109 protein-coding genes, 1 tRNA gene and 1 riboswitch (1 of these 111 only partly in view) are annotated in these 111,456 nt (G+C 71.8%); of the genes, 58 read left to right on the top strand and 52 right to left on the bottom strand.

Annotation, left to right across the window (positions count from 1 at the left end; genetic code table 11):
• The 6 genes from AB0C78_RS17420 to AB0C78_RS17395 all read left to right on the top strand — a co-directional run.
• Positions 1-464 carry the final stretch of a toprim domain-containing protein gene (locus tag AB0C78_RS17420; RefSeq protein ID WP_360748472.1) on the top strand. 1,513 nt of this gene lie to the left of the window's left edge, so only the last 464 of its 1,977 coding nucleotides appear in the window; the start codon falls outside the window, past its left edge; it ends in the stop codon at positions 462-464.
• Complete coding sequence (locus AB0C78_RS17415) at positions 461-1,348, top strand: hypothetical protein (protein WP_360748469.1); 888 nt, start codon at positions 461-463, stop codon at positions 1,346-1,348. Before AB0C78_RS17420 ends, AB0C78_RS17415 begins: the two co-directional genes overlap by 4 nt.
• 14 nt (positions 1,349-1,362) lie before the next feature.
• A complete protein-coding gene (locus AB0C78_RS17410; RefSeq protein ID WP_360748466.1) occupies positions 1,363-1,653 on the top strand; it encodes a superinfection immunity protein in 291 nt (96 codons plus the stop codon).
• Between the two features lie 813 nt (positions 1,654-2,466).
• A complete protein-coding gene (locus tag AB0C78_RS17405; protein WP_360748463.1) occupies positions 2,467-3,429 on the top strand; it encodes a hypothetical protein in 963 nt (320 codons plus the stop codon).
• A gap of 232 nt (positions 3,430-3,661) precedes the next feature.
• Positions 3,662-4,288, top strand: a complete 627-nt coding sequence (locus AB0C78_RS17400; RefSeq protein WP_360748459.1) for a TetR family transcriptional regulator — start codon at positions 3,662-3,664, stop codon at positions 4,286-4,288.
• A 14-nt stretch (positions 4,289-4,302) separates the two neighbouring features.
• On the top strand, positions 4,303-5,142 hold the full coding sequence (locus AB0C78_RS17395) for an NAD(P)H-binding protein (protein ID WP_360748456.1): 840 nt from the start codon (positions 4,303-4,305) through the stop codon (positions 5,140-5,142).
• An 83-nt stretch (positions 5,143-5,225) separates the two neighbouring features.
• On the opposite strand, the gene AB0C78_RS17390 is transcribed toward AB0C78_RS17395, so the two are convergent.
• The 3 genes from AB0C78_RS17390 to AB0C78_RS17380 form a co-directional block, all read right to left on the bottom strand.
• Positions 5,226-10,481: a hypothetical protein gene (locus tag AB0C78_RS17390; RefSeq protein WP_360748453.1), complete on the bottom strand. Its 5,256-nt coding sequence runs from the start codon at positions 10,479-10,481 to the stop codon at positions 5,226-5,228.
• A 304-nt stretch (positions 10,482-10,785) separates the two neighbouring features.
• On the bottom strand, positions 10,786-10,992 hold the full coding sequence (locus AB0C78_RS17385) for a DUF397 domain-containing protein (protein WP_360748450.1): 207 nt from the start codon (positions 10,990-10,992) through the stop codon (positions 10,786-10,788).
• Positions 10,993-10,994: 2 nt separating this feature from the next.
• Positions 10,995-11,855, bottom strand: a complete 861-nt coding sequence (locus AB0C78_RS17380) for a helix-turn-helix transcriptional regulator (protein WP_360748447.1) — start codon at positions 11,853-11,855, stop codon at positions 10,995-10,997.
• Between the two features lie 800 nt (positions 11,856-12,655).
• Here AB0C78_RS17380 and AB0C78_RS17375 point away from each other — a divergent pair.
• The gene (locus AB0C78_RS17375; RefSeq protein ID WP_360748444.1) at positions 12,656-13,372 is read left to right on the top strand and encodes an ATP-binding protein; all 717 of its coding nucleotides are present in this window, start codon (positions 12,656-12,658) and stop codon (positions 13,370-13,372) included.
• Positions 13,373-13,480: 108 nt separating this feature from the next.
• On the top strand, positions 13,481-14,068 hold the full coding sequence (locus AB0C78_RS17370) for a hypothetical protein (protein ID WP_360748441.1): 588 nt from the start codon (positions 13,481-13,483) through the stop codon (positions 14,066-14,068).
• A 76-nt stretch (positions 14,069-14,144) separates the two neighbouring features.
• On the opposite strand, the gene AB0C78_RS17365 is transcribed toward AB0C78_RS17370, so the two are convergent.
• Positions 14,145-14,771 (bottom strand): 2'-5' RNA ligase family protein, encoded by a 627-nt coding sequence (locus AB0C78_RS17365; protein WP_360748438.1) that lies wholly within the window; start codon positions 14,769-14,771, stop codon positions 14,145-14,147.
• Positions 14,768-15,976, bottom strand: a complete 1,209-nt coding sequence (locus tag AB0C78_RS17360) for a helix-turn-helix transcriptional regulator (RefSeq protein ID WP_360748435.1) — start codon at positions 15,974-15,976, stop codon at positions 14,768-14,770. Before AB0C78_RS17360 ends, AB0C78_RS17365 begins: the two co-directional genes overlap by 4 nt.
• A gap of 191 nt (positions 15,977-16,167) precedes the next feature.
• Here AB0C78_RS17360 and AB0C78_RS17355 point away from each other — a divergent pair, with 191 nt between their 5' ends.
• The 6 genes from AB0C78_RS17355 to AB0C78_RS17330 all read left to right on the top strand — a co-directional run bounded on the left by AB0C78_RS17355 (position 16,168) and on the right by AB0C78_RS17330 (position 19,027).
• On the top strand, positions 16,168-16,431 hold the full coding sequence (locus AB0C78_RS17355; protein WP_360748432.1) for a hypothetical protein: 264 nt from the start codon (positions 16,168-16,170) through the stop codon (positions 16,429-16,431).
• Entirely contained in the window at positions 16,428-16,649 is a 222-nt protein-coding gene (locus AB0C78_RS17350) for a hypothetical protein (RefSeq protein WP_360748429.1), read from the top strand. Before AB0C78_RS17355 ends, AB0C78_RS17350 begins: the two co-directional genes overlap by 4 nt.
• Complete coding sequence (locus AB0C78_RS17345) at positions 16,646-16,861, top strand: hypothetical protein (protein ID WP_360748426.1); 216 nt, start codon at positions 16,646-16,648, stop codon at positions 16,859-16,861. The genes AB0C78_RS17350 and AB0C78_RS17345 overlap by 4 nt, the downstream gene beginning before the upstream one ends.
• A gap of 33 nt (positions 16,862-16,894) precedes the next feature.
• Positions 16,895-17,677, top strand: a complete 783-nt coding sequence (locus tag AB0C78_RS17340) for a hypothetical protein (RefSeq protein ID WP_360748423.1) — start codon at positions 16,895-16,897, stop codon at positions 17,675-17,677.
• A gap of 21 nt (positions 17,678-17,698) precedes the next feature.
• On the top strand, positions 17,699-18,502 hold the full coding sequence (locus tag AB0C78_RS17335) for a hypothetical protein (protein WP_360748421.1): 804 nt from the start codon (positions 17,699-17,701) through the stop codon (positions 18,500-18,502).
• A gap of 336 nt (positions 18,503-18,838) precedes the next feature.
• On the top strand, positions 18,839-19,027 hold the full coding sequence (locus tag AB0C78_RS17330) for a hypothetical protein (RefSeq protein ID WP_360748418.1): 189 nt from the start codon (positions 18,839-18,841) through the stop codon (positions 19,025-19,027).
• Positions 19,028-19,218: 191 nt separating this feature from the next.
• On the opposite strand, the gene AB0C78_RS17325 is transcribed toward AB0C78_RS17330, so the two are convergent.
• The 14 genes from AB0C78_RS17325 to AB0C78_RS17260 all read right to left on the bottom strand — a co-directional run bounded on the left by AB0C78_RS17325 (position 19,219) and on the right by AB0C78_RS17260 (position 32,453).
• Positions 19,219-20,700, bottom strand: a complete 1,482-nt coding sequence (locus AB0C78_RS17325; protein ID WP_360748415.1) for a hypothetical protein — start codon at positions 20,698-20,700, stop codon at positions 19,219-19,221.
• A gap of 24 nt (positions 20,701-20,724) precedes the next feature.
• Positions 20,725-21,108, bottom strand: coding sequence for a hypothetical protein (locus tag AB0C78_RS17320; RefSeq protein ID WP_360748412.1), 384 nt, complete (start codon positions 21,106-21,108; stop codon positions 20,725-20,727).
• A gap of 122 nt (positions 21,109-21,230) precedes the next feature.
• Entirely contained in the window at positions 21,231-22,013 is a 783-nt protein-coding gene (locus tag AB0C78_RS17315; RefSeq protein WP_360748409.1) for a hypothetical protein, read from the bottom strand.
• A 6-nt stretch (positions 22,014-22,019) separates the two neighbouring features.
• Complete coding sequence (locus AB0C78_RS17310; RefSeq protein WP_360748406.1) at positions 22,020-22,337, bottom strand: hypothetical protein; 318 nt, start codon at positions 22,335-22,337, stop codon at positions 22,020-22,022.
• A 137-nt stretch (positions 22,338-22,474) separates the two neighbouring features.
• Positions 22,475-23,329, bottom strand: coding sequence for a hypothetical protein (locus AB0C78_RS17305; RefSeq protein ID WP_360748403.1), 855 nt, complete (start codon positions 23,327-23,329; stop codon positions 22,475-22,477).
• A gap of 48 nt (positions 23,330-23,377) precedes the next feature.
• Positions 23,378-24,208, bottom strand: coding sequence for a hypothetical protein (locus AB0C78_RS17300; RefSeq protein WP_360748400.1), 831 nt, complete (start codon positions 24,206-24,208; stop codon positions 23,378-23,380).
• Positions 24,209-24,249: 41 nt separating this feature from the next.
• Positions 24,250-24,654 carry a DUF4913 domain-containing protein gene (locus tag AB0C78_RS17295; protein ID WP_360748397.1) on the bottom strand — a complete coding sequence of 135 codons (405 nt, stop codon included), beginning with the start codon at positions 24,652-24,654 and terminating at the stop codon, positions 24,250-24,252.
• Between the two features lie 81 nt (positions 24,655-24,735).
• Positions 24,736-26,550 (bottom strand): TraM recognition domain-containing protein, encoded by a 1,815-nt coding sequence (locus tag AB0C78_RS17290; RefSeq protein WP_360748394.1) that lies wholly within the window; start codon positions 26,548-26,550, stop codon positions 24,736-24,738.
• Positions 26,547-27,968 (bottom strand): hypothetical protein, encoded by a 1,422-nt coding sequence (locus tag AB0C78_RS17285; protein WP_360748391.1) that lies wholly within the window; start codon positions 27,966-27,968, stop codon positions 26,547-26,549. The genes AB0C78_RS17290 and AB0C78_RS17285 overlap by 4 nt, the downstream gene beginning before the upstream one ends.
• A 41-nt stretch (positions 27,969-28,009) precedes the next feature.
• Positions 28,010-29,485 (bottom strand): SCO6880 family protein, encoded by a 1,476-nt coding sequence (locus AB0C78_RS17280; RefSeq protein ID WP_360748388.1) that lies wholly within the window; start codon positions 29,483-29,485, stop codon positions 28,010-28,012.
• Entirely contained in the window at positions 29,475-30,890 is a 1,416-nt protein-coding gene (locus tag AB0C78_RS17275) for a hypothetical protein (protein WP_360748385.1), read from the bottom strand. Before AB0C78_RS17275 ends, AB0C78_RS17280 begins: the two co-directional genes overlap by 11 nt.
• Positions 30,887-31,453 carry a hypothetical protein gene (locus AB0C78_RS17270; protein ID WP_360748382.1) on the bottom strand — a complete coding sequence of 189 codons (567 nt, stop codon included), beginning with the start codon at positions 31,451-31,453 and terminating at the stop codon, positions 30,887-30,889. Before AB0C78_RS17270 ends, AB0C78_RS17275 begins: the two co-directional genes overlap by 4 nt.
• Positions 31,454-31,653: 200 nt before the next feature.
• Positions 31,654-31,998 carry a hypothetical protein gene (locus AB0C78_RS17265; protein ID WP_360748379.1) on the bottom strand — a complete coding sequence of 115 codons (345 nt, stop codon included), beginning with the start codon at positions 31,996-31,998 and terminating at the stop codon, positions 31,654-31,656.
• Positions 31,989-32,453, bottom strand: a complete 465-nt coding sequence (locus AB0C78_RS17260; RefSeq protein ID WP_360748376.1) for a hypothetical protein — start codon at positions 32,451-32,453, stop codon at positions 31,989-31,991. Before AB0C78_RS17260 ends, AB0C78_RS17265 begins: the two co-directional genes overlap by 10 nt.
• A gap of 285 nt (positions 32,454-32,738) precedes the next feature.
• Between AB0C78_RS17260 and AB0C78_RS17255 the strand changes: the two genes are divergently transcribed.
• From AB0C78_RS17255 to AB0C78_RS17230, 6 genes are all read left to right on the top strand, one after another.
• Positions 32,739-33,053, top strand: coding sequence for a helix-turn-helix domain-containing protein (locus AB0C78_RS17255; RefSeq protein ID WP_360748373.1), 315 nt, complete (start codon positions 32,739-32,741; stop codon positions 33,051-33,053).
• A 27-nt stretch (positions 33,054-33,080) separates the two neighbouring features.
• Positions 33,081-34,061, top strand: coding sequence for an NlpC/P60 family protein (locus AB0C78_RS17250; protein WP_360748370.1), 981 nt, complete (start codon positions 33,081-33,083; stop codon positions 34,059-34,061).
• Between the two features lie 10 nt (positions 34,062-34,071).
• The gene (locus AB0C78_RS17245) at positions 34,072-34,392 is read left to right on the top strand and encodes a hypothetical protein (protein WP_360748367.1); all 321 of its coding nucleotides are present in this window, start codon (positions 34,072-34,074) and stop codon (positions 34,390-34,392) included.
• Positions 34,389-34,724 (top strand): helix-turn-helix domain-containing protein, encoded by a 336-nt coding sequence (locus AB0C78_RS17240; protein WP_360748364.1) that lies wholly within the window; start codon positions 34,389-34,391, stop codon positions 34,722-34,724. The genes AB0C78_RS17245 and AB0C78_RS17240 overlap by 4 nt, the downstream gene beginning before the upstream one ends.
• Positions 34,725-34,874: 150 nt before the next feature.
• Positions 34,875-35,051, top strand: a complete 177-nt coding sequence (locus tag AB0C78_RS17235; RefSeq protein WP_360748361.1) for a ribbon-helix-helix protein, CopG family — start codon at positions 34,875-34,877, stop codon at positions 35,049-35,051.
• Complete coding sequence (locus tag AB0C78_RS17230) at positions 35,029-36,207, top strand: tyrosine-type recombinase/integrase (protein WP_360748358.1); 1,179 nt, start codon at positions 35,029-35,031, stop codon at positions 36,205-36,207. Before AB0C78_RS17235 ends, AB0C78_RS17230 begins: the two co-directional genes overlap by 23 nt.
• A gap of 102 nt (positions 36,208-36,309) precedes the next feature.
• Here AB0C78_RS17230 and AB0C78_RS17225 read toward each other — a convergent pair.
• Positions 36,310-36,383, bottom strand: a tRNA-Pro gene (locus AB0C78_RS17225).
• A 47-nt stretch (positions 36,384-36,430) separates the two neighbouring features.
• Between AB0C78_RS17225 and AB0C78_RS17220 the strand changes: the two genes are divergently transcribed.
• From AB0C78_RS17220 to AB0C78_RS17165, 12 genes are all read left to right on the top strand, one after another.
• Positions 36,431-37,183, top strand: coding sequence for a hypothetical protein (locus AB0C78_RS17220; RefSeq protein WP_360748355.1), 753 nt, complete (start codon positions 36,431-36,433; stop codon positions 37,181-37,183).
• 169 nt (positions 37,184-37,352) lie between these two features.
• A complete protein-coding gene (locus tag AB0C78_RS17215; RefSeq protein ID WP_360748352.1) occupies positions 37,353-39,209 on the top strand; it encodes a SpoIIE family protein phosphatase in 1,857 nt (618 codons plus the stop codon).
• A gap of 482 nt (positions 39,210-39,691) precedes the next feature.
• Positions 39,692-39,843: riboswitch (cyclic di-AMP (ydaO/yuaA leader) on the top strand.
• A gap of 10 nt (positions 39,844-39,853) precedes the next feature.
• A complete protein-coding gene (locus AB0C78_RS17210) occupies positions 39,854-40,666 on the top strand; it encodes a CHAP domain-containing protein (RefSeq protein ID WP_360748349.1) in 813 nt (270 codons plus the stop codon).
• Between the two features lie 203 nt (positions 40,667-40,869).
• Complete coding sequence (locus AB0C78_RS17205; protein WP_360748346.1) at positions 40,870-43,767, top strand: CDP-glycerol glycerophosphotransferase family protein; 2,898 nt, start codon at positions 40,870-40,872, stop codon at positions 43,765-43,767.
• Positions 43,745-45,049, top strand: a complete 1,305-nt coding sequence (locus tag AB0C78_RS17200) for a glycosyltransferase (RefSeq protein ID WP_360748343.1) — start codon at positions 43,745-43,747, stop codon at positions 45,047-45,049. The genes AB0C78_RS17205 and AB0C78_RS17200 overlap by 23 nt, the downstream gene beginning before the upstream one ends.
• 24 nt (positions 45,050-45,073) lie before the next feature.
• Entirely contained in the window at positions 45,074-46,255 is a 1,182-nt protein-coding gene (locus tag AB0C78_RS17195; RefSeq protein WP_360748340.1) for an acyl-CoA dehydrogenase family protein, read from the top strand.
• A complete protein-coding gene (locus AB0C78_RS17190) occupies positions 46,252-47,031 on the top strand; it encodes an SDR family oxidoreductase (protein WP_360748337.1) in 780 nt (259 codons plus the stop codon). Before AB0C78_RS17195 ends, AB0C78_RS17190 begins: the two co-directional genes overlap by 4 nt.
• Positions 47,032-47,040: 9 nt before the next feature.
• A complete protein-coding gene (locus tag AB0C78_RS17185; RefSeq protein WP_190858525.1) occupies positions 47,041-47,658 on the top strand; it encodes a TetR/AcrR family transcriptional regulator in 618 nt (205 codons plus the stop codon).
• A 21-nt stretch (positions 47,659-47,679) separates the two neighbouring features.
• Positions 47,680-48,834: an acetyl-CoA C-acetyltransferase gene (locus tag AB0C78_RS17180; protein ID WP_360748334.1), complete on the top strand. Its 1,155-nt coding sequence runs from the start codon at positions 47,680-47,682 to the stop codon at positions 48,832-48,834.
• 92 nt (positions 48,835-48,926) lie between these two features.
• Entirely contained in the window at positions 48,927-50,099 is a 1,173-nt protein-coding gene (locus tag AB0C78_RS17175) for an NADH:flavin oxidoreductase (RefSeq protein ID WP_360748331.1), read from the top strand.
• A gap of 34 nt (positions 50,100-50,133) precedes the next feature.
• Positions 50,134-51,120 carry an SDR family NAD(P)-dependent oxidoreductase gene (locus tag AB0C78_RS17170; protein WP_360748328.1) on the top strand — a complete coding sequence of 329 codons (987 nt, stop codon included), beginning with the start codon at positions 50,134-50,136 and terminating at the stop codon, positions 51,118-51,120.
• A gap of 102 nt (positions 51,121-51,222) precedes the next feature.
• Positions 51,223-52,035: a MaoC family dehydratase N-terminal domain-containing protein gene (locus AB0C78_RS17165; RefSeq protein ID WP_360748325.1), complete on the top strand. Its 813-nt coding sequence runs from the start codon at positions 51,223-51,225 to the stop codon at positions 52,033-52,035.
• Here AB0C78_RS17165 and AB0C78_RS17160 read toward each other — a convergent pair.
• The 3 genes from AB0C78_RS17160 to AB0C78_RS17150 form a co-directional block, all read right to left on the bottom strand.
• Positions 52,032-53,696, bottom strand: a complete 1,665-nt coding sequence (locus AB0C78_RS17160; RefSeq protein WP_151542942.1) for a glycerol-3-phosphate dehydrogenase/oxidase — start codon at positions 53,694-53,696, stop codon at positions 52,032-52,034. The two genes, AB0C78_RS17165 and AB0C78_RS17160, sit on opposite strands and share 4 nt — an antisense overlap.
• A 94-nt stretch (positions 53,697-53,790) precedes the next feature.
• Complete coding sequence (gene glpK, locus AB0C78_RS17155; RefSeq protein ID WP_360748322.1) at positions 53,791-55,308, bottom strand: glycerol kinase GlpK; 1,518 nt, start codon at positions 55,306-55,308, stop codon at positions 53,791-53,793.
• Positions 55,309-55,409: 101 nt separating this feature from the next.
• Positions 55,410-56,234 carry an MIP/aquaporin family protein gene (locus tag AB0C78_RS17150; RefSeq protein ID WP_360748319.1) on the bottom strand — a complete coding sequence of 275 codons (825 nt, stop codon included), beginning with the start codon at positions 56,232-56,234 and terminating at the stop codon, positions 55,410-55,412.
• Between the two features lie 250 nt (positions 56,235-56,484).
• Here AB0C78_RS17150 and AB0C78_RS17145 point away from each other — a divergent pair, with 250 nt between their 5' ends.
• On the top strand, positions 56,485-57,252 hold the full coding sequence (locus AB0C78_RS17145) for an IclR family transcriptional regulator (RefSeq protein WP_151542937.1): 768 nt from the start codon (positions 56,485-56,487) through the stop codon (positions 57,250-57,252).
• A gap of 99 nt (positions 57,253-57,351) precedes the next feature.
• Positions 57,352-58,878 carry a glycerol kinase GlpK gene (gene glpK, locus AB0C78_RS17140; RefSeq protein ID WP_360748316.1) on the top strand — a complete coding sequence of 509 codons (1,527 nt, stop codon included), beginning with the start codon at positions 57,352-57,354 and terminating at the stop codon, positions 58,876-58,878.
• A 12-nt stretch (positions 58,879-58,890) separates the two neighbouring features.
• Here glpK (AB0C78_RS17140) and AB0C78_RS17135 read toward each other — a convergent pair whose 3' ends face one another.
• Positions 58,891-60,042 (bottom strand): acyl-CoA dehydrogenase family protein, encoded by a 1,152-nt coding sequence (locus AB0C78_RS17135; protein ID WP_360748313.1) that lies wholly within the window; start codon positions 60,040-60,042, stop codon positions 58,891-58,893.
• Between the two features lie 167 nt (positions 60,043-60,209).
• Between AB0C78_RS17135 and AB0C78_RS17130 the strand changes: the two genes are divergently transcribed.
• The 4 genes from AB0C78_RS17130 (at position 60,210) to AB0C78_RS17115 (ending at position 64,283) form a co-directional block, all read left to right on the top strand.
• The gene (locus AB0C78_RS17130) at positions 60,210-60,905 is read left to right on the top strand and encodes a GntR family transcriptional regulator (protein WP_360748310.1); all 696 of its coding nucleotides are present in this window, start codon (positions 60,210-60,212) and stop codon (positions 60,903-60,905) included.
• Positions 60,906-61,032: 127 nt separating this feature from the next.
• Complete coding sequence (locus tag AB0C78_RS17125; protein ID WP_360748307.1) at positions 61,033-61,833, top strand: enoyl-CoA hydratase/isomerase family protein; 801 nt, start codon at positions 61,033-61,035, stop codon at positions 61,831-61,833.
• A 55-nt stretch (positions 61,834-61,888) separates the two neighbouring features.
• Entirely contained in the window at positions 61,889-63,064 is a 1,176-nt protein-coding gene (locus tag AB0C78_RS17120) for an acyl-CoA dehydrogenase family protein (RefSeq protein ID WP_360748304.1), read from the top strand.
• A gap of 7 nt (positions 63,065-63,071) precedes the next feature.
• On the top strand, positions 63,072-64,283 hold the full coding sequence (locus AB0C78_RS17115) for a CaiB/BaiF CoA-transferase family protein (RefSeq protein ID WP_360748301.1): 1,212 nt from the start codon (positions 63,072-63,074) through the stop codon (positions 64,281-64,283).
• A 35-nt stretch (positions 64,284-64,318) separates the two neighbouring features.
• Here the strand turns inward: AB0C78_RS17115 and AB0C78_RS17110 are convergent, their stop codons facing one another.
• From AB0C78_RS17110 to AB0C78_RS17095, 4 genes are all read right to left on the bottom strand, one after another.
• Entirely contained in the window at positions 64,319-65,092 is a 774-nt protein-coding gene (locus tag AB0C78_RS17110) for an ABC transporter ATP-binding protein (RefSeq protein WP_360748298.1), read from the bottom strand.
• Positions 65,092-66,168, bottom strand: coding sequence for an iron ABC transporter permease (locus tag AB0C78_RS17105; RefSeq protein ID WP_360748295.1), 1,077 nt, complete (start codon positions 66,166-66,168; stop codon positions 65,092-65,094). The genes AB0C78_RS17110 and AB0C78_RS17105 overlap by 1 nt, the downstream gene beginning before the upstream one ends.
• Positions 66,161-67,243, bottom strand: coding sequence for an ABC transporter substrate-binding protein (locus tag AB0C78_RS17100; protein WP_360748292.1), 1,083 nt, complete (start codon positions 67,241-67,243; stop codon positions 66,161-66,163). Before AB0C78_RS17100 ends, AB0C78_RS17105 begins: the two co-directional genes overlap by 8 nt.
• Positions 67,244-67,316: 73 nt before the next feature.
• A complete protein-coding gene (locus tag AB0C78_RS17095) occupies positions 67,317-67,904 on the bottom strand; it encodes a hypothetical protein (RefSeq protein WP_360748289.1) in 588 nt (195 codons plus the stop codon).
• Between the two features lie 94 nt (positions 67,905-67,998).
• On the opposite strand from AB0C78_RS17095, the gene AB0C78_RS17090 reads away from it, so the two are divergent.
• From AB0C78_RS17090 to AB0C78_RS17080, 3 genes are all read left to right on the top strand, one after another.
• On the top strand, positions 67,999-68,859 hold the full coding sequence (locus tag AB0C78_RS17090; protein ID WP_151542919.1) for a helix-turn-helix transcriptional regulator: 861 nt from the start codon (positions 67,999-68,001) through the stop codon (positions 68,857-68,859).
• 109 nt (positions 68,860-68,968) lie between these two features.
• A complete protein-coding gene (locus AB0C78_RS17085) occupies positions 68,969-70,003 on the top strand; it encodes an aldo/keto reductase (RefSeq protein WP_360748285.1) in 1,035 nt (344 codons plus the stop codon).
• Positions 70,003-70,983, top strand: coding sequence for a zinc-binding dehydrogenase (locus AB0C78_RS17080; protein ID WP_151542915.1), 981 nt, complete (start codon positions 70,003-70,005; stop codon positions 70,981-70,983). Before AB0C78_RS17085 ends, AB0C78_RS17080 begins: the two co-directional genes overlap by 1 nt.
• Before the next feature lie 3 nt (positions 70,984-70,986).
• Here the strand turns inward: AB0C78_RS17080 and AB0C78_RS17075 are convergent, their stop codons facing one another.
• Positions 70,987-71,763 carry a class I SAM-dependent methyltransferase gene (locus tag AB0C78_RS17075; protein ID WP_360748282.1) on the bottom strand — a complete coding sequence of 259 codons (777 nt, stop codon included), beginning with the start codon at positions 71,761-71,763 and terminating at the stop codon, positions 70,987-70,989.
• Complete coding sequence (locus AB0C78_RS17070) at positions 71,760-72,335, bottom strand: peroxiredoxin-like family protein (RefSeq protein WP_360748279.1); 576 nt, start codon at positions 72,333-72,335, stop codon at positions 71,760-71,762. The genes AB0C78_RS17075 and AB0C78_RS17070 overlap by 4 nt, the downstream gene beginning before the upstream one ends.
• Positions 72,336-72,403: 68 nt before the next feature.
• On the opposite strand from AB0C78_RS17070, the gene AB0C78_RS17065 reads away from it, so the two are divergent.
• Positions 72,404-73,018 carry a TetR/AcrR family transcriptional regulator gene (locus AB0C78_RS17065; RefSeq protein ID WP_360748276.1) on the top strand — a complete coding sequence of 205 codons (615 nt, stop codon included), beginning with the start codon at positions 72,404-72,406 and terminating at the stop codon, positions 73,016-73,018.
• Here AB0C78_RS17065 and AB0C78_RS17060 read toward each other — a convergent pair whose 3' ends face one another.
• Genes AB0C78_RS17060 through AB0C78_RS17045 form a run of 4 tightly spaced genes read right to left on the bottom strand, consistent with a single transcriptional unit; the run spans position 73,019 to position 76,411 of the window.
• Complete coding sequence (locus AB0C78_RS17060; RefSeq protein WP_360748273.1) at positions 73,019-74,080, bottom strand: nitronate monooxygenase; 1,062 nt, start codon at positions 74,078-74,080, stop codon at positions 73,019-73,021.
• Positions 74,080-74,811: a CoA-transferase gene (locus AB0C78_RS17055; RefSeq protein WP_360748270.1), complete on the bottom strand. Its 732-nt coding sequence runs from the start codon at positions 74,809-74,811 to the stop codon at positions 74,080-74,082. Before AB0C78_RS17055 ends, AB0C78_RS17060 begins: the two co-directional genes overlap by 1 nt.
• The gene (locus AB0C78_RS17050; protein WP_360748267.1) at positions 74,808-75,668 is read right to left on the bottom strand and encodes a CoA-transferase; all 861 of its coding nucleotides are present in this window, start codon (positions 75,666-75,668) and stop codon (positions 74,808-74,810) included. Before AB0C78_RS17050 ends, AB0C78_RS17055 begins: the two co-directional genes overlap by 4 nt.
• A complete protein-coding gene (locus AB0C78_RS17045; protein WP_360748264.1) occupies positions 75,665-76,411 on the bottom strand; it encodes an enoyl-CoA hydratase family protein in 747 nt (248 codons plus the stop codon). Before AB0C78_RS17045 ends, AB0C78_RS17050 begins: the two co-directional genes overlap by 4 nt.
• Before the next feature lie 64 nt (positions 76,412-76,475).
• Between AB0C78_RS17045 and AB0C78_RS17040 the strand changes: the two genes are divergently transcribed.
• The 7 genes from AB0C78_RS17040 to AB0C78_RS17010 all read left to right on the top strand — a co-directional run bounded on the left by AB0C78_RS17040 (position 76,476) and on the right by AB0C78_RS17010 (position 87,513).
• Entirely contained in the window at positions 76,476-77,243 is a 768-nt protein-coding gene (locus AB0C78_RS17040) for an SDR family oxidoreductase (protein ID WP_360748261.1), read from the top strand.
• Complete coding sequence (locus AB0C78_RS17035) at positions 77,240-78,148, top strand: SDR family oxidoreductase (RefSeq protein ID WP_360748258.1); 909 nt, start codon at positions 77,240-77,242, stop codon at positions 78,146-78,148. Before AB0C78_RS17040 ends, AB0C78_RS17035 begins: the two co-directional genes overlap by 4 nt.
• A 198-nt stretch (positions 78,149-78,346) precedes the next feature.
• On the top strand, positions 78,347-79,165 hold the full coding sequence (locus AB0C78_RS17030; RefSeq protein WP_360748255.1) for a hypothetical protein: 819 nt from the start codon (positions 78,347-78,349) through the stop codon (positions 79,163-79,165).
• Positions 79,162-80,646: an NADH-ubiquinone oxidoreductase-F iron-sulfur binding region domain-containing protein gene (locus AB0C78_RS17025; RefSeq protein WP_360748252.1), complete on the top strand. Its 1,485-nt coding sequence runs from the start codon at positions 79,162-79,164 to the stop codon at positions 80,644-80,646. Before AB0C78_RS17030 ends, AB0C78_RS17025 begins: the two co-directional genes overlap by 4 nt.
• Positions 80,647-80,798: 152 nt before the next feature.
• The gene (gene hrpA, locus AB0C78_RS17020) at positions 80,799-84,737 is read left to right on the top strand and encodes an ATP-dependent RNA helicase HrpA (protein WP_360748249.1); all 3,939 of its coding nucleotides are present in this window, start codon (positions 80,799-80,801) and stop codon (positions 84,735-84,737) included.
• Positions 84,738-84,813: 76 nt separating this feature from the next.
• The gene (pip, locus tag AB0C78_RS17015) at positions 84,814-85,767 is read left to right on the top strand and encodes a prolyl aminopeptidase (protein ID WP_360748543.1); all 954 of its coding nucleotides are present in this window, start codon (positions 84,814-84,816) and stop codon (positions 85,765-85,767) included.
• Between the two features lie 96 nt (positions 85,768-85,863).
• Positions 85,864-87,513: a chromosome segregation ATPase gene (locus AB0C78_RS17010; RefSeq protein ID WP_360748246.1), complete on the top strand. Its 1,650-nt coding sequence runs from the start codon at positions 85,864-85,866 to the stop codon at positions 87,511-87,513.
• Positions 87,514-87,531: 18 nt separating this feature from the next.
• On the opposite strand, the gene AB0C78_RS17005 is transcribed toward AB0C78_RS17010, so the two are convergent.
• The 3 genes from AB0C78_RS17005 to AB0C78_RS16995 form a co-directional block, all read right to left on the bottom strand.
• Positions 87,532-87,747: a hypothetical protein gene (locus tag AB0C78_RS17005; RefSeq protein WP_360748243.1), complete on the bottom strand. Its 216-nt coding sequence runs from the start codon at positions 87,745-87,747 to the stop codon at positions 87,532-87,534.
• Between the two features lie 146 nt (positions 87,748-87,893).
• The gene (locus AB0C78_RS17000) at positions 87,894-88,583 is read right to left on the bottom strand and encodes a hypothetical protein (RefSeq protein WP_360748240.1); all 690 of its coding nucleotides are present in this window, start codon (positions 88,581-88,583) and stop codon (positions 87,894-87,896) included.
• A gap of 85 nt (positions 88,584-88,668) precedes the next feature.
• Positions 88,669-89,184: a hypothetical protein gene (locus AB0C78_RS16995; RefSeq protein ID WP_151546887.1), complete on the bottom strand. Its 516-nt coding sequence runs from the start codon at positions 89,182-89,184 to the stop codon at positions 88,669-88,671.
• 213 nt (positions 89,185-89,397) lie between these two features.
• On the opposite strand from AB0C78_RS16995, the gene AB0C78_RS16990 reads away from it, so the two are divergent.
• On the top strand, positions 89,398-90,201 hold the full coding sequence (locus tag AB0C78_RS16990; protein WP_360748237.1) for an ATP-binding cassette domain-containing protein: 804 nt from the start codon (positions 89,398-89,400) through the stop codon (positions 90,199-90,201).
• Between the two features lie 10 nt (positions 90,202-90,211).
• Here the strand turns inward: AB0C78_RS16990 and AB0C78_RS16985 are convergent, their stop codons facing one another.
• The 9 genes from AB0C78_RS16985 to AB0C78_RS16945 form a co-directional block, all read right to left on the bottom strand.
• Complete coding sequence (locus AB0C78_RS16985; RefSeq protein ID WP_360748234.1) at positions 90,212-91,564, bottom strand: AAA family ATPase; 1,353 nt, start codon at positions 91,562-91,564, stop codon at positions 90,212-90,214.
• Positions 91,561-93,033: a hypothetical protein gene (locus AB0C78_RS16980; RefSeq protein WP_360748231.1), complete on the bottom strand. Its 1,473-nt coding sequence runs from the start codon at positions 93,031-93,033 to the stop codon at positions 91,561-91,563. Before AB0C78_RS16980 ends, AB0C78_RS16985 begins: the two co-directional genes overlap by 4 nt.
• Entirely contained in the window at positions 93,030-94,145 is a 1,116-nt protein-coding gene (locus AB0C78_RS16975) for a hypothetical protein (protein ID WP_360748228.1), read from the bottom strand. The genes AB0C78_RS16980 and AB0C78_RS16975 overlap by 4 nt, the downstream gene beginning before the upstream one ends.
• Positions 94,142-94,987 carry a hypothetical protein gene (locus AB0C78_RS16970; RefSeq protein WP_360748225.1) on the bottom strand — a complete coding sequence of 282 codons (846 nt, stop codon included), beginning with the start codon at positions 94,985-94,987 and terminating at the stop codon, positions 94,142-94,144. Before AB0C78_RS16970 ends, AB0C78_RS16975 begins: the two co-directional genes overlap by 4 nt.
• Before the next feature lie 67 nt (positions 94,988-95,054).
• Positions 95,055-95,669, bottom strand: a complete 615-nt coding sequence (locus AB0C78_RS16965; protein ID WP_360748222.1) for a class I SAM-dependent methyltransferase — start codon at positions 95,667-95,669, stop codon at positions 95,055-95,057.
• An 11-nt stretch (positions 95,670-95,680) separates the two neighbouring features.
• Entirely contained in the window at positions 95,681-96,070 is a 390-nt protein-coding gene (locus tag AB0C78_RS16960) for a VOC family protein (protein WP_360748219.1), read from the bottom strand.
• Between the two features lie 63 nt (positions 96,071-96,133).
• Entirely contained in the window at positions 96,134-97,000 is an 867-nt protein-coding gene (locus tag AB0C78_RS16955) for an NAD(P)-dependent oxidoreductase (RefSeq protein ID WP_360748216.1), read from the bottom strand.
• Between the two features lie 199 nt (positions 97,001-97,199).
• Positions 97,200-98,333, bottom strand: a complete 1,134-nt coding sequence (locus AB0C78_RS16950) for a phosphotransferase (RefSeq protein WP_360748213.1) — start codon at positions 98,331-98,333, stop codon at positions 97,200-97,202.
• Between the two features lie 136 nt (positions 98,334-98,469).
• Complete coding sequence (locus AB0C78_RS16945; RefSeq protein ID WP_360748210.1) at positions 98,470-98,871, bottom strand: nitroreductase family deazaflavin-dependent oxidoreductase; 402 nt, start codon at positions 98,869-98,871, stop codon at positions 98,470-98,472.
• Positions 98,872-98,989: 118 nt separating this feature from the next.
• Here AB0C78_RS16945 and paaI point away from each other — a divergent pair, with 118 nt between their 5' ends.
• Positions 98,990-99,511, top strand: coding sequence for a hydroxyphenylacetyl-CoA thioesterase PaaI (gene paaI / locus AB0C78_RS16940; RefSeq protein ID WP_360748208.1), 522 nt, complete (start codon positions 98,990-98,992; stop codon positions 99,509-99,511).
• A 7-nt stretch (positions 99,512-99,518) separates the two neighbouring features.
• Here the strand turns inward: paaI and AB0C78_RS16935 are convergent, their stop codons facing one another.
• Complete coding sequence (locus AB0C78_RS16935; protein ID WP_360748540.1) at positions 99,519-100,385, bottom strand: helix-turn-helix transcriptional regulator; 867 nt, start codon at positions 100,383-100,385, stop codon at positions 99,519-99,521.
• A gap of 600 nt (positions 100,386-100,985) precedes the next feature.
• Between AB0C78_RS16935 and AB0C78_RS16930 the strand changes: the two genes are divergently transcribed.
• Together AB0C78_RS16930 and AB0C78_RS16925 are read left to right on the top strand one after the other, a co-directional pair.
• A complete protein-coding gene (locus AB0C78_RS16930; protein ID WP_360748205.1) occupies positions 100,986-101,381 on the top strand; it encodes a PPOX class F420-dependent oxidoreductase in 396 nt (131 codons plus the stop codon).
• A 135-nt stretch (positions 101,382-101,516) separates the two neighbouring features.
• Entirely contained in the window at positions 101,517-101,822 is a 306-nt protein-coding gene (locus tag AB0C78_RS16925) for a hypothetical protein (RefSeq protein ID WP_360748202.1), read from the top strand.
• A gap of 81 nt (positions 101,823-101,903) precedes the next feature.
• Here AB0C78_RS16925 and AB0C78_RS16920 read toward each other — a convergent pair whose 3' ends face one another.
• Genes AB0C78_RS16920 through AB0C78_RS16910 form a run of 3 tightly spaced genes read right to left on the bottom strand, consistent with a single transcriptional unit; the run spans position 101,904 to position 104,433 of the window.
• On the bottom strand, positions 101,904-102,683 hold the full coding sequence (locus tag AB0C78_RS16920) for an ABC transporter permease (RefSeq protein ID WP_360748199.1): 780 nt from the start codon (positions 102,681-102,683) through the stop codon (positions 101,904-101,906).
• Positions 102,683-103,459 carry an ABC transporter permease gene (locus AB0C78_RS16915; protein ID WP_360748196.1) on the bottom strand — a complete coding sequence of 259 codons (777 nt, stop codon included), beginning with the start codon at positions 103,457-103,459 and terminating at the stop codon, positions 102,683-102,685. Before AB0C78_RS16915 ends, AB0C78_RS16920 begins: the two co-directional genes overlap by 1 nt.
• On the bottom strand, positions 103,456-104,433 hold the full coding sequence (locus AB0C78_RS16910; RefSeq protein WP_360748193.1) for an ATP-binding cassette domain-containing protein: 978 nt from the start codon (positions 104,431-104,433) through the stop codon (positions 103,456-103,458). The genes AB0C78_RS16915 and AB0C78_RS16910 overlap by 4 nt, the downstream gene beginning before the upstream one ends.
• Positions 104,434-104,591: 158 nt before the next feature.
• Here AB0C78_RS16910 and AB0C78_RS16905 point away from each other — a divergent pair, with 158 nt between their 5' ends.
• Positions 104,592-105,980 carry a histidine kinase gene (locus AB0C78_RS16905; protein ID WP_360748190.1) on the top strand — a complete coding sequence of 463 codons (1,389 nt, stop codon included), beginning with the start codon at positions 104,592-104,594 and terminating at the stop codon, positions 105,978-105,980.
• Between the two features lie 7 nt (positions 105,981-105,987).
• Positions 105,988-106,644 carry a response regulator transcription factor gene (locus tag AB0C78_RS16900; protein WP_360748187.1) on the top strand — a complete coding sequence of 219 codons (657 nt, stop codon included), beginning with the start codon at positions 105,988-105,990 and terminating at the stop codon, positions 106,642-106,644.
• A 13-nt stretch (positions 106,645-106,657) separates the two neighbouring features.
• Here AB0C78_RS16900 and AB0C78_RS16895 read toward each other — a convergent pair whose 3' ends face one another.
• Complete coding sequence (locus AB0C78_RS16895) at positions 106,658-107,566, bottom strand: TIGR03620 family F420-dependent LLM class oxidoreductase (protein WP_360748184.1); 909 nt, start codon at positions 107,564-107,566, stop codon at positions 106,658-106,660.
• 93 nt (positions 107,567-107,659) lie between these two features.
• Here AB0C78_RS16895 and AB0C78_RS16890 point away from each other — a divergent pair, with 93 nt between their 5' ends.
• Positions 107,660-108,607: a helix-turn-helix domain-containing protein gene (locus AB0C78_RS16890; protein WP_360748181.1), complete on the top strand. Its 948-nt coding sequence runs from the start codon at positions 107,660-107,662 to the stop codon at positions 108,605-108,607.
• A gap of 35 nt (positions 108,608-108,642) precedes the next feature.
• Positions 108,643-109,233 carry a DUF4291 domain-containing protein gene (locus AB0C78_RS16885; protein ID WP_360748179.1) on the top strand — a complete coding sequence of 197 codons (591 nt, stop codon included), beginning with the start codon at positions 108,643-108,645 and terminating at the stop codon, positions 109,231-109,233.
• Positions 109,234-109,256: 23 nt separating this feature from the next.
• Here AB0C78_RS16885 and AB0C78_RS16880 read toward each other — a convergent pair whose 3' ends face one another.
• Entirely contained in the window at positions 109,257-109,964 is a 708-nt protein-coding gene (locus AB0C78_RS16880) for an alpha/beta hydrolase (protein ID WP_360748176.1), read from the bottom strand.
• 105 nt (positions 109,965-110,069) lie between these two features.
• Between AB0C78_RS16880 and AB0C78_RS16875 the strand changes: the two genes are divergently transcribed.
• On the top strand, positions 110,070-110,717 hold the full coding sequence (locus tag AB0C78_RS16875) for a helix-turn-helix domain-containing protein (protein ID WP_360748173.1): 648 nt from the start codon (positions 110,070-110,072) through the stop codon (positions 110,715-110,717).
• Positions 110,718-111,456 lie beyond the last annotated feature (739 nt).

Raw genomic sequence — 111,456 nt, 5'->3', positions numbered from 1 at the left:
CGCTCCGAGCGTGGAAGGCCGTGCGTCGTATCACCGGACCGGTCGAGGTGGCCGTGCTTCCGCAGGGCCAGGACCCAGCCGAGATCCTCTCGCCGCCAGGACAATCAGCTGTCTCCGAAGCGTTACTCTCTGCGATACCGCTCTCTGACCTGCTGATAGATGAGAGAATACAGAGGTTCGGAGCCCTGGAGTTCGCCGAGACCCGACTGGCCGCAGCGCAAGCCGCTGCCGCCCTCATCGCCGAGCTCCCGCCCCGCCACATCGCACGACAGGTCACGCGAGTCGCAGACCGCACCGGCATGGAGCCGGCCGAAGTCACAGCTCTCGTCACCGCGGCGATCAGCCCGGACCCGAGCCGGGACGTCTCATTACCCCCGCTCGCCAGCCCGGAACAGCAAGATCCTCCCAGCCGACTCGCCTCACGCACGGCAGCCCACAAACGCACTCACCGGAGAACAGCATGAACCAGCAGCACCCTGACCCGATCGCAGAAGGACTCCAGCACGGCGGGCAACGACTCGTCCAGATCGTCTCCGTCGTGGTCGGGGCACAACAGGCCCTCGCACATCGAAGGCACCGGTTAGAGCTCGTCCGGCGGGTCCAGGACGAAGCCGTCCGTCGAGCCGAAGAGCACGCTGAGCGGACGGCATTGGCCGAGGCCCGAGCACGCTGGTCGCGCGCCCACGACCGCAAGTGGCTTCGCGAGGCGAAGCTACTGGATGTCGCGGAAGTATGGGGCGCCGCAGTGCTCTACGCCCCGACCAACGAGTCCGCGGCCCGTGCCCTCGGCAAGTGCGAGGAGCGCCTCCGCGACCTGCACCCGCACGCGATGAGCCACTACGACCGGCACCGCAGTCAAGGCAGGCAACCGCTCGAAGCCATGACGCTGGCCGCCCCCTTCTTCAGCCGCGACCCCAACGTCCGCACTGGGGACCCAGCGCCCCGCCGCGAAGAACTCTCGGAAGGCACCGGCGCAGAGTGGACGACGCGGCTCCACGGCCCTGACCGCAGTGAATGGGAACGGGCCCGCCAGGAGCAGCGTGCGACCCAACTCGCAGACCGGCTCAGAGCCAGGTTCCAGAGCGATGGGCGCACACCCAACCCTGAGGAGCTGCGTACGGTCCTGGAAATCACGACCAATCTGCCCGAAGACGTCATCGCCAAAGCCGTCCCGATGACCCGGCAAACCAACCCCGGCAGGGGAGCGGACGTGGAACGAGCGGCCGAAGACTTCCCGCTCTCGATCGACGAGGCACTGGAGATGAGCGCGAGCCGCCCCTTCGAGACAGCAGCCGCCCACCGGCCGACCACGCAGGCTCCCGACCGGAACCGCCGACGCAACCTCTGACCGAAGGACGAGACATGACCGCCATCGAGAACAGCCCGTTCTTCTGGCTCGCGCTGATCGGCATCCTCGTGTTCGTCTCAGCGCTGCCCACCCTGATCGCGATCGCCCGCGGCGCGGACGACATCAGCTACCTCATCCTGCTCAACGTGATCTGCTGCGCCACCGTCTTCGGTTGGCCGATCGCACTGATCACCGCGATCAGGTGGCCCCGCCGTTACCCGCGTCCTCCAGCGGCGACGCACCGGTACCCGCCTCCGGCTGCAGGCCGGCACAGGCACGCACAGCGACGAGCGCCATATGCGTGAAGACGTCAGCGATGACGGATGGCTCTTGCGCAGACGCAGCATCACCAGCGCGCCGGGGAGACTGCCAGGGCACGTCATCAGGGAACGCCGCCCTTTGTGGCTGCCAACCCCCACAAACGCCGCACTGTTCGCTGGCGCCGGTGCCCTCCCGGGCTCAGGCTGACCAGGGACACTGGGCCGGTCGCTACTCGGCACCGACGATCTGCGGGCCGATCGGCCGATCGGCAGTAGGTACGCGATGAAGACCAGCGCGGTCACCGGGCTCGGGCGCCGATGGCGTCCAGGGCGGCTTTGAGGTCGGCCAATTCCAGATTCGGTCAGGTCGGCGTTTCCGGCCAGCTCTGATGGGGTGTTGGGACCGCCCAGATGGAGCATGACACGGTGGTAACCGCCCTCCTTCCGACTCTTGGACAGCGCAGTGAGAAGTGCCGCGCGGTCTTGGAAGCTCGAACGGAGGGCGTCCTCCTCGGTGATCTCCTTGGGCGTGACAGCCATGACCGAGTCGATGATGACGATCCCCGCCCAGGTGCGCTGGGTGCTCCCCGCGCGGCTCCGGGGCTCGGCCCACCCCGGAACACCCAGTCGATCCGCCCGCCCGCGATCCTCTCAAGGATCTTCCGCCTGAACAGCACCGGTCCCTTCAACGCCCCCTTCCCCTTCTGCAATCTTCTTCGGATGTACACAGGAGAGGCCACAAGGACCGCCGCCGACCTCCATCTCGGCAGGAGACGCGATGTGTCCGGTTGAGGTCTGAACGTGGCCGTCTCCATGAGCGACACGCCACGATGGTCCCCCGGATCGCGAGGAGACAGCATGAGCCAGGACGACAGGAAACTCGTCTTGTTCGCGGCCGCCGTGCTGTTGGTGATGTGCGTCCTACCCGCAGGTCTGCTGCTTGGGCCGCTCCACCTGGGGGATGGGGAGGCGGCGCGGCTTGCAGCCGTGCTCACGTTTGTCGGCGTTCTGGTGACCGCGTCGGTGACGCTGATCGGGTTCATGGTGAACCGCCAGACCGAGCACCGGCTGCAGACGGAAAAGGCCGAACAGAGCCGTCAGCTCAGATTGGACTCTGCGATGCGCGCGGGGCAGCTGATCGCCCCCGCTGACGAGAGCTCATCCGACCCGGCCGCGCTGGCCTCCGGGCTCCTGGCGCTCACCAAGCTCGACAACGCCGATCTCGCCGTGACTCTGCTGGTCGACCTGTGGTCATCCGAGAATCCGCGTGTGTCCCATGAGACCGCCGTGCTCGTCATCGATGCGGCACTCCGCTCGCCATCGTCCAACGCGCAGCTCATCGCCGCCGAGTTGCTGTGCCGCCACTCGACTCGCCTCAATCCCTGTCAGTCCCTGCACTGGCCGAGTGCAGTAGAGGGCTGCTGGGTGCCCAAACTCAGCCCACGGGCCAAGCTGCTGCTGGTCGAGGCACTGGTGAACATGACACTCGCCGGACCGACCAACGAGAGCGCCCTGCGCGCGGTCGCCGTCCGCCTCTATGGCATCTGGCGCGACGATCCCGACGACCGTGTGCGGGGCTGCATCGGCAAGCTCATCGACTCACTGATCAGCAGGCTCAACGAGCTCGGCTACAAGGACTTCATGCAGGGCACCCAACAGGTCATGCTCAGCGAGTTGCAAGAGGCCGCCCGAAGCAGGAACGAAAACCCGGACGGCTACCTTGACCGGTTGTCGACCAGCTTCGCCGCCGACCTCCGCGACTGGGCCCAGCGATGCGAAGGACTGCCCACAGAACACGGATGCCTCGCCACAGCCGACTGACCGAAACCGCCGGGTATCACTAGCGAACGAGTCCGCTTGAGGGGCCAGCTGACGCTGCCTGCGGCAGATGCGGATACACGATCAAGCGGGGGAACAGAGCCGGAAGGGCCCCTGGATCGGCGAGCGCACCGCGAACGTTGGTCGTCCGATGGATGGGACCGGTCCGGTGCCTTGGCGTCAATCATCTGATTGACGTTTGTCATTCAACTGATTGACTGATTAGGTGACGGTCATGTCGGCACGAAGAGCGCCACGGCCGGAGGATCGCGGGCGGGCGACGGAGCAGACCCGGGAGCGGATCCTCGATGCCGCCATGGCCGAGTTCGGAGCAAAGGGCTACGCCGGCGCACGCACCGCCGGAATCGCCGCGCGCGCGGAGGTGAACGCGCAGCTCATCTCGTACCACTTCGGCGGCAAGCAGGGCCTGCTGGAGGAGCTCCGGCGCCGCCGGCAGGGGATCGATGCGTCCATCGCCGCCTCCAATGCCTCGTTCGACGCGTCAGTCTCCGCCTATCTCGACACGACGCTGGACCGCCCCGACTGGGCCCGGCTGGTGGTCTGGCAGGCGCTGGGCGACTGTCCCTTCGCCGACGCCGAGGAGGGTGAGCGCTACGCGCAGTCCCAGCGGGCCACGCTGGCCCAGGGGGTGCAGCGGATCCGTGAGCACCGGGACGCCGGCGAGGTCACCGACGGCATCGACCCGCAGTTCGCGCTCCTGGTCATCTACGCGGTGGTCTTCTCACCGATCACCCTGCCGCAGTTCGTACAGGAACTGCTGGGCGATGATCCGCTGTCTCCGGCGGTCCGGCGTCGCCTGCACGACCAACTGATCAAGCTGCTCGGCGCAGCCGAGCATTGAGAAAGGAGCCGAACATGGTCGCGGCCGTCTTCGGGGCCAGGGGAAACGTAGGCCGTCACGTCGTCAGTGGTCTGCTCGCGGCGGGCGACAAGGTCCGGGCCACCAGCCGGACACCCGAGACCGCGGGCCTCCTGCCGGGCGTGGAGGCCGTAGCGGCCGATCTTGAGCGTCCCGAAACTCTGCCCGCCGCGCTGGAGGGCGCCGACAAGGTGTTCCTCTACGCCAAACCCGACGGTGTCGAGGGTTTCGTCGACGCCGCCGCGTCCGCGGGCGTCCGGCACGTCGTACTGCTGTCGTCGGCGGCGGTCGTGCTCCCGGACGCGGAACACAATCCGATCGCCCGGCAGCACCGGACCGTCGAGTTGGCCATCGAGCGGTCCGGCATCGACTGGACGTTCATTCGCCCGGGGATGTTCGCCACCAACACGCTGTGGTGGTGGCAGCGGCCGATCCGGGACGAGGGCGTCGTGCGCAACCCGTATCCGGATGCGCAGACCGCACCGGTCCACGAGAAGGACATGGCCGCGCTGGCGGTGACCGCGCTGACCCGGCCAGGCCACCGGCGACAGGCATACACCGTCTACGGGCCGCAGTCGCTCACGCTGTGGCAGCAGGTCGAGCACATAGGCGAGGCCCTCGGCCGGACGATCCGCTTCGAGACGATCTCTGTGGACGAAGCGCGAGTGGAACTGAGCAAGACCATCCCGGCGATCGGCGTGGAGACCTTCTTGCGCCAATGGGCGGCCCGCAACGGCACCCCCGCCCAGGTTTCCACGACCGTCGAGGACGTCACTGACCGACCCGCGCGGACCTTCGCACAGTGGGCCGTGGACCACGCCGACGACTTCCGTTGACGAACCGCGCTGTGCACGCTATTCGGCAGAGCCGCGCGATCTGCGGCATGAGCGGACGAGTGCGGGGAGCATCCCTGAGATCACTACTCGTCCAGTTGCTGAAGCCTCACGGCGGCTCGATCGCCAGCGGCGGCCAGGCCGTCAACAATTCGGTGGTATCGACTTTTGATGTCCCCGACTATCGCACCGCGGTTGCGGAGTTCCGCCAGCCACTCCTCCAGAAACCAAAGATGGTTGGCAAAGAGATCGTAACGCCCGTCGACGATCAACTCAATCCAGATAAGCGCGGTTGTCGTCTGCCATTGCGGGGGTGCGCTCTTGGAGAACTGAATCACGGCATCAGCGGCTTTAGGTTGCCAGCGGGCGAGGCGTAGCCAGCGGTCCGCAAGCCGACCGAGTGTGTCGGGTTGGAGCCAGTCCTCACGGCATCGAGCAAAAGTGCTGTCGATGTCGGGGTCCGATATTCTCGCGTTCGGGGTGGGGAGCATGGCCGCGGTCATGTAGTCGAACCAGTGGTGGCGCTGCGAGCGCAGCTCGGTTCCGTCGCCGATGGCGTCAAGAGCGATCTCCAAGGCCCATGGCCAGAAGTCGGCCATGGATCGTCGAAGCTCCTCGTCATAGGTGAAGACAGTCCTGAATCCGTCGAAGAGCATGTGCAGGGCGTTTGAGTCTACGGCGAGATACTCGACGTGAGCCCTAACGGGCTCTCGATCTCCATCCAGTGTGACCTTGATCATTCGTTCGGCGATCGGCACGTGGTGGATGTGGGCGTGGTGGTCGTATCCTTCCTTCCACCAGTGGGCGATGCCTCTGCAATGGGCGTCCCAGAGCGGCGTCCATAGATCGCTAACCGCGTCTTGAAGACATGGAACTCTGCGGGCGTCGACCATGCATGCCAGCGGCATTCGGAGTCGGTTGACCAGGAGTTGGTCGGCGGCGACGGCCGGGAGCGAATCGCAGAATGGTGGCGGCAGCGGATCTGCTTCCCGCTGTTGCGTTTCTTGGTTCCATGGGCCGAGCTTGCAGTCGATCAGGCCGGCCGTTGCGGCGATCCACGCCGGCGTATGCCGAAGGCATTGATTCGCGCCGTCGTCGATGTCGCAGGGGGCGACCCAAACCGGCTCGCAGCCCTTGACGTATATTGCGCGTACCTCGTCGAAGAGATTCGTCGCGAGAGACCGCAGACAGTTTTCAATGCGCGTCCGGTCTAGACCTAGGTTGTCGAATGGTGTGAGGAGAAGCAGCGGTGCGGCCGCAGCCGCGGCGCGGTCAGCCCCCATCGAGAACCACGATCCACTGTAACTCAGCCCGTCGGTTCGTGGGTTCTCGGCGGCCCACATAACGGTGTCAGCCGCCCAGGTCACACTGGACGTATCTAACGTAGCGAGGCTCATGGCGTGGGCTCGCACAGTTGCTGCGGCGACGGCCACGAGGCCGTTTTCCGGCCAAAGCATTCCTTCTGGAACCTGGTCCTTTTCGTCGAGGCTGCGGGCTGTCGCAAGGTCCTCAGCGAGGTTTTCAACTGGCCAGTTTTCGGGGTCGTCGTTGTAGCGCGCGTAGCGGTTCTGGAGGCCATAAAGAGCGTTCGTCGTTTCGAGTTCTGCATTGCGGGGCTCGAGCACCCTCTCGATTCGCTCTGGGCGCTCGAATTGGATGGCAATCTGGTCCCCGCGCCGGCTGAGTCGATAGTTCTCGATGCGAAACTCTTCTGACCAGCTCTCGATCAATGCCAGGTAGTCGTCGTAGTCGCTCCCAGCACCCGCGAGTTCGGCCCGGGCAGTCTCGAGGAGTTCGGTTCCGATCGCCTGGAGTTGGGCGAGTCGATCATCGTCACCAGTGAGCCGAGCGTTAACCACCATCGCGCCCACGGTCTCATGGAAGGTGTGTCGACGCCGATCAATCCCGGACAACTTGTCAGCGTCCGCATCGCGTACCCAAAATCCGTAGTCGCTGGTAACACGCCCGGTCTCAAGGTGCCAGATGGCCGGGGAGGCCAGGAAGGGATCAAGAAGGATCCCTGTTGCGTCGGGGTGTCGAGTCAAGAAGCCCACCACTAGGCCAGGTACCGCGAGGTTGTGGCAGTCGCGTAGGAGAAGCTCGATGATCGTTTGGGCTGGTACTTTCACCTTCTCCAGAAGGTGGTCGATGAAGCGTTCCAGCGCAAGGAGCGCGCTCATGCACGCGTACGGTCCGACACTCGTTCCGCGATACCACGCCCAGACGTGGCTGTCGCCGACATACAACCGATGACCAATCCCAGGCAGATCGAGCTGCACACCTTTTAGATCTTCAGGCTCGCCAGATTGGCCGCTGAGAGTTGCGAGTTGATCAACTCGGAATTTGGCCGCGTGATCAAGCATCCGGTTGATGAAGCCAATTGTTTCGACCGGGATCGTGTTGAGCAAGCGGAAGAATGGGCCGTAGTGCCAAGCGGCCTGCGGCACGCCGAAACCAGAGGTAAGTCCATGCTTGAAATCCCGGATGCCGTCCTCGAAGGCGTGACCACTGCCCCAGCGGTCACGTGGATCTGGCAGCTCGATGTAATAGGCCTCAGCGAGATCCAACAGCAACTTCGGTCGAGTCTGCGACATGCTGAGAGCGACAATCGCCGACTCCACGGCGGGGTTGAGGCTTCCCGGCCTGTCTTGGGAGACTTCACGGAGCCACGCCTCCGCTCGGTCGTCAATGTCCGCTCCCAGAGAGGCGAGCGCCTCGATTGCGAAGTCATCGTAGAACGGCGGGTCACTATCAAGGATGATGTCACGGACGTCCTGACGGAGGGGATCCGGCTGTCGACGAGTAGTCGCCATTCCACGTAGCCAAGCTAGGACGATGTTCTGAGTTATTTCGTAGATGGCTCGATTGTCGACCTGCGGTCCGCGCTCGATCTTTGGCCGTTCGCGGAAGGCGACCTTCACGAGGGGCGCAAGCGAGTAAGCATCGCCGATGGTTCCGGTCACATATCGGGTCTCGGCGAGGCGGAGCAATGTCATGAGGGCAGCACAGTTGTTTTCCGTCAGAGTCCCCCACAATTCGCGAATGGCTGCCTCGGCGTCCCCGAGTGTGAGAAGGGCTTCGTACGGTACTTCCAACCACCTGTCGCCATGAGCATTAGCGATCTCACTGAAGGCCATCGACAGGCTCGCCCAGCCACTCGAGTCGTTCCGTTGGAGCAGTGCGGTCTGGCATCCGAGGCGAGCCGCTCGGATCGACCAGCGCGGGGCTCTGGCCGAAGCAAGGGGTTCCCATCCGTGCGTGATGAAGAGCCGACAGAGCGCGAAGTCACGGAACAGATCGCTTGCGAATTCATCGCCGGGCGAGAGGGCAGGGTTGTTGGGGACTCGGAGGACACCGTCCGAGCGCAGCTCAGCCGAGCCGGTTCCGTGCGGTGGGTTGGCGGCGACGCCGATGGTTCGTTTAGCCACACTCAGGGCGGCCTGCTCACGATCATCTGGGGAGGCAGCATCCGGGGCATGGATCTCGTCCCGACGGATGAGGCTCCGCCACACTGCAGCGAACACATCTGCTTCGCACAGCAGGTCGGCTGGGTCGAGAGCCGCGCCGGTCCGCAGCAGCACGTCAACAAGACCTGGTCGGCCAAGGAGCCAACCTGCACGCGGGTCACTGCCCAAACGGGCGAGCGCGGCGAAGGTCGCCGGAAGGGCTTGGCGCTCATGGTGAGTCAGCGGCCCCACGACGTGTTCAGCCGGAGCGCCGCCTGATCCAGCCAGCTCTCTGGCGCGTGCCAGCTCGTCACGAACCTGGCGCGAGCCGTCGCTTCGCGTGACGGCCACGACGCCGAAGCCGGCCCTCAGAGCAGCTGTAGCGAGTGCCCGGAAGGCCCGACCCTTGCCTTCGAGAACAGCCTCCGCCCCATCGACCAAAAGGAGGCGGATGGGTCGCACTTCCCCGGCTGCCATGACATCGTCGATAGCCGATCCGCCCAACTGGGACTCGAGCTCTGCCGGGGTATGGGGGAGATCACGCAAGCTGAGAGCGTAGACAGCCGCGCCCTCCTCTTCGAGTGCCTCGACCGCGCGCAGCGACAAGGCGGACTTCCCTACATCTGGATCGCCGGTGACCACGAGAGCACCAGTGGACGCGCCCACTGACCGCATGGCCTGAATGAGGCTCGATCTTTCCTCGGCACGCTCCAACTCCAGTGACTGTGAGGCCGACCGCAAGGCCGGATGAATCGACTCGCGCAGCCAGACGCCAAGTCGGCCGATTGCCTCCCACGCGCTTGCGAACCTGGCGGATCCCGAAAGCGGGTAGTCGCTTAGGCTCCGGCGGATCACGGACTGCGTCAGCACTGCCGCCTGCGGCGCCCATTTCCCCACGAGCTCCTCTATCCGCGAGAAGAGTGCGTCTGCCGTGGCCGGCGTGCCGTTGCGGATCACACGCTGCAATGCGGTTACTGCTACAGTTCGGTCTGCCCGGTCTGTCCTCTCCAAGTGCAGGCTTCGCGTGCTGAGACTTGAGAGGAGCCGCCAGGTCAGCTCCTCCGCGCCCAATCCGTTGGTTGAGGCGAGACCCACCGACGCTTGCCTAACCAGGTCCTTGATGTGGTCGTAGCGCTTACGAAGATCGACATTCGTTCGCCCTGACTGCGTCAAACGATTCGCCAGGGCACCCGCGTTTGGAAGGGACCAGGCAAGCTCCGCTAATTCAGCGAGCTGCATTATCGCGTTGGCGTTCGTGGAGACCGCGAGGACGATCTGCCACCGTCCTGAAGACGCCTCGGACCAGTGGTCCGTGACGATCGCCAAGAAGTCTCGGATCAGGGGAACGGACGCGCTGTCGCTCGATGTAAGGGCAGGGCTCCTGCGGACGGCAATCGATGAGCGATGAATTTCACCCTGAGCGTCGCGCCCCTCGATGAGGATGTCATCGACGTCGCTCACATCACTCGCTTGAAGTCGAATACTGTCGACCGATATGCCGTCGCCAAGCTCGGGCAGGGCGTCGCCCGCGAGGAATCCAGCAATCAGACACGCCGCATAAGAGTGCTCCAAGCGGACACCACCGCCGCCCGTCGAGTACGGGCTCGATCCCATCGAAGGCGCCGCGGCAGCAGGCATCATCTCCTCCAACCAGGCGCTGATCGAGGGGTTCGAGACCGCGAGCTGCCACAGGAAGGCTCTACCCGACTTCTTCGAAGTGGCGAACCCGGCTTCTGCCAATGTGGCCAGCGCGACGTTTGCTGTGGTGGGGGATACGCCCAGAGCGGTCGCGACCTTACGGCCAGAGAGTGGGGTGATGCTATCGGCAAGCACCTTAAGGGCGCCGTACTCACTCTCACTAAGAGTCGCCCGAAGCGTCTCTCCCGCAGTCGCCATCGCACCAACGTAGCAGGCAATGTCCAGTATTGCTGGACATGACCTGGACGCTGCGGCCCAGCAATCATCTTGGTGCGGGGGGTGACGCTCCGGGGCGGCCGATGGCCGTGCCGCCACTAACGAACGTCCGGTCATCGGCATGTCAGTGTGTTGGCGCAGCATGCGTGATCGATGCTGCGCAGTGTGCCGGGCCGGGGTGGCCATCGGCCCGCGCAACTATCGGGAAATTTATGAGAGGAACCGCGTCTCACTGACTTTGATCATCGCTTTATGCGCTGAGCGGTGCACCTGAATGCGCCGGGCCTCACGGCAGGTCGAGTTCGCCCCGGCTCACTCGGCCGGCCAGGTCGCGCCATGCTTCGCGGTCAATGAAGAACTTGGGCCCTTCGGGGTTCTTGGAATCGCGGATGCCGATCGCTCCGGCTACCTTGGCCAGTTCCACGCAGCCCTGGCTGCCCTGGCTGGCCGTCGATTTGCGCCAGTTCGGGGCGGAGCGGGTCGGGTCGGTCATTGCTACTCCTTCTCGAGGCCGCGCAGGAAGGACGTCGTCTCGCGGGGGTCGAGCGCGGAGGCCACCAGCAGGTTGAACTTAGTGGTCATACGGTTGACCTGGTGCGGTTGCTCCAGATACGCGTTGCCGGCCTGACTTTCGACGTAGACGACGTCCGGGTCCGTGGGCTCGGGGAAACCGAGTAGCGAGAACGGTCCGTCGAGCCCGACGTGTGCACCCTTACCGAAGGGTAGAACCTGCAAGGTGATGTTGGGAGCCTCGGCCGCCTCCAGTAGGCGGCGCACCTGCCCCCTCACCACCGGAGCCTCTCCGATCGGCCTCCGGAAGACGTTCTCGTCCATGATCACCCAGAGGGCGAAGGGCGGTTCCATTCGGTCGAGGATCTGCTGCCTGGCGAGCCGGAGCTCCAGCAGACGGTCGATCGTCTTCGGGGCCTCCCCGAAGAGGGTCGTCTGGAGGACCTCGCGGGCGTACTCGGGAGTCTGCAGCAGCCCGTGGACGAGCTGGTTGTCGAAGTGGCGCAGCTCGGCGGCCTCGCTCTCCAGGCCGATGTAGGAGCCGAACCGCGGCGGGAAGACGTCCTGGAACTCGTTGTACCACCCCGGCTGCGCCGCCTCCTTGGCCAGCTGGAGAAGGGTGTCCCTGGTCTGGACGTCCGCCGTGCCGAACAGCTCCAGCAGGTCTCGGATCTCCCTCTGCTTCGGTGGCTGCGCCTTGCCCGTCTCGATGCGGCTGATTCGTGAGGGCGAGCACTCGAGGTGCTCGGCGACCTGCTCGATGGTGTAGCCGGCATTCTCTCGCAGCTTGCGGAGTTCGGAGCCGAGACGGCGCATCCTGACCGTCGTCACGTGAGGCTGGGGCATGGATCCTCCTTTGCTTGCATGGCACAAGTTATCTGCTGCAAGTGCAGCCATGGGCGGGAACGGGGACTGGCAAGCACGTTGGAGATTTTCTTCGGAAGATATGCGGAGCAATGACCGCGAAGCGGATGCGCACACTTGTGCAGCACAGATTCGAGGTGCATGCTGGCGCTCGTGTCCGCCGCTGTGAAGAGTGGTGAGTTCGCACGAACCGATCGGCTTCGACGCGAGCCCACGGAGACGGACCGCGGACTAGGCGAAGCGACCCCGGACACGGTGCTGCAACACCGGCCGGGGTCTTGATCGGACGTGGAGGTCCGACCCATGCATGATCGTATGAATCCGCCACCCGTACTGGGGAGGCCGCCCGCTCCCGGACTCGTGTCCGTCCACGGCGGGAGCCGAGGGCGCGATCAAATGGACCCGGCCGTGACGTCGCCGGCGCCCTGGGCGTTGGTCGAGCCGGACCCGGCCCACGCCATCGATGAACTCAGGTTCCAGTTCCCCCGCGCAAGGTGCTGGTTCGGCGAGTACACCGGCAGTTACTGGGCTCTGACCTCCCAGAACGGCACCTGCCGCCTCCTTGAAGGAACGACGCCTGGCGCCCTGAGACGTCAACTTCAGTCCGTCGGCCGTTCCGCGCGGCGCCGGCCGCCTTCATCCGGTACGTCGTTCCAGCCGTCTGTGTCCGTGCCGCTCCCGCAGCCGGCCGCTCCGATCCCGTCCGTTCGCTGGCCTTTTCAGTGGCGCAGCAACAGCCGTGGCCGCCACTGCATGACCGAGGCATCTGACCGGGGCGGACGATGCTGACCGGCAGGCCTGCCGACATCCCGGCAGGTGGCGCCTGCGCCTTCAGGCTTCCCCGGGACCCCAGCGCCGCTTCTCGAGCCCGCTCCCTCATCGCCGCGACGATGCGCGAGCTCGGCTTCACCGTCGACCCGATCGACGACGCCAAGCTCGCGGTGTCCGAACTGGCCACGAACGCGCACACCCATGCGTCCTCGGCAGCGCGTCCCGAACTGTGGATCTGGGCGCGAACCCACCCCGGCCCGGAACTGGTCGTCTCCGTCTTCGATGCTCACCGCGACATCTGGCCGGTGGTCGGCGACGCGGACCTGCTCGACGAGCACGGCAAAGGCCTGTCGATCGTGGCGGCCCTTGCCGCTCACACCGGCTCGCACCTCACCAGATCACGCCTCACCACAACGATCGGCAAGTGCGTCTGGTTCACCCTCCCCCTGCCGACGCCATGGCCGGCGGCGGACCGCGTGATCGCCCCAGAGTTCGCCGCGGACCGCCTACAGGCCGTCTTGCGAGCACGTGGCGTCCTCACCACACGCCGCAGTACCAACGGTGGCACCTCGATCCTCACTCTCGGCGCCCTGACCATTGAGGCCGAGCCCAAGTCGTTCTCTTGGCGCGATGGCCAAGGCCGCTTCCGGCAGCCGTTGGTCGACCTTCAGGAGACGGCCGAGCGCATCGTCTCCGCCCACGAATCGCGCACCCGCTCAACCCCCTGACCTGATCAGAGCCATCCCGAACACGGGATCCAAAGCCCCGGGGGCGCGGTGGAACCTCCCGTCCGCCGCGTCCCCGGCCCGTGTCGCCATCCACTTCAGGACGCCTTGATGCACACCATTGCCGACCGCTACGTCCGCCTCCTCCAAGCCGTGGAGACCGTCGGGAAACTCACTCAGCAGGGCGACACCGAGGCCATCGAGCGCCTGCTCGCCCAACCGGTATCGGCTACCCGGTTCGATGCTCCGACCATTGAGGCCCTTCGCCACGCTCGCGACTCGATCCTCGCGATCAGACGGGCTCTCATCGCACTCCTCGAAACCGCGGCCGCGGACGGCCCGACGCCGAACCTGGCTATCACCCGCGAACCGTCGGACGAGCCCACCACACTCGGCCACGGCACCATCGACCGCGCCGAGGCTTGGCGTCGCGCCAACCTGCGCCTGCTTGACCACGGCGGCACCTCGATACTTCTCCACGTCGAAGAGTTCGCGGAGGGTTACCGAGCGATCCCGGTCCTAGTGGAGATCCCGGAAGCGCCCTCCACCCCCACCCTGGAAACACCCACCACTCTCGTCATCGACAAGACGACCGGCGCAGTCACCTACTGGCCCCAGCTATCCCTCGACGTCCTTGCTCGGCAATACCGCCGCTATCGCCGAGGAGAACCCATGACCTTCGGCGTCTTGCGCGCCTGAAACCTGCTTCACAAGAGAGCTTCTGGTCACTTGCTGCGTCGCCTTGGCGGCTCATCAGGGACAGCCCAGGAACTGACTATGACTCACCTAGGGGGACTGCTGCTCGTCGCTCCCAGCGATACAGGTGGCCGACGCGTTCTTGGGCGACCAGGTGCACCTCGCTCACGTGCAGCGGTGCCGGGTCCGGATGGAGGTCGAGGGCTCTGATCACGGGTGCCGCTGGTCCTTCGGTGTTGCTGTAGGCGACTGACATGTGCGGCGTCCAGTTCGGTTCGTCGGCCAACTGGTGAACGCGCACGGAGCTGGCGACGGCATCGCGGATCGCGGTGCGGACCGAGTCCAGAGCGCGCGGTGGCTCGATGCCGAGCATGATGGCCTCGCTGTGGAGCCACACCCGCGCCAGGCTGACGTCGACGGGCGACAGCGCCGCGAAGCGCTCGGCCACCCCGGCGGTCATCGCGTCGGCCTCGGCCGGAGTGATCTCGTCGTCGAACCCGACGATCTGGGTGGTCATGTGGAGCCACTCGGACGGGATGAGGTCCAGACCCTGCAAGCCGGCCAGTTTGTCCTGGCATCGTCGGGCGAGGTCGCGTGCCTCGGTCTGGTCGTCGGGAAGGATGTGCCAGACGAGCAGGCGGCGCCCGGGCCGCACACCGGGGCGCCACCACCAGTGGTCGGTCATGCGGGCGGGTAGCGGGCTCACGGGGCCTCCACAGCGGTCAGTGCTTTGTGCTCGAGCGATCCGGCTCGGAAGGCACGGATCTTCTCGCGCAGCTCGGCGGCGCACGGGTCACCTTTGTATCGGCTGTGGCCCAGGCGCCGCTCGATCTCGCCCATCCGGCCGATGATGGTCACGACCCGGTAGTCGGCGCCGAGGTCGAAGACCTCCTTCAGCTCTTCGGCCGCGCCGTCCGGGTCGCCTGTCATCACATGCGCGAGCGCTGCGCCGATCCGGACCTGTGCCCATGTCCCGTACACCCATTGGTCGCCGTCGGCCCACGCGTCATCGGCCTGGGCGACCGAGCGCAGCATGTCTGCCGGGTCGCGGGCACCGAGCCCGACCTGGAGGGCGTAGGTGGCCTGGCGGGCGCGGGTGCAGCTCCAGGCGTCGGCTCTCTCGTCGGCTGCCGAGCAGGTGTCGCGCGCGTCCTCGGCCCGGCGCATCGCCTCATTCGCCGCGGCGATGTCACCGCGCGCCTGGAGGGCCGCCGCCTCCGACACTGCCAGCAGCACCCGTCCGCGACCGCCGGCGGGGGCCAGCTGGAAGCCTCGACCGGCCAGCTCCGCGGCGTCGGCGTAGCGTCCCTCCCAGCGGGCGGTCTTGGACTGCGCGCACAGCACCAGGGCGCGGGCGGTGTCGGAGTCGGCCTCCTGCGCGCACGTCCAAGCGCCGTACCCGTAGGCGTCGGCGAGCCGGTACCGACCGACATCCCCGGCGAGCAGGTTGATCAGCGCGAACAGCTCGGCGGAGATGCTCAGCAGATCGCGGGTCTGCGCGAGACGCTGACGGCCGCTTCGCAGGATCTCGGCGACACGGCTCTGCAGGGTCTGCGCTTCCTGCAGGACGGCGAGCGGGGGCTGACGGGGATAGTCGTGGGCCAGGCGGCGGGTGGCCGTCTCCAGGTAGTCGACCGCACCGTCGCCGACGTTGGTCTCCTCCAGCCAGGCGGCCAGCTCCAGGATGTCGTCGGCTGTGGAAGTCCGTTTCTCCGGTACCAGCTCGGTGAGGTCGCCGTCGGCGTCGAGTAGCTCGTCGAGCCGTTCGGCGATCTCACGGGTGGGTGTTCGCAGGTCTCGTGCGACGCGCGAGAGGTATCCGTCATTGCAGGGGACGAGGGCGGCAAGCTTGCGCTGGCTGATTCGCCGCTCGTCCATGAGCCGGCGCAGCTTCTGGCCGAAGGTTGTCATCGCCCACCCGTTTCGCCCCGGGGTGCCCTGCTGCCTCGCGCTGCCACCGCTGACGGGCAGCAGGCAGCGCCTTCCACCGTAACCGTCGATGCGTTGCGCTGTAGGGCGAAGGGTCTCGCAGACACAGAAGCGGCCCCGGCCGGCGGGCGAACGCCGGGACTCCGGGGCCTGACCGGAAAGCAGGTCCGGCTATGGGCAAGGTACTGCGTCCCGCGCCGCGGGAGGCGGCGAGCGCGGAAGACTTGGAGGCATTGGACGCGCTGCGCAAGGATTTCCCGGGCTGGTGGATCGGGCGATCGGAGAAGCAGATCGGCTGGCACGCCAAGCGCAAGCGCGGTGCGTTCTGGACCGGTGGCATCTGGGCTGTCGAGGCCGAGTCCGCTGAGTCGCTCCGGGAGCAGCTCCTGGAGGTACAGATCCTCGACGCCAAGTTCACGATGGGTGCGCGCTCATGACGGCCCTCACCGCCGAGAGGCGGCGCATCTACGAGTTCACGGTCGAGGAGCTTCCCGGTGGTGGGCTGCGCGCCGTCCACGACGCCGACCCCGCGCTCCTCGTCGAGGCGAAGGGCTGGGAGGCCCTCGACGTCGAATGCATGGCCGCACGGATCGTTCGGACCTGGAGGCTGGCCGACGAGCGGCGCGAGCGGAAGCGGCGGGAGTCGCAACTGTGACCGCCCCGGCCTGGACGGTGGACATCGAGGACTCCGCGGATCTGGAGGAGCGGCTCCGCGCCGAGTTCCCCGGCTGGCGCATCGCGCGTGCCGGGGGCAGTTGGTGGGCCTCGCGTCCGCCCCTGCTGAGCGAGACGGTTACCGCAGCCGACAGCGTCCAGGCGCCCAGCGCCGCCGAGCTCTACCTCGCGCTCGATCGGACACGCTCGTGATCGACAAGGTCATCGGCCTGCAACCTCGTCCCCATGGGTGTCCTCTGGGCTCTGGCGCAGGATCGCCGCATCGTCTCCCCTTTCGTCGGCAAGGGTGGCGACACCTGGCGCAACCGCACTGTGTCCGGGGGCGCGGTCACGCTCGACGTTCCGGACGGCGTGGCCGAGCGGGCGACGCCGATCAGGTCATCCGAGGAGCGTCGGGCTCGGGCTCGCTGCGGTGCTCGGGCAGCCTTCGCGAACGCAGAGTCTAGGGCGCTTCCCTCAATCTCCGTGGCTCCGGTCGGCAGGCGCGCGCCGGGGCCGCGGTATCAACCCATATTCGCGCCGGAGGTGCACATGACCGTCACTCTTGATCGGGCGGAAGCGACCGCCCGCGACCCCCGCGATCTGGTCACAGCCGAACTGTTCGACCAGATGGTGAACGACGTGGTGGCCTTCGACAAGGTCACTCGCCCCTACGCCGAGCGCGGTGTCGAGCAGTTCCTCGTCTTCATGAAGGCGTGGGGAGACACCATGACAGCGGTCGGCGGCGACGCCCGCGCTTGGGTGAAGTTCGCGCCCTCGCCCGCCGTCGACAAGATCTGGCACCGCTCGATGATGCGCACCCGCACCTTCGCGGCCGTGTGCGACATGGTCGCGGGCCGGTTCATGCATCACCTGCCGATCATGGACGAGGACATCCGGTCCGGGCAGGCGTCCGAGCGCGGCCTGGCGGCGATGCGCGCCACCGGTTACCGCGTCGATCTGGAATGGTGGATGGACGGCGAGTCCTGCTGCCCGGAGAACTGCGCGCAGCCGCCGATGAACGCCTGACACCACCACGGGGATTGATCCATGCGCAGCCACTGGTCCGACCTGCCGCCCGAGGTGCTCGGCGCGGTCACGGCGCGCACCGGCCCCATCCAGCGGGTCGAGCCCGCGCCCGCCGGCAACCACGCCGACATCGCCGCGACCATCCACACCGCGGACGGCCGGCTGTTCGTCAAGGCCGCACGCAAGACCGCGCCCGACACCGACGGCCCGGAAGTCCGGTCGCTGCGCTGGGAAGCCGCGATCAACCCCCACGTCACCGAGTACGCCCCCCGCCTCCACTGGACCGTGGAGGCGGGCGGGTGGCTCGTCCTGGCCTTCGAACACGTCCAAGCCCGGCACGCCGACTACGCCCCCGGCTCGCCGGACCTTGACGCCCTGGCGGAGGTCATCGACAGCCTGCAGGCGCACCCGCTGCCGGATGTGCTGGAGCCCAAGCGGGTCGAGCGCCGCTGGGAATCGATGGGCGACATGACCCCACTGGCCGGCGACACGCTCCTGCACGCCGACCTCAACCCCGCCAACGTCCTGCTCGGCGGCGACGACACCGCCTACGTGGTCGACTGGACGTTCGCTGGACGGGGCGCCGCGTTCCTGGAGATGGCGCTGCTCATCCCCTGGCTGCTGAAAGCCGGGCACACCCCGAACGAAGCGGAGCGTTGGGCCGCGCGGTTCCCAGCCTGGACGTCCGCCGGCCCCGCCGCCGTCGACCTGTTCGCTCGCGTCTTTGCCGACAAATGGCAGGCCAACCTCTCCACGAACACCGAGGCTTGGGCGCTCGAACACGCCGCAGCCGCGCGCCAATGGGCCGACTACCGGCTGCAGTGACCGCGCCCTCGTAGCCACCGTGACCCATGCCAACAATGCCCGGACACGGTAACCGTACGGCCACAGTGGAGGGCAGGGCATCTGGGATGATGATGCTCGAGGTGTCCCGTACCGGCTAGCTCTTGGACTCGGCGACACAGTTAGTCTCTCCGGCCCGTCGCGCCGATCTCATCGGCGGCGGCCTGAGGCTGGGAACTCCACGCGGGCTTATCCCGCTGCTTAGGCAACGGGCCGTGTGCCCTTCAGCCGTTGTCACCGTGCGGAGGGCGCGGGCCCGAGGCGGTGGTGCGCCCTGGTGAACTTGCCTTGACCTGCGCGGACTTCCAAAATAGTGCAGTGATCCCGATTTACACCACCGACGGTATCCCGACCGCGGATGCGCCGCCGATCGACCAGGCGTGGCCCGTGTGGGTCGACCATGACGAGATCGGTGCTGGGCTTGATCATCTGGCTCAACAAGCCGTGCACCGGGGAGCGCACGCCATCATCGCATTGAAGGTCAGGTACCTATTGGCTCGGCGGTAGGAATGTCCAGAACCTCGTTCCCCGGGCACGACATGTCTTGGTCGGCACTGCGGTTATCTTTAGACCACTGCCTCCAGGGGTCAACGATGAGCAAGCATCAGCGGCTTCCGAGGAGGTCCCAGCACAGTAGCGCGGTGCGGACTCATCCTGGTGATCGTTGCGCGATAATCGCGGCTGGATTTCGCGCTGCTTCAGGGAGTTGGGTGCTTTTGATTTCTTTCCCCTCCGCTGTTCGGTGACGAGCTTCGAAGTCCTGGATCTGAGTCGGTTAGGCAGTCTCCGATGGCGATTGGGAAGCCAGTAGCTGCGAGCGTGCTTTGAGTGGGCATGGCTTTGGTGGTCGCTCGGCGGATGATGAGGCGAGCTTCGTCGGTGTGCTCTGGGTTGTCGGCTGCGAGGGCTTGGACCGCACGTCCGAGGGTGGTGACGGTTTGGATCCCTTGGGCTTCGGTGGCTTTATAGAGCTCGAGTAGTCGGCGGGTTGATGCGGGGACGCGGGGGCTGAAGCTCGGGCGTTGTTGTTGCTGTTGGAGGACGCCCATCACCGCCACGTCGTTGATCGCGGTCTGGTGGTTGGCGGCGATGACGTTGCAGGCTTCGAGGGTTTTGAGGGCCGCGCTTGCGATGCGCGCGGCGTCGGCCGTGGTGGCGGCGAGTTCCTCAGGTGGTTTCAGCTGATAGGAGGCGCGTGGGCTTGGTGTCCACGCGGGGTCGGCGTGGATGATGCGGCCGAGACGGATGATGAGGTCGCTGGCGTCGGTGGCGAGGCCGGTGGCGGGATGGCCAAAATTGTCATAGGTGTCCCAGCGTCGCGTTATCGCTTTCCATCGTCCGCTGGTTCTCCTGATGGATTTGGTGACCTGCTTGAGGTGTGACACGTGGTCGTTCTCGTTCAGTTCCTCCATTCGACGAGTGAGGTGGAGGACCGTTTTGCTGTTGAGGTCGCAGGCGATGGCGGCTGCACGGGCGAGGTAGCGCCAGGTTGCGATCGAGCCGGGTGCGTTGGGGTTGTTCAGGCGTTGGATGCTCGCGCTGATTCCTGTGAGGGCTCGGGCGGGGTTTTCACCGACTGCCGGTGGGAGCCGTTCGGGAATGTGGCGGAGCGGGACGGGATTGATCGGTGGCCGTTCGTTCGTCCCGAAGACTCTGGTCAGGACGGCGGCGGTGAGGAGCGGCCGGGTGGCGGTGTTGGAGGGGGCGCCGGTGTGTCGCGCCAGGTGGCCGAGGGTGGCGGTGTGGGTGCTGAGTTGGTGCATCAGGGCGCGGGCGGTGTCGGTGGCGGCGATGGTGGGTGCGTCGGCCGAGGCCGGTTCGGTGAGGGTCGTCGGGGCGTGGGAGGCGAGCAGGTCCAAGCCGCAGCCGAGCGCGATGGAGACGCAGCGGATCTTTTCGGCGAGGACGGATTCGGATGCTTCGGTGGTGGGGCGGGGGCCGAGGAGTTGTTCGGCGTGGTTGATGAGTGTGGAGGCGCGGCGGGCGGCGTCCCGCACGCCGTGGTCTTGGGTGTGCGGGACGCCGAATCCGGTGGCGATCTGGTCGTGGTAGCGGACGAGGACGTGGGCGAGTTGTGAGAGCTCGGCTCGGATGGCGGGTTGAGCGGCTTGGTGGCCGATGTCCGGGGTGTGAATCGCGCGTTTGAGGTCGGTCAGGTGTTCGCCGGCGAGTGCGGTCATCTCTCCGAAGGTGACCATGGGCGGCTACCGGAGGGCTTCGCGGAGCAGGCCGGCGTGCAGTGCTGCTTGCAGGCAGGCCATCTTGTCGTCGGGGTCGCTGGCCAGTTCGGCGGCGCGCACCAGGCTCTGGGAGACCTTGCTCGCGAGGTTGAACAGGGCGTCGGCGGTTGCGTTGGCGGTGTCGTGGTCGGTGGGCGCGGTGGCCTGCAGGGACGGGGCTCGGCGCAGGGCACGGTGAGCCTGGGTGGCTTCTCCCTCGGCCATGCCCCAGGCGATGAATCCGTCGGGTTCTTGGGCGGCGAAGGCGGTGATGACGCGTTCGGCGTGGGCTAGGTCCTTGAGGGCGGTGGTGAGGAGTTCGGTGAACCAGGTCTGGCGGACCTGGGCGTGCTCGCGTTCGTGAGTCATCTGTGGGTCCTTGGTCCGAGCGAATGAGGCTGGCGCAGTGCCGGGCGTGCTGGTCCGGGACGGATCCGGGCTTGGTCGTGTTGGTGGAAAGAGGTCTTGAGCATCTGAGTTCCCGGCTGTGGTCAGGTGGCTTGAGTCGGGCCCTGGCGAGGCCTGGACTGGTTGGTGGGATGGCCGTGGTTGGGTCTTGGCGCGGGTGGGATGCCTTGGGTGATGTCGTGCGGGAAGTCGTTGGCGGCGGCTGCGGCGTCACGTGGACGGCTGGCAGGTGCAGGCGGGGGCGGTTTGGGGTCGAGTTCGTTGCGCAGTTGGTGTGCGGGAACGCCCGACCAGGAGCTGAGCGCCTCGATCAGGTTGTCGCAGGAGCGTTTGACGGCGGCGTGGTCGGGTGCCGTGGCGGTGGTGAGGCGGGCCGCGAGGCTGATGTAGGCGCGTTCGGCCTGGTCGGCATGGGAGATGGTGCCCAGGGGCGTTTTGGTCGGTGGGAAGGGTGGTGCTGGGGCCAGGTGGTCGGCCAGCGCGGCGAGGATGTTGGGGATGCCGGGGACTTCGACGAGGTAGATCGTCCCGGCGTCGGTTCTGCTGGTGGTCCAGCCGACGATGGTGCCGCAGCGGTTGCCGTGCAGGGGTAGGCGGACCTCGTCGCTGACCTTGTACGGTGCGGTGTCCTGACCGGGGTTCTGCGAGGTGGTCACGCGGCCGCTGGCGATGACCTCGGCGAAGTCGAGATCGTGATCGATGGCGTAGTGCTCCAGGTCGTTGATCAGAGCGCTGAGCAGGGCTCGGGTGTAGAGCGGGTCGCGGTCGAGCAGGGAGCCGCCGCCGGGGAAGGCGCGCTGTTCGTAGGTTCGGATGATCTGGGTGGCGCGCGCCAGTTGTGTGGCGTTGAGGTCGTGGTCGGTCATGGGTTCCTACTTCAGGGCCGCGTGAAGGCGGCCGACGTGATGTGTGGCCTGCAGGCAGGCGACACGGTCACCGGGATCGGCGGACTTGGATGCGACGTTGAGGATCGCTTCGGTGACGACCAGGACGAAGTCGGCGATCGCCTCGGCGAGTTCCTGGGTCTCGCCCGTGGTCATGGGCGCGGCGCCGGGCCAGGCGAGGGTGGGGGCTTGCGACAGCGCCCACCATGCGTCGATGGCGGCGCTGGTCGCGGTCTCGGAGTCGAGGCGGGTCTGGTCGTTGCCGATGTCGGGCAGCAGGGTCGTGGTGCGCTCGATCAGGTCCACGCCGATGAAGGCGGCGGTGAGTAGCGCGGGGATGGAGTCGGCGGCTTTGATCTGTCGCGTGAGGTACTGGAACTGGTGCTTCAGGAGATCCTCCGTGGTGTTGCTGTTCGTTGATTGGGCGGCGACCGCGAGGCCGGTTAGCGACTGGGGCTGGGCGGCGGTTGCCGTGTGCGTGACGCGCGGGTCGTGGCCGGCTTCTGGTCGCTGGCGATGCTGTCGGCCAGGGGGAGCGGGAACGCTTGGGCGGCGAGTTGGGCGGGCGTGAGCCGAGCGGTCGATTCTGCGGCTGGCGCTGGCTGCTTGGTGGTGTCGTCCAGTTCTGCTGCGTTCAGGTGTTCGGTGACCCTGCTCAGCAGCAGGTCGGTGACGTTGCGTTCGTGCATGTTGTTCCAGGTGGTGAGCGCGGCCAGCAGGGTTCGGTGGTCTCGTAGGTCGTCCTGGCTTGGCTGTCGGCTGTGGATGTCTGCCATGGCGATGCGGGTTGCCGCGTCGACCAGGAGCTGTTCGGCTTTGAGCGGGTCGTGCACGACACCTTGAGTCGTGGGTGTGGCTGGGAAGGGCGGTGCGGGTTTCAGGTTGGCGGCGAGGACGGCCTGGTTCTCGTTGTGTCCAAGGAAACGCACGTAGTACTCGGTCTGGCCCTGGTGGGAGACCAGGACGCCGGTGACGCTGCCTCGTGTCGGCTGGCCCAGCAGTATCGCCTCGTGGGCGGCGGGGCCTTCGAGCTGGATGGTCGAGCCGATGGCGAAGGCGTTGGGGTTGTCGCGTTCGGTGTCGTAGTAGGCCTGCGCTTCGGCGACGAGGTCGTTGAACTCGATTCCGCGGTGCTCGGCGTAGTGCATCAGGTCGACCAGCAGGTCGCTGATCAGCTCGCGGGCGTCCTCGTCGTTTGTCCGGTGGTCGAGGTGCTCGGTCTGCTCGAAGAGGGCTTGGAAGGCATCGAGAGCTGCGGCTCCGAACTCGGCGAACTCTTCGGTGCCGGCTTCGGTCATGGAACCTCCATGCAGCAGGTGGCTTGGTGCCGTGGGTGTTGCGACGTCCTAGGGGCGGCGCGGGCGTCGATTGGAGCGGTCCGGCAGCCTCGTGACGGTGGGCGGGTCGTCGGGCCGAATGGGTGTGGGGCCTTGCGGGAACCCGGTCGCGGCGAGCCGGGCGACCGGGGCGAGGCCAGGCGGGTCGGCGCTGTCGGCGCTGTCGGTTTGGCGGGCGGCATTTGAGATGCGGGGAGGCAGGTGGCGGACGATCCCTTCAGGCTGGCCGCCGGACCATGTGGCCAGGGCTTCGGACAGCCGAGCCAGGTCGTCCAGCTTTTCCTGGTAGGTGACCGGGGCGGTGTCGGCGTTGCGTTCGAGCCGGGCGGTGAGAGCGGTGATCGTTTCCTCGGCGTCACGCGCTTGGTGCACGACTCCGGCGGTTCGCGTGGCGACCGGCAGAAGTGAGTCGGCGGGTTCGAGTTCGGACGCGGTCACGTGGATGGTGTCGGCGACGGCTGGGACGCGGACCGTGCACCGGGCGTCGCCACCCGGTGCTTCGGTGAGGGAGGTGATGAAGCCGCGCCAGCGCGGGTACCGGGGCTTGGCTCCGGTGGCGGTCTCCTGTTGGCGAATCTGTACTTGGGTGCCGAGTCGGAAGTTGTGGACGGGCTCCGTCTTCGTGCCGCTGCGGTCGATGCTGCGTTGGTGCAGCTCCTCGAGCGTGTCGTGGACGTCCAGTCCGTGCTGGGCGGCGTAGCGGGCGAGCTGTTCGAGCAACGACTGGACGAGCGATCCGGCCAGGGACGGGTCGGTGCGATGGCTGGGAACGTCGCTGGACAGCAGTTCGCGCTGGTAGGCGTCGAGCACTGCGGCGATGGCGTCATCGGGATCGGGCATGCGAATCTCCAGGCAATGGCGTGAGAGGCGGTGGGCCGGGGTCAGGCTTCGGCGAGAGCGGGGACGCCGTTGTCGGGGCCGAGCCAGCCGTCGGGGACCGGGGTGACGCGGGCTTCGTGCGGGGTGAGGTGCTCGTTCTCGGTGCACTGGTAGAAGGGGCCGCGGGGTCCGAGGAGGACGGGGAGTTGGTGGTCGAGGTGGTCGCGGTACCACAGGGCCATGCCGGTGGCGCCTTGCAGCCGCATGGCTTCCCAGGCGTACCAGAGGGCGGTGAGGCGGGAGATCGCCTCGCCGTGGTGCCACCATTGGGCGCACCAGCGGAATTCGCCGCCGAGTGTGCGGCGGTACATGGGGACGAAGTGGGTCGTCACCCAGCTGGTCAGGCTGGGGTACAGCGGCTTGAGCTTGTCGCCCGCAGGGTTGGTCGCGATGTCTTCGACGGGCACTGAGCCTCCTGAACTATGGAGTCGGGCATGACGACGTCACCCGTTTGTCTCGGCGGATTCCTTGGGCAGCGGGGCGCGGAGCTAGGCGTCCAGCTCTGGCAGCTGAGTGCGTTCGGGCTGGCCGTGGTGGCGGCGGGCAGCTTGAGCGATGGCGGTGTCGGCGGCCTGGATGGCTTTGTTGATGGCGGTGGCGTGGGGGCCGCGGTACCAGGGGCGCAGGCGGAGCAGGGCGGGTTTGGTGCCGGTGGCCAGCAGGAGGGCGGTGCCGGTGGGCAGGGCGCGGATGTCGGCGGCTTCGAGGATGTCTTGGCGGCGCAGGGAGACCTGTTCGCTGGCGCGTCCGTCGTTGTAGGTGATGGAGCGCACGGGGACGTCGTGTTGTCCGATGAGGGTGGCCAGGTCGCGGACCAGGCGGGGCGAGTCGATGCCGGCGCCGATGAGTTTGCGGGTCGCAGCGCCCCACAACGCGGCCATGCCGGGCTCGCCCCACACGGTGACGCCCTGCTCGTAGCTTTGCAGGATGGTCACCGGGATGATCCCGCGCGACCCGAGGTGGGAGTACAGCTGGGGGAGGTCGGCGATGCGGCAGATGTTGGCGGCCTCGTCGAGCGCAACGATCAGGGGCGGGTCGAGGCGTCCGCCGGCTTGTTCGGCGCGGCGTTCGGCGGCGCGCATGGTGGTGTCGGTGAGCGCGGCGATCAGAGGAGCTGCAGCCGACAGGGACTTGGACAGCAGGTGGAGGGTGTCGCGGGTGCCGGCGAAGGCGTGCGGGTCGAAGACCGGCAGGTCGCGGGCGGGGGTGACCCAGGCGAGGATTTGCTGGTCGCGGAGGGCTTTGGCGGCGGTGCGGGCGGTCTGGTAGATCCCGTCGCGGGTTTCGACCGCGCCGTTCTGGGTGCCCTTCAGCGAGGAGGCCATGAGCTGGAATCCGGCTTCTTGGAGTAGTTCGATGGGGGTGGGGACGGCGGGTTCGTCGAGCCATTGGGCGACGTGGTGCAGGGAGCGGCCGGAGGTGGCGGCGGCCAGGAACAGCGCGCACAGCAGGTCCTGGGCCGCCGGCCCCCACAGGTCCTTCTTCTGGCCGTCGTCGACGGTGAGGACGAAGTGGCCGGCCAGGCGGTGGGCGTCTTCGACGGTGGTCAGCCCGGCGAGGGGGTTCCACCACCAGGTCTGGGGTTGGTAGGTGATGTGCTGCGGGTCGAACAGCCAGGTCCGGCCTTTGGTGCGTTCGGCGCGGACGGTGGAGATGGCGACCCACAGGTCGGCTTTGTTGCTGGTGGCGATGACCGGCCCCGGCGCCGACAGCACGTGCGGAATCGACTGGGTGGTCGTCTTACCCGACCGGGGCGCCATGAAGGCGATCACGGTGTCCTCGAACGAGGCGAACAGCGTGGGCCCGGTCCGGTCACCCGGCAGCAGCACGTCCCCCAGGACCAGGCCGATGTCGTCTCGGTCGAGCTGATCTGGCGGGGCGGTGAGGGAGTGGCGCAGCGCGACGGCCTTTCTCGCTGTCGCGGCCGGTTGGAGTTCGGCGAGGCCGGGGTTGTCAGCCAGTGCGGCCACTGCGTCTCCGGGCCAGGGAAGGCGTTCTGCGATGCGCCGCCAGAGCGTCCAGCCGACCCCACCCAGGGCGGCGAGCAGCAGTACCAAGATGAGCAGGACGAGCGGTGTTGGCGTGGCGGGCCAGGCGGTCTGGAACTGGCGGCGGGCGATCGCGACGGCGAAGCCCGCGCCGAAGTGGGCAACGGAACCTCCGACGAGGGTTGCGGCGAGCTTGGCCGCGACCCAGACCAGCCAGAGGGCGGCGATGGGTGCCCAGCAGGCGGCCAGGACGAGCCAGGCGGCGCCGGCGTTGGAGTCGAGGATCGAGGCACGGGGCCCGAGGGCTCGGATCATACGGTCGCCCGGATGGCCTGGTCGGTGTCGTACAGGTCAGTCTCGGGGCCGACGAGGGAGAGTTCGACGGGGATGCCAAGGCGTTCGCCGGTCTTGATCAGGTACTTGCCGCGTCCGGGGTGGCGGGCGCCGGGCTGCCAGGAGTCCGGCGCCGACCACGAGGTGACGAGCTGCTGCTCGGGACCGGTGAGTGGAGTGATCTCGTGTATCCGGGCGAGCTCGCGCGGTGGGAGTCCGGCCAGGACGGTGATGGCGGAGCGGTCGGCGAAGCCTTTGGCCTTGGCGCGGTCTTCCTCGGTGGCCAGCGAGTCCAGGTCGGCGAGCGAGTGGGTGATCATGATGGAGGCCATGCCCTTGGCGCGGTTGAGGCGGGTGAGGGAGTCGGCGTGCTCGACCAGCCCGGGGGCGCCGCGTAGCGCGCGCCAGAGTTCGTCCATGACGCCCAGGTAGGAGCGGCGCGGAGCAGCGTGCAGGTCGGCAAGAGTGGTCGCGGCGTCGACCATGCCGAACGCATAAGCCCAGGTGCACAGCATCGCGGCGGTGAGCAGCTTGTCGCCGGCGGCGCGGACCCGCGAGATGTCGACGCTGACCGCGGGGGCGTCGAGGTTGAGCGGGCGAGTGGTGGCGGCGTCGAAGACGCCTGCGAGCGACCCGGAGATGAGCAGGTCGAGGGTGAACACGAGGTCGCGGGTCTGGGCGCGGTAGGAGTCGGCGGTGTCGGTCCGGGTCGCCGACCGCAGCTCCTCGGGGCCTTGTTCGAGGATGTGCAGGACGTCCACGATCGTCGGGTCGCGGTCGAGGCGGTCGTCGAGCAGGTCGATGGCGCGGCCGAGAACGACCTCTTCGGCGTTGGTGATGCGGGCTTCCCGGACCAGGGTGGCCAGGGCCAGCAGCAGCGACAGCCGACGCGACCGGACTTCCCACCACAGGGCCTCGGCATCGGCGCCGGCGAGGCGCCGGCGGGCTTCGTTCAAGGGGCCGGCGTCGAGGGGGTTGATACGGTCGACGCCGCGTCCGACGCGGATGACCTGGCCGCCGAGGTAGTCGACCAGGCGGGTGTAGTCGGGTTTGGTGTCGCCGAGGATGATCGGGGTGGTGCCTGTGGCGACGGCGCCGGTTACCAGGCGTTTGACCAGCGTGGACTTGCCGGTGCCGGGCTGGCCGAGCACGAACATGCCGGGGTTGGTGACCAGACCCGCCCGCAGCCAGGCCAGCGGGTCGAGGCAGACGACCTCGCCCCACAGCTGGTGGCGTCCGACCGGGGTGCCGATCGTCGGTGTGCCCGAGCCGGCGGTGAAGGGATAGAGGCCGCAGACCTGGCTGGTGGTGGTCTGGTATTCGGACGCGGGTTCGATGTGGGCGGCGCGTCCGGTATCAGGGCCGCGCCAGCCCCAGGCAGGCGCGAGTGGCTCGGCCATGGCTTGTGCTTCAACCGAGGTCATGTGCTGTGTTCTCCGGTTCAGTGGTTGAGGCGGCGAGAGAGTTCGGGTGGGCAGATGCCGCACGGCAGGGTGGTGGCGAACCCGGCGGCTTGGCTGCCCCACAGCCGCCGCAGCCGGATCTTGGCGGCGTCCGCGGACGCCTCGACGTGCGCGACGGCGCGGCGCAGCTGCTCGGGTTCGGTGACGGTGACGGTGGCGTACATCGACACCAGGCACACCCCGGCCCCCATGGCCTCTTCGGCGGCGGCTTGGCGGGCGCGCGCAGAGTCCCAGCTGTCGCGGGCGGTTTCGTCGCGGCCGGTGCGGCGCCGGAACTGCGTGCGGAACGCCGCCGCGTTCACCTCCTGCTGCAGGACACGGCTCGCAGCCGCCGCGGGCAGCGCCCGGTACTGCAAGGTGATGCGCTTGGGGAATGGGCCGGGCGCGACGAGGCGGGCGAGGATGTCGGCGCGGACGTTTTGGCGGGGCGGCTCGTGCCAGGCCCAGCTCACCGAGACACCACCGTCGTGCTCGTAGTGGCCGGTGTGCTCGGTCGCGGCGACTGGGCCTGCGTCACACCAGCCCAGCACCTCATCGGCCCGTGGCCCGGACAGGAGGCGGTTGACCTCGCCGCGGGCGTGCGGGTCGAACGCGGTCCGCACCGTCCCGGCGATCTCCGCTGCGGTCGCCCTGCCCTGGACCGACACTCCGCAGCCGCCGAGTCGGGACGCCAGCCCGTCGAGGATGCGGCCGAGGTCGGCGACCGCCTCGAACAGATCCTTGGGCGCGGCAGCCGAGGATCTGGGGTCGAAGGTGACCGAGACGCGGGTATCGACATCGGCCGCCGCGGCCGGAGCCGCCTGCACCAACTCGTTCATGATGGCCCGCGCCCGCTCAGGCGCGCTGGGCATGACGGCCTGCCGGACCGCGTCGGCGAGCGTGGAGCCGGGCTCGGGCGCGGTATCGACGGTGACGGTGACCCACCGGACCGGGGGCATGTGACCGAGGGCGGCGAGCCAGCCTCCCCAGGCCGCGACCCAGGAGTCGGCGTCGGTCCGGTCGGCCAGCCACGTCGAGGCCGGCACCACCCGCAACGTCGCGGTGAGCAGCCCGGTACGCCGGTCCCACACGATCCCGTACCGGCCGCCGTACCCGTCCTCGGCACTCAGCAACGTCAACGGCGCCAGCACGCCGGGAAGCTGGAAGGCGCGCGGGTGGTCGATGACGACGCCGGCGCGATAACGGTTGTGGCCGCGCAGCACGCCCCATCGCCACCGGCACCGCGCCACCACCAGCCGCCCGATCGGCACCCCACCGACCCGGATCAGCCCCAACCCGCCCACCACCGCAATCGGCGGGAGAAGGTAGACGAGGACATCGGGAGCGATGGCGGCGACCAGAACCAGCAGCACCGCCACGCCAAGCGCGATGAAGGTGGCGGTGGTGTCCAGCCCGAGCAGCCCGATGCCATGCCGGCGCCGCCAGCCACCGTAGGTGCGGATGTCATGCCCCACCTGCGCCACCTCCTTCACCGGCAGCGCCCGACGGGCCGCCAGAGCCTCCTGTGTCTGTGGAGCCGGTGGGATTGCCCATCCAGCGCAGGGTGTCCGCGCCGCGGTGCCGCTCGCGTTCAGCCGTCTGCATAGTCGCGGGGCCGACCGGCTCACCTTGACCACCGTCGGGTGGCGCCCATCCGCCAGCGTTGCCTGCCGTATTTCCGGTGGTCGCGGACTGGTCGGAGCCCGGTGGCGTGCTTCCTGCCGGCGCACCGGGATCAGGGCTCGAAGAATCCGCGGCGCCGATGTCGGCGAAGCCGCCCTGGACCCTTTGCCCGGAGTCGGGTTGCGGTGGGGACGGCGCGGCACCGGAAGCGGTGTTGTCTTGGTCGCCGAGCTGCTGGCTGAGATAGTCGGCATGTTCGCTGGCCGCGCCGCGCCCTCCACTGCCGGAGCCGCCGGCCGCACCGTATCCGCGCAGAGCACCAAGGGCGGTGGCGCCGCCCATCAGCGCGCCGAGGATGCCGCCGCCGCTCCCGGCTTCCGCGCCGCCGGTGGTCCAGGTAAAGAACTTCAGCAGCACCGGGAACGCGATCAGGCTGATCAGCATCATCGCGAATCCCATGAGCACCGAATGCAGGTTCTTGCCGGTCCCGATGAGGGTGAACGCGGTCGCATAGACGGCCGCTGCAGCGGGTTTGTAGAAGATGAGCGCGAGCATCCAGCCCCCGACCCGGGTCAGCCACGACTTCGTTGCGGCGGTGATGCCTCCGGCGGCGGCCAGCGGTAGCAGTCCGGCGAGGATGACCAGAGCGGCGCCGCGGAACAGCAACAGCAGTGCCTGCACGATGCCGATGAACAGCGCCACCAGGGACAGCACCAGCACCAGCGCCGCCGGCGTCCCGGTCGGGATGATGACGATCTCGGCCATTCGCTTGGCGAAGCCGCCTTGCGAGGAGGCGTTCAACACCCAGCCGCACCACTCATCGCCCCACTGCAGCAGCAGGTTCGGCAGCACCGTCCCGATCGCGGTCACGGTGGCCAGCACCAGCAGGCCACGGCCGACGTCGATCGCGGGGGCGGCCTTGCGTGTGAGCGCCATCTTCCCGGCGACCACGAGCAGCGCCAGCACCGCCACCGCGACCGTCAACGGCTGCACCAACAGTTGCAGGTACCCGATCGCCGACTCGGTCTCCAGGTTCGGCGAGGGCGTCTTCACCCACCAGGACGCGGTGTGGGAGACTAGCCACCCCACCGCGGACTGGAACGCCTTCGCCGCCTTCTCGACGGCATTGCTGCCGATTTCGCCGGGGATGTCGGGCATCGGCGGGCCCCAGGGATGGTCGTCGTTGTCGACCGTCTGCACGCAGCCCGGGTCCAGCACCGATGAGCACGGGTCCGGTGGAACCAAGAGCATCGTCATGAGCCGCCGCCTCCGTTCGGGAAGCGGACGTAGCCGTCGGCAGAGGGGATCGAGGCTGCCGCCCCGCCCCAGGTTCCGCCGGGCGGGGCGATGACCCGCCAGTCGTCGTCCTGCCACTGCAGTTGAATCCGGGTGACGGCCCGCACCGTCATGTCGCTGTCGCCGGGCCCGGCGGAGACCAGGTCGAGGCTGGCGGCGTCGGGGGAGTAGCCCTGCCAGCGGAACCCCTCCAGCACCACGTACGCGCGCCCCAGCGCCGCCCCGTCTCGCAGCTTCCCGCGGCGCTTGTCGTAGAGCTGCCGCGTTGCGGCCAGCAGAGTGGGAGCGTCCGGGCCGATGACCTGCTCGGCGATGGTCGGCTCGAACACCTTCGGCCCCCACTGCGCGTTGGCGCGCACCGCGACGTGCACCGCCGCCAGCAGCGCCCCGGACGGTGTCCGAGCGAACCCCGACGCCAGATCACCGGCGGTGCTGCGAGGGCCGTCCGCGGCGGAGTAGGGGAGGGCGACGCCGTGGTAGTCGCGCCAGGTCATCTCGGCGAACGACAGGGGCGGAGCGGCCATCACCCGCTTATCTGGGGGAGACGGAGGGATGGAAGCCCGCGTGATGTGCTGGGTCGGATCGGGAGCGGGAACGGTCAGATGCGTGGCGGCGCCAACAAGACCGCCGCCGACGATCGCGGCGAGGAGCAATCCACCGATGCGCCGGGACGATGAGCTGGCTGTGTCCGCGTTGCGCGGCCGTGTGATGCGAGGGAGTCGGGTCATTTGAAGAACACCCCGACGATGGGGGCCGCGGTGGCCGCCAGGCTGAGACCGCCCAGCACCCAAGGGATGCCGGTGGCGCCGTCGGCAGCGAAGGTGGAACGGTTCTTGCGGCCGATGGCCATCTGGCCTGCGCAGATGAACAGCCCGGCGACGCCGCAGATCAGCACGCCCCACTTGCCCCACGACAGCAGCGTGTTCATTTTGGCGTCCAGCCCCGGCGGCGGCGCCGGCGGCGGGTCGGGCACAGGCACTCCCAGACCGTCCTGTGGCCGCAGCCGCCACGGCTCCTCCAGCAGCCGACCGACCTGAGCCGCGCGGAGAACGAAGAGAGTCAGCGACATCCCACCTCCCCGCAGCGCACCGCTACGCTGCCATCGGCGTCGCCCACTAGGCGGCGGAGCTGGTCGATGGCGTGTCGCGCCTTACCGGGCAGGACGACCTCGGTCGGGGCCTCGGCCAGGCGTAGCTGGCGGACGTGGGGGACCCGGACGATCCCGCCGACGCGCGCTTCCAGCAGCGCGAACCGGGCGGTGGCGTCCCGCGACTCCGGACCTCCATCGCTGACGATCGCCAGCGCCGCCACCCGCTCGTCCCACTCGCGCAGGACCCCGATCGCTGCCGTCGCCCGCGTGGCCGCCACCGCGGTGTTACGCGCCGCGAGCACGATCGGCCGGCCCTTGGTGTCCAGCGGAGCACAGTCCAGATCCAGCAGCGACTCGATCGAGCCCATGTCCCATACCGCCGGCAGCAGCGCCGCCAGAGTGCTGGTGCCGGCGCCGCCGTGCGCACCGGCCACCACCACATCCAGCGCCTCCGGCTCGACGCCCGGCGCTGCGCCTGGTCCCGGTTCCGGTCCCGATGCCGGGCGGATCGTTCTGGTTTGGCGAAGACTCACCCATACCCCCGAATCATTGCTCTGGGTTGATGAGTGATTACAGTAAGTGGCAGACTTGTGGAGCGCAAGCATCACCAAACAACTTCTTCACAAGCCAACACCACTGACAACGCGCTACCGCAGCACCCGATCCGCCACACTGGAAGGACCACCCGCACCATGACCGCAACCCCAGGAGCCCCAGCGATGACCGACACGCCCGGCCGCGACCCCGACGTGCTCACCACCGCCGAACTCGCGACCAAACTCGGCCTGTCGCCCCAGACCGTCCGCCGGATGGCCAACGCCGGGCAGATCCCCGCGCTCAAGACCGGCAAGGACTTCCGCTACTCCTGGGAAGCAGTCCGCGAGGTGCTGCGGCAGCCCCACCACCAACCCGGGGGCCCCGCCGATGACCCAGACACACCCAACCCCAGCGACCAGCCCAAGAAGGGAGCCGGCTACCGCGCCCAACGACGCGCCCGCACCACCGCCCAACACCCCACCACCAACACCGACTAACACCGCGACCCGGCGGCGGCCCGCACGGTGAAGGCCGCCGCCACCATCTGCGCCGCCGTCCTGGCGCTCCCACTCGCCCTCGTCCTACTCCTCGCCGGACAACAGGACCAGGCCATCAGCGCCGGTCCGGCTGCGGGAGCGCCCACCCGGCTCGCCCGCACCGACATCCCACCCGCCTACCTGCGCTGGTACCTCGACGCCGCCCTAACCTGCCCGGGCCTGGGCTGGAACATCCTCGCCGCGATCGGCAAGATCGAATCCGACCATGGCCGCTCCACCGCACCCGGCGTGAAGACTGGGGAGAACAGCGCGGGCGCCGCCGGCCCCATGCAGTTCCTCGCGGGGACCTGGGCGACCTACGGCGTTGACGGCGACCACGACGGACACACTGACCGCTATAACCCCGCCGACGCCATCTACGGCGCCGCCCGCTACCTGTGCGCCAAGCACGCCGGTCAAGGCGGACGGCACCTGTACCAGGCGATCTGGCAGTACAACCACGCCGACTGGTACGTCCACAAAGTCCTCACCCAGGCCGCCGCCTACGCCACCCCCACACCCGCCGCGAGCGGACGCGGCGCCATCGCGGTCCGCGCCGCGCTGTATTGGCTCGGCACCCCCTACTCCTGGGGCGGCGGCGGACCGGCAGGCCCGAGCTACGGCACGGCCCAAGGCGCCGGGACCAAAGGGTTCGACTGCTCCGGCCTCACCCAATACGCCTGGGCAAAGGCCGGCATCCAACTCCCACGCATCGCCGCCGCCCAGTACACCGCTGGCCCGCACATCCCACGCACCCAACTACGCCCCGGTGACCTGCTGTTCTTCGCCACCAACACCCGAAACCCAGCGACGATCCACCACGTCGGCCTCTACTACGGCCACGGACAAATGATCCACGCCCCACAAACCGGCGACATCGTCCGCATCTCCCAGTTCACCGGCAACCCCTACCGCGAACACCAATACATCGGCGCCACCCGCCCGAGCACTTCCCACAGCGCAGCCTGACCGGAGGGCCATGCCCCACCACCACACCCACGCCACCACCCACCGGAACTGCCGCGACCACCGCGACCACGATCACCCCGACGGCCGCGCCCGGTCGAAACGAACCGCCCGCCACACGGCACCATCCCGAACCAGGAAGACACCGCCGCCGTGCGGGCCGATCCGGGCGTTCAGCTACGGCGGCGGCTGGCAATCCACCGCCGCCCTTGTCCTGGCCGCCCAAGGCCACGTCGACTTTCGGACCTTCCTGTTCGCCATCACCCCCAACACCGACACCCTTCCCTTCGAAGACGGTGACGGCTCCTGCGACACCGGCTGGTGCTTCGCATGACCGCACACACGAATCGAGAAGACGTGCGACGCGGACCTCGGGATGCTCGGGAGCTCAGCGGAGGTGTCGGAAGCCGAGAAACAAGCGACCGCGCTGGCCACGCGGGTCAATGCCGGCTCGCCCAGGCGGAACGACTCGCCGCCGAAGAGATCCCAGGAGACGAGAAGATCCAGGTCTACACGGTCAAGCAGGTCGCCGAGACTCTTCAGATCGGTCGAGACAAGGTGTTCATGCTGATCCGGACCGGCCGCCTGCGCAGCATCAAGATCGGACGGCTCCGCCGGATCACCGCTCGACAGCTCGCCGACTTCATCGCCTCGCTCGAAGAGTGACGCGCACTGTCTGTAGTGCTTGCGCTACGGTGTGCTACGCATGGTCTCGGGCCTCTCCGACGAGGGGCCCGGGGGTCGCTTCTTGATAACTCCATCGACACGAGCGCGATCTCACCTCGGCACAGGCAACTGACGAGAGGAGATGCACACATGAAGCAAGACAGGACGACCCTGCCCGCGGTGCGGGTGGACATGGCGTTCAAGCAGCGCCTTGCCGTTTACGCGGAGTCGCAGGAACGCGACGTGTCCTGGGTCATCAGGAAAGCGATCAAGGAGTATCTCGACCGACGCGAGGAGCGATCGATTGAGCAAGATCTTGATCGGTAAGTACGCAGGAACCATCTACCAGGAGAAAGGGGGCTATACCGGAGCCGTGGCCCTCGGCTTCGGGCCGGACGGCAAGCGCAAGCGGCTCAAGCGGAAGGGAAGGACCAAGAGTCAGGTTCTGGACAGGCTCAAGGAGGCAGTCGCCGACCTGGAAGCGGGGGTCAAGACTCCCGTGAACTACACGGTCGGGGACGCCGTGGAGGACTGGCTCGCCAAGGGCCTTCGGGGCCTCGACGACGACACGGTCATCAACTACCGGAGTCTCGCCCGCAAGCACGTCATCCCGCTGATCGGCAAGCCCAAGCTGGGCGACCTGCGGGCGGACGACGTGGACACCTGGCTCGACGGACTCACCGGCTCGCTGTCCACCCGGACCCTGCGGCTCGTGCACGCGATCCTCAAGCGCGCGATCCGTCAGGCGCAGGCGCGAGATATGGTCACCCGGAACGTGGCCGAGCTGGTCAAGACCCCCAAGGGCCTTGCCGGGCGTCCAAGCCGGGCGCTCACGCTCGAGCAGGCCCAAGCCGTTCTCGAGGCCGCCAAGTCATCGCGACTGCACGCCTACGTCGAGCTCAGCCTCCTGACGGGCGTCCGCACCGAAGAGGCGCGGGCGCTGCAATGGGACCACGTCGTGGCGTGGGTCGACGAAGAAGAATGGCGGCCGGTGGTCAAGGCTGGCTTCGATCACGAAAGGTTCGCCATCTACGTGTGGCGGTCCGTGCGGGCCGGCGGCGACACCAAGACCGAGAAGTCGCGCCGGACGCTGGAACTGCCTGGACGGGCGGCGGAGGCTCTGCGCAAACACCACACGCGGCAGGCCGCGCAGCGGCTCAAAGCGGGGGAGGTGTGGCAGGACAACGGCCTGGTGTTCTGCTCGACGAGCGGCCGACCGCTGGACGCCGCCAACGTGCGGCGGGCGTTCCGGCTCATCACCAAGAAGGCGGGGATCGGGGAGACCTGGTCGCCGCGCGAACTGCGTCACTCGTTCGTCTCGATCATGAGTGACGGCGGGCTGCCCATCGAGGCGATCGCCGATCTGTGCGGGCACTCCTCGCCGGCGGTCACCGGGGAGGTCTACCGGCATCAACTCCGGCCGGTGGTCACCAAGGGCGCGGAGGTCGTCGACGTGGTGTTCGGTCCGAGCAAGTCGGCGTAGATCGGGTGACGGTGGCTCCCCTTTTGGCTCCCCATCGACCTTCAAGATCGAAAAAGGGCTCCGGAGTGATCTCCGAAGCCCCTCTGACCTGGCCTTTCTCTGTCGGGACGGCGGGATTTGAACCCACGACCCCTTGACCCCCAGTCAAGTGCGCTGCCAAACTGCGCTACGTCCCGGTGCCCGCCTTAGCGGGCGTGATTACTCTAGCGCAGTCTGGAGGGTCGTGCGTACCGGGTTCTGGGCGGTGGAGGTGCCGGCGGGGGTGCGGGCCTCGTGGGCCGTCTTCGATGTCGCGGCGGGGCTTGCGGTGGCGGAGCGGCGGCCGGCGGAGGTGTTCCGGTCGGCCTCGGTGGTGAAGGTGCTCCTGGCGCTCGACTTCCTGCGGGGGCGGGTGGTCGACGGGCGGGACCGGGAGATGGTCGAGGCGATGCTGCGGGCGAGCGATGACGCGGCGGCGGACGAGGTGTGGGAGCGCGGCGGGCAGGCGGAGATCGTCGAGCGGATGGTGAGGCGGGCCGGGTTGCGGGAGACGGTGCCGCCGCCGCAGGACATGCCCGGGTGGTGGGGGTACACGGGGATCAGTGCAGGCGATGTGGTGCGTACTTATCGGTATGCGTTGGGGGTGCCGGAGGGGCGGTTCGTGTTGGAGCAGTTGGGGCGGATGGGGGAGAAGGGGGCGGACGGGTTCGATCAGGTCTTCGGCATCGCGGGGGCGGTGCCGGGGCCGTTGGCGGTCAAGCAGGGGTGGTCGGGGTTCGAGGACGTGCCGGACCGGCGGCCCGCGCCGGAGGAGCTGGGGCTCGGACGGCCCGCGTTGCACACGACCGGGGTGGTGGACGGGAAGATCGTCGCGGTGCTGACGCTGCATCCGGAGGGGACGTCCGCGGAGGCGGCGGCGGGGTGCGTGACGGCGCTCGCGGGGGCTGTGATGCAGGTCACAGAGGTGGGTAGGGGTTCGTTTCCGGAGGGTCAGTGAAAGCGGTCCTATTGGGGCGAAAAGAAAAAGCCGGGTAAAGATCCGGACTGGTAACGAAGATGGTGGCGAACGGACCTTCGCCGACGTATGTAGCTTTTTCTCCCAGGCATGAAACGCCGAACGGGGGACTGGGGTGTCGGAAGCGGACGGCACGTGGGGACCGCCTGGAGTGCACGCGGCGGACCTCGAGGGCCTGCGCGGGGCGGCGCACGACCGCGCGGTGCTCGCCGAGGCGCGGGTGATGCTGGCCCGGCGGCTGGGGGTCCCGCCCGGGGAGGCGCTGCAGCACCTCATCTGGCTCGCCCGCGACCTGGAGATGGAGCTGCCGGAGGCGGCGGCCATGGTCGTCCAGGGCGGCGGCGTCGGTGCCGAGGGCGCGGTGGTGGCCGGGCGGCGGCCGCCGCGCGCGGAGGACACCGACCGGCGGGGCGTGGTCTCCGAGGCCGAGGACCTGCTGCACCGGCTGGCCGCCGAGGACACCGGGGGCGACGCCGAGCTCATCGAGGGGCTGCCCGCGGATCCGGTGGCGCGGGGGCTGCTGGACGGGGCGCTGGACTCCGCGGCGCACCTGGTGCCGGTGCGCGGCCCGGACGGCGAGGTCCAGGACTTCCTGTACGCCGAGCTGAACGAGGCCGCCCGGGACCTGTTCGGGCGGGGCGCCGAGGAGCTGGCGGGGCAGCGGCTGCTGCGGACGGATCCGGGGGCGGCGCTCAGCGGGCTGTTCGAGGACTACGTCGCGGTGCTGGAGGGCGGGACGGCCCTGGACCGCGACTCGATCATGTACTCGACCGTGCAGGGCGGGCTGTCGCGGTCGTCGCGGATGAGCGTGCGGTGCGTCCAGGTGCCGACGGGCGTGTGCCTCACCTGGCGGTACCACTCCGGTGAGGACCGCAGCGCGCGGCGGCTGGAGCGGGTGGAGCGGCTGGCGCTGATCGGGTTCGGGGAGTGGGACCTGGTCACCGGGCAGGCGGACTGGACGCCGCAGATGCTGGCGAACTACGGCCTCGGGCCGGACGAGGTGCCGCCGGCGCCGCACGACCTGCCGAAGGTGGTCGCCGACGACGACCTGCCGCTGGTCGAGGAGGCCGTCCAGACGATGTTCTCGCGCCGGGAGCCGGTGGAGGCCGAGCACCGGGTGATCGGCAAGGACGGCGCGCCGCGGCATCTGTGGGTGTTCGCCGAGCCGGTGCTGGACGACTCCGGGCTGCCGGTGTCGATCAACATCGTCTCGCAGGACATCACGCGGCGCCGCGGGGTGGAGCGGGCGCTGGCGGAGACGCGCCGGCAGATGCTCAAGCAGCAGGCGCGGACGGCCCAGGAGCGCAAGGTGGCGGTGACGCTGCGCCGGGCGATCCTGCCGGACGAGGGCGAGGTCGAGCGGCTGCCGGGGCTGCGGGTGGCGATCCGCGCGCTGGCGGCGGAGAGCACGGCGCGGATCGGCGGGGACTGGTTCGCCACCCGGGCGATGCCGGACGGGCGGGCGCTGTTCGCGATCGGGGACGCGGCGGGGCACGGCCTCCCGGCGGCGGCGTCGATGGCGCGCAGCCGGAACGGGCTGCTCGGCCTGTCGTGCACGGGGGAGTCGGCGGGGCAGCTGGTGGGCTGGCTGAACGAGCTGGTCGGCAGCATGGACCCGCCGGCGACGGGCACCGCGATCGTGGGCCATTACCGGCCGGACCGGCGGGTCATGGAGTGGACGTGCGCCGGGCATCTGCCGCCGATCCTGGTGCGGGACGGGCACGCCGAGCCGCTGGAGGTCTATCGCGATCCGATGCTCGGCGCGCTGCCGGATTGGGAGTACACGACGATCTCCACGGAACTGCGGCCGGGGGATCTGCTGTTCCTTTACACCGATGGCCTGGTGGAGCGCCGGGACACCGATCTCGACGAGCGGATCGAGCGGCTCACCGGAATTCTGCGGGAGTCGTCGGCGGGGCCGGAACTGGCGCTGGACGAGGTCCTCGCGCGGATGGAGCACGACCGGGCGGCCGACGACACCACGATGTTCGCCCTGCACGTGGAGTGATCATCGGCAGGTCAGGACCGCTCTGAGCTGGAGTGATGTAGGACACACGGGCGTGTGTCCGGTGCCGCCCGTGTGATCTGCGCCGCCGTGCGCGCCCGCCGCGGTGAAGGGCGGCGGAGCCGGGCGCCTTTTGATCATTTTACCTTTCCCGGGTCGCGGTGCCGTGCGGGGAATCCCCTATGCCGTAAGGGTTCGCGGCGGTCCGGAGAAAGATCGGGAAGGGGTGGCGGCCGGAGGCGGTTGAAGCGGGGTTGGAACGGCGTTGAGCAGGCAAAAGATCCTTTTGCGGCTGGTTTGCTTTTCCGCAGGAGGTTGGTACCTTCTTGCACGAATCACGCAGCGCGTTCCATGCGTTGCACGCCGGCCGCTTCCATGCGCGGCCGAGGGTCGCTGAGCGGAATCCGCACGCGACGCGCGCCACACGATGCGCGCCCCCTCGAGATCAGTCGCTGAGATACATCCGAATATCCGGCACCGCGACCCGCGGTGCGAGGCCGAGTCCGTCCAGGTCCATCCGACCGGACGGAGCCGGGGACCCAAGGTTCCAGGGGTGAATCGGCGCGTCCGCGCGCCGTAGGGCTCTTCCATGCCCGAATCCGTCAGCTAACCCGGTAGGCGTCATGGGAGACAAGGAGATTCCCTGCATGACCGGTCGTTTCGATCGTCTTACCAAGAGCATCGCCCCCCGACTGAGCGCGCTGCGCCTCACCGGCGCCGCCCCCCGCGCCGCGCTCGCCCGCATGAGCCCCGAGGACCGGGCCGTGGGCGTCGCCGTGGCGGGTGTGATGGCCGGGGCGGTCGGACTCGCGATCTTCAACCCCCTGACCGGGGACACCGCGTCCGCCGAGACCCCCGCGCAGGCCGCCGCCGCGGCGCACCGCGAGAGCGCCGCGACGGGCACGTCCGAGCACACCGGGACCGAGCGCGCCGGGACCGAGCGCGCCGCCCGCAAGGCGTCCCGCACGGTCGCCGCGTCCACCGTGATCAAGCTGGCGAAGTCGCAGCTCGGCGAGGGGGAGAGCCGCAACGGCTCGACCAAGTACGCCGACTGGTACGCCTCCACCCGGCACGCCGCGGTGACCGCCCGGCGCGACGGCGGGACCGTCGGCGACTACCGGGGCGCCGAGTGGTGCGACATGTTCGTGTCGTGGCTCAGCGCGCAGACGGGCGTGAAGAACATGGGCTGGGACGCCTACACCGTCCAGCACGCCTCGTGGTTCGAGAAGACCGGCCGCTGGGGCGACATCGCCAAGCCCGGCGCGGTCGTGTTCTTCGACTGGCAGAACGGGTCCAGCGGCGGGATCGACGGCATCGACCACGTCGGCCTCGTCGTCAAGGACAACGGCAACGGAACGATCACCACGATCGAGGGCAACACCGACAACGCCGTCAAGGAGAAGGTCCGCGACAAGTCCGAAGTCGTGGGTTACGGATACCCCGACTACGCCAAGTCCTGATCATCCGTCCCGCTCGGGATGATCAATTCCTGCGGATCAGAGGCGCCCGGTCCCGAACCGGGCGCCTTTGGCGTTCCCGGGGTGGTCTGCCGTGACCTGTCGGGTAATGCTAAGCATTGACAGCTTTTGATCTGGGTTGGCCCTCGCCGCCTCCTTGATGGAAAGGAATCCCTGGCACGCCGGAGTAGCGGAAGGGGATGCCCATGCGGGTGCGCCCGGATGTGAGCGTGGTGGTGATCGCCTACAACGACGCCGCCCGGCTGCCGCGGGCGGTCGCCTCGTCCCTGGCGCAGTCGCTGGGCGGTGTCGAGACCGTGATCGTCGACGACGCGAGCACCGACGGCACCGGCGAGGCCGCCGACCGGCTCGCCGCGGCGCATCCCGGCCGGGTCCGCGCGCTGCACCTGCCGGTCAACTCCGGAGGCTGCGGCCGCCCGCGCAACGTCGGCGTCGAGCGGTCGGACGGCCGGTACGTGATGTTCCTCGACAGCGACGACCTGCTGGACCGGCACGCCTGCCTCAACCTGCTCTCCGCCGCGCAGGAGACCGGCGCCGACCTGGTCTCCGGGCTCTGCGACCGGGTCTTCCTGGACGTGCCGAAGGGCTCGAAGGACCGCGTCCGGCCCTGGTACCCGTGGCTCTACCAGCGCAGCGCCGTGTACGGGTCGCTGGAGGAGAACCCCGACCTGCTCTACGACACCCTGTCGACGAACAAGCTCTACCGCCGGGGGTTCCTCGAGGACGGCGCGCTGCGCTTCGTCGAACGGCTGCACTACGAGGACCTGCTGTTCAGCGCGGAGGCGTACATGGCCGCCGCGCGCACGGCCCTGATCCCGCACCGGGTCTACAACTGGCTGGTCCGGGACCGGCAGGTGATGCCGTCGATCTCCAACCGCCGTGACGAGCTGGCCAACTTCGCCGACCGGCTGGAGATCCACCGGCGCATCGACATGCTGTTCGAGCTGCGCGGCGCGGACGGGCTGAAGCGCGCGAAGGACGCCAAGTTCGTCAACCACGACCTGCTGCTGTACCTGCGCGAGCTGCGGGACCGCGACCCGGTGCACCGGGCCCGGTTCCTGGACCTCGCGGCCGGCTACCTGGCCGGGCTGGACCCGGTGGTGTTCGAGACGGCCAACCCGCTCGCCGCGATCGCCGCGTTCCTGGTCAAGGAGGGCGACCGGGACGGGGCGCTGGCGGCCGCCGAGTACCTGCCGGGCGGGCGGTCGGACCTGCGGGCCCGGCTGGCGGAGCGGGACGGCCGGATCTTCTGGGGCGGCGGCCCGCCGCGCGGGGACCTCGGCCGCCGCGTCCTGGACGTCACCGACTTCGGCTTCCACATGTGCCCGCTCACGGAGCTGCGGCCGGCCGCCGTCGTGACCCGGCTGGAGATGCGCGGCGGCCGCGCCCGCATGGCCGGGCACGTGCTGAACCCGCTCGACCGGATCCCGCGCGGCGCTTCGCTGTCGGCCTCCCTGGAGTTCCGCGACCGGCGGCGCGACGCCCGCCGCGCCCGGGTGCCCGCCGAGATCGTCCACGAGGGCGGCCGGCTGGAGTGGCGCGCCGAGTTCGACCCGCGCGCCCGCGTCCGGCCGATCGGGTTCGTCGACCCGGTGTGGGACGTGCGGCTGCGCGTGAAGGTGGACGGCGAGGAGATCGTCACCCGGCCGGGCGAGTCCGCCGGAACGGGCGCCGCGGGCGGGCCTGACCTGCGCGGCGTCGGGCTGCCCGTCCGGCCGAGGCTGACGCGTCTCGCGGGCGACGTGCTCCGGTCGTACGTCACCGAGGGCGGCCACCTGGCGTTCGCCCTCGCGACCGACGACCCGCGGACGCGGCGCGCCGCCACCGCGGTCGCCCGGGTCGCGGGAAGCCCGCCGGCGCGGACGGGCTGGCGGCGCGCGCGGCGGCTGGAGCGCTCCATGCGCCGCACGCTGGCGTCCGGCAGGACGAAGGCCGCGGTGTTCAACCGGGTCCTGACCCGGCTTCCGGTCCGCAGGGGCCTCGCGGTGTTCGAGAGCCATCTCGGGCTGCACTACTCCGACAACCCGAAGTACATCTACCGCGAGCTGCGCCGCTCGGACCGCCCGGTCGAGGCGGTGTGGTCGTACGCGTCGTCGGCGAAGGGCTTCCCGTCCGACGCGAAGCTGGTGAAGCGGGGCTCGTGGCGCTACCACCTCGCGCTCGCGCGGGCCGAGTTCTGGATCGACAACCAGGGCTATCCGGAGGGCCTGTGCAAGCGCCCCGAGACCACGTACATCCAGACCTGGCACGGGTCGGCGTACAAGCTGATGGGGCTCGACCAGCCGCTGATGAAGAGCGGGCCCGCGTCCGACCGGACGAAGCTCGCGCGGATGGTCGACCGCTTCGACTGCTTCCTCATCCGCTCCGGGCACGACGCGGACACCCTCGCCAAGGGGCTCGGCGTCCGGGCGGAGCTGCTGCCCGCCGGGTACCCGCGCAACGACCCGCTGGTCAACGGCGTGGACGGGGACCCGGAACTGGCCGCCGAGGTCGCCGCCCTGCGCCGCTCGCTCCGGCTGGACGACGGGCGCCGCGCCGTCCTCTACGCGCCGACCTTCAAGACGGGGCCGAAGGGCAGGCCGGTGAAGCTGATGGAACCGCCCGTGGACCCGGCGCGGTTCGCCCGCGAGCTCGGGGACGAGATCGTCCTGCTCGTCCGCCCGCACTACCTGTGCCGGGCGAACCTGCCGCCGTCGGCGGCGCGGGCCATGCGGGACGTCGGGGACGTCGCGGACGCGACCCTGCTGCTCCTGCTCGCCGACGCGCTCGTCACCGACCACTCGTCGATCATGTTCGACTACGCGCTGCTGGACCGGCCGATCGTGCTGCACCTGCCGGCGGACGGCGAGCACGACACCGGCTACTTCGACCTGGAGGAGCACGCGCCCGGCCCGGTCACCCGGACCGAGGACGAGCTGGTCGCCGCGCTCGCGGACCTGGACGCCGCCGGGTCCGCGCACGCGGCGCGGCGCCGCGCGTTCGCCGCGCGGTTCGGGGAGCACGACCGCGGCACCGCCGCGCGCACCGTCGTGGACCGTTACTTCGGAGAAAGGAGCGCCCATGGTTCCCACCGGAACCGCTGAGCACGCACCGCGCGACGTCTTCATCGTCTGCAACAACGTCGACGAGATGGGGGGCCTGCAGCGCTGGGCGCACCACATGGCGCGGATGCTGGCCGAGCGCGGCGACCGCGTCACGCTCGTCGGGATCGTCCGCGGGCCGGACCGGCACAACCACGGCCGCGACGGCTCGTACAGGGTGGAGGTCCTGCACGACACGTGGCGTCCGCCGGTGCTGGAGTGGCGGCCCGAGCGGCTGCGGGACCGGGTGAACGCGGCGGCGCGCGGGCGCGACGTGTGGCGGTCGGCCGTGCAGCGGCGCGGCGCCGCCCGCCTGACCCGGATGTTCGCGGCGGCCCGTCCGGGCGCCGTGGTGATCGTGCCGCAGGTGTGGGCGATGGAGTGGGTCCGGCGGGCCGGCACCTCCGGGCTGCGGGTGATCGGCATGAGCCACGAGTCGTACAAGGCGAGCCGCAAGTCGACCCGGTACCAGCGGGTGAAGCGGCACTTCGCGCACGTCGACCGGTTCCTCACCTTGACGCCGGAGGACGCGGACGCGTGGGCGAGGGACGGCATGACGAACGCCGACCACATCCCGAACGCGCTGCACGTCACCCCGGCCGTCTACCCGACGCTCAACCTGCCCGCGGTCGCCTGCGTGGGGCGGCTGTCCTACGAGAAGGGCGTGGACCTGCTGCTGGAGGCGTGGGAGCGGGTGCACGGGCGCCATCCGGAGTGGCGGCTGCACGTCTACGGCACCGGGCCGGACGAGGACGCGCTGCGCGAGCAGGCGGCCGCCGCCGGGCTGACCGGGTCGGTCGAGTTCCGGGGCGTCGTCGCCGACGTCGAGGAGGCGATGGTCGAGGCGTCGGTGTTCGCGCTGCCGTCCCGCGCGGAGGGGGTGCCGATGTCGGTGATGGAGGCGATGGCGTACGGGCTGCCGACGGTGGCGTTCGACTGCGCGCCGGGCGTTCGGATGCTGCTCGGCGAGCGGGGCGAGGAGACGGGCGGGCTGCTCGTGCGGCCGGGGGACACGGCCGCGTTCGCCGAGGCGCTGGAACGGCTGATCGAGGACCAGGAGCTGTGCTGCCAGCTCGGCGCCGAAGCCCGCGCGTCGGTGCAGCGCTTCCAGCCGGAGACGGTGCTGGCCCGCTGGGACCGGCTGTTCGACCTGCTGCACCGCGACCTCCCCGCGGTGCGGGAGCGCGCCGCGGGCGAGCGGTCCGCGGTGCCCGCGCCGGGGCTCGGGCAGCCCGCCGTACGGGCGGGCGAGGTGGAACCGGCCCTGGAGGCCGATTCTTTCTAACAACTGTTTGGTAGAGTGCCGGGCGTGAACGAGAACGAGTCCCCGGCGGACCGGGCGTTCCGCGCCGAGGTCCGCGGCTGGCTGGAGGCCAACCTGTCGGGCGAGTTCGCGCACGCGCGCGGGCTCGGCGGGCCCGGCCGCGAGCACGAGGCGTTCGAGGAGCGGCTGGCCTGGGAGCGGCACATGGCCGCCGCGGGCTGGACATGCGTGGGCTGGCCCGAGGAGCACGGCGGCCGCGGCGCCACCGTCCGGCAGCAGGTGATCTTCAACGAGGAGTACGCGCTCGCCGACGCCCCCGCCCGCGTCGGGCACATCGGCGAGAACCTGCTCGGCCCCACCATCATCGCGTTCGGCACCGACGAGCAGAAGGCGCGCTTCCTGCCGCCGATCGTCGCGGTCGAGGAGCTGTGGTGCCAGGGCTACTCCGAGCCCAACGCCGGCTCCGACCTCGCCAACGTGCAGACCCGCGCCGCGCTCGCCGGCGACCACTGGACGATCGACGGGCAGAAGGTCTGGACGTCCAACGCCCTCGAATCGGACTGGTGCTTCGTCGTCTGCCGCACCGAGCCCGGCTCGTCCCGCCACCACGGCCTGTCCTACCTGCTCGTCCCGATGAAGCAGGACGGCGTCGACATCCGGCCGATCGTCCAGCTCACCGGCACCTCCGAGTTCAACGAGGTCTTCTTCGACGGCGCCCGCACCGACGCCGGCAACATCGTCGGCGCGCCCGGCGAAGGCTGGAAGATCGCGATGGCCACGCTCGGCTTCGAGCGCGGCGTCGCCACCCTCGGCCAGCAGGTCGGGTTCCGCCGCGAGTTCGAGGGCGTGCTCGACCTCGCCCGCCGCACCGGCGCCATCGACGACCCGCTGCTGCGCGACCGCCTCACCCGCGCCTACATGGGCCTCGAGGTGATGCGGCTGAACGCGGTGCGCACCATGGCGGGCGTCGCGTCCGGCGCCCCCGGGCCCGAGTCGTCGATCTCCAAGCTCGTCTGGGGCACCTGGCACCGCGAGCTCGGCGAGCTCGCCATGGACGTCCTCGGCGCCGCCGGGATGGTCGCCGACGGCGAACCGTACGACCTCAACGACTGGCAGCGGCTGTTCCTGTTCTCCCGCTCCGACACGATCTACGCCGGGTCGAACGAGATCCAGCGCAACATCATCGCCGAGCGCGTGCTCGGTCTCCCCAGAGAGGCTCGCGGATGACGCCGCCCCCCTACGTCCCCGGGCACGGCCTGCTGAAGGACCGCGCCGTCGTCATCACCGCCGCCGCCGGCGCCGGGATCGGCGGCGCCGCCGCCCGCCGCTGCCTGGAGGAGGGCGCCCGCGTCCTGATCTCCGACGCGCACGAGCGGCGGCTCGCCGCGTCCGCGCAGGAGCTGGAGAAGGAGTTCGGCGCCGACCGGGTCGCCGCCCTGCCCTGCGACGTCACCGACGAGGAGCAGGTCCGGGCGCTGTACGCGCTGGGCGTCGAGCGGTTCGGCCGGATCGACGTCGCCGTCAACAACGCCGGCCTCGGCGGCACCGCCGACCTGGTCGACATGACCGACGACCAGTGGGGACGCGTCCTCGACATCACGCTGAACGGCACGATGCGCTGCACCCGCGCCGCGCTGCGGATCATGCGGGACCAGGGCGCCGGCGTCATCGTCAACAACGCGTCGGTGATCGGCTGGCGGGCGCAGAAGGGCCAGTCGCACTACGCCGCCGCCAAGGCCGGCGTGATGGCCCTCACCCGCTGCTCCGCGCTGGAGGCCGCGGAGTTCGGCGTGCGGATCAACGCCGTCTCGCCGTCCCTCGCCATGCACCCCCACCTGGTCAAGGTGACCTCGGAGGAGCTGCTCGACGAGCTGACGCGGCGCGAGGCGTTCGGCCGCTACGCCGAGCCCTGGGAGGTGGCCAACGTTATCGTCTTCCTGGCCAGCGACTACTCCTCGTACATGACCGGGGAGGTCGTCTCCGTCTCTTCCCAGCACGCTTAGGAACCGACCATGAGTCCACGACGGCGCGACGCCGAGGGCACCGCCGCCGCCCGCGCGGAGCGGCGGGCCGAGCTGCTCGCCACCGCCGCCGAGGTGTTCGCCTCGCAGGGGTACTCCGCCACCACCGTCCGGAAGGTGGCCGACGCCGCCGGCATCCTCGGCGGCAGCCTCTACTACCACTTCGACTCCAAGGAGGCGATGGCCGACGAGATCCTGTCGACCTTCCTGGACGAGATGTGGGCGGCCTACGAGCGCGTCCTCGCCGCCGGCCTCAGCGCCCGCGACACCATGGAGGGCGTCATCGTCGAGTCGTTCCGCTCGATCGACCGGCACCGGCCCGCCGTCGTCCTCTACCAGAACGAGTCCAAGCACCTCGCCACCAGCGAGCGCTTCCACTACCTGCTCGAGTCGCAGCGCCGCTTCGAGACGATGTGGATGTCCCTGCTGGACCGCGGCGTCGAGGAGGGCGCCTTCCGCGCCGACCTCGACCGGACGCTGATCTACCGCTTCATCCGCGACACCGTCTGGGTCGCGGCCAACTGGTACCAGCACGGCGGGCGGCTGTCCGCCGACGACATCGCCAAGCAGTACCTCGCCATGGTCCTCGAAGGCATCCAGGCGAGCTAGCCCCGAAGGAGACACCCCCCCATGGCCGAGGCCTACATCGTCGAAGCGGTCCGCGCCCCCGTCGGCCGCAAGAAGGGCGGGCTCGCCGGCGTCCACCCCGCCGACCTCGGCGCCCACGTGCTGAAGGCGCTGATGGACCGCGTGAAGGTGGACCCCGCCGCCGTCGAGGACGTGGTGTTCGGCAACGTCGACAGCGTCGGCCCGCAGGCCGGCGACATCGCCCGCACCTGCTGGCTCGCCGCCGGGCTGCCCGAGGAGGTCCCCGGCGTCACCGTCGACCGGCAGTGCGGCTCCTCGCAGCAGGCCGTGCACTTCGCCGCGCAGGCCGTCCTCGCCGGGACGTCCGACCTCGTCGTCGCGGGCGGCGTGCAGAACATGTCGCAGATCCCGATCTCGTTCGCGATGACCGCCGCCGAGCCCCTCGGCTTCACCCAGGGCCCGTTCGCCGGCTCCAAGGGCTGGACGGAGCGCTACGGCGACGCCGAGGTGTCACAGTTCAACGGCGCCGAGATGATCGCCCGCGACTGGGACATCTCCCGTGAGGAGATGGAGGAGTTCGCCTACCAGTCGCACCAGCGGGCCATCCGCGCGATCGACGAGGGCCGGTTCGAGCGGGAGATCGTTCCGCTGGAGGGCGTCACCGCCGACGAGGGCCCGCGCCGCGACACCACCCGGGAGAAGATGGCCGGGCTGAAGACCCTCGTCGAGGGCGGCCGGCTCACCGCCGCGCTCGCCTCGCAGATCTCCGACGGGTCCGCCGCGCTGCTCATCGCGTCCGAGCAGGCCGTCAAGGACCACGGCCTCACCCCGCGCGCCCGCATCCACCACATCTCCGCGCGCGGCGAGGACCCGATCCGGATGCTGTCCGCGCCGATCCCCGCCACCGCGCACGCGCTGAAGAAGACCGGCATGACGATCGGCGACTTCGACGCCGTCGAGATCAACGAGGCGTTCGCGCCGGTCGTCCTCGCCTGGCTGAAGGAGACCGGCGCCGACCCGGCGAAGGTCAACCCGAACGGCGGCGCCATCGCCCTCGGCCACCCGCTCGGCGCCACCGGCGCCCGGCTGATGACCACGCTGCTGCACGAGCTGGAGCGCACCGGCGGCCGCTACGGCCTCCAGACCATGTGCGAGGGCGGCGGCCAGGCCAACGTCACCATCATCGAGCGCCTCTGACTCCCAGGGGGACGACCCCCTGGAACCCCCGTCACGACGGACGAGCCCGTGAGTATGGCTGAGGTTTGGAAGATCCCCGATCGGAGGTCGTTGTGGACGTCTTCGAGAGTGCGAAGCTCGGGCCCGTCACCCTGCGGAACCGGGTCGTCAAGGCCGCCACGTTCGAGGGCATGACGCCGGACGCCCTCGTCACCGACGACCTGATCGAGTACCACCGGCGGCCCGCCGCGGGGGGAGTGGCGATGACGACCGTCGCCTACTGCGCGGTCGCCCCCGAGGGCCGCACCGAGCGGCGGCAGATCTACATGCGGCCCGAGGCCGTTCCGGGGCTGCGGCGCCTCACCGACGCGGTGCACGCCGAGGGCGCCGCGGTGTCCGCGCAGATCGGGCACGCCGGGCCGGTCGCCGACGCCGCCTCCAACAAGATGCGCGGGCTGTCGGCGGGACGGTTCTTCAACCCGATCGGGATGCGCTTCACCAAGCCCGCGACGGCCGAGGACATCGAGCGGGTCACCCGCGCCCACGCCGGCGCGGCGCGGCTGGCGATCGAGGCGGGCTTCGACGCCGTCGAGATCCACTTCGGGCACAACTACCTCGCGAGCTCGTTCCTCAGCCCGCGGCTCAACAAGCGCGACGACGCCTACGGCGGGCCGATCGAGAACCGCGCGAAGGTGGCGCTCGGCATCGCCCGCGCGGTGCGCGAGGAGGTCGGCGACCGGATCGCCGTCACCGCGAAGATCAACATGCGGGACGGCGTGCCGGGCGGGCTGGAGATCGACGACAGCCTGCAGGTGGCGCGGTGGCTGCAGGAGGAGGGGACCGTCGACGCCCTGGAGCTGACGGCGGGCAGCTCGCTGCTGAACCCGATGTACCTGTTCCGCGGCGGCGCGCCGGTCAAGGAGTTCGCCGCGAACTTCAAGCAGCCGCTGCGGACGGGCATCCGGATGTCCGGCACGAAGTTCCTGCGCGCCTACCCGTACCAGGACGCGTTCCTCCTCGAGCACGCCCGCCGCTTCCGCGCCGAGCTGGACCTGCCGCTCATCCTGCTCGGCGGCATCACCAACCGCGAGACCATGGACCGGGCGATGGCGGAGGGCTTCCAGTTCGTCGCGATGGGACGCGCGCTGCTGCGCGAGCCCGACCTGGTCGACCGGATCAAGGCCGACCCGTCGACGCGGTCGCTGTGCATCCACTGCAACCGCTGCATGCCGACCATCTACACCGGCACGCACTGCCCCGAGATCCCGGCGGAGAACCCGGCTTGACCTGGAGCGCGCTCCAACTCGTAGCGTGAGGGGCATGACCACTCCGCAACGCAGGATCGATTCGGGTTTCGGGTTCGAGAGCACGGCGAGCGACGTCCTGGCGGGCATCGACCTGTCCGGGCGGCTGGCCGTCGTGACCGGCGGGTACTCCGGGCTCGGGCTGGAGACGACCCGGGCCCTGGCCGCGGCGGGCGCGCACGTGGTGGTGCCCGCGCGGCGTCCCGCGGTGGCGAAGGAGGCGCTCGACGGGATCGGCGGCGCCGAGGTGGACGAGCTGGACCTCGGCGACCTGGAGAGCGTGCGGGGCTTCGCCGACCGGTTCCTGGCGTCCGGCCGCGGCATCGACATGATCATCGGCAACGCGGCGGTCATGGCCTGCCCGGAGACGCGGGTCGGTCCGGGCTGGGAGGCGCAGTTCGCCACCAACCACCTCGGGCACTTCGCGCTGGTGAACCGGCTGTGGCCGGCGGTCAGGCCCGGCGCCCGCGTCGTCGCCGTGTCCTCGCAGGGGCACCACTTCTCCCGGATGCGCTGGGACGACCCGCACTTCACCCGCGGCTACGACCGGTGGGAGGCGTACGGGCAGGCGAAGACCGCCAACGTGCTGTTCGCCGTGCACCTGGACGCGTTGGCGAAGGACTCCGTGCGCGCGTTCTCCCTCCACCCGGGCAGCATCCTCACGCCGCTGCAGCGGCACATCCCGAAGGAGGACAAGATCGCCTACGGGTGGATCGACGAGGACGGCAACGAGATCGCCCAGGGCTTCAAGACCCCGGAGCAGGGCGCGGCGACGGCGGTGTGGGCGGGGACGTCCCCGCGGCTGGACGGCATGGGCGGCGTCTACTGCATGGACTGCGACATCGCCGAGCCCACCCCGGCCGACGTGCCGGAGGTGCGCGGCCGGAAGGCGGGCGCGCCCGCGCCCGTGGGCGTCCGGCCCTACGCGACCGACCCGGACGAGGCCGCGCGGCTGTGGGCGTACTCGGCCGAGCTGACCGGCGTCGACGCGTTCGCGGAGTAGGGCGTCCCCGGCCCGGGTCCGCGTCGCGGGGCCCGGGCCCGCTGCCGTTCCCGGCCGTCGGCATAATCCCTGGGGAGTGACGGACGGCCGAGAGGTGAGGCGATGATCGACGTGGGCGGCTGGTCGCCGGAGCCGGTGGAGACGGCCGAGGTCATCGACGCGGCGCCGTCGGCCGCGCTCGCCGGGGTGCTGGACGTCGAGCCGCCAGGGGAGGAGCTGCCGCCGCTGTGGCACTGGCTGCACTTCCTCGAACGGCCCGCGCAGCGCGAACTCGGCCCCGACGGGCACCCTCTCGGCGGGCACTTCCTGCCGCCGATCTCCGACCGGCGGCGCATGTTCGCCGGCGGCCGGTTCCGCGTCCGCGAGCCGCTGCGCGTCGGCGACACCGTCACGCGCCGCGCCGAACTGGCCTCCACGGCGGTCAAGCAGGGACGCAGCGGCGAGATGCTGTTCGTCACCGTCCGCCACACGTTCCTGCGGGACGGCGCGGAGATCGCCGTCGAGGAACAGGACCTCGTCTACCGCAGCGGCGACGCGGCGTCCCGCCCGCCGGAGGTGTCCTTCGAGGCGCCTGACGTGAAGGCGCCGTGGACGCTGCCGGTGACCGCCGACCCGGTGCTGCTGTTCCGGTTCAGCGCGCTCACCTACAACGCCCACCGCATCCACTACGACGAGACCTACGCGACCCAGGTCGAGGGACACGGCGGGCTCGTCGTGCACGGACCGCTCCTGGCGATCCTGTGCCTGGAGCTGCCGCGCCGGGCGGGCCTGCAGGTGAACGACCTGTCGTTCCGTGCCCGCAGACCCGTCTACGCGCGGCAGCCCTTCGTCGCGGCCGGATCACCGGACGGCGAACTGTCGATCGAGGCACCCGGCGGCGTCACCGCCATGACCGCGACCTTCAGCGCCTCCTAGGCCGCCGTCACCGGCGGCTCCACGACGGCCGGCCCGTCGCGGCGCTCCGCCCTGATCTGCAGGACGTACCGCTTGACCTCGTCGGCGGCGTCCTCGCGGCTCCAGCCGAGCCGCGGCGCGAGGAGGCCGGCGACGTGCGCCGCCGCGGCGAGGCCGCCGTCCCACTCCTCGATCGACACCCGCAGCCGCCGCGCGAGGACGTCCTCCAGGTGCAGGGCGCCCTCGTGCGTCACCGCGTAGACGGCCTCGGCGCACAGGTAGTCCTCCGCGCCGGGGATCGGGGCGCCGAGCTCCGGCTCCGCGGCGACCAGGTCGAGGACGTCCTGCGCACACGACCCGTACCGGCGCAGCAGGTGCTCGATCCGCGCGACGTGCAGCCCCGAGCGGGCGGCGAGCCGGCGCCGCTCGTTCCACAGCACCTCGAAGCCGTCCGCGCCGAGGATCGGCAGCCGCCCGGTGACCGACGCGGGCACCGCCTCGTCCAGGCCCTCGGCGACCACGTCGACCGCGTCGCGCGCCATGACCCGGTAGGTGGTGAACTTGCCGCCGGTGACGACGACCAGCCCCGGCACCGGCTCGGCGACGGCGTGCTCGCGGGACAGCCGCGCGGTGTCGTCCATCTCGCCGGACAGCAGCGGCCGCAGGCCCGCGTACACGCCCTCGACGTCGTCCATGGTCAGCGGCGTGCGCAGCACCGCGTTCACCCGCTCCAGCAGGTAGCCGATGTCGGTGTGGTCGGCGACCGGCTCGTCCGGGCCCTCGTCGTGCGGGGTGTCGGTCGTGCCGACCAGCCAGTGCCGGCCCCACGGGATGATGAACAGCACGCTGCGCTCGGTCCGGGTGATCAGCCCGGTGTCCATCGGGATCCGGTCGCGCGGCACCACCAGGTGGACGCCCTTGGACGCGCGCACCGCGAACGCCGCGCGCGACCCCGTCATCGCCTGCGCGCCGTCCGTCCACACGCCCGTCGCGCAGACGACCCGGCGGGCCCGGACGGTGATCTCCCGCCCGCCCTCCAGGTCCACGACGTGCGCCCCGGTGACCCGCTCGCCCTCGCGGAGGAACCCCGTCACCTCGGCGCGCGTGGCGACCCTCGCGCCGTACCGGGCGGCGGTACGGGCGACCATCATCGTGTAGCGGGCGTCGTCCACCTGCGCGTCGTAGTACTGGATCGCGCCGACGAGCGCGTCCGAGCGCAGCGCCGGCGCCTCCCGCAGCGCGCCGCGCCGGGTGAGCTGCCGGTGCCGGGGCAGCGACCGCGCGCCGCCCATCGTGTCGTACAGGGTCACGCCGGCGCTGACGTACGCCCGCTCCCACACCCGGTTGCGCAGCGGGTACAGGAACTGGACGGGCCGCACCAGGTGCGGCGCGAGCCGGTGCAGCAGCAGGGCGCGCTCCCGCAGCGCCTCGCGGACCAGCCCGAAGTCGCGCTGCTCCAGGTAGCGGAGCCCGCCGTGGATCAGCTTGCTGGAGCGGCTGGAGGTGCCGGCCGCCCAGTCGCGCGCCTCCACCAGGGCCACGGACAGGCCCCGGGAGACCGCGTCGAGCGCGGCGCCCGCGCCGACGATGCCGCCGCCGACGACCAGGACGTCGAACTCGTTCTCGGCCAGGGCGCGCAGGGTGTCCTCGCGGTACCGAGGGCCGAGGGCTACGGATGTCACTGCTTGCTCCCGATGAGGGGTGATCGGTCAGGATGGTGCGGGCGGGGCCGGCGCCGGTTCCCCGGCCCCGCCGCGCGTGTCGTCCCGGCCGGGTCTAGTCGACGTCGACCCAGTCGAGGGTTCGGTTGACGGCCTTCTTCCAGCCGGCGTAGCCGGTGGCGCGCTGCTCGTCGTCCCAGGTGGGCTGCCAGCGCTTGGCCTCGTTCCAGTTCTGGCGCAGCTCGTCGGTGGTGTTCCAGAACCCGACGGCGAGGCCGGCGGCGTAGGCGGCGCCGAGCGCGGTCGTCTCGGCGACGACGGGACGCGACACCGGGACGCCGAGGATGTCGGCCTGCATCTGCATGCACAGCTCGTTGGCGGTGATCCCACCGTCGACCTTGAGCGTGTCGAGGGCGACGCCGGAGTCCTCGCGCATCGCCTCGACGACGTCCCGCGACTGGTAGCAGATCGACTCGAGGGTGGCGCGGGCCAGGTGGGCGTTGGTGTTGAAGCGGGACAGGCCGACGATCGCGCCGCGCGCGTCCGACCGCCAGTAGGGGGCGAACAGGCCGGAGAACGCGGGGACGAAGTAGACGCCGCCGTTGTCCTCGACCTGCCGGGCGAGCGCCTCGCTCTGCGCGGCGCCGGAGATGATGCCGAGCTGGTCGCGCAGCCACTGCACCGCCGACCCGGTCACCGCGATCGAGCCCTCCAGCGCGTACACCGGCTTGTCGGACCCGAACTGGTAGCAGACCGTGGTCAGCAGCCCGTTCTTCGACCGGACCAGCTCGTTGCCCGTGTTCAGCAGCAGGAAGTTGCCGGTGCCGTAGGTGTTCTTGGCCTCGCCGGGCGAGAAGCACACCTGGCCGACCGTCGCGGCCTGCTGGTCGCCGAGCGCGGCCGTCAGTGGGACCTCGCCGCCGAGCGGCCCGTCCGGGCGGGTCAGCCCGTACGCCTCGGACGTCGACGACGGCCTGATCTGCGGCAGCATCGCGCGCGGGATGCCGAAGAACGACAGCAGCTCGTCGTCCCAGTCGAGGGTCTCCAGGTCCATCAGCATGGTGCGGCTGGCGTTCGTGACGTCCGTGACGTGCGCGCCCCCGTCGGGACCGCCCGTCAGGTTCCACAGCACCCAGCTGTCGGTCGTCCCGAAGATCGCGTCGCCGCGCTCGGCCGCCTCCCGGACCCCGTCGACGTTCTCCAGGATCCACTGGATCTTGCCGCCGGAGAAGTAGGTCGCGGGCGGCAGCCCGGCCTTGCGCCGGATGACGTCGCCCTTGCCGTCGCGCTCGAGCGCGGAGGCGATGCGGTCGGTGCGGGTGTCCTGCCAGACGATCGCGTTGAAGTAGGGCCGCCCGGTGCGGCGGTCCCACACCAGCGTCGTCTCCCGCTGGTTGGTGATGCCGAACGCGGCGAGGTCGGCGTGGGTCAGGTTCGCCTTGTTCAGCGTGCTCTGGATGACCGCGCGGGTGCGCTCCCAGATCTCGGTGGGGTTGTGCTCGACCCAGCCGGCCTGCGGCAGGATCTGCTCGTGCTCGAGCTGGTGGCGGGCGATCTCGTTGCCGCCGTGATCGAAGATCATGAAGCGGGTGCTCGTGGTGCCCTGGTCGAGCGCTCCGACGAAGTCAGCCATGTGCGGAATCTCCAGTGGGAAGGGCCTGCGGACGGGGACGAGAAGCGATCATGCCGGTCGCTCCCGGGGGACGGCCTCCCGCGCCCCCCGGTTCGCTTCGCTCATGCGGCTTCGTACTCGGGCTCGGGCTTGGCGACGTCCGGCTCCACGTCGTCGGACGGCAGGAACCAGCCGATCAGCAGCTTGTACAGGCCGGCGCCGAGCACGCCGCCGATGAGCGGCGCGACGATCGGGACCCAGAAGTACAGATCCCCGTTCTGGTCCTTCCAGGCGCCGCCGTAGCCGGTGATGAACTGCGCGAGGCGCGGGCCGAAGTCGCGCGCCGGGTTGATCGCGTAGCCGGCGTCCGAACCGAACGCCATGCCGATCCCCACGACCAGCAGCCCGATCAGGAACGGGCCGAGGTTGGCCAGCGGCGGCGCGTTCCGCGCGTCGGTGAGCGCCTTGATGACGAACAGCAGGATCGCGGTGCCGATGACCTGGTCGCGGAACGCGCCCCAGGTGCCGACGGGCAGGGTCCCGTTGCCCGGCAGCGTCGAGAAGACGCCCTGGGTCTTGATGGTGTGGCCGGGGTCGACCTTGGCCAGGATCTCGCTGTAGTTCCAGCGGACGATCAGCGCCGCGATGAACGCGCCGGCGGTCTGGGCGGCGATGTAGGGCGCCACCTTCCGCCAGGAGAACTCCTTGAACGCGGCCAGCGCGACCGTGACCGCGGGGTTGAGGTGGGCGCCGCTGATCCGCGCGGCGACGTAGACGCCGAGCGTGACGCCGAGGCCCCAGGCCCAGGCGATGCTGTCGTGGTCGCCGATGTCGGCCCCGGCGACCTGCGCGACGACGCCGACCCCGAACAGGATCAGGATCATCGTTCCGGCGAACTCGGCGGCGAGCTCACCGGCCAGCGGTGGGAATTTCCGGCGTTCCGCCATGTCTCCAGCTCCTCGGCTGCGGGGGTGGACGCAAAGCCCCATGAGGCTGGCCAGAACGTAAGACGCGGATGAGCCGGAAACAACGGAAGGCTGCCGACAATGTCGAACACTTTCCCCGCCGCCCGGCGCCGGTTACCCTCCCCCCTGTGCACCAGATCACAGAATCCGGGCAGTTCGGGACGGAAACGGCGGTGATGACGACGGCTGCCGACATTGTCGGCACCCTGGCCCGAGAACTAGCATCGGGTTCATGCCCGGACCTGTGCAGTCGATCGAGCGGGCCGCCGCGATCCTGCGGCTGCTCGCCGCCAGCTCCGGCCGGCTCGGCGTCGGTGAGATCGCCAGCTCGCTCGGGCTCGCCCGCGGCACCGCGCACGGCATCCTGCGCACCCTGGAGCGGGTCGGCTTCGTCGAGCAGGACGGCGGCACCGGAAAGTACCAGCTCGGCGCCGCCCTGCTCCACCTCGGCACCAGCTACCTGGACGTCAACGAGCTGCGCTCCCGGGCGATCAACTGGGCCGACGCGCTCGCCTCGCGCAGCGGCGAGGCCGTCCGCATCGGCACCCTGCTCGACGGGAAGGTCCTGGTCGTCCACCACGTCTTCCGGCCCGACGACACCCTCCAGGCGCTGGACGTCGGGTCGCTGCTGCCGCTGCACGCGACCGCGCTCGGCAAGGCGCTGCTGGCGCACGACGCCAACGCGGCGGCGTCCATCCGCGACACCGAGCTGGAGTCCTACTGCCGCCGGACGATCACCGATCCGCGCCTGCTCGCACGGGCCGCCACCCGGGTCCGGGAGAACGGCTGGGCGGCGGAGGTCGAGGAGCTGTCCATCGGCGAGGCCGGCATCGCCGCCCCGATCCGCGGGTACGGGGGACTCGTCGTCGGGGCCATCGGGATCTCCGGCGCGGTCGAGCGGATCTGCGACACCGGCCGCGCCCCCGAGCCCCGGCTGGTGGCGTTCGTGCGGGACGCGGCCCGCGCCGTCTCCCGCGACCTCGGGGGCTCGCGATGGTGACGCGCGGGGGCCGCTGATGGCGGGGCGGACGGCGGCGCCGGCCGGCGCCCGGCGGGCCCGGGAGACGGGGAAGGGGCACGGCGGGGGAGAGGGCGCAACGTGACCGAACGCTACGTGATGTCGATCGACCAGGGCACCACCTCGACCCGGTGCATCCTGTTCGACCACGGCGGCCGGCTGGTGTCGGTGGCGCAGCGCGAGCACCGGCAGCACTTCCCGAAGCCCGGCTGGGTCGAGCACGACCCGATGGAGATCTGGCGGAACCTGGAGCGGATCGCGCCGGAGGCGCTCGCCCAGGCGGGCGTGACGGCGAACCAGGTCGCGGCCGTCGGCATCGCCAACCAGCGCGAGACGACCGTGCTGTGGGACCGGCTCACCGGCGTGCCCATCGGCCGCGCCATCGTGTGGCAGGACATGCGGACCGGCGCCCTGGTCGACGAGCTGGGCCGCGCGCCCGGCGCCGCGATCGTCACCGAGCGCAGCGGCCTGCCCCTCGCCACCTACTTCTCCGCGCCGCGCATCCGCTGGCTGCTCGACCACACGCCCGGCCTGCGCGAGCGCGCCGAGCGCGGCGAGGTGCTGTTCGGCACCATGGAGAGCTGGCTGATCTGGAATCTCAGCGGCGGCGTCGACGGCGGCGTGCACGTCACCGACGTCACCAACGCCAGCCGCACCTTGCTGATGGACCTGCACACGCTGTCCTGGGACGACGACCTGCTCGCGTTCTTCGGGGTGCCGCGGGCGATGCTGCCGGAGATCAGGTCGTCCACCGAGACCTACGGGACGGCCCGCCGGGTGTTCCCCGGGGTGCGGGTCGGCGCCGCGCTCGGCGACCAGCAGGCGGCGCTGTTCGGCCAGACGTGCTTCGCGCCCGGCGAGACCAAGTGCACCTACGGCACCGGCGCGTTCCTGCTGATGAACACCGGGACGAAGCCGGTGCGGTCGGAGAACGGGCTGCTCACCACCGTCGGCTACAAGATCGGCGACGAGCCGGCCGTGTACGCGCTGGAGGGCTCGATCGCGATCACCGGCGCGCTCGTCCAGTGGTTCCGCGACGGGCTCGGGCTGATCACCACCGCGCCGGAGATCGAGACGCTCGCCCGGACGGTGAGCGACAACGGCGGCTGCTACATCGTCCCGGCGTTCTCCGGGCTGTTCGCGCCGCACTGGCGCAGCGAGGCCCGCGGCATCATCGTCGGCCTGACCTCCTACATCACCAAGGGCCACCTGGCGCGGGCGGTGCTGGAGGCGACCGGCTGGCAGACCCGCGAGGTCGTGGACGCGATGAACCGCGACTCCGGGCTCAGCCTCCGGGAGCTGAAGGCCGACGGCGGCATGACCTCGGACAACCTGCTGATGCAGATGGTCGCCGACATGCTGAACGTGCCGGTGGCGCGGCCGATGGTGGTCGAGACCGTCTCGCTCGGCGCCGCGTACGCCGCCGGGCTGGCCGTCGGCTACTGGGCGGGGCTGGAGGGGCTGCGGCGCAACTGGCACCGCGCGGCCCGCTGGGTCCCGGCGATGGACGCGGGCCGCCGCGACCACGAGTACGACAACTGGAAGCGCGCCGTGGAGCGCACCTTCGACTGGATCCGGGCGGGCGAGGAGCCCGACGACGCGCCTTGAGCGCGCGGCGCGTCAGATCCGGTTCCGCTCGACGAGCTGCTTGACGATCACGTTGCGCTGGATCTCGTTGGTGCCCTCGCCGACGATCATCAGCGGGGCGTCCCGGAAGTAGCGCTCGATGTCGAACTCGGTGGAGTAGCCCGCCGCGCCGTGGATCCGGACGGCGTTGAGGGCGATCCGCATCGCCGCCTCGGACGCGTAGAGCTTGGCCATGCCCGCCTCCATGTCGCACCGCTCGCCGGCGTCCAGCCGTTCGGCGGCGTCGAGGGTGAGCAGCCGCGCCGCGCGCAGCTCGGTGGCCATGTCGGCGAGGTAGTTGCCGACGGACTGGTGCTTCCAGATCGGCTTGCCGAACGCCTCGCGCTCCTGGGCGTAGCGGACGGAGTCCTCCAGCGCGGCCCGGGCCACGCCGAGCGCGCGCGCCGCGACCTGGATCCGGCCGACCTCCAGACCGCGCATCATCTGCGCGAACCCGCGGCCCTCCTCGCCGCCGAGCACCGCGTCCAGCGGCGCCTCGTGGCCGTCGAACGACAGCTCGCAGCTCTCCACGCCCTTGTAGCCGAGCTTCGGCAGGTCGCGGGAGACGGTCAGGCCCGGGCCCTTCTCGACCAGCAGGATGCTGATGCCGCGGTGGCGGGGCTCGGCGTCGGGGTCGGTCTTGCACAGCAGCGCGATCAGGCCGGACATGCGCGCGTTGGTGATCCACATCTTGGCGCCGTCGATCACGTACCGGTCGCCGTCACGGCGCGCCGTCGTGCCCATCGACTGCAGGTCGGAGCCGCCGGACGGCTCGGTCAGCGCCATCGTGGCGCGCAGCTCGCCGGTCGCCATCCGGGGCAGGTACCGGCGCTTCTGCTCCTCGGTGCCGAAGACCGCGAGCAGGTGCGAGACGACCGTGTGCCCGCCGAACGCGCCCGCGAGCGACATCCAGCCGCGCGCCAGCTCCTCGGTGACGAGGGCGTAGCAGGTTTTCGAGACCGAGACCTCGCCGTACGGCTCGGGCACGGCGAGCCCGTAGACGCCCAGCTCCTTCATGCGGGCGATCAGGTGCTCGGGGTAGGCGTCGGCGTGCTCGAGGTCGCGGGCCGCCGGCCGGACCTCCTTGTCGACGAAGTCCGCGACGACCTCGACGATGGCGCGCTCCTCGTCGCTCAGCGTGAACACGGCTGCCGTCCTCCTCGAGCCCTGGCGCCGGCGAGCGCCCTTTCATATATTTGATTTGAAAACAATCGTTGTCAACTTCGAGCGGCCGGGAATCCGGCGACGGGACCCGGGGAGAAGCGCCCGTCTCCTACATAATGTTGGGGATCACGCAGGCGCACGGGGAGACGATGACAGTGCCGATATCCGGCGGCCGGGCCCTCGGCAGGCGCCGCCAGCTCAGCGACGAGGTGGCCGCCTACGTCCGCGAGCTCATCATGTCCGGCCAGGTCAGGCACGGGGAGTTCCTCCGGCTCGAGCGGATCGCCGACGACCTCGGGATCAGCGTCACCCCGGTCCGCGAGGCGCTGCTGTCGCTGCGCGGCGAGGGCTTCGTCACGCTGGAGCCGCGCCGCGGGTTCATGCCGGCGCCGCTGTCGCGCCAGGACGTCCAGGACCTGTTCGAGGCGCAGGCCTACTTCGCCGGCGAGCTGGCCAGCCGCGCCGCCGAGAAGATCACGCGGGACGAGCTGCAGGCGCTCGACCAGACGCAGCGCTTGCTGGAACAGGCGTCCAAGGCCGCGGACGCCGAGGGCATCGAGCGGGCCAACCACCAGTTCCACCGGGTGATCAACCTGTGCGCCGACTCGCCGAAGACGGCGTGGCTGCTGCAGCTGGTGGTGCGGTACGCGCCGCGCCGCTTCTACTCCAGCATCCAGGGCTGGAGCCAGGCCTCCGTCGACGACCACCAGCTGATCCTCGCGGCGCTGCGGGCCGAGGACGCCGAGGCCGCGCGCGGCGCGATGCGCGCGCACATCAGGCACGCCGGGACGCTGCTGGTCGTGCACCTGGAGGCGCAGGGGTTCTGGGCCGGCCAGGCCGGCTGACCGGGGGTCGCCCCTTCCCGGGGTCGACCTCTCCCCATATCGTATAAAAAATTGCCAGGGAGGGATCGATGGACGACCGGGACTCCGCAGCACCGCCCGCCCCCGCGCGCGGATCGGCGGCAGGCGCGTGACCGCCGCCGAGGACGCCGAGGACGCCGGCGACGTCGTCGAGGTCGACGACCACGACGCGACCCGGGTCCTGACGCTGAACCGTCCCGGCGCGCGCAACGCGATCGACATCCCGGTGCGCCTGCGGCTCCTGGACGAGCTGCGGCGCGCCGCCGACGACCCGGCCGTCCGCGCGATCGTGCTGACCGGCGCGGGCGGCACGTTCTCGGCGGGCGGCGACCTGCGGTCGATGGAGGGCGCCGGGCCGGACGAGGTCCGCGAGCGGCTGGCGCCGGTGCACCGGGCCGTCCGGATCATCGCGACCTGCGGGACACCGGTGATCGCGGCCGTGGAGGGCGCCGCCGCCGGGCTCGGCGTGTCCCTCGCCGCGATCTGCGACCACGTGGTGGCCGCCGAGGACGCCCGGTTCGTCGCGGCGTTCGGCAAGGTCGGGCTGGTCGCCGACGGCGGGCTGCTGTGGACGCTCCCGCAGCGCGTCGGGATGGGCCGCGCCAAGGAGATGCTCGTGTTCGGCCGCACGGTGCCCGCGCCGCGGGCCTTCGAGATCGGGCTCGCCGACTCGCTCGCCCCGCCGGGCAAGGCGCTGGACGCGGCGCTGGAACTGGCCGCCGAGGCGGCGTCGCTCGCCCCGCTGTCGGTCGCCGCCGCGAAACGGCTGCTCGCGCGCGCCGACCACAGCCTGAAGCGGCTGCTGGAGGCGGAGCGGGAGGAGCAGGCCGCGCTGTTCGGCACCGCCGACTTCGCCGAGGGCCGCGCCGCGTTCGCCGAGCGCCGCGCCGCCCGTTTCGAGGGCCGTTGAGCCGCCGGCCCCGCGACTTCTTCGCGCAGGCGTCTGATCCGGGAGGGAATGGAACGTGAGCAGGCTGCAGCAGACCTACGGGCTGACGGACGAGCAGCGGGAGATCGTCGCGACGGTGCGGGCGTTCGTCGACAAGGAGATCCTCCCGGTCGCCACGGAGCTGGAGCACGCCGACGCGTACCCGCAGGCGATCGTGGACGGGATGAAGGGGCTCGGCCTGTTCGGGCTGATGATCGGCGAGGAGCACGGCGGGCTCGGCGAGTCGCTGCTGACCTACGCGCTGGCGGTGGAGGAGCTGTCGCGCGGCTGGATGAGCGTGTCCGGCATCGTCAACACCCACTTCATCGTCGCCTGGATGATCACCCATCACGGCACGCCGGAGCAGAAGGCGCACTACCTGCCGAAGATGGCGACCGGGGAGATCCGCGGCGCGTTCTCGATGTCGGAGCCGGGCTGCGGCTCGGACGTCTCGGCGATCAGGACCCGCGCCGTGCCGGACGGCGACGCGTACATGATCGATGGCCAGAAGATGTGGCTGACCAACGGCGGCTCCGCGAACCTCGTCGCCACGCTCGTCAAGACCGACCCGGACGCCGGGCACCGCGGCATGACGACGTTCCTGGTCGACAAGACGCCCGGGTTCGGGGAGGTCGCGCCCGGCCTGACCGTCCCCGGGAAGATCGAGAAGATGGGGTACAAGGGCGTCGACACGACCGAGCTGATCTTCGACGCCTACCGGATCCCGTCCGCGCAGATCCTGGGCGGGACGCCCGGGCGCGGCTTCTACCAGATGATGGACGGCGTCGAGGTGGGCCGCGTCAACGTCGCGGCCCGCGGGTGCGGCGTCGCCCGTCGCGCCTACGAGCTGGCCCTCGACTACGCGCGGCGGCGCGAGACGTTCGGCAAGCCGATCGCCGAGCACCAGGCCGTCATGTTCCGGCTCGCCGAGATGGCGACGAAGGTCGAGGCCGCGCACCAGATGATGGTGATGGCGGCGCGCCGCAAGGACTCCGGCGAGCGCAACGACCTCGAGGCGGGCATGGCCAAGTACCTGGCCAGCGAGTACTGCAAGGAGGTCGTGGAGGACGCCTTCCGCATCCATGGCGGCTACGCCTACTCCAAGGAGTACGAGATCGAGCGGCTCTACCGGGAGGCGCCGATGCTGCTGATCGGCGAGGGCACCGCCGACATCCAGAAGATGATCATCGGCCGCCGGCTGCTGGAGGGCTGAGGCGCAGATGCTCCCCCTCGAAGGCATCACCGTCGTCGCTCTGGAGCAGGCGGTGGCGGCGCCGTTCGCCACCCGGCAGCTCGCCGACCTCGGCGCCCGCGTCATCAAGGTCGAGCGCGTGGACGGCGGCGACTTCGCCCGCGCCTACGACGCGAACGTGCGCGGCGGGCTCGGCACCCACTTCGCGTGGCTGAACCGGTCGAAGGAGTCGGTCGCGCTCGACCTCAAGCAGGACGAGGGGCGCGCGATCCTCGCCGAGCTGGTCGCGGGCGCGGACGTGTTCCTGCAGAATCTCGCCCCCGGCGCCGCCGCCCGCCTCGGCTTCGGCGCGGAGGAGCTGCGGTCCCGCGACCCCCGGCTGATCGTCGTCGACATGTCCGGATACGGGACGCGCGGCCCGTACCGCGACAAGCGCGCCTACGACATGCTCGTCCAAGCCGAGGCGGGGCTGATCTCGGTGACGGGAACCCCGGAGACGCCGGTGAAGGCGGGCTCGCCGCTGGCCGACATCGCCGCCGGGATGTACGCCTTCTCCGGGACGCTCGCGGCGCTCGTCCGGCGCGGCACCACCGGCGAGGGCGCGGCGATCGAGGTCACCATGTTCGACGCGGTCGCCGAATGGATGAGCCAGGCGATGTACACGACCCTCTACACGGGCTCGGTGCCGCCGCGGACCCGGCTGAGCCACCCGGTGATCTCCCCGTACGACGCCTACCCGACCGCCGACGGGGTCGACGTCGTCATCGGCGTGCAGAACGACCGCGGCTGGGCGGCGCTGGCGAACGGCGTCCTGGACCGTCCTGACCTCGTCACCGATCCCGAATACGCGACGAACCTGGCGCGGGTCCGCAACCGCGAGAAGGTGGACGCGATCGTCTCCGGCGTCACGTCGGCGATGGGCCGCGAGGAGCTGCTACGCCGGCTGGATGAGGCGGGCGTCGCGAACGCGTCGCTGAACGACACCCGCGGGCTGATCGCGCACCCGCAGCTCGCCGAGCGCGACCGCTGGCGCGAGGCCGGCTCCCCGGTCGGGACGATCCGCGCGATCCGCCCGCCGATCACGTTCGCCGACGTCGAGGCGCGGATGGACCCGGTCCCGGCGCTCGGCGAGCACACCGAGGCCGTGCTGCGCGAGCTGGGCCGTGACGACGCGGCGATCGGGCGGCTGAGCGAGTCCGGGACCGTGCGGCTGCACGCGGCGGCGCCGCCGGCCACCTGAGCGGCACGGTCCCGGAGATCACCCGCCGTCGCGGATCACCATGGCTCCGCCGAGGCGACGGCGATGTGCGGGCGGCCCGTGATGGGGTGCGCGCCGATGTGGGCGCGCACCCCGAACACGTCCGCGACGAACTCCGGCGTCAGCACCTCCAGCGGCGGCCCGGACGCCCGGACCCGCCCGCTCTGCAGGACGACCACCCGGTCGCAGTAGGCGGCCGCGTGGTCGAGGTCGTGCAGCGCGGCCAGCAGTGTCAGCCCGAGCGACCGGACCAGGTCGAGCAGGCCGAGCTGCGCGCGGACGTCCAGGTGGTTGGTCGGCTCGTCGAGGATCAGCAGCGGTGCCTCCTGCGCCAGAGCCCGCGCGACCAGCGCGCGCTGCCGCTCCCCGCCCGACAGGGTGGAGAACAGCCGGTCGGACGCGTGCGCCAGCCCGACCCGTTCCAGCGCGTCCGCCACCACGGCGCGATCCGCGGCGTTCTCGCGTTCGAGGACGCCCTTGTGCGGTGCCCGCCCCATCGCGACGACCTCGGCGACGGAGAACTCGCCGCCGAGGTCGCCGTGCTGGGTGACGACCGCCCGCCGCAGCGCCGCCCGCCGCGCCCGCATCCGCCACAGGTCGTCGCCGTCCAGCGACACCACCCCGGCGGACGGCCGCAGCGACCGGTACACGGTGCGCAGCAGCGTCGACTTGCCGCTGCCGTTCGGGCCGATGAGCCCGACGAACGCGCCGGGCTCGGCGACCAGGTCCACGTCCGACACGATCGTGGTGCCGTCGATCTCGGCGGTGACGCCCGCGATGTCGAGCCGCATCAGCCCGCGCCTCCCGCGCGCCGCCGCAGCAGCCACAGGAAGAACGGCACGCCGAGGCCGGTGGTGAAGATGCCGATCGGCAGCTCGTTGGGCCGGTCGGCGGTGCGCGCCGCGATGTCGACCGCGACGAGGAACACCGCGCCGCCGAGCGCCGCGACCGGCAGCACCCGGCGGTGGTCGGCGCCGACGAGGAACCGGGCGGCGTGCGGCACCATCAGCCCGACGAACCCGATCCCGCCGACGACGCTGACCGACGTCGCCGTCAGCAGCGACGCGACGACCAGCAGAGCGATCCGCAGTGCCGGCACGGACGCGCCGAGCCCGGCGGCCGCGTCGTCCCCGGCCAGCAGCGCGTTCATGCCCCGTCCCCGCAGCAGCAGGAACAGCGTGCACGCCGCGATGACGGCGGCGGGCACGCCGAGGTCGGACCAGGTCGCGCCCGCGACGCTGCCCATCAGCCAGAACATCAGGCCCTGCAGCTCCGACGGGTCGAGCCGCAGCTGCACGAAGCTCGTCGCGGCCGAGCACAGGTACCCGACGGCGACCCCGGCCAGCACGAGCCGCGAGTCCAGCAGCCGCCCGCCGCGCTGCGCGAGCGCGTAGACGGCCAGGACGCTCAGCGCCGCCGTCGCGAACGCCGCGCCGGTCACGCCGAGCCCGCCGAACGCCGTCGCGCCGAACGAGACGACCAGCACCGCGCCCAGCGACGCCCCCGCCGACACGCCGAGGACGTACGGGTCGGCGAGCGGGTTGCGGACGAGCGCCTGCAGCGCCACGCCGGCGACGCTCAGCCCCGCGCCGACGAGGGCCGCGACCAGCACGCGGGGCGTGCGGATCTCCCAGATCACCTGGTCGCGCAGCGGGTCCGGGGACGCCGCGCCGGTGAGGTGGGAGGCGATCACCCGCCAGACCGCACCGGGCGGCAGGTCGACCGAGCCGATGGTGATGCCCGCGACGGCGATGGCGGCGAACGCGGCGGCGAGCCCGGCGAGCAGGACGGCGACCATCCGGCCGGGCACCAGGTGCGGGCCCCGCCGCCGCGCCGGGCGCTCGGCGATCACGCTGCGCTCAGCCATCGCCGTGCACCGCCTTCGCCAGCTTCTCGACCGCCCAGGCGTTGAGCGGACCGAGGAACGCGCCGTCCGCGACGGTCGTGTAAGAGCCGGTCTTGGACGCCTGCCACTGCGGGTACTCGGCGAACAGCTTGCGCGCCTCCGCGGCCGGGTCCTCGGACGGGGTGAAGGCGCCCACGGCGAGGACGTCGACCTGCGCCATGGCCAGCTGCTCCTTCGTGAGCGTGGCGGTGACGTCGCGCGACCGCCCGGCGAACGCGTTGACGCCGCCGGCCGCCCAGATCACCTCGTCGGTGATGCGCCCGGTCATGACGGCGGGCAGCCCGGCGGCGTTCATCATCGACATGCCGGGATAGACGATCAGCACCTTCCGCGCCGGCTTGCCGGCGACCCGCGCCCGGACCGCGTCGACGCGCCGCCGCAGGCCCGCCGACACGTCCGCGGCCTTCCGCTGGACGTCGAAGACCCGGCCGAGCAGGGCGAGGAAGTCGTACGACGACTCGATCGAGATCCGCTCGTACGCCCGCTTCTCGGCGTCCGACGCGCTCGGCTTGCCGTAGGCGCAGTTCACCGGGTTGACGAGGGTGGTGATGCCGGCGGCGGCGAGCTGCTCGCGGGTCGCGAGGCCGCGCTTGGCGTCGAACCCGCCCGACCACGTCGAGACCACGAGATCGGGTTTGGCGGCGAGGACCTGCTCGGCGGGCACCTCGAAGTTCCGGTTCATGGTGAGCCCGCCGGTCGGCAGCGCCTTCACGGCCGCGACCATCGACGGGTCGTCCGACACGCCGTACGACTGGGCGTTCGCGAGGACGCGGCCCTGCAGCCCGAGCAGCACGAAGCTCTCCGACTCGGCGACCGACGTCCCGTTCAGGATCAGCACCCGCCGCGGCGGCCCGGCGAACGTCACCTTCTGCCCGCAGTTGCGGATGGTCAGGGGATAGGAGGTCTTGCCAGGGGCGCCGGTCGGGACGTCGGACGCCTCGCCGGCGGGGGAGCCCGAGCACGCGGCGGCGCCCAGGAGCGCCCCGGCGGCCAGCGCGCACAGCGCGGCCCGCCGGGACGGCTTGCCTTCGAACATGGGAGTTCCTTGTTTCCGGTGGTCATCAGGGCATGGCGAAGGCACGCCGAACCGACCGCGCTCTTCGGCGCGGTTAGGCGGCGTGCTGCAGGACCACCGGGGGAGGCCCGCGGCGCCGGACGGCGCGGGCGAGCAGGACGCCGCGGCGCGGCGCGGGGTCGTCCGCGACCACCACCGGCCACGGCGGACGGTGCGCCGGAGCGGGCGCCCGGACGATCAGCCGGGCGAGGACGACCGCGAAGACCGCCCCGTACAGCCACCACAGGGCCCGCTCGGCGTACGCGAGCAGGACCGAGGCCGCGAGGGCGGCGGCCGCGTGGCCCGCCAGCATCGGCGGGCCCATCGCGAGACCGGGCGCCGCCATCGGCTCCGCGCCGGGCGCCATGTGGTGGGCGGGGGACGACGCGGACACGGTGAACGCGAGGTGGAAGGCGACCTGCGCCCACCCGACGACGGCCAGGATCCGCCGGAACGACATCATCCGCCCGGCGAGCCCGACGCACAGCGCGCCCACCACCCCGCCCGCGGCGAGGATCGCCGGGAGCGGCGGCAGGCAGCAGGCGCCGCCCACGACGTGGCCGGCGAGCGAGAGCAGCGCGCAGGCGGCGGCGAGGAAGCCGCCGCGCGCCCAGCGCGCCGCCGCCGTCCCCGAGCCGATCACGTGGCCAGCCTAGAGCCGGGTCCCGGGGACCCGCCGCCGCCCCCGACGATCATGACCCGCCGCCCACGACCCGGCCGCCGGATATCGTGGCGGCATGGCCAGGACGACCCCCGCCTCCGCACCCGACCGCCGCCGCGAGGAGATGCGCGACTTCCTGCGCACCCGCCGCGCCCGGCTCACGCCCGCCGACGTCGGCATGCCCGACGCGGGCCGGCGCCGGACGCCGGGCCTGCGGCGCGAGGAGGTCGCCGTGCTCGCCGGCGTCGGCGTGTCCTGGTACACGTGGCTGGAGCAGGGACGCGACATCAAGGTGTCCGGCGAGGTGCTGGACGCCATCGCCCGCGCGCTCCGGCTCGACGCCGCCGAGCGCGAGCACCTGTACCTGCTGGCCGGGCTGAACCCGCCGCGGCGCGAGGCCGGTCCCGCCGTCCCGATCACGCCGGAGCTGCAGCGGGTGCTGGACGCGTGGTCGCCGCGGCCCGCCTACGTCCGGGACCGGCACTGGAACTTCGTCGCGATCAACGACGCGGCCCGCGCGGTGTTCGGGTTCGGCGACACCGACCACAACTGCCTGGTGTCGTTCTTCACCAACGCCCGCTACCGCGAGATGCACATGGAATGGGCCGCGGCGGCGCCGGACGTCGTCGCCCGCTTCCGCGCGGACGCCGCCCGCTACCCCGACGACCCGGAGTTCGGCCGGATCGCCGACGACATGATCGCGGCCAGCCCGGAGTTCGCCGAGCTGTGGCCCCGGCACGAGGTCAGCTCGGCCATCCAGGCGGTGAAGGGCGTCCGCCATCCCGAGGCCGGCGAGATGGTCTTCGAGGGGACGCTGCTGCCGCTCGCCGACCGTCCCGGCACCCACCTCGTGCTGCAGAACCCGCGGCCCGGCACCGGCACCCTGGAGCGCCTGGAGAGGCTGATGGCGCGGCGCGGGCTGGCCGCGGCGAGCTGACCCGCGCCCGCGAGGGTGGTGGTGGCAGACCCAGGATGAGCGGAGTCTGTCTGCCCCTCCGGCGGTCCGGCACGATCGTTCCCGAAGGAACCGGATGAAGGGAACGGCCGTGAGGAATCGTGATTTCGCAGGTACGCCGGTCGGCGCGGTCGGCCTCGGCTGCATGGGCATGAGCTGGGCGTACACCGAGTCCGAGCGCGACGACGACGCGTCGGTGGCGCTGATCCGGGAGGCGCTCGACATGGGCGTCACGTTCCTGGACACGGCGCAGCCCTACGGCGACGGCCACAACGAGACGCTGGTCGGGCGGGCCCTCGCCGGCCGCCGCGACGAAGCCGTGCTCGCCACGAAGACGGGCCTCGTCGTCGAGTCGCTGGCCACGCGGAAGATCGTCCGGAACGGGCGGCCGGAGCACGTCAAGGCGTCCGCCGAGGACAGCCTCCGCCGCCTGGACACCGACGTGATCGACCTCTACTACCTGCACCGCGTCGACCCGGACGTGCCGCTCGCCGACACCTGGGGCGCGATGGCGGAGCTGGTCGCCGAGGGCAAGGTGCGCCGGCTCGGCCTTTCGGAGGTCAGCGTGGCGCAGGCCGCCGAGGCGCACGCGATCCACCCGGTCGCGGCGGTCCAGTCCGAGCTGTCGCTGTGGACGCGCGACGCGCTCGGGCAGCCGGGGACGCAGGCCGCCGGCGACGGCGTCGGCGCGGTCTCCGGCGCGGTCTCCGGTGCGGTCTCCGGCGCGGGCGACGCGGGCGACGTGGTGGGCTGGTGCGCCGCCAACGGCGCGGCGTTCGTCCCGTTCTCGCCGCTCGGCCGCGGGTTCCTCACCGGGACCGTCACCGCCGCCGACTTCGAGGACGGCGACTTCCGTGGCGCCAACCCGCGCTTCCAGGAGGAGGCGCTGAAGGCCAACCTGCGGATCGTCGACGTCGTGAAGGCCGTCGCCGAGCGGCACGGCGCCACCCCGGCGCAGGTGGCCATCGCCTGGACGCTCGCGCAGGGCGAGCACGTCATCCCGATCCCGGGTACGAAGAAGCAGCGGTACCTGCGCGACAACGCCGGGGCCGCCGACCTCGACCTCACCGAGACCGACCTGGCCGAGCTGGACGCCGTCCCCGCGGCCGTTGGAGGGCGTTACTGATGAAGGCCGTCACCATTCCCGCGTTCGGCGAGGCCGACGTGCTGCGCGTGGACGAGATCAAGGTCCCCGAGCCGGGACCGGGGCAGGTGTCCATCGACGTCGCGTACGCGGGCGCCAACTTCGCCGAGGTGCTGTACCGGCGGGGCGTCGTGGACGTGCCGCTGCCGTTCGTCCCCGGGATCGAGGTGTCCGGGCACGTCCGCGCGGTCGGGCCCGACGTCGAGGGGCTGCGTCCCGGCCAGCCCGTCGCCGCGCTGACGATCGTCGACAGCGGCGGCTACGCCGAGGTCGTCGTGACGTCCGCGGACCTGGTCGCGCCGCTGGACGGCCTCGACCTGGGCCTGGACGTCGCCGCCGCGATCCCGTCCAACAGCACGACCGCGTTCCTCGTCCTGGACCGGGCGGCGCGCATCGAGCCGGGCGAGACCGTGCTCGTGCACGCCGCCGCCGGCGGCGTCGGCAGCCAGCTCGGCCAGGCGGCCCGGCAGCTCGGCGCGGGCCGGGTGGCCGGCACCGTCGGCGGCCCGGCGAAGATCGAGACGGCGCGCGGTTTCGGCTACGACGACGTCGTGCTCCGCGACGAGCTGCCGGACCGGGTCGCGGACCTCACCGGCGGGCGCGGGTTCGACATCGTGGTGGACATGGTCGGCGGCCCGGCGCGCCGCACCAGCCTCGACGCCCTCGCCCCGATGGGCCGGATGATCGTGATGGGCAACGCGTCCGGCGCGGACGACGTGGGCGTGTCGGCGAACGAGCTGTGGTTCACCAACAAGTCCGTGTCGGGGTTCAACCTCGCCGCGTTCTCGGCGGCGTTCCCGGCGGACGCGGGCCGGGCGCTGCGCCGCGCCGTGGCCGCCGCGGCCTCCGGTGACCTGCGGCTGCAGGTGGAGGAGCTGCCCCTGGAGCAGGCCGCGGAGGCGCACCGGCGCATCGAGTCGGGCGCCACGACCGGCAAGCTCGTCCTCGCGGTGCGCGGCTGACGCTCACACCGCCGTGACCAGCCACGCGGTGCCCCGCAGCCGGACGCCGCCGGGCGTCTCGAACGGGCGGGCCGCGTCGGCCAGCGCGGCCCGCGCGCGTCCGGCGGCGGCTTCGTCCGGGGCGCCGCCGAAGGCGCTCCAGGCGAGGACGAACGAGGCGGCCGCCTCCGCGTCCGGCCCGAGGACGATCGACGTCTCGACCGGTTCGGAGCGGACGTCGGTGAACCCGGCGGCGCCGAGGACGGCCGCGATCCGGTCGGGCCGGGACAGCGAGTGCACGTCGGAAGGGGGCGCGTCCGCCATCGCCGGGGGCATGGCGGCCGCGACGATGCCCGGCAGGTCGTTGCCGCCGGGCGGGCCGACGGTCGTGAACACCAGCCGTCCGCCCGCCTTCAGGGCCCGGCGCACGTTGCCGAAGGCGGCCACCGGGTCGCGGAAGAACATCATGCCGAACCGGCTGATCGCGACGTCGAACTCCCCGCCGGGGAACGGATGCGTCTGCGCGTCGCCCGCCTCGAACGCGACGTTGCCCAGGCCCTCGTCGTCGGCGAACGCGCGGGCCTGGGCGAGGAGGGGCTCCGAGATGTCGTTGCCGAGGACGCTCCCGCGCGCGGCGAGCCGTGCGGCGCGCCGCGAGGTCGCGCCGTAGCCGCAGCCGATGTCGAGCACGCGCCCGGTGGACGGGACGGCGGCGGCGGCGAAGAGGGCGGCGTCGTACCCGCCGCTGACCACCTCGTAGCGGGCGGCGTCCGCGGCGCGGTCGGCGGGTTCCACGGTCATGCCTTCCGCGCCGGGGCGGGCGCCTCGGCGGCCAGGGCCAGCAGCTCGTCGACCGACCACTGGTCGTAGGCGTGCTCGCCGTACTTCGCCGCGACCAGGCGCCCGTCCGCGCCGATCAGGAAGTCGCCGGGCAGGCCCAGCCGGCCGCCGGCGGGGCTGGACGACGGCAGGTGCTCGCGGCCCCGGATCACCTGCCAGGTCCCGGTGATCACGGCCCACAGCAGCGGGCCCCACACGCGCGGGTCGAGCAGCGCCCGGCGCGCGGACTCGACGCCGAACTCGGCGTACAGCCTCTTCGAGGGGTCGCCGACGACGGGGAACGGCAGGCCGGTGACGTGCTCGCGCAGCTCCTCGTCGGGGGAGTGGAACACCACGATCTCGCGGATGCCGGCGGCCTCGATCTCGGCGTGCCGGACGACGAACGAGCGCAGGTGCAGGTTGCAGATCGGGCAGCCCGCGAACCGGCGGAACTGCAGGTGGACGAGGTGGGCGGGGTCGGGGACGGGGACCGGCGGGCCGCCGACCGGGGTCAGCTCGCGGGCCGGGACGTCGGATCCTGGGGCCAGGCGCATGCGTCGCTCCTTTAAGCGTATGGCGTACACCTACGATCGTAAGCGTATGCCGTACGCTGTCAAGTGCCATGCCTCGACCCCGCTCGCTCACCCAGGACCAGGTCGCCGCCGCGGCGCTCGCCGTCATCGACCGGGACGGCCTCGCCGGGCTGTCCATGCGCGCCGTCGCCAAGGAGCTCAAGCTCAGCACCATGGCGCTGTACCGGTACGTCCGGGACCGCGAGGAACTGGAAGGCCTCGTCATCGACCTGGTCTACGCCGAGGTCGATCCCGCGCCGCCGCCCGCCGGGCCGTGGGAGAAGAGGATCGAGACCATGGCGCTGCGGCTGCGGGACGCGTTCGGCGCGCACGCGGCGATCATGCCGCTGACGCTCACGCACCGGCACGACTCGGCCGGCTCGCTGTGCTGGGGGGAGACCGTCGCGGGCATCCTGCGCGACGCCGGGATCACCGGGCCCCGGGCGGCCATCGCGCTGCGGGCGGTGATCGCCTACATCATCGGCGCGATCCAGTTGGAGCACCTGGGCCCGCTGGAGGGGGAGGGGACCCTCGTCATCGCCGCGCTCCCCGAGGACGAGTTCCCGAACATGGCCGAGACCGCGCGGCACGCCCGCCGGATCGGCCCCGACGAGGAGTTCCGCGGGGGACTGGCGGCCGTGCTGCGCGGCCTCGGGAGCGCCTAGCTAGCGCACCAGCAGCGACTGCTGCGCGGCGATGGCCTCGACGGCCTGCGCCACGATCCCGTCGATCAGCCGCGCGCAGCTCGGCAGGTCGTCGATGACCCCGACGACCTGGCCCGACGCCATCACGCCGAGATCGGGACGGCCGTCGACCATCGCCGCCTTGAGCAGCATCGGGGTGTTGGCCGCCATGAGGACCTGTGACCAGGACAGGTCCTTGCCGTGCTTCATCGCTTTCCCGTCGGCGAGCATCGCGCGCCACGACATCCCGGACAGCTTCTTGAACCGGGCGCCGTTGCGCAGCGCCCGGACCAGGCCGCTGATCCGCCCGGCCGACTCCAGTTCGTCGACCAGCTCGCTGCGCAGCACCCGGTGCGGCATCCCGTCGACCTGGCGGGTCACGACCGTCTCGCCGGTCTTGAGGTAGACCTGCTTGACCGCGTCCGGCACCGAGCTGTCGGAGGTCAGCAGGAACCGGGTGCCCATCGCCACGCCCGCCGCCCCGTAGGACAGCGCGGCGGCGAGCCCGCGCCCGTCGAAGAAGCCGCCGGCCGCGATCACCGGGATGTCGACCGCGTCCACGACCTGCGGGAGCAGCAGCGTGGTGGCGACGGCGCCGGTGTGCCCGCCGCCCTCGCCGCCCTGCACCAGCACCGCGTCCGCGCCCCAGCCCGCGACCTTCTCCGCGTGCCGCCGCGCGCCCACCGACGGGATCACCACGAGGCCCGCGTCCTTGAGCTTGGCGATCAGCTCCTTCTTCGGCGCGAGCGCGAACGAGGCGACCTTCACGCCCTCCTTGATGAGGAGGTCGATGCGGTCGCCCGCGTCCCCGGCGTCGGCCCGCAGGTTGACCCCGAACGGCGCGTCCGTGCGGTCCTTGACCTCGTGGATCGCGTCCGCGAGCTGGTCGAGCGTCATCGTCGCCGATGCCAGGATCCCGAGGCCGCCCGCGTTCGCCACGGCGGTGACCAGGCGCGGGCCGGCCACCCAGCCCATGCCGGTCTGGACGACCGGGTGCCGCACGCCCGCCAGCCGGGTCAGCGGGGTGTCGAGCCGCTGCTCCATCAGGCCGGGACCTCCCGCTCGCGCAGGCCCTTCGGGTCCAGCACCTCGCGCATGACCCGCAGCTCCTCGTCGTCCGGAAGGCGCGTCTGCGGCACCTCGTCCGGGACGGCCAGCTCGAACCCGGTCGCGGCCACGACGTCGTCGACGGTCACGCCGGGGTGCACCGAGCGGAGCCGCATCCGGTGGTCGGGGGTGTCGAAGTCCAGCACCGCCAGGTTGCTCACCACGGCGCGGATCTCGTGCGCGCCCCGGTCCCAGCCGACGCCGCTGACGAAGTCGACCTTGTCGGTGAACACCCGCGTCGAGTGCTTCGGCACCCAGTAGCTCGTCGGGTTCAGCAGCGTGTTGCCCGGCCCGCCGCGCGACCCGAGGAGCTGCCGGGTCGGCCGCTCCCAGTCGCCGATGCACGAGATGTTGGTGTTGCCGTACCGGTCGATCTGCGACGGCCCCATCACCACGTGCCGCCGCGCGTTCAGCACCAGCCACAGGTGGTCGCGGAACGGCAGCCAGCCCTCCGCCACCTCGGCCGTGCGGCCCAGCGGGACGGGCTCGGCGCTCAGCGTCGGCCCGCCGTCGGTCGTCAGCAGGTCCGGCTCGAACGTGGCCCGCGCGAGCCGCGAGCCCAGCATCGGCACGAACCCGGCGACCGCCGCCGCGACGATCTCGCCGTCGCCGCGGAACAGCTCCGCGCAGGCGACCGCGCAGACCTCCGCCCTCGTCACATCGCTCATCGGGATTCCTCCTGCCAGGTCCGGACGGCGTCCTGATAGGCGGCCTCGTCGCCGGACAGGAACCGGTCGCGGAACGCCGCCCACGCCTCCGGGTCGGCCGCCGACTTCGCGTACAGCTTCTGGAACGCCTCGTCGCGCCGGTGGTCGGGCTCGCAGTCGGTGAAGTGCGCCCCGTTCGGGGTCTCCACCACGCCCGTCACCTGCGCCCGGCTGATCAGCATCGACTGCGGCGGGCCCTCCTTGGCGAAGTCGGCGGTGTCGACCAGCCGCTCGCAGGAGACGTACGTCCGGTCCGCGGCCTTGGCGAACAGGTCGTCCATGTACGGGTCGGCGCCGAGGTACTGGGCGTTGCCGCGCGCGTCCGCCCGGTTCATGTGGATCAGCGACACGTCCATGGTCAGGGCCGGGACGGCGACGAGCTCCTGGCCGTCCTCGTACGGCGACCGGATCGTCTTCAGCTCCGGGTTGACGCGCATCACGTCCGAGCCGAGCCCGACGGGGGTGGGCAGGAACGGCAGCCGGTGCGCCGCCGCGTACAGCCCGAACATGAACATGCCCTCGTCGTACTCGGTCAGCTCGATCGCCCCGGTCTGGCGCGCCTGCCGGAAGTGCGGCTCCAGCGGGATCGAGTCCATGGTCACGAACGCGGTGACGAGGCGGCGGACCTTGCCCGCCGCGCACAGCAGCCCGACGTCCGGCCCGCCGTAGGTGATCACGGTCAGGTCGGTGACGTCGGAGCGGCACAGCGCCCGGACGAGCGCCATCGGCTTGCGCCGCGAGCCCCAGCCGCCGATCCCGACCGTCATGCCGCTCTCCAGCGACCCGACGACCTCGTCGATGGTCAGTACCTTGCTCACTTCGCCCCCTTGGCCACGAAGGCGTCGCGGTGCTCGTCGCCCGCGCCCATGAGGTTCAGCTCGAACGTGAAGCCCTGCTCGTAGCGGTAGCTGCGGCGGACGTCGACCGGGTCGATGCCGTTCAGCGACTCCTTGGCGCGCCGGATCACGTACTTGTCCTTCGCCGCGATGTTCCCGGCGACCTCCAGCGCCTTGGCGCGCAGCTCGTCCTTCGGGACGACCTCCAGCACCGAGCCGTGGTGGTGCAGCTCGGCCGCGGTCACGGTGCGGCACGTGTAGACCATCGCGCGCATCAGGTGCTGCGGGACGAGCCGGGCCAGGTGCGTCGCGGCGCCGAGCGCGCCCCGGTCGACCTCGGGCAGGCCGAAGAAGGCGTCGTCGGACGCGACGACGATGTCGGCGTTGCCCGCGAGGCCGATCCCGCCGCCGAGGCAGAAGCCGTGCACCGCGGCGACGACCGGCACCTCGCAGTCGTAGACGGCGGCGAACGCCGCGAAGCAGCCCCGGTTGGCCCCCACCAGCGCGGTGTGGCCCTCGGTCCGCTGCATCTCCTTGATGTCGACGCCCGCGTTGAAGCCCCGGCCCTCGGCCCGGAGCACGACGGCGCCGACCTGCGGGTCGCGGCCGGCCGCGAGCACCGCGTCGGCCAGCTCGTACCAGCCCGCGACGGTCAGGGCGTTGACCGGCGGCGCGTCCACGACGATCTCGGCGACCCCGTCCAGGGTCGTGGTGGAGACTCCCATGCGCTACCTTTCCACCAAACATTTGTTAGAACAGACCGTAGCAGAGGGGCTCGGAGGAGGCGGGATGTCACTGACGCTGGACCTGGCGGGAAGGACCGTCGTGGTCACCGGGGGCGTGCGCGGTGTCGGCGCGGGGATCAGCCGCGCCTTCCTGGAGGCGGGCGCCGACGTGATCGCGGTGGCCCGGCGCGAGCCGGACGCGCTGCCCGAGGCCGGCGGCCGCACGGCCTCGTTCGCCTCCCTGGACGTGCGCGACGGCGACGCCGTGGAGGCGTTCGCCGCCGGGCTCGACCGGGTGGACGTGCTGGTCAACAACGCGGGCGGCGGGCCGTTCCTGCCGCTCACCGACGGCCCGCTGCGCACCCACCTGAAGATCCTGGAACTGAACCTGACCGCGCCGCTCATCATGGCGCGCGCACTGCGCCCGCTGATGCCGGACGGCGGCTCGGTGATCAACATCGGCAGCGTCAGCGGGGTCCGGCCGTCGCCGGGCACCGCGCCCTACGGCGCCGCCAAGGCCGGGCTGCACAGCCTCACCCAGTCACTCGCCGTCGAGTGGGCGCCGCGGGTGCGGGTCAACACGCTGATCCTCGGCATGATCCGCACCGAGCTGGCGCACCTGCACTACGGCGACGAGGCGGGCGTGCAGGCCGTCGCGCGGACCGTCCCGATGGGCCGCCTCGGCGACCCGTTCGAGGTCGGCGCCGCCTGCGTCTACCTCGCCTCCGACCTCGCGTCCTACATCACCGGGTCGCAGATGCTGATGCACGGCGGGGGAGAGCGCCCCGCGTTCCTGGACGCCGCCACCGTGAACAAGGAGGAGTCGCGATGATCTGCAAGGACCGCGTGGTCGCCGTCACCGGAGCCGGGCGCGGGCTCGGCCGCGCGCACGCGCTGGAGTTCGCCCGGCAGGGCGCCCTGGTCGTGGTCAACGACCTCGGCGTGGCCCGCGACGGCACCGGCGACGCCTCCGGCGGCCCCGCCCAGGACGTCGTCAAGGAGATCGAGGCGCTCGGCGGGCGCGCAGTCGCCAACACCGACGACATCGCCACCGACGCCGGCGCCGCCGCGCTCGTCGCCACCGCCGTGGACACCTTCGGCCGCCTCGACACCCTCGTCAACAACGCCGGGTTCCTGCGCGACCGGATGCTGATCAACCTGTCCGAGGACGAGTGGGACGCGGTGATGCGCGTCCACCTCAAGGGCCACTTCCTGCCGCTCAAGCACGCCGGGCAGTACTGGCGGGCCGAGAGCAAGGCGGGCCGCCCGGTCGACGCCCGCGTGATCAACACCTCGTCCGGCGCGGGCCTGCTCGGCAGCGTCGGCCAGGGCAACTACTCCGCCGCGAAGGCCGGCATCGTCGGGCTCACGCTCGTCGCGTCCGCCGAGCTCGGCCGGTACGGGGTGAACGTCAACGCGATCGCGCCCGCCGCCCGCACCCGGATGACGGAGGAGGTCTTCGCGCAGACGATGGCCGCGCCCGCCGAGGGCGAGTTCGACGCGATGGCGCCGGAGAACGTGTCGCCGCTGGTGGTGTGGCTGGGCTCCGCGCAGTCCAAGGACGTCACCGGCCGCGTCTTCGAGGCCGAGGGCGGCAAGATCTGCGTGATGGACGCCTTCCGGCACGGCCCCACCGCCGACAAGGGCGCCCGCTGGGACCCGGCCGAGGTCGGCGACGTCGTCACCGGCCTGCTCGCCAAGGCGCCGGCACCCGAGCCCGTCTACGGCGCCGGCTGACCCCCTCGCCCGCGCCCGGCCGCCGCCGGGCGCGGCCGGTTCCGGTCGCGAACCCCGTGAAACCGTCCTGACCTGCCACCATTCCGGATAACGGCGGGGGACGGGGGACGGTCGTGTCACCGAACCGGTATGGGGTGATCACGCGTCGTAGTTGCCAGGGGATTTCCCCGGACGACGCGAAAGGCAGGGGGTGCCGCCATGGCTCCTGAGGGTCCGCCGCCAGGGGACGCGCCGCGCCGCGGCCCCGCCCACGAGATGACGGGCGCGTTCCTCGCCGGGCCGGGCGGCCGGCCCGGCGCCGTACCGGCCCCGCGCGGGCCAGGTGGGCGGCCCGGGCCCGACCCGGCGCCGGCGGTCGCGTCCCCGCGGCGAAGGGGAGGCGCGCACCGGGGCCGCATCGCCGCCGGGGCGGCCGCGGCCGTCGTGGCGGGAGCCCTCCTCGGCCTCGGCGCCGAGACCGGGGCGGCGTCGCCCGTGCTGCGGCCGGTCGGCCGGTTCCTCGACTTCTACTGCGGGGTCTTCGCGCTGGTCGCGCTGTCGCTGACGGTCATGATCGGGCTGCTGGCCACCGACCGCGCGATCCTCGCCTCCCGGCACCGGCTGCGGGCCCAGGCGGTGCACCGGGCCACCGCCTTCCTCGCCGTCGCGATGCTGGCCGTGCACATCGCCTCGCAGCTCGCCGAGCACCGGGTCGGGATCGCCCAGGCGGTCCTGCCGCTGCCCGGCCGGCACGCCGCCGACTACGACATCGGCGTGATCGCCTTCTACCTGCTGCTCCTCGCCGTGGCCGGCGGGATCGCGCGGGGCCGCTTCGCCGGCACCAAGCACCCGTGGGCCTGGCGGGCCACGCATCTCACCGCGTACGCGGCCTGGCCGCTCGGGATCTGGCACGGCCTCACCTCCGGCCGCGCCCCCGCCGTGTGGGTGACGGCCGGCTACCTGCTGTGCGTGGCCGGGGTCGCGCTCGCGCTCGCCGCCCGTCCCGTCCTGCGGCCCCGCGAGAGGAGGACGCCGTGACCGCGCTCGCCGTCCGGCACGTCGGCCCGCCGCGCCTCACCAAGGGACTCGCCGACGGCGGACGCCTCGACTGGGACGCCCACCGCGCCCTGCACCCCGACCCGCGGCCCCTCACCACCGACCAGCTCGTCGCGCTGTGCGAGGCGGGGCGGCTGCACGGCCGGGGCGGCGCCGCTTTCCCGTTCGCGCGCAAGGTGCGGGCGACCGCCGACAGCGCCGTCCGGCGCGGCAAGCGGACGATCGTGGTCGTCAACGGCACCGAGGGCGAGCCCGGCAGCGCCAAGGACAAGGCGCTGCTGCGCGGCGCGCCGCACCTGATCCTGGACGGCGCCGCGCTCGCCGCGACCGCGCTCGGCTCGCTGGAGATCATCGTCGCCGTGACGGACGAGGCGGCCGCCGGGTCGGTGCGGGACGCGATCGCCGAGCGCGACCTCGGCGGCCGGGCCCGCGTCGCGCTGCTGCCGGAGCGGTTCGTCACCGGCGAGAGCGGCGCGCTGGTGCGCGGCATCAACGGCAAGCGACCGATCCCGCCCGGCCGCAAGGGGCGCGCCTCGACCCGCGGCGTGGACGGCCTGCCCACGCTGCTGTCCAATGCCGAGACCTACGCCCAGCTCGCCGTCCTCGCCGGGCTCGGCCCGGCCGGGTACCGCAGGATCGGGACGCCGGACGAGCCCGGCACGGTGCTGCTGACCGTGACCGGCTCGGCGCGCTTCCCGGCCGTGGTGGAGACGCCCGCCGGGGCGCCGCTCGGCCACCTGCTCGACCTGTGCGGCGCGCGGGCGGGCGAGGGCGTGCTGGTCGGCGGGTACCACGGCGCCTGGCTGAAGGGCGAGGTCGCGACCCGCACCGGGGTGTCGCGCGCCGGGCTCGCGGCGGCGGGCGGCGCGCTCGGCGCCGGGATCGTCATGCCGGTCGGCCGGGGCACCTGCCCGCTCGGCGAGTGCGCGCGCGTCGCCGGATACCTGGCCGCCGAGTCGGCCGGGCAGTGCGGGCCGTGCCGGCTCGGGCTGCCCGACATCGCGGGCGCGCTCGCCGACATCGCCGCCGGGCGGGGCGTCGCGTCCGCCGCCGAGGCCGTCCGCCGCACCGTCGGGATGGTCGACGGCCGCGGCGCGTGCGCCCACCCCGACGGCACCGCCCGGTTCGTGCTGTCCGCGCTGGAGGTCTTCGCCGCCGACGTCGCCCGGCACGCCTCCGACGGCGGCTGCGGGCGGCCCACTCTCGGGGTGCTGCCCGCCGAGGCCGAGGCGGCCGAGCTGCGGCTGGAGGTCGACTGGAGCCGCTGCGACGGCCACGGCCTGTGCGCCGACGTGCTGCGCGGCACCGTCCGGATGGACGAGTACAACTACCCCGTGATCCCCACCGAGCCCATCCCGGCCCGGCTGGAGGCCGACGCGCGGCGCGCCGTCGCGATCTGCCCGGGCCTCGCGCTGCGCCTCGTCCCGCGGACGCCCCACGAGAAGGCCGGCCGGGCCTCCTGACCCGCGCGGAATGCCGGGCGGGGCGTCGGGTGTTGTAACCGGGGCGCCCGACGGAAAATGGATCGCCCGGCGCGGGTGGTTCCGGCTACGGTGCGAAGGTTTGAGGGGTGAGCGGGGCCTGCCGGCCTGGAACCCTATCCTTGTCGACGGTTATGAGGACGCCTGTGAGATCGCCGCTCGCCGACCTGCGCGCGCGCCTGCCCGAGCTGATGCTGCGCGACCAGCACCGGCTCCGCCGCCGCATCGACGGCACCCAGAAGATGCGGGACGCGGCGCGGCGCGCGAAGGTGGCCGAGGAGATCGCCGCCGAGGTCGAGGCCGCCGAGCGGCGGGTCGAGCGGCGGCGCCTCGCCGTGCCCGCGATCACCTACCCGGCGGAGCTGCCGGTCGCGCAGAAGAAGGACGACATCCTCGCCGCCGTCCGCGACCACCAGGTCGTGATCGTCGCGGGGGAGACCGGGTCCGGCAAGACCACCCAGATCCCGAAGATCTGCCTGGAGCTCGGCCGGGGCGTGCTCGGCTCCATCGGCCACACCCAGCCGCGCCGGCTCGCCGCCCGCACCGTCGCCGACCGGATCGCCGAGGAGCTCGGCACCGAGCTCGGCGACACCGTCGGCTACAAGGTCCGCTTCACCGACAGGTCCAGCGACGACACGCTCGTGAAGCTGATGACCGACGGCATCCTGCTCGCCGAGATCCAGACCGACCGGCTGCTGCGCCAGTACGACACGCTGATCATCGACGAGGCGCACGAGCGCAGCCTGAACATCGACTTCCTGCTCGGCTACGTCAAGGAGATCCTGCCGCGGCGGCCCGACCTGAAGGTGATCATCACCTCGGCGACGATCGACCCCGAGCGGTTCTCCCGGCACTTCGGCGACGCCCCGATCGTCGAGGTGTCCGGCCGGACGTACCCGGTGGAGGTGCGGTACCGGCCCGTCTCCGACCCGGACGACCCGTCCGCCGACCCCGACCGCGACCAGATCCAGGCGATCATCGACGCGGTCGACGAGCTGGGCCGCGAGGCGCCCGGCGACGTGCTGGTGTTCCTCAGCGGCGAGCGGGAGATCCGCGACACCGCCGACGCGCTCACCAAGCACTTCACCCGCACCAAGAGCGCGACCGAGGTGCTGCCGCTGTACGCGCGGCTGTCGGCCGCCGAGCAGCACCGGGTGTTCCAGGCGCATCGCGGGCGGCGCGTCGTGCTCGCGACGAACGTCGCCGAGACGTCGCTGACCGTCCCGGGCATCAAGTACGTCGTCGACCCGGGCACCGCCCGCATCTCCCGCTACAGCCACCGGCTGAAGGTGCAGCGGCTCCCGATCGAGCCGGTCTCGCAGGCGTCGGCGAACCAGCGCAAGGGGCGCTGCGGGCGCGTGTCCGAGGGCGTCTGCATCCGGCTGTACTCCGAGGAGGACTTCGAGTCCCGCCCCGAGTTCACCGACCCGGAGATCCTGCGCACCAACCTCGCGTCGGTCATCCTGCAGATGACCGCGCTCGGCCTCGGCGACATCGCCGCGTTCCCGTTCGTCGAGCCGCCGGACCGCCGCAACGTCAAGGCGGGCGTCGACCTGCTGCACGAGCTCGGCGCCATCGACCCGGCCGAGAAGGACCCGCGCAAGCGGCTCACCCCGCTCGGCCGCCGGCTCGCGCAGCTGCCCGTCGACCCGCGGCTCGCCCGCATGGTGCTGGAGGCCGACCGCAACGGGTGCGTCCGCGAGGTGCTGATCATCGCCGCCGCGCTGTCGATCCAGGACCCGCGCGAGCGTCCCGCCGAGCACCAGCAGGCCGCCGACGACAGGCACCGCCGGTTCGCGGACCCGACGTCGGACTTCCTGGCGTACCTGAACCTGTGGAACTACCTGCGCGAGCAGCAGCAGGAGCTGTCGGGCAGCGCGTTCCGCCGCATGTGCAAGAACGAGTTCCTGCACTTCCTGCGCGTCCGCGAGTGGCAGGACCTGCACGGCCAGCTGAAGCAGGTCGCGAAGTCGCTGGGCGTCACGCTCAACACCGCCGACGCGCCGCCCGACCGCATCCACGTCTCGCTCCTCGCCGGCCTCCTCTCCCACATCGGCCTCGTCGACACCGACAAGAAGGACAAGGACAAGCCGCGGCGCGGGCAGGAGTACCTCGGGGCGCGCGGCGCGAAGTTCGCCGTGTTCCCGGGGTCCGCGCTGTTCAAGAAGCCGCCGCGCTGGGTGATGTCGGCGGAGCTGGTCGAGACGTCCCGGCTCTGGGGCCGCATCAACGCGAAGATCGAGCCGGACTGGATCGAGCCGCTGGCGGAGCACCTCGTCAAGCGCAACTACAGCGAGCCGCACTGGTCGAAGAAGCAGGCGGCCGTCATGGCGCACGAGAAGGTCACCCTGTACGGGGTGCCGATCGTCGCTGACCGGCGCGTCAACTACGGCTCCATCGACCCGGCGCTGTCCCGCGAGCTGTTCATCCGGCACGCGCTCGTCGAGGGCGACTGGGAGACCCACCACCAGTTCTTCCACGACAACCGGGCCCTGCTCGACGAGGTGGAGGAACTGGAGCACCGCGCCCGCCGCCGCGACATTCTCGTGGACGACGAGACGCTCTTCGACTTCTACGACGAGCGGATCCCCGAGGACGTCGTCTCCGGGCGGCACTTCGACGCGTGGTGGAAGAAGGCGCGGCGCTCGGACCCCGACCTGCTCGGGTTCGAGAAGTCGATGCTCATCAACGAGACGGCCGGCGGCGTCAGCGAGGCCGACTACCCGGACTCGTGGAAGCAGGGGCCGCTGCGGCTGCGGCTGACCTACCAGTTCGAGCCGGGCACCGACGCCGACGGCGTGACCGTGCACGTCCCCGTCCAGGTGCTGAACCAGGTCCGGCCGGACGGGTTCGAGTGGCAGGTTCCCGGCCTGCGCACCGAGCTGGTCACCGAGCTGATCCGGTCGCTGCCGAAGCAGCTGCGCGTCAACTTCGTCCCGGCGCCCGACTACGCCCGCAAGGTCCTCGACCGCGTCGCGCCGCGCACCGAGCCGCTGCTGGACGCGCTGGAGCGCGAGCTGACCGCGATGACCGGCGTGCCCGTCGCGCGGGAGGCGTGGGACCCGGCGCGGCTGCCCGCGCACCTGCGGATCACGTTCCGCGTCGTCGACGACCGCAAGCGCACCCTCGGCGAGGGCACCGACCTCGACGAGCTGAAACGCCGGCTCGCCGGCAAGGTGCGCGGGACGCTGTCCAAAGCGGCGTCGGGCGTCGAGCGCTCCGGCCTCACCGAGTGGACGATCGGCGAGCTGCCCCGCACCTACGAGCAGAAGCAGGCCGGCTACGACGTCAAGGCGTACCCCGCGCTGACCGACGAGGGCGCGAGCGTCGCCGTCCGCATGTACGAGACGGAGGCCGAGCAGCGCCGCGCCATGTGGCTCGGCACCCGCCGCCTCATCCTGCTGAACGCGCCGTCGCCGGTGAAGCTCATCCAGGGCCGGCTCACCAACAAGGGCAAGCTGGCGCTCAGCCACAACCCGCACGGGTCCGTCGCGGCGCTGTTCGACGACTGCGTCACCGCCGCCGCCGACCGGCTCATCGCGGAGGCGGGCGGGCCCGCGTGGGACGAGGACGGGTTCCGCGCGCTCTACGACCGCGTCCGCGCCGACCTGCACGACGCCACCGCCCAGGTCGTCGGGCTGGTCGAGCGGATCCTCGCCGAGTCGCACGAGCTGGACCGGCGGCTGCGCGGCACCACCAGCCTCACCCTCGTCCCGGCGCTGACCGACATCCGCGGGCACCTGGCGAGGCTGGTCCACCCCGGGTTCGTCACCGAGACGGGCTGGGCGCGGCTCGCGGACCTGCCCCGCTACCTGCGCGCGCTGCAGGTCCGGCTGGACAAGCTGCCCGAGAACCCGGGACGCGACCGGATGCTCGCCCACCAGGTCGACGTGCTGGCGCAGGAGTACGAGCAGGCGCTCCGCCGGCTGCACCCGTCCCGCCGCGACGAGGAGCCGGCCCGGCAGATCCGCTGGATGCTCGAGGAACTGCGGGTGAGCCTGTTCGCCCAGCAGCTCGGCACCCGGTTCCCCGTGTCCGACAAGCGCATCCGCAAGGCGATGGCCCAGCTCTGAGCCCCGGCCGGCCGGCCGGGGCGTCCGAGCCGGGACACGACATGATCAATCGTCGTGTATGACTGGGATCATGGGATTGAGGGAGTTCTACCCGCCGATCGAGCCCTACGACTCCGGCCTGCTGGACGTCGGCGACGGGAACCGGATCCACTGGGAGACCTGCGGGAACCCGGACGGCAAGCCCGCGGTGTTCCTGCACGGCGGGCCCGGCGGCGGCGTGGTGCCCCCGTTCCGGCGCTTCTTCGACCCCGCCGCGTACCGGATCGTGCTGTTCGACCAGCGCAACTGCGGCCGCAGCCGCCCGCACGCCGGCGACCCCCGCGTCCCGCTGGCTGACAACACGACGCCGCACCTGGTCGCCGACATCGAGCGGCTCCGCGAGCACCTGGCGATCGACCGCTGGCTGGTGTTCGGCGGCAGCTGGGGGAGCACCCTCGCGCTCGCCTACGCGCAGGCCCATCCCGAGCGCGTGACGGAGATGGTGCTGCGCGGGATCTACCTCGTCCGCCCGTCCGACGAGGCGTGGGGGTTCACCCCGGGTGGCGCCGCCCACCTGTTCCCGGCCGAGTGGGCCGCGTTCCGCGACGCGATCCCGCCGGACGAGCGGGACGACCTCGTCGCCGCCTACGGCCGCCGCATCGAGGACCCGGACCCGGCCGTCCACCTGCCGGCGGCACGCGCGTGGATGGGGTGGGAGCTGTGCGCGAACACGCTGCTGCCCCTCCCGCCCCCGGACCTCGACGACGCCACGGTCCTCGCGTTCGCCCGCATCACCCACCACTACATCGCCGCCGGCGGATTCCTGCCCGAGGGCGGCCTGCTGGCGGGCATCGACCGGATCCGGCACGTCCCCGCCGTCATCGTCAACGGCCGCTACGACATGAAGACGCCGCCGGACCAGGCGTGGGACCTGCACCTCGCGTGGCCCGAGGCGGAGTTCCACATCGTCGAGGACGCGGGGCACGGCGGTTCCGAACCCGGCACCCTGGACCGGCTCATCGAGGCGACCGACCGGTTCGCGGCGCGGTGACGCCGCCGGTCTACTCACTTCGCGACGACGTGGCTGGTCCCACATCTACCTCGCAAGTCACTGCAGTACCGTGTACTAGTGCGTATGGTTCATTCCATGCCTAACAGCGAAGAGCGCGACAATAGCGGCCCCGAGGGGACGGCCGCGGCTCCCCAGGGCGCGGTCTCCGAGGGTTCGCAGGACGCCGCGTCCGCGAAGCGCGACGAGGGCGGCGGGCAGGGCTCGCCAGGGCAGCAGGGGGCCCCGCGGCAGGGCACGCCGCAGCAAGGCTCGCAGCAGGGCCCGCCGGAGCCGCGCGGCGACGTCACGGGCACCGGCGGAGCCGAGACGGCGGTCGCGCGGATGGGCGACCCCGTCACGGTCTGGCCGTGCGCGAACTGCGGGCGGCCGGTCCCGCAGCCGGTCGGCGCCGTCCGCGCCGTCCGGTACTGCCAGGACAACGAGGGCGCGTGCGCCCGCGAGGCCCGCGACCGCCGCGAGCGGGGCCGGGACGCGCCCGGCCTCACCGGCCAGGTCGCCTCCACCTGGGAGATGGTCGAGCGGCTGGAGAAGGCCGCGGACCTGCTCGCCGACTCGCTGACCTCCGAGCTGAGCGTCGCCGGCGTCGAGCGCCGGGTCGCCGAGGTGCGGGCCGAGGCCGCCCGCGAGCTCGCCATCGCGCAGAGCGAGCGGGACGCCTCGCAGCGCAAGGCGGAGGAGGCGTGGCAGGAGGCGTCGTCCGCGCGCGGCCGCGCCGACGAGGCCGAGAAGGACGCCGCCGAGGCCCGCGAGGAGGCCCGGCTCGCGACCGCCAAGCGCGACGCCGCGCAGCAGGCGTGGGAGGAGGCGCACCAGATCGCGCAGCAGTCGATGACGGCGAAGCTCGCCGCCGAGAGCGAGCGCGACCGCATCGCCGCCCGCGAGACCGAGCTGCTCGCCGCGCTGGAGGCCGCCCGCGCCGAGCTGGTCGGCTTGCACGCCAAGCTCGCCGAGGCCGAGGGCGCCGCCGAGTCGCAGCGGGTCGAGGCCGCGGTCGCCAAGCAGGGCGCCGAGGACCTGCGCAACGCCATGCGCGATACCGAGGCGCAGCGCCAGCACGCCATGCAGGCCGCCAGCAAGGCCGAGGCGGAGCGCGCCGCCGCGCTGCGCGCCCAGTCGGAGGCCGAGGCCGAGGTCGTGCGCGCCAACGCCCGCGCCGAGGACGCCGCCAAGGAGCGCGACGCCGCCCAGGCGCGGGCCGAGTCCGCCACCGGCGAGCGCGACGAGCTGAACGCCAAGATCAACGACCAGGCGGTGCAGCTGCGGCAGCTGTCCCAGTCGGTCGCCGAGCAGCAGGCGGCGCTGTCCGCGCTCGCCGAGGAGCGCGACGCCGCGCGCGCCGAGGCCGACCGCGCGCGCCGCCAGATCGACCAGCTCACCCACAACACTTTGTCGTCGAACATCCCGCCGGGCGGCCGGCTGTCCGGCGGCAGCCCCGTGCCGCCGCCGGGCTTCGCGAACGCCCCGGGCGGCGCGCAGCCGCCGATGGCGCCCGCCGGCTCGGGCGCTCCGCTCGGCGCGCCCGTCCCGCCCGGGGCGCAGGGGCCGAACGGAACCCACGGCGGCCCGCCGCCCGGCGCGTCGCAGTCGGGCGGGCACATGCTGCCGCCGCCCGCGGCCGGCGGCCCCCCGTCCCCCATGGCCGGCCCCTCGGCGGGCGAGCCGCCCCTGCCGAGCCGCCCGCTGAACGGAGCCGACCGGGAGGACCCGCTGTTCACCGGCCCCTGACGGCCGGACGCCGGCGGCTCAGCCGTACTTGACGACGAGCACCAGCACGAAGACCGCCCCCGCGACGATCATGGTGGCCTGGCCGCGCTCGCGCACCGCCGTCCGCCGGAGGCCGGCGACCCGCTGGCGGCTGAGCCGCATGTCCGACGCGGCGCGGCGGGCGCGCTCCCAGTGCATGCCGGTGTACACCGCGAGCGCCGCCACCCCGAGGAGAAGTAAGACCGTTCCGCTCATCTGACCCGCCTCCAGTCGCGCAAAGTCAGATTGAACAGCGTAACCCTGGTGCCGGACCATGTCGCCTGACATATTTCCGGCACCGAAAACGGAAACGGTCTGGCGGGCGGCGGCGCCGGATCACGCGGCCCGCCGCCCGCCGCCGGTCACCGTCCGAACCGCTCCGGGTCGATCTCGATCCAGATCTGCTCGGCGCGGCCCAGCAGCCGCCCGTCCGCGCCGTACAGCGCGGTCGCCGCGTGCATCTTGCGGCCCTCCCGGCTGCGCGCCAGGCCCATCACCACGCACTCCTCACCGGCCTCGGGCACGTCGGTGACCTGCGCGGTCATCGTGCCGAGCACCGCCGGGCGGCCCGCCACGTCGAACGACCAGGCGCCTGGGCAGTCCAGCGCCGCCCACACCAGCGTCCGCTCGGGCACCTGGTCGGGCACCCACGGCGCCGCGACGGTGTCATCGGCGACGTGCCCGGGCTCCAGCCGGAGCCCGTCGCCGGGCTCGCGCTCCGGCCCGCACACGAAGCAGCGCGGGAACGGGTGGTTCTCGATCGCCCGGAACTTCTCGGCCGCCTCCCGCGCCTCCGCGAACGGGACCGGCGGCACCGGCGGCACCACGATCGCCCCCGCGAGGGCCTCCGCGACCAGCGTCTCCCCGTCCCACATCCGCGCGCTGTGCCCGCGCTCGTCCTCCACGGTGACCGTCAGCTCGGTGTCCAGCGGTGGCGGCTGCCGCAGCGTCACCGTCACCGTGTCGATCGGCACCCGCCCCGCCAGCAGCCCCGCCGTGTACCCCCCGTTGCCCGACCCGTCCGGGCCGTGGAACCGCCTATCGATGATCACTGGGTCCCCCGCAATCACATCCGCCGCACGAAAACGGCACCGATCATAATGAGCGGCACCGACAGAGCGGTCCGTCGCCCCTGCTCTAGACGGCGCGCGACGGCTGGGGGCGGCCGGGGCGGGTGGTGAAGAACACCGAGAGGGAGCCGCGCAGGCGGGCCCGGACGGTGTCCTCGTCGACGTCGACGTCCTCGGGGACGGGGGTGCGCTCCAGGGCGCGGGAGATGAGCACGTCGACCTGGCGGTCGGCGACCAGGACCGAGCAGGTGTCGCAGGCGTACCAGGGGTAGAGCATGTTCAGCACGGCGACGGCGGTGTCGTCGTCGGACAGGTGCGTGGTGTCCAGCTCGACCTCGAACATGTCGGTGTCCTCGGGGTCGAGCGTGGGGTAGTAGAGCCACGTCGGCCCGTCGGCGCCGCAGAAGTCGCACGCGGGCTCGCCCGGGGACGGTTCGCCGACGGCGAGCTCCAGCTCGTGGTCCCACGGCTCCACCCGGCGGTTGTGCCGGTATCCCACCCCGTCCAGCGAGCCCTCGCGGTTGTGGGTGACGTCGTGCACCTCGCCGCCGCAGCGGGCGCACATGAAGCCGATCTCCTCCATGTCCCTCCCTGATCGCTGAGGCACGGTCTCACAGTATCCGGCCGGGGGGCTCCCTCGTACCCGGCGGCGCGATCGTTCGGGTACGTTGAAGATCTTCCGCCGCTCCGGCGATCCCGGCCCGGTGTTCCGGACGCATACCCCGCGCGCCTCCTCGCATGTCCCGGTGCTCCTTCCGCGAGCCCGCCCCGCCGAGCCTTCGAAAGGGAGGTTCCCTTGTCCCTGCCCGCCCAGACCGACATCGTGCTCAACGCCGACAAGATCGACCTCGTCCGGGACCGGCGCCTGCTGCTCGACCGGGTGACCATGACGGTGCTCCGCGGCGAGCACTGGGCGCTGATCGGGCCGAACGGCGCCGGCAAGAGCACGCTGCTCGGCATCCTCGGCGCCTACACGCACCCGACGCGCGGCAGCGCGGAGATCCTCGGCCGCCGGCTCGGCCGGGTCGACGTGCAGGAGCTGCGGAAGCTGATCGGACAGGTCAACCCGCGGCATCCGCTGGAGTCGGCGCGGACCGTCCGGGAGATCGTGCTGACCGGCGTGACGGGCACCATCGAGCTGGTGCCGCGCTGGACGCCGAGCGAGGACGAGCTGCGCCGCGCCGACGAGCTGATCGCGCTGATGGGGCTGACGGCGCGCACCGACGCCCGCTGGCCGAACCTGTCGCAGGGGGAGCGGGGCCGCGCGCTGATCGCGCGGGCACTGATGCCGGACCCGCCGCTGCTGCTGCTCGACGAGCCCGCCACCGGCCTGGACGTCGCCGCGCGCGAGCGGCTGCTGGCGAGCATCGACCAGCTGCGGAGCGAGCGCCCGGACCTGACGACGGTCCTGGTCACGCACCACCTCGAGGAGCTGCCGACCAGCACCAGCCACGCGCTGCTGCTGCGCGAGGGCCAGGTCCTGGCGTCGGGGCCGGCGGACGAGGTGCTGACGACCGAGCTGGTCAGCGCCTGCTTCGACCACCCGATCACGATCACCCGGCACAGCGGCCGCTGGGCCGCCACCGCCGGGCCCGCGTAGCCGCCGGTCCTCAGTCCGCGGCGACCCGGTGCCGGGCCAGGTGGGCGAGGACCGACTGGTTCGCCTCCCACCCGTCCGGGAACTTGACCGGCACGCCGAGGTGGACGGGCTCGGTGGACGGGTGGGCGTCCAGCAGCTCGGGGATGCCCGCCCGCGCCACCACGACGCAGGCGTGCCGGTGCCGCGACGCCAGGACGCACAGCCGCCCCGACTCCAGGTGGAACGCGGTGGCGTCGCGGCGGCCCGACAGCGGGTGCAGCATAACGGTGACGTCGTACTCGCGTCCCTGCAGCCGGTTGGCGGTGTCGACGGTGATGCCCGCGCCGTGCTCGCCGAGCGCCGCGCGGATCGCGGTGACCTGGTCGCGGTGCGCGGCGCCGATCGCGACGCGCGTCGCGTCCACGGGCTTGGAGCCGAGCTCGGAGTGCGCGACCGGGCCCCGCTGCAGCAGCCGGACGGCCAGCGTCGCCGTCGCGCGGACGGCCTCGGCGTCGGTGCGCAGCGTGTGCCGGGCGGGCAGCTCGTACAGCGCCCATCCGGTCGCCGCGGCCTCCTCCAGCGCGTGGTCGTAGGTGGTGCCCATGCCGCGCGCGCCGTACTCCAGCCGGCGGTCGCCGTCCTCCGTCCCGGCGCGGAAGCCGGTGAACGGGTAGAACGCGTCGGACACGACGGGCGCGGCGGACGCCGGGAGCCGCCACGACACCGGCAGCCGGTGGACGGGCAGGTCCGGGTTGTGCGCGAGCAGGACGGAGACGGCGCTGCGCATCGGGTCCCACGCCAGCCCGGCCCAGCGTTCGACCTCGACGGTGGAGAACGGGTCGAGCTGCCCGGGGTCGCCCACGAACAGGGCGCGCTCGAACCGCCCGGCGATGCGCAGCAGCATGTCGGAGCGCATCTGGTACGCCTCGTCTACGATCGCCCACGGCCACGAGCCGTCCGACAGCGTCGCCCACTTCGCCGCGGTCGCGATGACGACGGTGTGCTCGGCGAGGTCGTCGGCCTTCTGCGCGACCCGCACCGACGGATGCGCCAGCACCCGCTCGGACGGCAGGTACCCCGACGCCGACAGCCGGCCCAGCGTCAACTGCGGGTGCTTGGTCGCGATCCGCTCGATGAGGTCGTCGACCTGCTCGTTGGTCTGCGCCACGATCATCAGCCGCTCGCCCGCCTCGGCGAGGTGCGCGGCCGCGCGGACCACCAAGGTCGACTTGCCCGCGCCCGGCGGGGAGTCGACCACCACGCCGCGGTGGCCGCCGCCGAGGTCGGCGAGCACGCCGTCGACGGCCCGCGTCGCCGCCTCCCCGGGGTCGAGGTCGGCGGACGGCCCCGGCCCGGCCAGCGCGACCAGGTGGCGTTCGGTCATGACCAGTCCTCTTCGGCGTCCTCGTCGGTCGGCACGTACTCCTCGGGCGGCCCGCCGTGCGTCCACGGCGTGTCCTCCCGGTCGGGGAACTTCGCGGTGCCGAACGAGCCCTCCGTGAGCGAGGTGAAGCACACCCGCTCGCCGACCTGCGGCACCGCGCCCGGCTCGGGGGTGAGCTTGCGGCCCATCCCGCCGGTCAGCTCCAGCAGCACGCCGCCGTCGCCGATCTCCACGATCCTCCCCTTCAGCGCCGGGCGCGCCGCGTTGCACACGGTCGTCCCGATGTCGAGCCGCACGGGGTCCGCGGTGCGGACGCGCAGCAGCGGGCGCAGCTTCGGCCGCTTCCCCGTCTCGTCCAGCCGGGCCGGGTCGCACTCGGTGACTGGCCCGCCGAACGCCTGCCCGGCCAGCCGGTGCTCGGCCATGACCAGGGGGTCGTCGAACGCGCGCTGCGCCTCGTAGGCGTCCTGGGCGCGTTCGAGATCGTGCAGCCGCCGCGCCGCCCGGACGGGCGGGTCGCGGCGCGCCTGAGGATACGCCTCGCCGAACGTCTGGTGGTAATAGGTGAAGGCGTCCCGGTCGCGCTCCCAGCGGCGCGGGACGCTCGCGCCCTCCGGCATCGCGCGCAGCAGGTCCACCGCCCGCCACATCAGGTCCCAGGTCGGGGCGAGCTGACCGGCGATGAGCGCGCGGAGCCGGTCCCCGGCGCGCGGGTCGCCGCCCGACCGGTCGTAGGCGGCGATCGCCGGGGCGAGCACCTCGTTGTCGAACGTCGGGTCGGTCGCGGGGCCGGCCGGCGGGCAGGTCACCGGGTCTTCGGCGCGGGCCGCGGCGGCGGGGCCGTCCAGGCCGTCCGGCGGGTCGATCCAGCCCATCAGCGCGGCGAGGTTGCCGTCCTCCACCGAGCTCTGGCCCGTCGCCCAGTGCAGCCGCAGCACCTCCGTCATCGCCCGCAGCAGCGACGACCCCGGATGGTCGTGCCGGTCGGCGAACCACGTCAGCCAGCGGCCGAGCACCGGCACCGCCGGGTCGACCGCGTACGGGCCCTCGGTGCTGCGGAACCGCGTCGACCGGCCCATCAGCCGCAGGAACGAGACCCCGCCCCGGTTCGGCACGAGCAGCTGCGGCGCGTTCCCGTACCGGATCCGCTCGTCGCCCTCCTTGCCCGGCGGCAGCTCCTCCACCTCGCCGCGGCTCGTCTCGATGTGGTTCAGCACGAGCTTGGCGAGCTCCGCCGCGAACGCGAACCGCAGGTCGCGGTTGCGCGGCTGCGGCACCACCAGCAGCGACGGATCGTCCGGCGCCGACCCGATCATGACGGCCAGCGGCGCCGCCGCCTCGCCCGCGAGCTTCAGCGGGATCAGCACCAGCGGCGCGTCCGACACGTGCACGTGCCGGACCGTCGCCAGCGGCTGCGCGACCCCGGCCCGCACCGCCTCCAGCCGCGCCAGCGAGCTCAGCGCGCTCATCGGGCCGTCACGGCGTCCCGGTGGCCGGTGCCGAGGGCCTCGGCGCGCAGCCGGGCCGCCGCCCGCAGCTGCTCGGCCGTCTCCGCGAGGTCGTCGGACGGGCTGAGCGACCCGTCCGCGAGGCCCAGCGCCGTGCCGATCGTGTCGACGCCGCCGAGGTCGTCGCGCACGGCCCGGCCGAGCGCGCCCGTCGCCCCGCAGGCGCGCGCCTCGTCGCGGCAGAAGTACGCCATCTCGCAGCCCGCCATGCACTCGGGCGCGTAGCGGGCCTCGACCGTGCGGACGGAGTCGGCGAGGTGCTCGCCCGGCTCGAACGTCAGGTCGCCGGGCAGCGCGTCCAGGATCCGGTCGATGCGGGTGAGGCGCGCGAGCTGCCGTTCCAGCACGGCCAGCTGCGGGCGGACGTCCAGCGGCGTCGCGGTCGGCCGGTTGGAGAAGTTCTCCGGGCACACCAGGAACACCTCGTGCGACACCCGCTCCGGATCGTGCCCGAGCTCGGCGACGAGCCGGCGCAGCGCCAGCACGTACACCGCAGACTGCCGCGCGGCCGCCGCGACCTGCTCCGGCTCGGCCTGCCCGTCCACCACCGCGAACGACTTGATCTCGATGACGTGCAGCCGGCCCTCGATCTGGAACGCGATGACGTCCGGCTCCAGGTAGGCGAGCTGCCCGCCGATCTCCAGCCGCAGCAGCGGATGGTCGAACAGGGTGCCCTCGCCGCTGTCGAGCGCCTGGGCGAGCAGCCGCCGAGTGCGGGTGTGCCGCAGCTCGCGGCCCTCGTTGCCCGCGACGACCTCGAGATCGTCGTAGGCGACCTCGGACACCGCCAGGCCCATCCGGTCGCGCAGCAGCGTCAGCAGCTCCGCGCACCCGTCGGCCTTCACCTGCGCCTCGAACGCGTTGCCGCGCGTGATGGCGAACTGCGACTGCCCGAACGGGGCGGGGAACCCGAGCGCGCGCGCCACCGCGTCCTTGTCGACGCCCGCCGCGTCCATCAGCCCGCGGCGGGCGCAGCCGGGATTGGCGGTCAGCGCCGCGATCGTGCGGGCGTCGTGGTTGCGCGGCGGAGCGCTTCCGCGCAGCCGGTCCAATTCCGGTGCGGTCTCGGTCATCGGTCCGTCTCTCCAGAGCTGGCACGTCGCCGTGCGGAATCCTGCAGGGCCCGCAGCCGGCTGCCGAACAGCCGTTCCGCGTCGTCGAGCTGGGCCCGGGCGCGCCCGGCGGCCGACGCGCGGCGCCGTCGGTCGGGCTCCCGGTGCACGTCCAGCTCGGCCCGGGCGGCCTCGGCGAGCACGGCCGGATCGACTGTACCGACCGTACCGGTGACCGCACCGGGAATGTTGGAGGCGAACCGCCACAGCAGCCGCTGCGCGTCCGGCGAGGGCGCCGTGCGGCCGGCGTGCTCGGCGAGGCGGATCGCGGAGGCGAGGAAGTCGGTGCGCGGGCTGAGCGGCCCGACGATCCGCTGCTCCAGCGGCCAGGTGCTCACCGTGAGCAGGCCGCGGGCGGGCGCGAGCAGGTCGGCGGTCAGCGCGGCGCACAGGTAGTAGGGCCGCGCGTACGGCGCGGTGCGGAAGGAGCGCTCCTCGTCGCGGCGCAGGCTCGTCAGCCGCGTGCCGGGGATCTCGCCGGGGAAGAACGCCGCGTACACCGACCCGATGAGCTTCGGCGCGGCGGGCACCCCGAGCAGCGTCAGCGCCTGGTGGACCTGGTCGCGGACGGGCAGCAGCCCGCGGCGCCCCTCGGGCTCGGCCGGGGCGGGCGGCGCCTCCGGCTCGCCGGCGTCGCCGAGGACGGCGGCGTCCCACGCCTGCTCGGCGCGGCGCAGGTCGGCGCGCAGCGCGCGGGCCGTCCGCCGGTCGCCGGTCGCCATCGCGCGGCGCACGCCGGCGCGCAGCTCGGCGATGCGCGCCTCCAGCGCGTCGGGGGCCGGAACGCCGGGGGACGGGGGCATGCGGCAGACAGTACAGGAGCTTCCAGACAGTTCCAGCGTTTTCCAGTTTTCGCGGCGGCGGCCCGGGTCAGCGCGGCCGGTGCCAGACGATGGAGTACCGCCAGAGGAGATGGCGGCGGAACACCGCGCCCGGCAGCAGCCGCAGCGCCTCGTCCCGTACCTCGCCCCAGGTCATGTCGGGATCGGCGAGCGGTGCGCCCGGCTCGCCCGCGGCCTTGCGCTTGAGGACCCGGCTGTGGAGGAGGTGCCCGGGCAGACCCGCGGCCCCGTACAGGAAGTCCTTCACGCCCGCGTTGTTCGCGAGGCCGATCACGACGAGCGCGCCGCCCGGCCGGACGGCGTCGCGCATCGCCGTCAGCCCGGCCGCGAAGTCCATGTGGTGGATCGCGGCGACGCAGCACACGAAGTCGTAGTGCCGCTCCGGCAGGTCGTACTCCAGCAGCCCCGCCTCGACGAAGTCGACGTTCCCGACGCCCTCGCTCAGCGTCTTCGCTTTGACGACCATCTCCGCCGACCGGTCGAGCCCGGTGACGTGCGCGGCGCGCGGCGCGAGACGGCGCGCGAGCAGCCCGTCCCCGCAGCCGACGTCGAGCGCCTCGCCGCAGCCGCGCGGCACGTTGCGCAGCACGACGCCGTGGTAGTGGGTGTTGTGGTTCCAGTACTCGGCGGGCGTCTCGGTCATCGCACCTTCGCTCAGGATCGCGGGTCGCGTCGCAGCGGATGCCCCTCCGGGACCTCCACGATGACGATCTTCACACCGTCCGGGTCCTCGATCCACATCTCCACCAGGCCCCACGGCTCCTCACGCGGTTCGCGGGTCACCCGCGCCCCGGCCGCCGCGAGCCGGTCGTGCTCGGCCCGGACGTCGCGGACCTGCAACCAGATCATCGGGGACGGGCCGGCGCCGCCCGGCCCGTGCCCCGACACCTCCAGGAACCCCGGCCCGAGGAAGAACACGACGCCGGGCGAGTCGGGCGGCCCGAACTCGCGGTACACCGCCAGCCCCAGCACATCGCGGTAGAACCGCCGGCTTCGCTCGAGGTCGGCCGGGCGCAGCAGGATGCGGCTGCTCAGTACCTCCATGCCCCCATCCTCGCCCCGCGTCGCCCGCCGCCGCGCACCGCCACGCCCACGGGCCCGGACGGATCAGCCGCCGAAGCTCGCCCGGTAGGTCGCGGCCATGTCCTCGTCGCCGTGGCCCTGCTCGATCACGCGGCGGAACCGGTCGCCCGCGGCGTCGTTGACGTCGACGCGCACGCCCGCCGACGCGGCCGCGTCATGGATGAGCCGGGTGTTCTTCTCCGCGTTGCGGACGGCGAAGCTCGTCGCGTAGTCGTCGGCGAGCATCGCCTTCATCTTGATCTGCAGGTAGGCGTTGTCGAGCGGGCCGCCGGTGAGGACCTCGCCGAGCAGCGCCGGGTCGAGCCCGAGGCCCTTGGTCAGCGCGACGGACTCGGCGATGACGGATGTGAGCGAGATGGCGTAGCTCACCGCGGCCAGCTTCAGCCGGGTGCCGGCGCCGCTCGCGCCGTCCTCGTCGAGCCAGAGCGTCCGGCTGCCGATCGCGCCGAACACCGGGTCCAGGACCGTCCGGGCGTCCTGCGGGCCGGCCGCGAGGACCATCAGCTTGCCCTGCTCGGCGGGCTGCCTCGTGCCCTGCACGGGGGAGTCCACGAAGGTGGCGCCGTGCTCGGCGGCGAACGCGGCGAGCCGCGGGACGTCATCGACGCCGACCGTGCCCATCTGCGCCCAGATCCGCCCGTCGCGCAGTGCGGGCGCGGCGTCGGTCATCACGGCGAGCGCCGTGTCGCCGTCGTTCAGCATGGTCATGACGACGTCGGCGCCTTCGACGGCCTCGGCGGGGGAGCCCGCGACGGTCGCGCCGTCCGCGGCGAGCGGCTCGGCGCGTTCCCGGGTGCGGTTCCACGCGGTGACCCCGTGGCCGTTCTTCAGCAGGTTCCGGGCCATCGCGGCGCCCATGATCCCGGTGCCGAGCATTGCGATCTGCGTCATCTCCGGCTCCTTTTGGACTGTTCGATACATAATGGTGCGGGACAAGCCTGGCATACGGCCGCGCGTCGCGCATCCCGGATGTCCCTACCCGCCGGCGGCCGCTCATCGCGGCGCCGCGCGGTCCTTTCGCGCTGCGGCGCCGCGCGGTCTTTCGCGCTGCGGCGCCGCGCGGTCTTTCGCGCCGCGGTGGCGGAGGGCCTCAGCCGTAGGCGGGGCTGCCGTCCGGCACGTCGGCGAAGGCGTCGGTGTACGGCGCCGCGAACACGTCGAGCGTGCGCTCCAGCTGCGCCGACCACCAGGACACGAGCCCGGCCGCGCCCCGCTCGCCCGCGCCCTCCTCGCCCAGGTAGCGGTGCCGCAGCGGCGCGACGTCGCACAGCCGCTCCCACCACTCGCGGTGCACCGCCGACTGGATCTGCCCCGCGTCCAGCGGGAACGCCGCGCGGTGCCCCCGCACGAACGCCTGCACCCGGTCCAGGTCGAGCCCGCGCTCGTCCTCGCCGGCGAACAGCCGCGCCGCCGCCCGCACGACCTCGCCCGCGACCGGGCCCGTGGTCAGCGCGTCCCAGCCGAGCACCGCCGTGACGTTGCCCGCGCCCGCGTAGCGCAGATGCTCCGCGTGGAACGCGCCGTGCAGGTGCCCGACCGTGCTGACCTCGATCTCCGGCGGCTGATGCCCGGCGAATTCGGCGAGCAGCGCGCGCCGCTCCCGCAGCCTGCGCTCGGTCAGCGCGTCGAAGTCGGTGCGGCCGCCGTCCGCGGGCAGGGCCTCCAGCATCGCGTCGACAGCGGCCGCCGCGTCCGCGGCGCGCGGCGTCGGCACGAGCAGGCTCTGCTGCACCGGCGGCGTGACCCGCTCCAGTTCGGCGTGCAGCCGGCCGAGGAGTTCCCCGAGTTCCTCGCACTGCCGGAAGGTCAGTTCGAGCCCGCCGCGCCTGCGCCCGGCGACCCACGGATACAGCGCATAGGCGTGACCCGAGGCGGTGACGAGCGTCCGTCCGGACTTGGCGGGCAGCGGCGCGAGTACGGGGAGCCCGGCGGCGTCGAGCGCGCCCGTCATCTCGTGCTGGACGAGGATTCGTCTCCGCTCCAGCGCGGCGTACTCCCTGAGGAAGAACGGGCCGCCGGACGTGCCGACCCGCCAGCACCTCCGGCCGGACGTGCCGCCGATGGCCTCGGGAGCCCGGACCGTGTCGAGCCCCCAGCGCTTCAGCAGCCGGGGCGGCGGACCCTCGCCCGCGCCGTTCTCACCGGCGCTGCTCTTCTCAGCGGTGTGCTTCTCAGCGCTGTGCTTCCCGGCGACGTGCTCATCAGCGCTGCTGGACGTCGGCACCTTCGCACCTCGGCGGCCTCGGACGGACGGCGGTCGAACGGATGTTCCCACCCGACGCTACACGCCCCGGCGCCCCGGCGAAAGGGAACCGGCCGGGCCCGGGCGGTTCGCGCCCGCGCCCGGCACGCCCCCGGCCTCAGATCCGCTCGAGGACGACCACCGGGATCTCGCGGTCCGTCTTCTCCTGGTACTCGTCGTAGGCGGGCCACGTCGCCGCCATCTTCTTCCAGAACGCGGGCTTCTCCTCCGCCGTCGCGGTACGCGCCCGCGCGGTGAACCGGTCGCCCTTCACCTGCACCTTCACCTCGGGATTCGCCTCCAGGTTCAGGTACCACTCCGGCGGCTCGTCCGCGCCGCCCTTGGACGCCACGACGAGATAGGCGTCCCCTTCGGGCTGGTAGATGAGCGGCGTCGTGTACTCCTTGCCGCTGCGCCGTCCCGTCGTCGTGAGCAGCAGCGTGATGGTGCCCTGCCAGTCGTGTCCCTCCGCGCCGTCGGTCTCCTGGTAACGGGCGACGTGCTCCTTGCCGTACAGCATCGAGTCCTCCTCCATCCGGCTTCGGCCGTACCACGGCCACCTGTGTGAACTCCCGAACGCTGGATGACCTTCCCCGTCCCGGGGGCCCAAAGCCCCGACGCTCATTACGCTGGGGACGGTGAGCGACCCGGCGGAGCTGGCGCGGCGATGCGCCGAGACGATGTACGCGGACGACAAGGTCGCGCAGGACCTCGGCATGGAGGTCACCGGCATCGCGCCGGGACGCGCCGTCCTGCGCATGACGCTCACCCCGGTGATGGTGAACGGGCACGGGATCGCCCACGGCGGCTATCTGTTCCTGCTGGCCGACTCGGCGTTCGCCTACGCGTGCAACACCCACGGGGATGTGACGGTCGCGGCGTCCGCCGATGTCGTGTTCGTCGCGCCGGCCCGTGCCGGTGACGTGCTGGAGGCGACCGCCGTCGAACGCACCCGGTACGGGCGCAGCGGCGTGTACGACGTGACGGTCCGGCGCGTCCCGGACGGGGACGTCATCGCGGAGTTCCGCGGTGGAAGCCGCAGCCGGAAGGAGCGCGTCCTGGACGAGGCGGCGGAGCAGCCCGGCGATGAGGCGGCGGAGCCGTCCGGCGGTTTGCCTGCGGACCCGTCCGACGGTGCGTCGGCGGAGCCGTCCCGCTAGCGCGGGGTCAGAGTTCCTTCAGGATGCCGGTGAGCAGCCGGGCTGTGTCGTCGGGGCGCGCGGCGGTGATGCACAGGTTGTTCATCGCACGCATGTAGGTGTCGACGTCGGTCGGCTTGTCCAGGTAAAGCGCGCTGGTGAGCTGCTCCAGGTAGACGACGTCGGAGAGGCCGGGCTCGGCGAACCGCAGGATGGTGAACGGGCCGCCGGCGGCGGCGTGCCCGCCCGCGCCGAACGGCACGATCTGCAGCGTGACGTTCGGAAGCTCCGACATCGCGATGAGGTGTTTGAGCTGCCGGCGCATCACGTCGCGGCCGCCGAGCGGGCGGCGCACGACCGCCTCGTCCAGCACGGCCCACAGTGTCGGTGCGCCGGGGGAGGTGAAGCGCCGCTGCCGGGTCGTGCGGAGCTGCACGCGCCGCTCGACCTCCTCGTCGGAGGCGTCGGAGTAGCCGAGCCGCACCACGGCGTGCGCGTAGTCCTCGGTCTGCAGCAGGCCCGGCACGAACTGCAGCTCGTAGGTCCGCAGCAGCGACGCGGCCTCCTCCAGCCCGAGGTACACCTCGAACCAGCTCGGCAGGACGTCCCCGTAGCGGTGCCACCAGCCGGGGGTGTTGGCCTCCTTGGCCAGCTGCAGCAACGGCGCCCGCTCGGCGGGGTCGTTCACCCCGTAGAGGGTGAGCAGGTCGGAGACGTCGCGCTCCTTGAAGCCGACGCGTCCCAGCTCCATCCGGCTGATCTTGGAGTGCGAGCCGCGGATCTCGTAGCCCGCCTGCTCGGTGGAGATGCCGCGTTCCTCCCGCAGCCGCCGCAGCTGGGCGCCGAGCAGGATGCGCAGGACCGTGGGACCGCCGCGCCGCGGGTAGTCGATCAGTCTGCCGGACTGATCGCCCTCGGCCGGAGGCGTGGGGGCGGCTGAATCCTGGGGCAAGGGGTCACCAGCCAGTCGACGGGTCTGTTCTGGGGCGGCACGGCACCGCCCTATGTTAGAGGATCGAAGCACGTTTTTGGGAAGTATGAAAAAGCGCGTCTTCGGCAAAACGACCCATCCGTGTTAGAACGGCCGGGCTGGACGGTCCGTGCGCCGATCGGCGCGGGTGAGGATACTCCCGCCGGGCCCGTGGAACGAACCGGGGCGGCGTCCTGCGGGCCGGATCGGCGTTTTGGAGCGTGACCACGGGCCGTGACCAGTGCCGTCGGTGGCCGCACGGGTGCGGAACGTGGCGACGGGGTGACGATCTCGTTGACCGGGAGGTCATTCTCATAGCCGCGGAGTCACTGCCGGCCCATGAATTGCCTGGCGTTTCGCGGTCTTCTGCCCGCCAATCGGCACCGGCTTTCCGGGGCTCGTCGTATGACGTCCAAATGACGGCGGTCACACCGTTCGGTGAATATCGCCGGGACGGGAACAGACGGCGCGGCCCGCGGGTTGGCGACCAGCGAGCCAGGAAGCCAGCCCTACGAGGAGGACGTCATGAGCAAGCTGTCCGACGAGGCCAAGGAACTGCTGAACCGCCCGCTGCCCGGGTGGGCCACGACCGTCCGGCCGGACGGCTCGCTGCACAACACGGTGGTGTGGATCGGCCTCGACGGCGACGACGTCCTCATCAACACCGCCGCCGGGCGCGCCAAGGAGCGGCACCTCAGCAAGGACGCGCGCGTTTCGATCAGCGTTCTCGACCCCGACGACCCGTTCCACTGGGTCAGCGTCTCGGGCGAGGCGAAGCTGGAGACGGAGGGCGCCGTGGAGGTCATCAACGGGCTCGCCAAGAAGTACACCGGCAACGACACCTATCCGGTCCAGGAGGGTGAGGTGCGCCTCACCGTCCGCATAACGCCTGATCAGGTCCTCTACAGCGCCGGCGGGTGACCAAGCTCTCGTCCCGTGCGGACGATCTCCCGGTCCGGGACGGCGTTCACTTGTAGGGAGGGCGCCGCACCGCGGTGACGCTCGTGGCGCCCTCGCACTTCCCGGAACATCACCGAGATCCATTCTGGGGGAACCATGAACGCGACCCTCGAGCGACCGGAGGTCCGGTTTCTCACCTCGGGCGAGGTCACGGAGGCCCAGCGCGCGGAGGCCGAGCGTGCCGTCCGCGCGGCGCTGGACGGCACCGGGGCCGCGTCCGTGCAGGTCACGCTGAGCATCGTGGCCGACCCGGCGCTGCCCAGGCCGGCCCTCGCCAGGGCCGTCGCCGAGCTGGACGGGCAGCAGCTGCGCGCGCAGGCCGCCGCGCCGACGCTGGAGGAGGCCGTCGGCCTGCTCCGGCACCGGCTCGCGGTCCGCGCGTCCTACCGGCGCGCGGGCTGACCCGCACCGATCCGCACTGACGGGCGGCGGCGTCCTCGAGGGGCGCCGCCGCCCACCCGTTTCCGGCTTTTCCCGGCCGTTTCACGCGTCCCGTCGGGCGAGCACCAGTCCGGCGAACGCGAGCGGGACGAACGCGTAGGCCAGCAGGACGGCCGCCGCCGCGGGCGGTGACAGCAGGTCGCCGTAGATGGACTGCCGCGCGCTCAGGCCCGCGATCTCGGTCGGGAGCCCGGAGAGCATCACGGACCCGAGCCGCTCGTTCCACGGCCCCGGCAGGTGGTAGACCAGCAGCGGCACCACATGCCACAGCAGGACGACGGCGACGATCGCACCGGCCGCCGACCGCAGCAGCACGCCGAGGGCCAGGCCGAGCAGCGCGAACACCGCCACCGCGACACCGGAGGCCGCGAATCCGGGCAGGTCGTGCGCGATCGACGCGCGCTGGTCGGGGAACGGCCGGCCGCCGACCGCGAGCCGGGTGCCGAGGAGGCACCCGATCGAGACCGCCTCGCCCACGGCCAGCCCGGTCAGCGCCACCACCACGGCCTTCGCCGCGAGGAACCGGGACCGGGACGGCATCGCGACCAGGCTCGTCCGCACCATCCCGGTCCGATACTCCGATGCCGCCGCGAGTACGCCGAGCACTCCGAGGCACAGCTGGGCGACCCATCCGCCCAGCTCCTGCAGCGGCCGCAGCAGGAACCGTGCGCGCTGGGCGGCGTCGAGACCGTCCCACACGTGCGCCTGCTGGACGGCCAGCAGCACGACGAACACGGCGAACCCGGCCGTGACCGAAACGATCACGTAGGTCGAGCGGAGCGACCGCAGCTTCCACCATTCGGCGGCCACGGCGTCGAGCATCACGCGTCCCGCCGTCCGAACACGCGGGCGCCCACACCCAACGCGACCAGCACGTACACCGCCAGGAGCAGCGCAGAGACCGTCGGGGACAGGCCGTCGCGGGCGGGCGAGGCTCCCGGCGGCGAGGCCATCTGCCCCGCGAGGCTCTCCGGCAGCACCGCCCAGACCCGCTCGCCCCACGGATCCGGCAGCAGGTTCGCGACGGGCGGCACGACGAACAGCACCGCCATCCCGGTCGTGATCGTCCCCGCGGTGGAGCGGAGCACCACGGCCAGGCCGGCCGTCATCAGCGTGATGGCCGCCGTCGTCACCGCCATGGCCAGCACGTACGGGACGTGTTCGGGGAAAGAGGCGTCGAACCCGCGCATCGGACGGCCGTTCGCGGCCGCCTTGCCCGCCACGACCCCGGCGGTCAGGCCCACCAGCGCGGCGACGAGCATCGCGGCCCCCGGCACCGCCGCCTTCGCGCAGAACAGCACGGGACGGCGCGGGACCGCGGCGAGGCTCGTCCGGATCATCCCCGACGCGTACTCCGACGTCATCGGCAGCGCCCCGAGCAGCACCGCGCAGACCGGCAGGGCGATCGCGAGCGGCTGCTCCGGCGGCGCCGACTCGAACGCCGCGCGCCGCGCCTGCGACAGTCCGTCCCAGTAGTGCGCCGCGTACAACGACCACACGACGCACAGGAGCACGAACACCGCGACCGTGCCGAGCACGGCGAACGTCGAACGCACCGAACGCAGCTTCCACCACTCCGCCGCCAACGCGTCGATCACGACGCCACCGCCCCGAACTCGGCGCTGCCCGCCGTCAGCTCCATGTACGCCTCCTCCAGCGACGCGCTCCGCGGCGTCACCTCGTACAGCGGGATGCCGTGCGCGGCGGCCCGTTCACCGATCTCCGCCGCGTCGAGCCCCGTCACCGACAGGCCGCCGCCCGCCGCCTGCCCGACCGTGGGGCCCGCCGCTGGCTCGAAGGTGCGGCCCGGCGCGGCCTCGACCGTGCCGCTTGGCGCGGGCTCGACGGTGCCGCCCGCCGCCGCCAGCACCGCGGCCAGGTCCTCCGGACGCGGCGACCGGACCAGCACCCCGCGCGCGAACCGGTCCGCCAGCTCCCGCACCGAGGTGTCCGCGATCAACCGGCCGCGCCCGATGACGACGAGCCGGTCCGCCGTCAGCTCCATCTCGCTCATCAGATGGCTCGACACCAGCACCGTCCGGCCCTCGGCGGCCAGCGCCCGCATCAACTGCCGGACCCACCGCACCCCGTCCGGGTCCAGCCCGTTCACCGGCTCGTCGAACATCAGCACGCCCGGATCGCCGAGCAGCGCCGCCGCGATCCCCAAGCGCTGCCGCATCCCGAGCGAGAACCCGCCCACCCGCTTGCGCGCGACGCCCGCCAGGCCGACCTGCTCCAGCACCTCCGCCACCCGCCGCGTCCCGATCCCGTTGCTGCGCGCCAGCCAGCCGAGATGGTCGAACGCGCGGCGACCGCCGTGCACCGCCCCCGCGTCCAGCAGCGCCCCCACCTCGTGCATCGGCCGCCGCAACGCCGCGTACGGGCCGCCGTTCACCAGCGCAGCGCCCGACGACGGCGTGTCCAGCCCCAGCAGCACGCGCATCGTCGTCGACTTCCCGGCGCCGTTCGGGCCGAGGAACCCGGTCACCGTCCCCGGGCGCACCTGGAACGACAGGCCGTCCACGGCGACGGTCCCGCCGTAGCGCTTGGTCAGCTCCCTCACTTCGATCATGCGGTCAACGCTCCCGCCGGACACCGCCCCCGCACATCGGAACCCGGTCGGGACCCGCCGGTCCGACCGTGCTCCGAGACCGCGCCGCCGCATCGGACCCAGGTCTGACATCCGCCGGCCCGACGCGCCGCGCCGCGGCGTCCGGCTACCGTCGTGACGTGCACGAATCCAAGCCGGCCTCCCCGCACACCCGGCCCCCCGCCCACGAGCCACCGCATCACGACCAGTCCGGCCTCGATCAGTCCGGCCTCGATCAGTCCGGCCTCGATCAGTCCGGTCACGAGCCGCCGCGTCACGAGCCGCCGCGTCATGAGCGGCTAGGTCATGAGCGGCTAGGTCATGAGCGGCTAGGTCACGAGCGGCCCGGCCTCGAGCGGCCCGGCCTCGAGCGGCCTAGCCCGCAGTGGCCCGGCCAGCAGGAGCCCGGCCTCCGGCGGAGCGGCCCCTGGCGGAACGGCCTTCGGCGGCCGGTCCGCCTGGACGCTGCGGTCGCGGTCCTCTACACGCTGTTTCTGCTGGTGTTCTCCGGCGGGCACGAGACGTCGGCGCTGCTCGCCGTGCCCATTGCCGCCGCCATGGCGCTGCCGCTCGCTGTCCGGCGGCTATGGCCCGTGCCCGTCTTCGCCGGGGTCCTCGCCGCGTCGACCCTGGCTCTGATCCTCGACCTGCCATGGGACTTCTACGCCGCCGCCGCGTACGCGCTCTATCCGCTCGCGCTCCAACTGCCCCGCGCGCGGTTCGTCCCCACGCGGGCGATCGGCGTGCTGAGCGCGATCGTCATCCTCGGCGGCGCCCTCGTCGGGCCGAAGAACTGGCAGGCCGAACAGCTCGGCCGCGTGCTGCTGGGCGTAGCCGTCCTCGGCGCGTCGTGGGCGCTCGGCCGCGCCGTCCGCGAGCGCCGCGCCTACACCGCCCAGGCCGCCCGTCGCCTGGCAGAGACCGCCGTCGGCGAGGAACGCCTCCGCATCGCCCGCGAACTGCACGACATCGTCGCGCACAGCATGAGCCTCATCGCCGTCAAGGCCGGCGTGGCCGTCCACGTCGCCGAGGCCCGCCCGGAGGAGGCCCTCGACGCGCTGCGCGTCATCGAGTCCACCAGCCGCGGCACGCTCGGCGAGATGCGCCACCTCCTCGGCGTCCTGCGCGCCGACGAGCCCGGCCTCGCCCCCTCGCCCGGGCTCGGATCCCTGCCCGGCCTGGCCGAGCGCGCCGCCATGGCCGGTGTCCACGTCGACCTCGACGTCCGCGCGGACGACCTGCCCGAGAGCGTCGCGCTCGCCGCCTACCGGATCGTCCAGGAAGCCGTCACCAACGTCGTCAAGCATGCCGCGCCCGCCCGCTGCCGCGTCCTGGTCGAGGCCGCCGGCGGGCGCGTCCGGATCGAGGTGGACGACGACGGGCCCGGCACCCGCGTCCTCCCAGGCGCGCCCGGCCACGGACTCATCGGGATGCGCGAACGCGTCATGATGTACGGCGGCGACTTCACCGCCGGCCCCCGCCCGGAGGGCGGCTTCGCCGTCGCCGCCGCCTTCCCCTACGAAGCCTAGGAGCACGTTGGAACTGCGCGTCCTCGTCGCCGACGACCAGGCCCTGGTGCGCGGCAGCTTCCGCGTCCTGATCGACACCGCGCCCGGCCTGCGCGCCGTCGGCGAGGCCGGCACCGGCGCGGAGGCCGTCGAGCTCGCCGAGCGGGAGCGGCCCGACGTCGTCCTCATGGACGTCCGGATGCCGGAGATGGACGGCATCGAGGCGACCCGGCGCATCTGCCGCGACCTGCCGGACGTCCGGGTGCTCATCCTCACGACGTTCGACCTGGACTCCTACGTCTACGCGGCGCTGCGGGCCGGCGCCAGCGGCTTCCTGCTCAAGGACACCCCGCCCGCCGACCTGCTGTCGGCGGTCCGCGTCGTCGCGTCCGGCGAGTCGCTGCTCGCCCCGACGGTGACCCGCCGGCTGATCGCCGAGTTCGTCCGCCGGCCCGCCCCCGCGGGGCCGCCGCCCGAGGGCCTCGACGCCCTGACCGACCGCGAGCGCGAGGTCCTCGCCCTCATCGCCCGCGGCCTGTCCAACGCCGAACTCGCCGAGCACCTGCACCTCAGCCCCGCCACGGTGAAGACCCACATCGGCCGCCTCCTGGCCAAGCTCCAGGCCCGCGACCGGGCCCAGCTGGTGATCGCCGCCTACGAGACCGGACTGGTCCGCCCCCGCTGACGTCCGCGAGCGGTCAGCCGTGCAGCAGGTACGGGGCCAGCCGCTCGAACTGGTCGGCGGACGAGGCGAGGTCCGGCTGGAACACCGACACGCACACGTGGTCGGCCCCCGCGTCCAGATAGGCCTCGACGCCCTTGGCCACCCCGGCTTCGTCGCCCCGGACGAAACAGGCGTCGATGAGCTCGTCGGAGCCGCCGTCGGCGAGGTCCGCGTCCGAGAAGCCCAGCTTCTTGAGCGCTCCGATGTAGGGCGAGCCGGGAATCGAGAAGGCTCCGGCCTGGCGGGCGATGGCCCGCGCCTTCCCGGGATCGGTCTCGAGGATCACCGGCTGCAGGGCGATCAGCAGCTTGTCCGGTCCGAGCAGTTCCCGCGCCCGGCGCGTGTGCTCGACGGGCATCATCGCGGGGAGCATCCCGTCGGCGCGTTCCCCGGCCAGGGCCTGCATCTTCGGACCCAGCGCCGCGAGCAGCCGCGGGAACGGCACCTCCGGCTTCGGCGCCGCCTCCACGGCGGCGTCCATCGCGTCGAGGTACCCGCGCATGCGGGCGAGCGGGCTCCTCCACGCCTGGCCGCTCTGCTCGACGATCGCGCCCATGCTGACGCCGACGCCGAGCGCGAACCGTCCCGGGTAGGCGTCCGCCAGCACCGACGCGGCCCCCTGCATCGCGGCCGGATGCCGCGCCCACAGGTTCGCGATCGCCGACCCGAGCACGATCCGCTCGGTCGCCGCGAGCATCACACCGAGCTGCGTGAACACCTCCCTGCCGCCGATCCCCTCGTTCACCCAGATCGATCCGTATCCGGCGTCCTCCACCCGGCGGGCGGCCCGCCGCCACTCCTCCGCCGGTGCGAGGGGCGTCATCAGGCCCACCCCGATCCGCCCCAGCCGCCGCCTCGCCTCGAGCACCGCGTCCTCGCCCATCGCCGTCTCCTCCGGACCTACAATCGGAACCATCGACCCGGTTGAGACATTACCGGAACGCTCGCCCCGTTTGTCAAAGAAGGGAAGTCACTCGTGCCGGACGATCCGCGCCGCCGCAACGAGGCCGTGCCGGGCCCGCGCCGCCGTACCGACGCCGAGCCGCGCCGCAGCGAGGCGGAACCGCAGCGCCGCAGTGACGCAGGATCGCGCCGCCGCAGTGAGGAGGGACCGCGCCGCGGTGCCGAGACCGGGGCGCCCCGTGGTGCCGAGACAGGGGCGCGCCGCGGTGTTGAGACAGGGTCGCGCCGCGCTGTCGAGGCGGCGCCACGGCGCGCGGACGCGCGGCGGAACCGGAGCCGGATCCTCCAGGCCGCGCTGGAGGCGTTCGCCGCCGAGGGGCGGCTCGTCCCGCTCGACGACATCGCCCGCCGCGCCGGCGTCGGCGCCGGGACGGTCTACCGGAACTTCCCGACCAAGGAGGCGCTGTTCACCGCGGTCATCACCGACCGGTTCGAGAGCATCATCGAGGAGGCGAGGTCGCTGGCCGGCGCGGACGACCCGGGGGAGCGGTTCTACGGCTTCCTGATGTGGGTCGTCGAGCGGGCGATGTTCAACCACGCCATCTGTGAGGCGCTGGCGCTGGAGGAGGGGATCAAGGCGTTCGCCGCCGGCGTCGAGGAGGAGTTCAACGAGGCTCTCGATGCGCTGCTCCGGCGGGCCCAGGCGGCCGGCGACGTGCGCGCGGACGTCGACCTGCGGGACGTGCGGGTCCTGATGGCCGGATGCGTCGTCACCGAACGGCTGCGGCGCGCCGACGGGCCGCCCGGCCGGATGACCGCACTGGCCTGCGACGCGCTCCGCCCCTCCGGCGTAACGAAACTCCGTGACGAAAGTGAAGTGCCGTCACGTAACGAAAGCCGGTGCGAGGTCTGCGGGACGCCGCTGGCGTCGGCGCGCACCGGCCGGCCGGCGCGGTTCTGCGGCGCCGCCTGCCGGCAGAAGGCCCACCGCCGCAGGTCCGCGGCCGCGAAATCCGGTTGAACCCGCCGGGCGCCCTGCGGCACCGTGGCGGCACCATGCGCACACGTGAGATCCGCGCCCTCCATGACCGTGACTCGATCACCGTCTACCAGGCGTACGGCCCGGAGATCGGCGGCCCGGCGGCGCGGCACGGCACTTTCGTCCCTCCGTTCTCCCGCACCCGGATGACCTGGATCAAGCCGTCGTTCCTATGGCTGATGGCGCGCAGCAATTGGGCGCGCAAGCCAGGGCAGGAGACCGTCCTGGCCGTCCGGATCACCCGCGCGGGCTGGGAGGAGGCCTTGGCGCAGGCCGTCCCGACCGACCCGGACCGCCGTGTCTTCCGCAGCTCCGACGAATGGCGCCGCCGTTTCGCGCGGGCGACGGTCCACGTCCAATGGGACCCCGAGCGGTCGCTGAACGGCCGCAAGCTGGAGACGCGCAGCATCCAGGTGGGGTTGAGCCGCCACATCGTGGACCGCTATGTCGATGACTGGATTCTCGGCATCGACGACCGCACACCGCTGGTCCGCCGGATCCAGGGGCTGCTCCAGGCAGGCCGGACCGCCCAGGCCAAGGCCTTGCTCCCCAAGGAACGCCTCTACCCGCTGCCTCCCGCCCTCGCCCGCGGCATCGGCGCCGATTAGCCGCCGTCCCTGCGCGGCCCGTGTCACGAAACGTTCGGCCCGGTGTGCCGGATCCGGTACGCCTCCAGCCGGTCCGCGAGCTCCTTGGGGCGGCTGAGCGCGACGAGATGCCCGCCCGGCATGTCGTCGACCGGGATGTTCAGGCGCTCGCGAACGACCCGGCGCTGGAATGGCAGGGGGAACAGCCGGTCGTCGCGGCCCTGGAGGAAGACGGTCGGCGTGTCCGGCCACTTCTCCAGGGGCCAGGGCTCTTGGAAGGCCCTATCCGACTGCGAGTCCTCGCCTCGCGCCAACGCCTCGGCGGTCACCTCCGGTGCGACATCGTGGAAGAAGCAGTCCTCGGGATCGAACTTCGCGGGCAATTCCCGCCCTTCCCGGGCCGCCTGTTCGGCCATGGCCTGGGCCTGCCCGGTGTTGGCCCACCAGGCGCCCCCGGTCTCGCCGGGCACGGGGACCATAGCGTTGAGCAGGACGAGCAGCGCCACCGGCACTCGGGTGCACACGAGCGGCGCGCTGAGACCGCCCATCGACTGCGCCACCAGGATGACCTCGGTGCGGTCGCCGATCGCCTCCACGATGGTGTCCGCGTACTCCGTGAGCCCGGCCGATTCGTCGGCGGCCGGCAGGTCCACGGCGATGACCTCATGCCCCCGGGCCTCCAGCTCGGGGACGAGGAGATGCCAGAACCAGGCGCTTCCGCCCGCCCCGGGAACAAGAACGTACGTTGACATGCTCGTGCTCCTCTTCTCAGTGGCGCCGTGGCCGACGCTACCGGTGGGCACTGACAGAACGACACTGCGTTCTCCTAAATTAGGAGCTTCCTCTACCATTCCGGCATGGCCGGACCAAGGCGATATGACGACCCGTGCGGCATCGCCCGGGCCATGAACGCCGTGGGGGAGCGGTGGGCGCTCCTCGTCGTCCGCGAACTGCTGTTCGGCCCCAAGCGGTTCGCCGCACTGAGCCGCGGCCTTCCGGGCATGAGCCAGAACGTCCTGTCCCAGCGGCTACGCGACCTGGAGAAGGACGGGATCGTCCGTCGCCGCACTCTCGGCCCGCCCGCCAGTACCCGCGTTTACGAACTGACCTCGCGTGGCCTCGAACTCGAACCGGTCCTCCTCGCCCTCGCACAGTGGGGCAGCAAGGATCCCCTCGACGCCCACGACGCCGAGATGAGCGTGGACGCCATGATGCTCGCCCTCAAAACGACCTTCGACCCGACCGCCGCGCCCGCACTGGACGCCCGCGTCGCACTGCGCTTCGACGACGACCTCTTCCTGGCCGAGGTCCGCGCCGGCCGCTTCCACCTCGCCCGGGCGGAAGACCCCATCGACGCCGACGTCACCTTCACCACCGACGTCCCCACCTTCAGATCCCTCGTCTTCGCCCGAACCCCCCTCCCGCCAAACCCACCTTTCCTGCAAGGACCCCGGGAAGCAGCCGCCAACTTCCTAACCTGCTTCACCCCACCCCACTCTCATTAACCCCACACCACAGCCCCAGCCCCCAAAACCAACCAAGAACCCCACCACCCCCGCCCGCCGTGCCTGCCTCACACCGCTTCACCTGTCCCGCTCCCCGCGCAGCCACCTCAGGCACCCCGCGCACCCACCCACCCGCGCACACCCACCCGCACACCCACCCACCCCACCCCGCGTTACCCATCAAGCGCACCGACTCCGCACTGCACACACGGACGCCCCCGTACAGCCCGGCTCCACGGTCACCCGCCCGCGTGCCGTGCACCCGCACGGGCCGACGGCACGGCCCCGGCGCCGCTCCACACCTAGCGCCGCACACTCTCTGCTCCGCGCGCCGTGCCCTCACACCCTGCCTGTGTTACGTCGCCCCCCAGATGCCGCTCCTCGCGCGTCCACCTCGCGCGTCCACCTCGCGCGTCCATCCGCGCATCTAGCCCCGCGGGTCACCCTGCGCACTCACCCCGCGCACCCACCAGGAACTATGCACGCGCGCGCCCACGGCACGGCTCCATTGGCACTGCTCCACAGGCGTGGCCCCACGCACCGTGCACCAGCACGGCCTGATGGCGCGGGCCGATGGCACGGCCTAATGGCGCGGCGGCGGGGCGCCGCTCCACGTGCAGCGCCGCACATGGGCTGCCCGTACGTCCTGCTTCACGGACGCGGGCCCGCGCTTACCTATCCAGCGCGGCCCCACGGCGCGGCCCCACGGCGCGGCCCCACGGCGCGGCCCCACGGCGCG

The organism is Actinomadura sp. NPDC048394 (genome assembly GCF_040651755.1).
In the GTDB taxonomy this organism is placed as follows: Bacteria; Actinomycetota; Actinomycetes; order Streptosporangiales; family Streptosporangiaceae; genus Spirillospora; species Spirillospora montaniterrae.
Note: the sequence above shows the minus strand (reverse complement) of the source record. Positions and strands in the feature narration are given on the sequence as shown.

Bases quoted from the DNA above. Each gene is read 5' to 3' on its own strand.
- AB0C78_RS17395 (WP_360748456.1), top strand. From the start codon at position 4,303: ATGGTCGCGGCCGTCTTCGGGGCCAGGGGAAACGTAGGCCGTCACGTC.
- AB0C78_RS16880 (WP_360748176.1), bottom strand. From the start codon at position 109,964: ATGTCAACGTACGTTCTTGTTCCCGGGGCGGGCGGAAGCGCCTGGTTC.
- AB0C78_RS17055 (WP_360748270.1), bottom strand. From the start codon at position 74,811: ATGAGCGATGTGACGAGGGCGGAGGTCTGCGCGGTCGCCTGCGCGGAG.
- AB0C78_RS17035 (WP_360748258.1), top strand. From the start codon at position 77,240: ATGATCTGCAAGGACCGCGTGGTCGCCGTCACCGGAGCCGGGCGCGGG.
- AB0C78_RS16955 (WP_360748216.1), bottom strand. From the start codon at position 97,000: ATGACGCAGATCGCAATGCTCGGCACCGGGATCATGGGCGCCGCGATG.
- glpK (WP_360748322.1), bottom strand. From the start codon at position 55,308: ATGGCTGACTTCGTCGGAGCGCTCGACCAGGGCACCACGAGCACCCGC.
- AB0C78_RS17040 (WP_360748261.1), top strand. From the start codon at position 76,476: ATGTCACTGACGCTGGACCTGGCGGGAAGGACCGTCGTGGTCACCGGG.
- AB0C78_RS16875 (WP_360748173.1), top strand. From the start codon at position 110,070: ATGGCCGGACCAAGGCGATATGACGACCCGTGCGGCATCGCCCGGGCC.
- AB0C78_RS17185 (WP_190858525.1), top strand. From the start codon at position 47,041: ATGAGTCCACGACGGCGCGACGCCGAGGGCACCGCCGCCGCCCGCGCG.
- AB0C78_RS17010 (WP_360748246.1), top strand. From the start codon at position 85,864: ATGCCTAACAGCGAAGAGCGCGACAATAGCGGCCCCGAGGGGACGGCC.
- AB0C78_RS17245 (WP_360748367.1), top strand. From the start codon at position 34,072: ATGCCCCACCACCACACCCACGCCACCACCCACCGGAACTGCCGCGAC.
- AB0C78_RS17190 (WP_360748337.1), top strand. From the start codon at position 46,252: ATGACGCCGCCCCCCTACGTCCCCGGGCACGGCCTGCTGAAGGACCGC.
- AB0C78_RS17200 (WP_360748343.1), top strand. From the start codon at position 43,745: ATGGTTCCCACCGGAACCGCTGAGCACGCACCGCGCGACGTCTTCATC.
- AB0C78_RS17270 (WP_360748382.1), bottom strand. From the start codon at position 31,453: ATGGCCGCTCCGCCCCTGTCGTTCGCCGAGATGACCTGGCGCGACTAC.
- AB0C78_RS17410 (WP_360748466.1), top strand. From the start codon at position 1,363: ATGACCGCCATCGAGAACAGCCCGTTCTTCTGGCTCGCGCTGATCGGC.
- AB0C78_RS16885 (WP_360748179.1), top strand. From the start codon at position 108,643: ATGCGCACACGTGAGATCCGCGCCCTCCATGACCGTGACTCGATCACC.
- AB0C78_RS16995 (WP_151546887.1), bottom strand. From the start codon at position 89,184: ATGGAGGAGATCGGCTTCATGTGCGCCCGCTGCGGCGGCGAGGTGCAC.
- AB0C78_RS16945 (WP_360748210.1), bottom strand. From the start codon at position 98,871: ATGCTGTACGGCAAGGAGCACGTCGCCCGTTACCAGGAGACCGACGGC.
- AB0C78_RS17390 (WP_360748453.1), bottom strand. From the start codon at position 10,481: ATGGCGACTGCGGGAGAGACGCTTCGGGCGACTCTTAGTGAGAGTGAG.
- AB0C78_RS17340 (WP_360748423.1), top strand. From the start codon at position 16,895: ATGGGTGTCCTCTGGGCTCTGGCGCAGGATCGCCGCATCGTCTCCCCT.
- AB0C78_RS16960 (WP_360748219.1), bottom strand. From the start codon at position 96,070: ATGGAGGTACTGAGCAGCCGCATCCTGCTGCGCCCGGCCGACCTCGAG.
- AB0C78_RS17320 (WP_360748412.1), bottom strand. From the start codon at position 21,108: ATGACTCACGAACGCGAGCACGCCCAGGTCCGCCAGACCTGGTTCACC.
- AB0C78_RS17275 (WP_360748385.1), bottom strand. From the start codon at position 30,890: ATGACGATGCTCTTGGTTCCACCGGACCCGTGCTCATCGGTGCTGGAC.
- AB0C78_RS17045 (WP_360748264.1), bottom strand. From the start codon at position 76,411: ATGGGAGTCTCCACCACGACCCTGGACGGGGTCGCCGAGATCGTCGTG.
- AB0C78_RS17005 (WP_360748243.1), bottom strand. From the start codon at position 87,747: ATGAGCGGAACGGTCTTACTTCTCCTCGGGGTGGCGGCGCTCGCGGTG.
- AB0C78_RS17180 (WP_360748334.1), top strand. From the start codon at position 47,680: ATGGCCGAGGCCTACATCGTCGAAGCGGTCCGCGCCCCCGTCGGCCGC.
- AB0C78_RS17380 (WP_360748447.1), bottom strand. From the start codon at position 11,855: ATGCCCCAGCCTCACGTGACGACGGTCAGGATGCGCCGTCTCGGCTCC.
- AB0C78_RS17150 (WP_360748319.1), bottom strand. From the start codon at position 56,234: ATGGCGGAACGCCGGAAATTCCCACCGCTGGCCGGTGAGCTCGCCGCC.
- AB0C78_RS17165 (WP_360748325.1), top strand. From the start codon at position 51,223: ATGATCGACGTGGGCGGCTGGTCGCCGGAGCCGGTGGAGACGGCCGAG.
- AB0C78_RS17065 (WP_360748276.1), top strand. From the start codon at position 72,404: ATGCCTCGACCCCGCTCGCTCACCCAGGACCAGGTCGCCGCCGCGGCG.
- AB0C78_RS17415 (WP_360748469.1), top strand. From the start codon at position 461: ATGAACCAGCAGCACCCTGACCCGATCGCAGAAGGACTCCAGCACGGC.
- AB0C78_RS17360 (WP_360748435.1), bottom strand. From the start codon at position 15,976: ATGACAACCTTCGGCCAGAAGCTGCGCCGGCTCATGGACGAGCGGCGA.
- AB0C78_RS17375 (WP_360748444.1), top strand. From the start codon at position 12,656: ATGCTGACCGGCAGGCCTGCCGACATCCCGGCAGGTGGCGCCTGCGCC.
- AB0C78_RS17090 (WP_151542919.1), top strand. From the start codon at position 67,999: ATGGCCAGGACGACCCCCGCCTCCGCACCCGACCGCCGCCGCGAGGAG.
- AB0C78_RS17385 (WP_360748450.1), bottom strand. From the start codon at position 10,992: ATGACCGACCCGACCCGCTCCGCCCCGAACTGGCGCAAATCGACGGCC.
- AB0C78_RS17355 (WP_360748432.1), top strand. From the start codon at position 16,168: ATGGGCAAGGTACTGCGTCCCGCGCCGCGGGAGGCGGCGAGCGCGGAA.
- AB0C78_RS17080 (WP_151542915.1), top strand. From the start codon at position 70,003: ATGAAGGCCGTCACCATTCCCGCGTTCGGCGAGGCCGACGTGCTGCGC.
- AB0C78_RS17315 (WP_360748409.1), bottom strand. From the start codon at position 22,013: ATGACCGACCACGACCTCAACGCCACACAACTGGCGCGCGCCACCCAG.
- AB0C78_RS17335 (WP_360748421.1), top strand. From the start codon at position 17,699: ATGCGCAGCCACTGGTCCGACCTGCCGCCCGAGGTGCTCGGCGCGGTC.
- AB0C78_RS17060 (WP_360748273.1), bottom strand. From the start codon at position 74,080: ATGGAGCAGCGGCTCGACACCCCGCTGACCCGGCTGGCGGGCGTGCGG.
- AB0C78_RS16930 (WP_360748205.1), top strand. From the start codon at position 100,986: ATGAGCAAGCTGTCCGACGAGGCCAAGGAACTGCTGAACCGCCCGCTG.
- AB0C78_RS17115 (WP_360748301.1), top strand. From the start codon at position 63,072: ATGCTCCCCCTCGAAGGCATCACCGTCGTCGCTCTGGAGCAGGCGGTG.
- AB0C78_RS17130 (WP_360748310.1), top strand. From the start codon at position 60,210: ATGACAGTGCCGATATCCGGCGGCCGGGCCCTCGGCAGGCGCCGCCAG.
- AB0C78_RS17290 (WP_360748394.1), bottom strand. From the start codon at position 26,550: ATGATCCGAGCCCTCGGGCCCCGTGCCTCGATCCTCGACTCCAACGCC.
- AB0C78_RS17145 (WP_151542937.1), top strand. From the start codon at position 56,485: ATGCCCGGACCTGTGCAGTCGATCGAGCGGGCCGCCGCGATCCTGCGG.
- AB0C78_RS17030 (WP_360748255.1), top strand. From the start codon at position 78,347: ATGGCTCCTGAGGGTCCGCCGCCAGGGGACGCGCCGCGCCGCGGCCCC.
- AB0C78_RS17300 (WP_360748400.1), bottom strand. From the start codon at position 24,208: ATGCCCGATCCCGATGACGCCATCGCCGCAGTGCTCGACGCCTACCAG.
- AB0C78_RS17205 (WP_360748346.1), top strand. From the start codon at position 40,870: ATGCGGGTGCGCCCGGATGTGAGCGTGGTGGTGATCGCCTACAACGAC.
- hrpA (WP_360748249.1), top strand. From the start codon at position 80,799: ATGAGGACGCCTGTGAGATCGCCGCTCGCCGACCTGCGCGCGCGCCTG.
- AB0C78_RS17265 (WP_360748379.1), bottom strand. From the start codon at position 31,998: ATGTCGCTGACTCTCTTCGTTCTCCGCGCGGCTCAGGTCGGTCGGCTG.
- AB0C78_RS17255 (WP_360748373.1), top strand. From the start codon at position 32,739: ATGACCGACACGCCCGGCCGCGACCCCGACGTGCTCACCACCGCCGAA.
- AB0C78_RS17240 (WP_360748364.1), top strand. From the start codon at position 34,389: ATGACCGCACACACGAATCGAGAAGACGTGCGACGCGGACCTCGGGAT.
- AB0C78_RS17170 (WP_360748328.1), top strand. From the start codon at position 50,134: ATGACCACTCCGCAACGCAGGATCGATTCGGGTTTCGGGTTCGAGAGC.
- AB0C78_RS16965 (WP_360748222.1), bottom strand. From the start codon at position 95,669: ATGACCGAGACGCCCGCCGAGTACTGGAACCACAACACCCACTACCAC.
- AB0C78_RS17400 (WP_360748459.1), top strand. From the start codon at position 3,662: ATGTCGGCACGAAGAGCGCCACGGCCGGAGGATCGCGGGCGGGCGACG.
- AB0C78_RS17100 (WP_360748292.1), bottom strand. From the start codon at position 67,243: ATGTTCGAAGGCAAGCCGTCCCGGCGGGCCGCGCTGTGCGCGCTGGCC.
- AB0C78_RS16925 (WP_360748202.1), top strand. From the start codon at position 101,517: ATGAACGCGACCCTCGAGCGACCGGAGGTCCGGTTTCTCACCTCGGGC.
- AB0C78_RS17285 (WP_360748391.1), bottom strand. From the start codon at position 27,968: ATGGCCGAGCCACTCGCGCCTGCCTGGGGCTGGCGCGGCCCTGATACC.
- AB0C78_RS17325 (WP_360748415.1), bottom strand. From the start codon at position 20,700: ATGACCGCACTCGCCGGCGAACACCTGACCGACCTCAAACGCGCGATT.
- AB0C78_RS17070 (WP_360748279.1), bottom strand. From the start codon at position 72,335: ATGCGCCTGGCCCCAGGATCCGACGTCCCGGCCCGCGAGCTGACCCCG.
- AB0C78_RS16975 (WP_360748228.1), bottom strand. From the start codon at position 94,145: ATGACCGAGACCGCACCGGAATTGGACCGGCTGCGCGGAAGCGCTCCG.
- AB0C78_RS17105 (WP_360748295.1), bottom strand. From the start codon at position 66,168: ATGGCTGAGCGCAGCGTGATCGCCGAGCGCCCGGCGCGGCGGCGGGGC.
- AB0C78_RS16985 (WP_360748234.1), bottom strand. From the start codon at position 91,564: ATGACCGAACGCCACCTGGTCGCGCTGGCCGGGCCGGGGCCGTCCGCC.
- AB0C78_RS16980 (WP_360748231.1), bottom strand. From the start codon at position 93,033: ATGAGCGCGCTGAGCTCGCTGGCGCGGCTGGAGGCGGTGCGGGCCGGG.
- AB0C78_RS16920 (WP_360748199.1), bottom strand. From the start codon at position 102,683: ATGCTCGACGCCGTGGCCGCCGAATGGTGGAAGCTGCGGTCGCTCCGC.
- AB0C78_RS16895 (WP_360748184.1), bottom strand. From the start codon at position 107,566: ATGGGCGAGGACGCGGTGCTCGAGGCGAGGCGGCGGCTGGGGCGGATC.
- AB0C78_RS17305 (WP_360748403.1), bottom strand. From the start codon at position 23,329: ATGACCGAAGCCGGCACCGAAGAGTTCGCCGAGTTCGGAGCCGCAGCT.
- AB0C78_RS17405 (WP_360748463.1), top strand. From the start codon at position 2,467: ATGAGCCAGGACGACAGGAAACTCGTCTTGTTCGCGGCCGCCGTGCTG.
- AB0C78_RS17235 (WP_360748361.1), top strand. From the start codon at position 34,875: ATGAAGCAAGACAGGACGACCCTGCCCGCGGTGCGGGTGGACATGGCG.
- AB0C78_RS17075 (WP_360748282.1), bottom strand. From the start codon at position 71,763: ATGACCGTGGAACCCGCCGACCGCGCCGCGGACGCCGCCCGCTACGAG.
- AB0C78_RS17350 (WP_360748429.1), top strand. From the start codon at position 16,428: ATGACGGCCCTCACCGCCGAGAGGCGGCGCATCTACGAGTTCACGGTC.
- AB0C78_RS17110 (WP_360748298.1), bottom strand. From the start codon at position 65,092: ATGCGGCTCGACATCGCGGGCGTCACCGCCGAGATCGACGGCACCACG.
- AB0C78_RS16970 (WP_360748225.1), bottom strand. From the start codon at position 94,987: ATGCCCCCGTCCCCCGGCGTTCCGGCCCCCGACGCGCTGGAGGCGCGC.
- AB0C78_RS17370 (WP_360748441.1), top strand. From the start codon at position 13,481: ATGCACACCATTGCCGACCGCTACGTCCGCCTCCTCCAAGCCGTGGAG.
- AB0C78_RS17210 (WP_360748349.1), top strand. From the start codon at position 39,854: ATGACCGGTCGTTTCGATCGTCTTACCAAGAGCATCGCCCCCCGACTG.
- AB0C78_RS16910 (WP_360748193.1), bottom strand. From the start codon at position 104,433: ATGATCGAAGTGAGGGAGCTGACCAAGCGCTACGGCGGGACCGTCGCC.